This window comes from Fibrella musci (assembly GCF_041321105.1).
GTDB lineage: Bacteria > Bacteroidota > Bacteroidia > Cytophagales > Spirosomataceae > Fibrella > Fibrella musci.
The window spans coordinates 749731-865073 of the sequence record NZ_JBGGWD010000001.1; the positions used below are offsets into that span (position 1 = coordinate 749731).

The 115343-nt window shown below is 56.4% G+C and carries 95 protein-coding genes (1 of these 95 running past the window's edge); 47 read left to right on the forward strand and 48 right to left on the reverse strand.

The features are described from left to right. From ACAW74_RS03010 to ACAW74_RS03030, 5 genes are all read right to left on the reverse strand, one after another. Window positions 1-552, reverse strand: the start of a protein-coding gene (locus tag ACAW74_RS03010; protein ID WP_370696704.1) for a SusD/RagB family nutrient-binding outer membrane lipoprotein. The gene continues 927 nt to the left of window position 1, outside the view; only the first 552 of its 1479 coding nucleotides appear in the window; the start codon lies at window positions 550-552; its stop codon lies beyond the left edge, outside the window. Between the two features lie 24 nt (window positions 553-576). Continuing rightward, window positions 577-3741: a SusC/RagA family TonB-linked outer membrane protein gene (locus ACAW74_RS03015; RefSeq protein ID WP_370696705.1), complete on the reverse strand. Its 3165-nt coding sequence runs from the start codon at window positions 3739-3741 to the stop codon at window positions 577-579. A 213-nt stretch (window positions 3742-3954) separates the two neighbouring features. Next, on the reverse strand, window positions 3955-4446 hold the full coding sequence (locus tag ACAW74_RS03020; protein WP_370696706.1) for a hypothetical protein: 492 nt from the start codon (window positions 4444-4446) through the stop codon (window positions 3955-3957). A 59-nt stretch (window positions 4447-4505) separates the two neighbouring features. After that, entirely contained in the window at window positions 4506-6026 is a 1521-nt protein-coding gene (locus ACAW74_RS03025; RefSeq protein ID WP_370696707.1) for a RagB/SusD family nutrient uptake outer membrane protein, read from the reverse strand. Window positions 6027-6053: 27 nt separating this feature from the next. After that, the gene (locus tag ACAW74_RS03030; protein WP_370696708.1) at window positions 6054-9155 is read right to left on the reverse strand and encodes a SusC/RagA family TonB-linked outer membrane protein; all 3102 of its coding nucleotides are present in this window, start codon (window positions 9153-9155) and stop codon (window positions 6054-6056) included. Between the two features lie 383 nt (window positions 9156-9538). On the opposite strand from ACAW74_RS03030, the gene ACAW74_RS03035 reads away from it, so the two are divergent. The 3 genes from ACAW74_RS03035 to ACAW74_RS03045 all read left to right on the forward strand — a co-directional run bounded on the left by ACAW74_RS03035 (window position 9539) and on the right by ACAW74_RS03045 (window position 14230). After that, window positions 9539-10858: an amidohydrolase gene (locus ACAW74_RS03035; RefSeq protein WP_370696709.1), complete on the forward strand. Its 1320-nt coding sequence runs from the start codon at window positions 9539-9541 to the stop codon at window positions 10856-10858. Window positions 10859-11083: 225 nt separating this feature from the next. Further along, window positions 11084-13348: an aconitate hydratase gene (locus ACAW74_RS03040; protein ID WP_370696710.1), complete on the forward strand. Its 2265-nt coding sequence runs from the start codon at window positions 11084-11086 to the stop codon at window positions 13346-13348. 156 nt (window positions 13349-13504) lie between these two features. Next, window positions 13505-14230 carry a glucosamine-6-phosphate deaminase gene (locus tag ACAW74_RS03045; protein WP_370696711.1) on the forward strand — a complete coding sequence of 242 codons (726 nt, stop codon included), beginning with the start codon at window positions 13505-13507 and terminating at the stop codon, window positions 14228-14230. Here the strand turns inward: ACAW74_RS03045 and ACAW74_RS03050 are convergent. Beyond that, the gene (locus tag ACAW74_RS03050) at window positions 14227-15774 is read right to left on the reverse strand and encodes a sensor histidine kinase (RefSeq protein ID WP_370696712.1); all 1548 of its coding nucleotides are present in this window, start codon (window positions 15772-15774) and stop codon (window positions 14227-14229) included. The genes ACAW74_RS03045 and ACAW74_RS03050 overlap by 4 nt on opposite strands. A gap of 82 nt (window positions 15775-15856) precedes the next feature. Between ACAW74_RS03050 and ACAW74_RS03055 the strand changes: the two genes are divergently transcribed. Beyond that, window positions 15857-16642, forward strand: coding sequence for a 5'-methylthioadenosine/adenosylhomocysteine nucleosidase (locus ACAW74_RS03055; protein WP_370696713.1), 786 nt, complete (start codon window positions 15857-15859; stop codon window positions 16640-16642). A gap of 13 nt (window positions 16643-16655) precedes the next feature. Here ACAW74_RS03055 and ACAW74_RS03060 read toward each other — a convergent pair whose 3' ends face one another. Continuing rightward, window positions 16656-20888, reverse strand: a complete 4233-nt coding sequence (locus ACAW74_RS03060) for an SdrD B-like domain-containing protein (protein ID WP_370696714.1) — start codon at window positions 20886-20888, stop codon at window positions 16656-16658. Between the two features lie 198 nt (window positions 20889-21086). Next, window positions 21087-24056: a leucine--tRNA ligase gene (gene leuS / locus ACAW74_RS03065; protein ID WP_370696715.1), complete on the reverse strand. Its 2970-nt coding sequence runs from the start codon at window positions 24054-24056 to the stop codon at window positions 21087-21089. Window positions 24057-24228: 172 nt separating this feature from the next. Here leuS and ACAW74_RS03070 point away from each other — a divergent pair, with 172 nt between their 5' ends. The 3 genes from ACAW74_RS03070 (at window position 24229) to ACAW74_RS03080 (ending at window position 28947) form a co-directional block, all read left to right on the forward strand. Then, entirely contained in the window at window positions 24229-24825 is a 597-nt protein-coding gene (locus ACAW74_RS03070) for a MiaE family protein (RefSeq protein WP_370696716.1), read from the forward strand. A 107-nt stretch (window positions 24826-24932) separates the two neighbouring features. Continuing rightward, on the forward strand, window positions 24933-25799 hold the full coding sequence (locus tag ACAW74_RS03075; RefSeq protein WP_370696717.1) for a sugar phosphate isomerase/epimerase family protein: 867 nt from the start codon (window positions 24933-24935) through the stop codon (window positions 25797-25799). A 184-nt stretch (window positions 25800-25983) separates the two neighbouring features. Next, window positions 25984-28947, forward strand: coding sequence for a PD-(D/E)XK nuclease family protein (locus ACAW74_RS03080; RefSeq protein ID WP_370696718.1), 2964 nt, complete (start codon window positions 25984-25986; stop codon window positions 28945-28947). Window positions 28948-29034: 87 nt separating this feature from the next. Here the strand turns inward: ACAW74_RS03080 and ACAW74_RS03085 are convergent, their stop codons facing one another. Beyond that, window positions 29035-29937, reverse strand: coding sequence for a TraB/GumN family protein (locus ACAW74_RS03085; RefSeq protein WP_370696719.1), 903 nt, complete (start codon window positions 29935-29937; stop codon window positions 29035-29037). A gap of 172 nt (window positions 29938-30109) precedes the next feature. Here ACAW74_RS03085 and ACAW74_RS03090 point away from each other — a divergent pair, with 172 nt between their 5' ends. Beyond that, window positions 30110-33604: a methylmalonyl-CoA mutase family protein gene (locus tag ACAW74_RS03090; protein ID WP_370696720.1), complete on the forward strand. Its 3495-nt coding sequence runs from the start codon at window positions 30110-30112 to the stop codon at window positions 33602-33604. Window positions 33605-33606: 2 nt separating this feature from the next. Here the strand turns inward: ACAW74_RS03090 and ACAW74_RS03095 are convergent, their stop codons facing one another. Then, a complete protein-coding gene (locus ACAW74_RS03095) occupies window positions 33607-33786 on the reverse strand; it encodes a hypothetical protein (RefSeq protein WP_370696721.1) in 180 nt (59 codons plus the stop codon). A 137-nt stretch (window positions 33787-33923) separates the two neighbouring features. Between ACAW74_RS03095 and ACAW74_RS03100 the strand changes: the two genes are divergently transcribed. The 4 genes from ACAW74_RS03100 to ACAW74_RS03115 all read left to right on the forward strand — a co-directional run bounded on the left by ACAW74_RS03100 (window position 33924) and on the right by ACAW74_RS03115 (window position 37502). Further along, on the forward strand, window positions 33924-34721 hold the full coding sequence (locus ACAW74_RS03100; RefSeq protein WP_370696722.1) for a hypothetical protein: 798 nt from the start codon (window positions 33924-33926) through the stop codon (window positions 34719-34721). 106 nt (window positions 34722-34827) lie between these two features. Continuing rightward, window positions 34828-35571 carry a tRNA1(Val) (adenine(37)-N6)-methyltransferase gene (locus tag ACAW74_RS03105; protein ID WP_370696723.1) on the forward strand — a complete coding sequence of 248 codons (744 nt, stop codon included), beginning with the start codon at window positions 34828-34830 and terminating at the stop codon, window positions 35569-35571. A 140-nt stretch (window positions 35572-35711) separates the two neighbouring features. Next, a complete protein-coding gene (locus ACAW74_RS03110) occupies window positions 35712-36686 on the forward strand; it encodes a glycosyltransferase family 2 protein (RefSeq protein WP_370696724.1) in 975 nt (324 codons plus the stop codon). A 174-nt stretch (window positions 36687-36860) separates the two neighbouring features. Next, window positions 36861-37502 (forward strand): inorganic pyrophosphatase, encoded by a 642-nt coding sequence (locus tag ACAW74_RS03115; RefSeq protein ID WP_015331778.1) that lies wholly within the window; start codon window positions 36861-36863, stop codon window positions 37500-37502. A 78-nt stretch (window positions 37503-37580) separates the two neighbouring features. Here ACAW74_RS03115 and ACAW74_RS03120 read toward each other — a convergent pair whose 3' ends face one another. Further along, a complete protein-coding gene (locus ACAW74_RS03120) occupies window positions 37581-38291 on the reverse strand; it encodes a ThuA domain-containing protein (protein ID WP_370696725.1) in 711 nt (236 codons plus the stop codon). 212 nt (window positions 38292-38503) lie between these two features. Between ACAW74_RS03120 and ACAW74_RS03125 the strand changes: the two genes are divergently transcribed. Further along, a complete protein-coding gene (locus tag ACAW74_RS03125) occupies window positions 38504-38941 on the forward strand; it encodes an NUDIX hydrolase (RefSeq protein ID WP_370696726.1) in 438 nt (145 codons plus the stop codon). A gap of 39 nt (window positions 38942-38980) precedes the next feature. Next, window positions 38981-40033 carry an asparaginase gene (locus ACAW74_RS03130; protein ID WP_370696727.1) on the forward strand — a complete coding sequence of 351 codons (1053 nt, stop codon included), beginning with the start codon at window positions 38981-38983 and terminating at the stop codon, window positions 40031-40033. 2 nt (window positions 40034-40035) lie between these two features. Here ACAW74_RS03130 and ACAW74_RS03135 read toward each other — a convergent pair whose 3' ends face one another. From ACAW74_RS03135 to ACAW74_RS03180, 10 genes are all read right to left on the reverse strand, one after another. Continuing rightward, window positions 40036-41739, reverse strand: a complete 1704-nt coding sequence (locus ACAW74_RS03135) for a LamG-like jellyroll fold domain-containing protein (protein WP_370696728.1) — start codon at window positions 41737-41739, stop codon at window positions 40036-40038. Between the two features lie 43 nt (window positions 41740-41782). Continuing rightward, on the reverse strand, window positions 41783-42799 hold the full coding sequence (locus ACAW74_RS03140) for a tetratricopeptide repeat protein (protein ID WP_370696729.1): 1017 nt from the start codon (window positions 42797-42799) through the stop codon (window positions 41783-41785). Between the two features lie 9 nt (window positions 42800-42808). Next, entirely contained in the window at window positions 42809-44686 is a 1878-nt protein-coding gene (locus ACAW74_RS03145) for a serine/threonine-protein kinase (protein ID WP_370696730.1), read from the reverse strand. A gap of 34 nt (window positions 44687-44720) precedes the next feature. Next, window positions 44721-45530, reverse strand: coding sequence for a caspase family protein (locus ACAW74_RS03150; RefSeq protein ID WP_370696731.1), 810 nt, complete (start codon window positions 45528-45530; stop codon window positions 44721-44723). Further along, window positions 45517-46305: a PP2C family protein-serine/threonine phosphatase gene (locus ACAW74_RS03155; RefSeq protein WP_370696732.1), complete on the reverse strand. Its 789-nt coding sequence runs from the start codon at window positions 46303-46305 to the stop codon at window positions 45517-45519. The genes ACAW74_RS03150 and ACAW74_RS03155 overlap by 14 nt, the downstream gene beginning before the upstream one ends. Before the next feature lie 32 nt (window positions 46306-46337). Next, entirely contained in the window at window positions 46338-46946 is a 609-nt protein-coding gene (locus tag ACAW74_RS03160; protein WP_370696733.1) for an FHA domain-containing protein, read from the reverse strand. After that, window positions 46933-47844: a hypothetical protein gene (locus tag ACAW74_RS03165; protein WP_370696734.1), complete on the reverse strand. Its 912-nt coding sequence runs from the start codon at window positions 47842-47844 to the stop codon at window positions 46933-46935. Before ACAW74_RS03165 ends, ACAW74_RS03160 begins: the two co-directional genes overlap by 14 nt. Window positions 47845-47911: 67 nt before the next feature. After that, window positions 47912-48718 carry an FHA domain-containing protein gene (locus tag ACAW74_RS03170; protein ID WP_370696735.1) on the reverse strand — a complete coding sequence of 269 codons (807 nt, stop codon included), beginning with the start codon at window positions 48716-48718 and terminating at the stop codon, window positions 47912-47914. Window positions 48719-48788: 70 nt separating this feature from the next. Next, entirely contained in the window at window positions 48789-50039 is a 1251-nt protein-coding gene (locus ACAW74_RS03175; RefSeq protein WP_370696736.1) for a HupE/UreJ family protein, read from the reverse strand. Between the two features lie 123 nt (window positions 50040-50162). Continuing rightward, the gene (locus ACAW74_RS03180; protein WP_370696737.1) at window positions 50163-51617 is read right to left on the reverse strand and encodes a DUF3500 domain-containing protein; all 1455 of its coding nucleotides are present in this window, start codon (window positions 51615-51617) and stop codon (window positions 50163-50165) included. 231 nt (window positions 51618-51848) lie between these two features. On the opposite strand from ACAW74_RS03180, the gene ACAW74_RS03185 reads away from it, so the two are divergent. Continuing rightward, window positions 51849-53534: a helix-hairpin-helix domain-containing protein gene (locus ACAW74_RS03185; protein WP_370696738.1), complete on the forward strand. Its 1686-nt coding sequence runs from the start codon at window positions 51849-51851 to the stop codon at window positions 53532-53534. Between the two features lie 91 nt (window positions 53535-53625). On the opposite strand, the gene ACAW74_RS03190 is transcribed toward ACAW74_RS03185, so the two are convergent. Continuing rightward, window positions 53626-54660 (reverse strand): BamA/TamA family outer membrane protein, encoded by a 1035-nt coding sequence (locus tag ACAW74_RS03190; RefSeq protein ID WP_370696739.1) that lies wholly within the window; start codon window positions 54658-54660, stop codon window positions 53626-53628. 293 nt (window positions 54661-54953) lie between these two features. Here ACAW74_RS03190 and ACAW74_RS03195 point away from each other — a divergent pair, with 293 nt between their 5' ends. After that, on the forward strand, window positions 54954-55769 hold the full coding sequence (locus tag ACAW74_RS03195; RefSeq protein ID WP_370696740.1) for a phytanoyl-CoA dioxygenase family protein: 816 nt from the start codon (window positions 54954-54956) through the stop codon (window positions 55767-55769). A gap of 111 nt (window positions 55770-55880) precedes the next feature. Continuing rightward, window positions 55881-56657 carry an SDR family NAD(P)-dependent oxidoreductase gene (locus ACAW74_RS03200; RefSeq protein WP_370696741.1) on the forward strand — a complete coding sequence of 259 codons (777 nt, stop codon included), beginning with the start codon at window positions 55881-55883 and terminating at the stop codon, window positions 56655-56657. A 122-nt stretch (window positions 56658-56779) separates the two neighbouring features. Here ACAW74_RS03200 and ACAW74_RS03205 read toward each other — a convergent pair whose 3' ends face one another. From ACAW74_RS03205 to ACAW74_RS03215, 3 genes are all read right to left on the reverse strand, one after another. Then, complete coding sequence (locus ACAW74_RS03205) at window positions 56780-59029, reverse strand: xanthine dehydrogenase family protein molybdopterin-binding subunit (protein WP_370696742.1); 2250 nt, start codon at window positions 59027-59029, stop codon at window positions 56780-56782. A gap of 91 nt (window positions 59030-59120) precedes the next feature. Then, complete coding sequence (locus ACAW74_RS03210; RefSeq protein ID WP_370696743.1) at window positions 59121-60116, reverse strand: FAD binding domain-containing protein; 996 nt, start codon at window positions 60114-60116, stop codon at window positions 59121-59123. Between the two features lie 38 nt (window positions 60117-60154). After that, window positions 60155-60712, reverse strand: a complete 558-nt coding sequence (locus ACAW74_RS03215) for a (2Fe-2S)-binding protein (RefSeq protein WP_370696744.1) — start codon at window positions 60710-60712, stop codon at window positions 60155-60157. A 110-nt stretch (window positions 60713-60822) separates the two neighbouring features. Between ACAW74_RS03215 and ACAW74_RS03220 the strand changes: the two genes are divergently transcribed. The 3 genes from ACAW74_RS03220 to ACAW74_RS03230 all read left to right on the forward strand — a co-directional run bounded on the left by ACAW74_RS03220 (window position 60823) and on the right by ACAW74_RS03230 (window position 62905). Next, on the forward strand, window positions 60823-61197 hold the full coding sequence (locus ACAW74_RS03220) for a DUF3471 domain-containing protein (protein WP_370696745.1): 375 nt from the start codon (window positions 60823-60825) through the stop codon (window positions 61195-61197). A gap of 149 nt (window positions 61198-61346) precedes the next feature. Further along, the gene (locus ACAW74_RS03225) at window positions 61347-61994 is read left to right on the forward strand and encodes a DUF1003 domain-containing protein (RefSeq protein WP_370696746.1); all 648 of its coding nucleotides are present in this window, start codon (window positions 61347-61349) and stop codon (window positions 61992-61994) included. Between the two features lie 47 nt (window positions 61995-62041). Next, entirely contained in the window at window positions 62042-62905 is an 864-nt protein-coding gene (locus ACAW74_RS03230) for a CHAD domain-containing protein (protein WP_370696747.1), read from the forward strand. A 3-nt stretch (window positions 62906-62908) separates the two neighbouring features. Here the strand turns inward: ACAW74_RS03230 and ACAW74_RS03235 are convergent, their stop codons facing one another. After that, window positions 62909-63619: a beta propeller repeat protein gene (locus ACAW74_RS03235; protein WP_370696748.1), complete on the reverse strand. Its 711-nt coding sequence runs from the start codon at window positions 63617-63619 to the stop codon at window positions 62909-62911. A 271-nt stretch (window positions 63620-63890) separates the two neighbouring features. Between ACAW74_RS03235 and ACAW74_RS03240 the strand changes: the two genes are divergently transcribed. The 20 genes from ACAW74_RS03240 to ACAW74_RS03335 all read left to right on the forward strand — a co-directional run bounded on the left by ACAW74_RS03240 (window position 63891) and on the right by ACAW74_RS03335 (window position 85710). Then, window positions 63891-66026: a ferredoxin-like domain-containing protein gene (locus tag ACAW74_RS03240; protein ID WP_370696749.1), complete on the forward strand. Its 2136-nt coding sequence runs from the start codon at window positions 63891-63893 to the stop codon at window positions 66024-66026. A gap of 100 nt (window positions 66027-66126) precedes the next feature. Beyond that, a complete protein-coding gene (cobA, locus tag ACAW74_RS03245; RefSeq protein ID WP_370696750.1) occupies window positions 66127-66876 on the forward strand; it encodes a uroporphyrinogen-III C-methyltransferase in 750 nt (249 codons plus the stop codon). Window positions 66877-66954: 78 nt separating this feature from the next. Continuing rightward, window positions 66955-67197, forward strand: coding sequence for a hypothetical protein (locus ACAW74_RS03250; protein WP_370696751.1), 243 nt, complete (start codon window positions 66955-66957; stop codon window positions 67195-67197). 153 nt (window positions 67198-67350) lie between these two features. After that, window positions 67351-67599 (forward strand): PIN domain-containing protein, encoded by a 249-nt coding sequence (locus ACAW74_RS03255; protein ID WP_370696752.1) that lies wholly within the window; start codon window positions 67351-67353, stop codon window positions 67597-67599. A 6-nt stretch (window positions 67600-67605) separates the two neighbouring features. After that, entirely contained in the window at window positions 67606-68565 is a 960-nt protein-coding gene (gene trhO, locus ACAW74_RS03260) for an oxygen-dependent tRNA uridine(34) hydroxylase TrhO (protein ID WP_370696753.1), read from the forward strand. A 161-nt stretch (window positions 68566-68726) separates the two neighbouring features. Further along, window positions 68727-69659 carry a glycosyltransferase family 2 protein gene (locus tag ACAW74_RS03265; RefSeq protein ID WP_370696754.1) on the forward strand — a complete coding sequence of 311 codons (933 nt, stop codon included), beginning with the start codon at window positions 68727-68729 and terminating at the stop codon, window positions 69657-69659. A gap of 89 nt (window positions 69660-69748) precedes the next feature. Then, window positions 69749-70150 (forward strand): hypothetical protein, encoded by a 402-nt coding sequence (locus ACAW74_RS03270; RefSeq protein ID WP_370696755.1) that lies wholly within the window; start codon window positions 69749-69751, stop codon window positions 70148-70150. A gap of 291 nt (window positions 70151-70441) precedes the next feature. Continuing rightward, complete coding sequence (locus tag ACAW74_RS03275) at window positions 70442-73288, forward strand: outer membrane beta-barrel protein (protein WP_370696756.1); 2847 nt, start codon at window positions 70442-70444, stop codon at window positions 73286-73288. Window positions 73289-73366: 78 nt separating this feature from the next. Next, window positions 73367-74116, forward strand: a complete 750-nt coding sequence (locus ACAW74_RS03280; protein ID WP_370696757.1) for a GLPGLI family protein — start codon at window positions 73367-73369, stop codon at window positions 74114-74116. Between the two features lie 123 nt (window positions 74117-74239). Then, entirely contained in the window at window positions 74240-75979 is a 1740-nt protein-coding gene (locus tag ACAW74_RS03285) for an alpha-amylase family glycosyl hydrolase (RefSeq protein WP_370696758.1), read from the forward strand. Window positions 75980-76014: 35 nt separating this feature from the next. Beyond that, window positions 76015-76899, forward strand: a complete 885-nt coding sequence (locus ACAW74_RS03290) for an N-acetylmuramoyl-L-alanine amidase-like domain-containing protein (protein ID WP_370696759.1) — start codon at window positions 76015-76017, stop codon at window positions 76897-76899. A 225-nt stretch (window positions 76900-77124) separates the two neighbouring features. After that, entirely contained in the window at window positions 77125-77343 is a 219-nt protein-coding gene (locus ACAW74_RS03295) for a YgaP family membrane protein (protein ID WP_370696760.1), read from the forward strand. A gap of 78 nt (window positions 77344-77421) precedes the next feature. After that, on the forward strand, window positions 77422-78651 hold the full coding sequence (locus ACAW74_RS03300; protein ID WP_370696761.1) for a sulfite oxidase: 1230 nt from the start codon (window positions 77422-77424) through the stop codon (window positions 78649-78651). A 16-nt stretch (window positions 78652-78667) separates the two neighbouring features. Beyond that, window positions 78668-79078: a hypothetical protein gene (locus tag ACAW74_RS03305; RefSeq protein WP_370696762.1), complete on the forward strand. Its 411-nt coding sequence runs from the start codon at window positions 78668-78670 to the stop codon at window positions 79076-79078. Window positions 79079-79097: 19 nt separating this feature from the next. Next, window positions 79098-79838, forward strand: coding sequence for a hypothetical protein (locus tag ACAW74_RS03310; protein ID WP_370696763.1), 741 nt, complete (start codon window positions 79098-79100; stop codon window positions 79836-79838). Between the two features lie 104 nt (window positions 79839-79942). Next, window positions 79943-81283 (forward strand): ethanolamine permease, encoded by a 1341-nt coding sequence (gene eat / locus ACAW74_RS03315; RefSeq protein ID WP_370697218.1) that lies wholly within the window; start codon window positions 79943-79945, stop codon window positions 81281-81283. A gap of 100 nt (window positions 81284-81383) precedes the next feature. Then, entirely contained in the window at window positions 81384-82073 is a 690-nt protein-coding gene (locus ACAW74_RS03320; RefSeq protein WP_370696764.1) for a hypothetical protein, read from the forward strand. A 117-nt stretch (window positions 82074-82190) separates the two neighbouring features. Continuing rightward, window positions 82191-83507, forward strand: coding sequence for a hypothetical protein (locus ACAW74_RS03325; RefSeq protein ID WP_370696765.1), 1317 nt, complete (start codon window positions 82191-82193; stop codon window positions 83505-83507). A gap of 29 nt (window positions 83508-83536) precedes the next feature. Then, window positions 83537-84454, forward strand: a complete 918-nt coding sequence (gene xerD, locus ACAW74_RS03330) for a site-specific tyrosine recombinase XerD (protein WP_370696766.1) — start codon at window positions 83537-83539, stop codon at window positions 84452-84454. 83 nt (window positions 84455-84537) lie between these two features. Beyond that, window positions 84538-85710, forward strand: a complete 1173-nt coding sequence (locus ACAW74_RS03335; protein ID WP_370696767.1) for an aminotransferase class V-fold PLP-dependent enzyme — start codon at window positions 84538-84540, stop codon at window positions 85708-85710. Between the two features lie 32 nt (window positions 85711-85742). Here the strand turns inward: ACAW74_RS03335 and ACAW74_RS03340 are convergent, their stop codons facing one another. From ACAW74_RS03340 to ACAW74_RS03350, 3 genes are all read right to left on the reverse strand, one after another. Next, complete coding sequence (locus ACAW74_RS03340) at window positions 85743-85940, reverse strand: hypothetical protein (protein WP_370696768.1); 198 nt, start codon at window positions 85938-85940, stop codon at window positions 85743-85745. Continuing rightward, on the reverse strand, window positions 85937-86440 hold the full coding sequence (locus ACAW74_RS03345) for a SixA phosphatase family protein (RefSeq protein WP_370696769.1): 504 nt from the start codon (window positions 86438-86440) through the stop codon (window positions 85937-85939). The genes ACAW74_RS03340 and ACAW74_RS03345 overlap by 4 nt, the downstream gene beginning before the upstream one ends. A gap of 138 nt (window positions 86441-86578) precedes the next feature. After that, window positions 86579-87358: a 3-keto-disaccharide hydrolase gene (locus ACAW74_RS03350; protein WP_370696770.1), complete on the reverse strand. Its 780-nt coding sequence runs from the start codon at window positions 87356-87358 to the stop codon at window positions 86579-86581. Between the two features lie 155 nt (window positions 87359-87513). Here ACAW74_RS03350 and ACAW74_RS03355 point away from each other — a divergent pair, with 155 nt between their 5' ends. From ACAW74_RS03355 to ACAW74_RS03365, 3 genes are all read left to right on the forward strand, one after another. Beyond that, the gene (locus tag ACAW74_RS03355) at window positions 87514-89358 is read left to right on the forward strand and encodes a 3-keto-alpha-glucoside-1,2-lyase-like domain-containing protein (protein ID WP_370696771.1); all 1845 of its coding nucleotides are present in this window, start codon (window positions 87514-87516) and stop codon (window positions 89356-89358) included. Between the two features lie 87 nt (window positions 89359-89445). Then, the gene (locus ACAW74_RS03360) at window positions 89446-91470 is read left to right on the forward strand and encodes a hypothetical protein (RefSeq protein ID WP_370696772.1); all 2025 of its coding nucleotides are present in this window, start codon (window positions 89446-89448) and stop codon (window positions 91468-91470) included. A 221-nt stretch (window positions 91471-91691) separates the two neighbouring features. Continuing rightward, window positions 91692-92537: a DUF2911 domain-containing protein gene (locus tag ACAW74_RS03365; RefSeq protein WP_370696773.1), complete on the forward strand. Its 846-nt coding sequence runs from the start codon at window positions 91692-91694 to the stop codon at window positions 92535-92537. Window positions 92538-92614: 77 nt separating this feature from the next. On the opposite strand, the gene ACAW74_RS03370 is transcribed toward ACAW74_RS03365, so the two are convergent. From ACAW74_RS03370 to ACAW74_RS03415, 10 genes are all read right to left on the reverse strand, one after another. After that, the gene (locus tag ACAW74_RS03370) at window positions 92615-93952 is read right to left on the reverse strand and encodes a PQQ-dependent sugar dehydrogenase (protein WP_370696774.1); all 1338 of its coding nucleotides are present in this window, start codon (window positions 93950-93952) and stop codon (window positions 92615-92617) included. Window positions 93953-94106: 154 nt separating this feature from the next. Further along, window positions 94107-94898, reverse strand: coding sequence for an acyl-CoA desaturase (locus ACAW74_RS03375; RefSeq protein ID WP_370696775.1), 792 nt, complete (start codon window positions 94896-94898; stop codon window positions 94107-94109). Window positions 94899-95054: 156 nt separating this feature from the next. Further along, window positions 95055-95723: a DUF4159 domain-containing protein gene (locus ACAW74_RS03380; RefSeq protein WP_370696776.1), complete on the reverse strand. Its 669-nt coding sequence runs from the start codon at window positions 95721-95723 to the stop codon at window positions 95055-95057. 121 nt (window positions 95724-95844) lie between these two features. Continuing rightward, window positions 95845-96552, reverse strand: a complete 708-nt coding sequence (locus ACAW74_RS03385; RefSeq protein ID WP_370696777.1) for a 16S rRNA (uracil(1498)-N(3))-methyltransferase — start codon at window positions 96550-96552, stop codon at window positions 95845-95847. Between the two features lie 26 nt (window positions 96553-96578). Next, window positions 96579-97253, reverse strand: a complete 675-nt coding sequence (locus ACAW74_RS03390; protein ID WP_370696778.1) for an SCO family protein — start codon at window positions 97251-97253, stop codon at window positions 96579-96581. After that, complete coding sequence (locus ACAW74_RS03395) at window positions 97222-97821, reverse strand: toxin-antitoxin system YwqK family antitoxin (protein ID WP_370696779.1); 600 nt, start codon at window positions 97819-97821, stop codon at window positions 97222-97224. Before ACAW74_RS03395 ends, ACAW74_RS03390 begins: the two co-directional genes overlap by 32 nt. After that, window positions 97793-98587, reverse strand: a complete 795-nt coding sequence (locus ACAW74_RS03400) for a YHYH protein (RefSeq protein WP_370696780.1) — start codon at window positions 98585-98587, stop codon at window positions 97793-97795. The genes ACAW74_RS03395 and ACAW74_RS03400 overlap by 29 nt, the downstream gene beginning before the upstream one ends. A gap of 97 nt (window positions 98588-98684) precedes the next feature. Beyond that, entirely contained in the window at window positions 98685-99203 is a 519-nt protein-coding gene (locus ACAW74_RS03405; RefSeq protein ID WP_370696781.1) for a Spy/CpxP family protein refolding chaperone, read from the reverse strand. Further along, window positions 99200-99496 (reverse strand): hypothetical protein, encoded by a 297-nt coding sequence (locus tag ACAW74_RS03410; protein ID WP_370696782.1) that lies wholly within the window; start codon window positions 99494-99496, stop codon window positions 99200-99202. Before ACAW74_RS03410 ends, ACAW74_RS03405 begins: the two co-directional genes overlap by 4 nt. 30 nt (window positions 99497-99526) lie before the next feature. Beyond that, on the reverse strand, window positions 99527-100129 hold the full coding sequence (locus tag ACAW74_RS03415) for an RNA polymerase sigma factor (protein WP_370696783.1): 603 nt from the start codon (window positions 100127-100129) through the stop codon (window positions 99527-99529). 68 nt (window positions 100130-100197) lie between these two features. On the opposite strand from ACAW74_RS03415, the gene ACAW74_RS03420 reads away from it, so the two are divergent. Next, on the forward strand, window positions 100198-102423 hold the full coding sequence (locus ACAW74_RS03420; RefSeq protein ID WP_370696784.1) for a S9 family peptidase: 2226 nt from the start codon (window positions 100198-100200) through the stop codon (window positions 102421-102423). Window positions 102424-102672: 249 nt separating this feature from the next. Beyond that, complete coding sequence (locus ACAW74_RS03425) at window positions 102673-103227, forward strand: fasciclin domain-containing protein (protein ID WP_370696785.1); 555 nt, start codon at window positions 102673-102675, stop codon at window positions 103225-103227. 118 nt (window positions 103228-103345) lie between these two features. Here ACAW74_RS03425 and ACAW74_RS03430 read toward each other — a convergent pair whose 3' ends face one another. The 7 genes from ACAW74_RS03430 to cobT form a co-directional block, all read right to left on the reverse strand. Then, on the reverse strand, window positions 103346-105445 hold the full coding sequence (locus ACAW74_RS03430; RefSeq protein ID WP_370696786.1) for a sensor histidine kinase: 2100 nt from the start codon (window positions 105443-105445) through the stop codon (window positions 103346-103348). Further along, window positions 105442-106641, reverse strand: coding sequence for a hypothetical protein (locus ACAW74_RS03435; RefSeq protein WP_370696787.1), 1200 nt, complete (start codon window positions 106639-106641; stop codon window positions 105442-105444). The genes ACAW74_RS03430 and ACAW74_RS03435 overlap by 4 nt, the downstream gene beginning before the upstream one ends. 24 nt (window positions 106642-106665) lie before the next feature. Then, window positions 106666-107442, reverse strand: coding sequence for a DUF1361 domain-containing protein (locus ACAW74_RS03440; RefSeq protein WP_370696788.1), 777 nt, complete (start codon window positions 107440-107442; stop codon window positions 106666-106668). Between the two features lie 199 nt (window positions 107443-107641). After that, window positions 107642-108184, reverse strand: a complete 543-nt coding sequence (locus ACAW74_RS03445) for a DUF6580 family putative transport protein (protein WP_370696789.1) — start codon at window positions 108182-108184, stop codon at window positions 107642-107644. 54 nt (window positions 108185-108238) lie between these two features. Next, window positions 108239-108835: an alpha-ribazole phosphatase gene (cobC, locus tag ACAW74_RS03450; RefSeq protein WP_370696790.1), complete on the reverse strand. Its 597-nt coding sequence runs from the start codon at window positions 108833-108835 to the stop codon at window positions 108239-108241. A gap of 120 nt (window positions 108836-108955) precedes the next feature. Continuing rightward, the gene (locus ACAW74_RS03455) at window positions 108956-109741 is read right to left on the reverse strand and encodes an adenosylcobinamide-GDP ribazoletransferase (RefSeq protein WP_370696791.1); all 786 of its coding nucleotides are present in this window, start codon (window positions 109739-109741) and stop codon (window positions 108956-108958) included. A 114-nt stretch (window positions 109742-109855) separates the two neighbouring features. Further along, window positions 109856-110899, reverse strand: coding sequence for a nicotinate-nucleotide--dimethylbenzimidazole phosphoribosyltransferase (gene cobT, locus ACAW74_RS03460; protein WP_370696792.1), 1044 nt, complete (start codon window positions 110897-110899; stop codon window positions 109856-109858). Window positions 110900-110975: 76 nt separating this feature from the next. On the opposite strand from cobT, the gene ACAW74_RS03465 reads away from it, so the two are divergent. After that, window positions 110976-111470, forward strand: coding sequence for a DUF421 domain-containing protein (locus ACAW74_RS03465; RefSeq protein WP_370696793.1), 495 nt, complete (start codon window positions 110976-110978; stop codon window positions 111468-111470). 9 nt (window positions 111471-111479) lie between these two features. On the opposite strand, the gene ACAW74_RS03470 is transcribed toward ACAW74_RS03465, so the two are convergent. Then, window positions 111480-112970, reverse strand: a complete 1491-nt coding sequence (locus ACAW74_RS03470) for a sensor histidine kinase (protein ID WP_370696794.1) — start codon at window positions 112968-112970, stop codon at window positions 111480-111482. A 165-nt stretch (window positions 112971-113135) separates the two neighbouring features. Continuing rightward, on the reverse strand, window positions 113136-114083 hold the full coding sequence (locus ACAW74_RS03475; protein WP_370696795.1) for a 1-aminocyclopropane-1-carboxylate deaminase/D-cysteine desulfhydrase: 948 nt from the start codon (window positions 114081-114083) through the stop codon (window positions 113136-113138). A 153-nt stretch (window positions 114084-114236) separates the two neighbouring features. Between ACAW74_RS03475 and ACAW74_RS03480 the strand changes: the two genes are divergently transcribed. Continuing rightward, window positions 114237-115268 carry an RluA family pseudouridine synthase gene (locus ACAW74_RS03480; protein WP_370696796.1) on the forward strand — a complete coding sequence of 344 codons (1032 nt, stop codon included), beginning with the start codon at window positions 114237-114239 and terminating at the stop codon, window positions 115266-115268. The last annotated feature ends 75 nt before the right edge of the window (window positions 115269-115343 follow it).

Consider the following 115343-nt stretch of genomic DNA (forward strand, 5'->3'; position numbering starts at 1 on the left):
ATCAGCCAGTCCCTCGCGCACCAGATCAAACAGGCTCTGAATCCCCAGCGACTGATTGCCCTGATAGATATCTTCCTGCTTATCGAGGCGCGGTGTCAGGTTGGTTTCACCCAGCAACGCCTGCGAGTACGGAATATCGCCCCAGGTATCGGTTGCCAGCGCGAAGGTGTAGGCCTTCATGATCTTGGCGATACCCGTGTAAGCCCGCGCATTCGGAGCCGTATTGATGATCTGCTGGTAGTTGACCAACGCGCCACCGAAGATCTCAAACCGCCATTGGTTGCCGAAATCAGCGGCCGTGACGTTGTAAGTATCGTAGTTGGCCGGGCTACCGGCGGCGCCCGTGAGCTGCTGCGTCACTACCGACGAAAAACGGTTCAGCTCGTTGGCGTTGGCAAACGCCGAGCCGATCAGCGATGACGACAGCAATACCGATGGCGGCACTGCCGTGGGGTTATTGGGCGTGACGTTGACGTCTAAGAACTTGCTGCAACTGCCCAGCCCAACGGCCAATGGCAGCAACAGCAATGATTTTTTTATGACTGAATTCATGGATACGAAACGATAAAGTGTTGATTACAGGGTCAGCCGCAGGTTCACGCCGATGTTGCGTGTCGGTGGCGGACCGTTCAGGTCCAGACCCTGGATGTTACCAGCCCCTTGTGTATTCACTTCAGGGTCAGCGAAATAACCCGGCGCATAGTAGAGCAGGTTACGTGCGCTTACCCCCAGCGAAACCGTACCGAATGGCAGTTTGCTCAGCAGGCCTTTAGGCAACGAATAGCTGAGCGACACCTCACGAAGCCGGTAAACGGTAGCGTCGAAGACGGCACCTTCTGAAGCCAGACCACCCAGACCTGCCCAGTAAGTCTGTGCCGGAATCTGAATGTTGTTAGGCCGGAACGTGCCATCGGCGTTCTGAATCACACCGGGCAGAATCCGGGGCTGATCGCGGTCGATACCCGTTACGTACAACGAACCCGTCGACCGGTAATCGGCCGCCGAGAACGAGAACAATTGACCACCCTGACGGATGTCGACCAGTGCCGATAGCACCAGGCCTTTATACGAGAACGTATTGGTGATGCCCAGCAGATACAGCGGTTGCGGGCTGGCGATGACTTGGTTAGGCAGACCCGGCGCAAACGCCCCCGATGTAGCATTGATCACAAACTGACCGGCGTACTGGCCCGATGCATCGTAGTACTGACCGCTTGGGTTCGTGCTCTGCACCCGTGGGTTGCCTGTGCTCACAATCACACCGTAAGGCTGACCCTCCACGATCGACGGTGTAATGCCGATAAAGCCGTTACCCGTGATGCCCGACTGCGTTACGCCCGGCGCAATCGAGTTAACCCGGTTGCGGATCATGGTGTAGTTACCCGAGATGTCCCATTTGAAACCCTGCGTCCGTACGGGCGTAGCCGATACAACGAGTTCAATCCCCTGGTTCTGCATATCCCCTACGTTGGTAGTACGGGTGTCGAAGCCAGTCGAGTTTGAAATGGCGGCGTTGAAGATCTGGTTCGTCGACCGCGTGAAGAAATACGTGGCGTCGAAGCTCAGCCGATTTTTGAAGAAGCCCAGGTTCAGACCTACTTCCGACGAGGTCACAAATTCAGGCGTCAGGTTGGCGTTACCAATCCGGCTACTGATACCAAAACCAGGAACGCTTGATCCCCCAATGGTGATTGGGAAGGTGATGCTCGCCACGTTGTTACCGTAGCCCGATTTCGCGTACACCGAATTCAGCAGGTACGGATCGGCATCGCGGCCTACCCGCGCCATTGCGGCCCGTACTTTAATATACGACAGAATGTCTGACTGAATCTTGAACGCATCGGTCGGCACGAAGCTTACCGACGCCGACGGATAGAAATACGTGTTGTTAGCTACCGGCAGCGTCGACGATTGGTCAGCGCGACCCGTCAACTCCAGGAACAGGTAGTCGCGGTAGTTGAACGAAGCCTGTGCATAATAACCAACCAGCCGGCGCAACGTAGTATTCTCACCTGAACTAGTGAACACCGAAGCGTTGCTGGGGTTCAGGAAGCCAGGAATCGTCAGCTGTTCACCTACAACAAACGTGTTCTGCGTGTTGCGCTGGTTGATGTTATGGCCCAATAACGCCGTTACACCCAGCCCTTCTACAAAGAAGCGGTTCGTATTGGCGCGCAGAATAAGGTCACCATTCAACTCCGAGCGGAAGAACTGATCATTGGTAACCGACCCCTGCGGTGCCCGCGACGACCCGATGTTCGACACGTCTTTGCGGCGGTCGGTGTAGGTATCGCCCGTCACCCGGTACGAGATGTTCAACCAGCTTTTGATGTCGTAACCCACCGTGAAGTTTCCGAAGAAACGGTCGAGCTGGCTATCGAGCGTTACGTTGTTGAGCGACCAGTTGGGGTTGATAATCGTCGTATTGAAATAGACGCTCCGGCCCGTATTCGGATCGATAAACGGCTCACCTTCCAGGTCGTAGCTACGCGGAATACGCGTCAGCTGCCCGAAGGCACTACCACCATTACCTAATGCCGTACCCGTCTGCGTTGACCGCACGTAGTTGGCATTCGCCTGGATACGTACCCCGTTGTTCAGCTTCGTCTCACCGTTGATCTGCACGTTCGTCCGGTTGAACTTCGAGGTTGGAATGATGCCGCTTTGCGAGGCGTTACCAAACGACAACAGGAAATTGCGGGTTGCATCGCCTCCGGCAATGCTGGCCGTATTCTGGAAAATACTACCCTGCTGGAAGAAGTCGCGTACATTGTTCGGATACGCCTGATAGGTACGTGGCTGTCCCTGCGTGTTGGTGTACGACGATGCCCCCGAGATGGCTCCGGCCGCAAACGAAGGCCCCCATGAGTTGGTCGAGTTGTTGATAAACAGGTTGTTGCTACCCTGCCCGTAGTCATTCTGGAAACGGGGCAGGCCATACACATTCTGCGTATTGTATGACGAGGTGAGCGTAACTTCGGTTTTGTTGTTCTGGTTCCGACCCGTTTTTGTCGTGATGATGATGGCACCAGCCGACGCCCGCGACCCGTACAGGGCAGCAGCGGCAGGGCCTTTCAGCACGTTGAGCGACTCGATGTTCTCCGGGTTGATATCGGCCAGCCGGTTCGACGACTGCGCCTGGAAAAGCGTGTTGCCCGTCACGTTTACGTCATTCGAGAAAATAATCCCGTCGACAACGATCAGCGGTTGGTTATTGCCATTGAATGACGTCACCCCCCGAATGTTGATGTTGGTTGACGCACCCGGCGCGCCCGATTGCGTGTTGATCTGCACCCCGGCCAGTTTACCCTGCAACGTGTTCAACAGGCTCGGCTCTGATTTCTGCGTTATCTGGGCGGCTCCCACTTCCTGCGTGGAATACCCCAGCGACCGCTTGTCACGCTCGATACCCTGTGCCGTAACCACAACCTCATCGAGGTTCTGCGACCCGGCCGTCAGTACGACGTTGATGGTTGTCTGATTACCAACTGTAACTTCCTGATTGCCGTAACCGATAAAGCTGAAGATGAGCCGGCTGCCGGTTGGCACACTGAGTTGATACCGCCCGTCGGCATCTGTTGATGAACCACGGGTCGTTCCGCGTACCTGCACACTCACGCCCGGGAGCGGTGAGTTGTCGTCTGATGAAGTGACCTGGCCCCGAATGGTGATGTCCTGCGCCAATAACGGCCCGGCCAGGAACATCAGCAGCAGCCAGCATTTTGATAAAATTCTGTGCATTGTTGCGCTGAGATTAAATTATATACTTTTTCCCAGAAAAGGGATGGCAAAAATAGGATCAACCGTACGGATTATAGCGTCTATACCTATGAATTAAGGTAATAAAAAGAAAAAATCGATATACTTAGAATTTTTGTTAAGTACAAAAACACAAATACCCGCCGAAGCGGGTATTTGTAAATACTCAGTTATGACAAACATATCCTTTGTCGCCTACTGCCGGAAAGAATACCCAACACGCATGTAGTTGCGGCTAGGTTTAAAGTCTGTGCTTGTGCTATCGATAACCAGAATCAGGTTACCAATGGGGGCCGTTGTGCTTGTCGCTCTGGCTACGGTGAGGGTCACACCGGCCGTGTTCGAGTTGGGCGCACTAGTTGCGAAAGTAGCCACTCCACCGTTTGATAACGTATAGCTCGATGCAGCCGCCGTCGTAGACGGATCGACCAATACCCGAACGGGTACGTCGCTACCAGGTTTCCGACCCAGCAGGTTAACCTGCACGGTCACCGAGTTGCCCGCCGTTACGCTGTTGGTTACCGACAGCAGTGGGTACGTCCGGCCGGCACTGGCCGCGTTAACCACAGCGGGCTGAAACTCAACCAGTGGTGTTTGGGGGTCAAATACCTTATTGAGGTCGTTGTTGCAGGCGTATAGTCCCAACAGGGCTACGGCGCTTACTGCAAAACTGATGATTTTTTTCATTGAAAATTGAAGTTTAGACACCAGTGCCACCGAATGACGATGACACTGATTATCAGATCTTAATAGCCGAAATTCTGCCGGATGTTCCTGTTTGTCGATAATTCATTGACCGGCAGAGGTGCCAGAATACGGAAGTCGGTACTGGCCAGACCTCCACCTTGGCCAGCCGCTTTCACCACGGGTTGCCCGGTACGTTTCAGATCAAACCAACGGTGCCCTTCAAAACCAAATTCGAGACGGGCCTGCCGGTAAATTTCGGCCAGTAGCGGAGTTCCCGAAACGGTAGCCGGAAAAGCCGGCAACCCGCAACGTACCCGAATTACGTTCAGATCGGCAATAGCATCAGCCGTATTACCCAAGAAGTAATTGGCTTCAGCCCGGTTTAGGTAAATCTCTGATACCCGGATGACCGGTACGTTGTCCAGGTTGATCGTCCCGTTTTTACCCAGGAATTTCGTACACTCAATGAACGCCGGTCCGCGACCTGTGGTGCCCAGTTCATACAGCTGACGACGAATATCGAGCACAGTCCCCGTTGCACTTTTCTCCGCTTCCAGATCAGGAATGAACGCTGTCAACGAGCCTGCCGACGTTATCGTCGGTACCAGATCGCCAAAACCACCCGTCGTTGTCCGATCCCCCACGCGTACCAGTGTCGTATAAGTCGTTTGCAGCGACGTGTTTACACCAATATTTTCAGGCGTGGTGTATTGTATTTCAAACAGTGACTCTGGGTTTTGGGGAGCGCGCCAGCCACCAACGTACGAGGCATTGGGCGACAACTTAACAGCACCTGCAATGGCATCCGTAGCGTATTTTACAACCGTGGCATAGTCGCGGTTATAGAGCGCCACTCGCGAAAAAAGAGCCTGTGCAGCCTGCCGGTTACCATAAGCCGGCACTGCCGGATTGGATACGTCCGGCGTAGTGGCTGGGGCGCGGCTGAACGTAGCGATTGCGCTTTGTAGATCACTGTAGATCTGCTTGTATACGTCAGCCACGGGAGCCCGAGCCGGCAGCGTAATGCTGTTCTGATCGATAACCCCTTTCAACAGCAGCGGCACTCCGCCACGATCCTGCGCCGCCACGGCTGCTCCTGGATCATACGCATAGATCCGGCTCAGGTCGTGGTATAACAGCGCCCGAAGAAAGTAAGCCTGCCCCTGAAGGCGGTTGCGACGAGCTGTGTCGCCTACAGCAAATGAAAAAGTACCGATGTTGTCGAGTACCAGGTTGGCCTGGTTGATGGCGAAGTAAGACGTCGCCCAGTTGCCAAACGTTGCCCCCGCCACATTGCGGTTTTCGTTGACCAAGCGGCCCGACTTATTGGTGAACTGCGCATTATCTGACAACGCTTCAGACAGAGCCAATAAATCCCGGCCGTAAAGTGCCGTCGACTGAAAACGATCGTAGATACCATTGACGGCGGCATCAAACCCTTCCGGGGTTGTGAATGCCGTTTGTGAATCGGCGGACGAACGGGGCTGAACGTCCAGCAGCGAGCTATCCTTACAGGCCGTAATGGTTAGCAAGCTTGCTGCCAGCAAACCCGCCGATAGCATTAATTTATGTGTACGCATAGCGCTTGAGAGCTGAAAGTCTAAAAGTTAGAACGTTAAGTTAATGCCCGCCTGATATGTCTTTGAGTTAGGAACCAGACCGCTGTTACCGCTACCGAAGTTCAGGAACTCGGGATCATAGCTCGTCCAGTTGGTCCAGGTAACCAGGTTAGCGCCCTGTACATATACCCGGGCTTTCGAAGCGCCGATTTTGCGGCTGATCGCAGCGGGAATTTCGTAATTTAGCGTTACCTGCTTCAGGCGCAGATACGAGGCATCTTCCAGCGTGCGGGTACCGCCCAGGTTGCTGACGCTGTTGGCTTCGGCGTTGGCGTTGAAGGCACGGGGTACGTCGGTGATGTCACCTGGGTTCAGCCAGCGACGGTCATAGGTCGATTGCAGAGCGTTGAAGTTCCGGCCGGCATTTTCGGCCAGGAATGAGGTCTGCGAGTTGAATGACCGCCGACCATAGTCATACTGGAACAACAGATCGAGCGAGAGGCCACCATACGTGAACGTATTGTTAAAGCCGCCGTAGAACTTGGGCAATTCCGACCCAAAGTATTTCTGGTCACGGGGCGTCAGCGGTCGGTACGTCAGGTTACCTGCATAATCGTACCACATGGCGCGGCCCGTAGCCGGGTTTACACCAGCGTAATCAGTCGTGTAGTTCGGTAGCAATGGACGGTTCAGGATGGCAGTTCGGCCCACACCGTAGAAATCCGTATAGCTCAGCACCACAGCACTATCCGGATTATTCAACGGTACGATACCCGGATACAGTTTCGTTACCTTGTTCTGGATCGAGGTAAAGTTAAAAGCCGATTTCCACTGGAAGGCACCTGCTTTCACATTGACTGTATTGATTTCCAGTTCGATACCCCGGTTTTGCACCTCACCGGCGTTACGGGCGATCGTGCTATACCCACTGGTAAACGGCAGGTTGAAGGGCAGCAGCAGGTCTTTACTGGTACGCTGGAATATGTCGACTGAACCCGTGATGCGGTTGTTCACAAAGCCAAAATCCAAACCAAGGTTGATCGTCTGGTTGGTTTCCCATTTCAGATCAGGGTTCGACAACTGGGTTGGAGCAAACCCTGCAGCTCCGTTATAGTCGAAACCAGGGCTAACCAGACCAAGACCCGGGAAGTTGGCCGCACCGAACAACGAACCCAACTGGTCGTTACCCGTCGTACCGAACGATGCCCGCAGCTTCAGGTCGCTCACGTACCGGTTGCCTTTCAGGAAGTCTTCTTCCGTCACCAGCCACGCCGCCGATACCGACGGAAAGAAGCCAAAGCGGTTGTTGGTACCAAATCGGCTTGAGCCATCAAGCCGGCCAATTAGGCTGACGTCATACTTCTTGTTGAAGTTGTATTTGATATTTCCAAATACAGACCCTTTGCGGTAACCGCTCCATGACCCACCAATCGTCTGCGGCAACGCTGCTGCGCTGGCATACTTGAAGTCGGGCGTGGGTACATTCGTAGCGTTGGTCGACAGGTTTTCGTTGATGTCTGAGCGATACTCAGCGCCCAACAGCACCCCTACCGTATGTTTGGCGGCAAACGTCTTGTTGTAGTTGGCCGTCACGTTGGTCAGGAAGTTTTTGTTCTCGTTCAACTGATCCTGAATCCGGCCACGCACGTTGAACCCGTCGGCAGTACGCGGATCGCTGAAGCTACGACCCCGGATTGAACGATAGTCGAGGCTAAAGAACGGACGAATAACCAGATCATCGGTTACCTTGTAATTCAGCGACAGGCTTCCTACAAACTGATTGATGTTGGCCCGAATGTCGTTCAGTTCACTAACCTGTACGATGTTCTGGTTCAGGATACCCGGAATGCCGCCCAGTGACGGCGTACCATAGTAGGAATTATCGGGATTGTAGATGGGTACACTGGGCAGAATCAGCGGCGACGAGAACGCAGCAGCCCCCAGGAACGATCCACCGTTTGGCGACCCAAACTGACCGCGCGACGAAATCGTGCTCAGCTTAAGCGTCTGCTCAATCGATACCTTGTTGTTGATCTGATGCGTCAGGGTTGTGTTCAACGTACCGCGAAGGAAATCGATATTGATGATGTTGGCCGACTGCGAGTAGTATGAACCCGACACGAAAAAGCGGGTCTTGTCGTTACCTCCGTTCAGGCTTACCTCGTAGTTATCGGTGTTACCACGCTTGTAGACGGCATCCTGCCAATCGTAGGTAGGTAGTGCCGCGATATCGGCATCAGTGAGTGTAGTAGGCAACCGCAGCGTTGAGAGCACCGTCGACCGGGCAGCATCGGCAGCCGTACCAGCGTTCACCAGGTTTTCGGTCCGCAACTTAATCCACTCCTGTGTGTTCAGGACGTCGAGTTTCTTGATGGGGTCCGAAATCCCTTTGTAATAGTTTAGCGAAATCTGGGTTTTGCCCGACTTACCGCGCTTGGTCGTCACCAACACAACCCCGTTGGCTGCCTGCGAACCGTAGATTGATGCCGCCGCCGCGTCTTTCAGAATCTCGATGCTTTCGATGTCATTCGGGTTAAGGAACGCCAGTGGGTTGCTGCTCGTAAACGTCGAGTTGTTGGTTGAGTTCAGTTGAACCCCATCGACTACATACAGCGGATCATTACCGGCTGAGATAGAACCAACGCCCCGGATACGTACCTGGATAGCTCCACCCGGCACCCCGTTGGCCGATGTTACCTGCACACCCGCAGCCCGGCCAGCCAGCGCCTTATCGAAGCTACCAACTGGAAGGTTACTGATGTCCTTTCCGCTTACTTTCGAGCTGGCCCCTGTGAATTCCCGGCGGTTGACCGTTCCACCGTACCCTGTCACGACCACCTCACTCAGGTTGGTGGCATCTGACTGCAACGTCACGTTGATCGCCGTTTGACGGGCAACCGCTACTTCCTGCCGGATGTAGCCAATAAAGCTGAAGACCAGCCGACCATTGGCCGGCACGCTGATCCGATAGTTCCCCGAAGCGTCTGTTACCGTTCCCCGGGTAGTACCTTTTACTTGTACGCTCACCCCAGGCAGGGAAGAGCCGTCGTCTGATGAAGTGACTCGGCCACTCACCGCTATGTCTTGTGCCAGCGCAGGCAGGCAAAAGAGCAGCAGCAGTAGCCAACTTCCTGATAGAAGTTTTCTCATGATGAACTAAAACTAGTATTGATTAACAAAGTGAGTAATTATGACAACGAAGATAAACTCCACTTACAATAATAGTAGCTATGCTAACCTAACTATTTTTATTTCTTTTTAATGTCTAATTCCACCCCGTTTCAATGCAATATTTCTTATATACACTTGTAAACATTATAATAGTATGCATAAGTCATCATTAACCAATTTATATTTGGCATTTCAGCATGACTCAGCTTCTCATGAGATAACTAGAATTTTACTCAATCGTTCCACACAACTACCTATGTCACTAAACAGCAAATTTCTTTCTATAGCAGGATCTGCTCCGTATGTTGGCGATTAACCCTTAACTTGGCTACTTCCTCTCCGTACATGATTACCAACTTCGTATGAACTACAACCAGTACGCACTGCTCAGCACACTCGGCCTTGGTCTGTTGACCGGCTCATCTGCCTTCGGTCAGGCGCCCGCCCCCCTGAAAGCTCAAATCGATAAAGCCAGTATGGCCGTTGAAGCCAAAGTGGTTGGGTGGCGACGTGATTTCCACCAGAACCCCGAACTGGGCAATCGCGAAAACCGCACCGCTGGCAAAATCGCCGCCCATTTGCACGCTCTCGGTATTGAAGTACAAACCGGCGTCGCCAAGACCGGCGTTGTCGGTATTCTGCGCGGTGGTAAGCCCGGTCCGGTGGTTGCCCTGCGCGCTGACATGGACGGCCTGCCGGTCACCGAGCGCGTCGATCTACCCTTTAAATCGACGGTTAAAACCGAATTTAACAACCAACAGACGGGTGTGATGCATGCCTGCGGACACGATACCCACGTGGCCATGCTGATGGGAGCCGCTGAGGTGCTCGCCGGTATGAAAAACGAGCTGAAAGGCACGGTGAAATTCATCTTCCAGCCCGCCGAAGAGGGCGCTCCGGCCGGTGAAGAAGGCGGCGCTCAGTTGATGGTTAAGGAAGGTGTGCTGGAAAACCCGAAGGTCGACGCCATTTTCGGCCTGCACATCAACTCACAAACCGAAGTCGGTACGATTAAATACCGGCCTGGCGCCACGATGGCGGCCGTCGATCAATACGCGATCAAGATCCGGGGCAAGCAGACACACGGAGCCGCTCCCTGGTCGGGCGTAGATCCGATCGTAACGGCCGCGCAGGTGGTGATGGGCCTGCAAACGATTGTGAGCCGGAACGTGGTGCTGACCGACAACGCCGCCGTCGTGACGGTGGGCGCGCTGCACGGCGGCATTCGGCAGAACATCATCCCCGAAGACGCCAGCATGATCGGCACCATCCGCACGTTCAGCCCTGAGGCGCAGCAACTGGTGCACCGCCGCATCAACGAAATCGCAACCAATATTGCCGAGAGTGCCGGGGCCAAAGCCGACGTTAAAATCGACATCATGTACCCGGTGACCTACAACGACCCGGCCCTCACCGACCGGATGGTACCGACGCTGGAAGGGCTGGCCGGTAAAGACAACATCAAACTGACACCCGCTCAGACCGGAGCCGAAGATTTCTCGTTCTACCAGCAGAAAGTGCCCGGCTTCTTTTATTTCCTGGGTGGTATGAGCAAGGGCAAGCGCGTTGAAGAAGCTGCCCCGCACCACACGCCCGATTTTCAGATCGACGAAAGCTGCTTCAACCTCGGGGTACGTTCGCTGTGTTACCTGACGGTCGATTACCTAGAAAAGAAGAAATAATTCTTCCTGTAGAGACGCATCCCCATGCGTGTCACTCGCATCAGCAGCACCACGTACCTACTCATTCGAAGGAGAACGCTACTGCTGACGCGAGTGACACGCATGGGGATGCGTCTCTACAATCGTTTATTCCCCTATTTTTGCCGCTATGAACCAGCCCCGCTACTTGGCGGTTGTTTTTTATAACAGAGTCTCTTTCATTCACCCGTTTATCTTTTGCTCTTTATGGCTTTTGATGTAGACATGATTCAGCGCGTATATGCCGGTTTAGGCGAGCGCGTTGAGGCCGCCCGGCAGGTTGTTGGTCGCCCGCTGACCCTCTCGGAGAAAATTTTATATGCCCACCTTTCTGCCGGCACTGCGTCACAGGCGTTTGAACGGGGCAAGGCCTATGTCGATTTCGCCCCCGACCGGGTAGCCATGCAGGACGCTACCGCCCAGATGGCTCTGCTGCAATTTATGCAGGCAGGCCGCCCGCAGGTAGCCGTACCCTCAACCGTACACTGCGATCACCTTATCCAGGCTAAAGTTGGGGCCGATCAGGATTTGGCTACTGCCAACGACAAAAACAAAGAGGTATACGACTTTTTGGCGTCGATCTCGAATAAATATGGTATTGGTTTCTGGAAGCCCGGCGCGGGGATTATTCACCAGGTAGTGATCGAAAACTACGCGTTCCCCGGTGGCATGATGATCGGGACCGACTCACATACGCCCAACGCGGGTGGCCTTGGCATGATCGCCATTGGGGTGGGTGGTGCCGATGCCTGCGACGTGATGGCAGGCCTGCCCTGGGAGTTGAAAATGCCTAAACTGATCGGCGTGAAGCTGACGGGTAAACTCAGCGGCTGGGCATCAGCTAAGGACGTGATCCTGCGCGTAGCGGGTATCCTGACCGTGAAAGGCGGCACGGGCTGCATCGTTGAGTATTTCGGCGATGGGGCTGAAAGTCTGTCGGCAACGGGCAAAGGCACGATCTGCAACATGGGTGCTGAAATTGGCGCTACTACGTCGATTTTCGCCTATGATGAGAAAATGGGCAACTACCTGCGCGCCACCAACCGCGCCGACATCGCCGACGCCGCTGAAGCGGTGAAGCAGGACCTGCGCTCCGACGATGAGGTATATGCTGATCCGGCTACGTATTACGACCAGCTGATCGAGATCGACCTGGACACGCTGGAGCCGCACATCAACGGTCCGTTTACACCTGACCTGGCCTGGCCGCTGTCGAACTTTGCCAAAGCGGTGAAAGAAAACAACTGGCCTGAGAAACTGGACGTGGGCCTGATCGGCTCATGCACCAACTCAAGCTACGAAGACCTTACGCGGTCGGCATCAGTCGCCAAGCAGGCCGTTAGCAAAAACCTGAAAGTGCGGTCGGAGTTTACGGTAACGCCCGGTTCGGAACTGGTGCGGTACACGGCCGAGCGCGATGGGCTGCTGGGTACGTTCGAAAACATGGGCGGTGTGGTACTGGCCAACGCCTGCGGACCCTGCATCGGTCAGTGGGCGCGGCACATGGATGACCCAACCCGTCAGAACTCGATCATCACGTCGTTCAACCGGAATTTCGCGAAGCGGAACGACGGCAACGCCAGCACCCACGCCTTTGTAGCCTCGCCCGAGATCGTGACGGCCATGGCCATTGCGGGTAGCCTGACGTTCAACCCAATGACCGACACGCTGACCAACGAAGCCGGTGAGCAGGTGAAACTCGACGAGCCGGAGGGCATCGAGCAACCCATCAAAGGCTACGCCGTTGAAGACGCGGGCTATCAGGCACCGGCCGCCGACGGGTCGAGTGTGCAGGTATTGGTATCGCCCACCTCGGATCGTCTGCAACTGCTGGAGTCGTTCCCGGCCTGGGAAGGCACCGATCTGAGCGGCCTGAAACTGCTGATCAAGGCAAAAGGAAAGTGTACGACCGACCACATCTCGATGGCGGGTCCGTGGCTCAAATACCGTGGTCACCTCGACAATATCTCGAACAACATGCTCATCGGGGCGGTGAACTTCTACAACGAAAAAACCAACTCGGTGAAGAACCAACTGACCGGCGAATATGGCGAGGTGCCTGCCGTGCAGCGGGCCTACAAAGCCGCCGGCATCGGCTCGGTTGTCGTTGGCGACGAGAACTACGGCGAAGGATCATCACGTGAGCACGCGGCGATGGAACCCCGTTTCCTGGGCGTTCGGGCTATTCTGGTGCGGTCGTTTGCCCGTATCCACGAAACCAACCTCAAGAAGCAGGGCATGCTGGCGTTGACGTTTGTGAACCCGGCCGATTACGACAAAGTGCAGGAAGACGACAGCATCGATATCAAAGGGCTGACGACCTTCGCACCGGGTCAGCCGCTGACGGTGGTGCTACACCACGCCGATGGCACGAGCGATGAGTTCCCCGTGAACCATACCTACAACCAGGGGCAGATCGAGTGGTTCAAAGCCGGTTCGGCCCTGAACCTGATCAAACAACAGGTTAAGTAATCGTTCATTCCAAACCTTATAGGTTTCAAAAACCTATAAGGTTTATTTATTACCAAACGCAACGTACCCAGTAGTGACTGACATTTGTCATAGCTACTGGGTACGTTGCGTTTGGGTCTATCAGGAAAAAGTAAGTGGTCGCTGCTTTGGGTACGTATGAACGTACGTGTTTTCCCTGATTACGCAGCGCTGTCGCAACAGGCTGCCCAACACATTGCCCACCTCATTCGGCAGAAACCCAATGCCGTACTTTGTCTGGCCTCTGGCGATACCCCGATTGGCACGTTCCAGCACCTGAACGCGATGGCGCAGGCTGGCGAGATCGACCTAAACCACTGCCTGTTTGTTGGGCTCGATGAGTGGGTTGGATTTGGCCCCGCCGATGTGGGCAGTTGTGCCTACTACCTCTACCGAGACCTCTTTACCCCCGCCCGTATCCGGCCCGAGCAAATCGCTTATTTCGATGCCAAAGCCGACGATCTGCAGGCCGAGTGTCGCCGCATCGACCGCATTATCGCCGACGCGGGCGGCCTCGACTTCCTCTTGGTAGGGATTGGGGTTAATGGGCATATCGCCCTCAATGAGCCGGGCACGTCGTTTTCGCTCCGGTGTCATGTTTCCCAACTGGCCGAAAGCACCATCAGCGTGGGGCAGAAATACTTTACGCAGGAAACACCACTCACGCAGGGAATCACGCTTGGCCTGCAACACCTGACCGACGCCCACGAAGTCATGCTGATGGCCAGTGGCCCCCGCAAAGCAGCCATCGTGCAGGAAGCCCTACATGGTCCGGTTATCGAGCAGGTGCCCGCCAGTATCCTTCAAACACACCCCAACGCACTCGTTTGGTTGGATGAAGCAGCGGCCAGTACGGCAGCTTAATCAACAACGGGCAGGTATACGGTAAAAACAGAACCCGGCGCATCAGGCCGGACCTGAGCCGTAATGAAGCCCCCGTGGTTCTCCACAATCCGGCGCGCCACTGCCAGCCCAACGCCCGTGCCCCCATACGGGCTGTTGCGGCTGTGCAGGCGCTGAAACATCTGAAAGATCCGTTCAGTATGCTTTGGGTCGAAACCGATGCCGTTGTCGGTTACGGTTAGCTGGCAATAAACCCGTCGCAACCCCGGCGAATCGTCTAAAGACGGATTTATGTAGTCTGCTGGTTGCGACGTGATGTCGATCTGTGGCCGTTGCCCCTCAGGCTGGTATTTGAGCGCGTTGGATAGCAGGCAATCAATCAGTTGCACGAGTTGCACTTTGTTGCCGTGAATAGTTGGCAGGGGCGCTACACAGACCATAGCGCCGACCTGATCAATCTGCTGCCGCCGGAGGCCGATTACCTCCTGCACGGTCGTGTTCAGGTCAACAGCTTTGAAGTCTTTAGACAGTATACCTAACCGCGAAAACATCAGCAGATCCCGAATCAGCACCGATATCCGTTCGGCTGAACTATGGAGGCGGTTAATCAGGTCAGCACCGTCGCCCAGTTGAGCGGCATAGTTGGCCCGCAGCAAATCGGCAAAGGTCTGGATTTTGCGCAGCGGTTCCTGCAAATCATGGCTCGACGAGTAGGCAAACTGTTGCAGATTTTCGTTCATCTGCCGCAACTCGCGGTTCATTTGCTGCAACGCTTTTGCCTGCTCGTCCACAGCCAGTTCCGACTGTTTGCGGCTGGTGATGTCAAGTACATGCAGAATGAGGCCATCGTCATGGCGAATGGCCAGGATGGTAAACCAACCACTCACGCCATCGTAGGCATAATTCGTTTCGGTCTGGTAGGGCTCGCCGCTTTCAACGACGTTCACATAGGCATCGAATAAACCCAACGCCCGGTTATGCGGGTGTACGTCCAGCAACCGACAGTTCAATAACCGATCGGCGGGCAGACCTATGATGGTCAAGGCACGCTCGTTGACAGTTACCCACTCAAAATCGACAATGGTATTGGCCTCACGGATGGCCCGCAAACACATGATCGCCGCCGGGGTACTGTCCAGAATGCGCTGGAGCAGGTTGGCGGTTGTCAGTGCCGTGTTTTCCTCAAAATACAATACGTACCCATCGTTGAACGGCACATATGTATTGCGAAAATGGCGGTGACTCGTCGATTCGTACTCCTCGGTAAAGGATTCTCGGGTTTCGACTAATGTCCGCAGACGAGGCAGATGCGACGTTCTTAGAATAGGCACTAACGTCATAAGGCGCGCGCCAAGCTGGTAGATCGGGCTGCCGGGCGACCCGATCTCGATGGCTTTCTGGTTAAACCAGGTGACTTCGAAATCGACGATATCGCCTTCTTCATCACGCACACTGGTTGTGACAACCACGCCAATCGGCGCCAGCCGTATTAATTCGGGCAACCAGGACGGCGAGGAGTTGGCTGAGGGCGTCTTTTCAAAATTGGATGGCGCAAAATCGGGCACAAGAGAGTTATTCGGTTACGTTGAGGAAGGCTGGCAGAGCCTTTTGCAAGGTAGCTAAAAGTTGCCAACGTAACTTCGCACCATGCAAGCACAGACCCTACCGCAACCTGCACCCGAGCGTTCGCCTATGACGTACACAGCCCTGTTGGGGGCGTTTGGCGAAGAAGTTAAACTCATCGAAGCGTCACTTGACGGAGCCACCGAGCTTACCCTGAACGGCCACCGCTTCGTGACCGGGCAATTGGGCCAACAACACGTAGTTGTAGCGCTGACGGGCATCGGCAAAACCAACGCCGCGCTGACGACCGCGCTGGTGATGGCGCATTTTCAACCCAAACAGGTCATCTTCACGGGCATTGCAGGTGGTGTTCGGCACGATTTACAGCCCGGCGATATTGTAATTGGCGGCGAGGTAGGGTATCACGACGTTCGGTCGGTAACGCTCACGATGGAGCCCACCCGGCAAACCATGCATCCGGTCTCGTTTACGCTGAACCCGCTGTATTTTACCGCCGACCCTACCCTACTCGGCCTGGCCGAACAAGCGGTTCAATCCGTTGATCTGGCTACCATTCCCGGCAGCGAACGCCCCCCAAAAGCCATTGTAGGCCGCATCCTGACGGGCGACGAGTTTATTCACTCGGCCGCGCGGGCTGATGCCATCCGGTCCGAATACGCCGCCGATGCCATCGAGATGGAGGGCGCCGCCGTCGCGCAGGTTTGTCATCAGCAGGGTATCCCCTGCCTGGTGATTCGCAGCCTCAGCGACCGGGCCGATAGCCACGCCGTCATCGACCTGCTGGCTTTCCTGAGCACCGCCGCTACCAACTCGGCCAACGTGGTCCGGGCGGTGGTAACGTCACTCTAGCCTGCCAGCTCGGTTACGGACGCACAGCGACGCTACGCCGCTCAAGCCGGGGCACCACGCAGGCGGGTGGGGCGCAACTTGAGCAGGCCGGTACGCTTGGCGTGAGGGCAGTGGTGCGGCAGGCGGGCGTCGATTCGTCGCGGATGGTCAGTCGAAAAATCGACAGGTTATCGGCAGGAAATTGGCCGGGCGTCCCCACCGTCGCCGCTTGACCGTATGGTGTGCCCCCTGCGTTCAGTACCGTGCCGCCCGAGCCATCAGCGTTGGCGTTCAGCACGACCACGAAGCGGCCGGTAGCCCCCGGTACGGTGCTGGTAGCCGACACGACGGGCCTGAAATAGTCGTCGGTGGTTTGGGTGAACGTGCCATTGGGCTGACAGGCACCCGCCGCGACCGTAGCCGACACGACGCAGGAGCACGACACCGGTGCCAGGTAGATCTGGCTCGTCGGTACGCAGTAAGCCGGGCCGTAGGTAGCCGTGAGGGTATGCGACACACCGTTACTGATCAACCCCGTCAGTGAATAGGTTGTCGTTGCCTGCGTGGGTACTACAACCAGACTGACACTACGTACCCCATCCGTGTCAGTGATCGTGACCGTCACGCCATTAGGGTTCGTCACCGTCAGATTTCCACTGACGCGGTACTGGTTTGTTGTTGCGGAACAGGCGCTGACCTGCGTGGTCAGTTGCGGCGGATTGTTTACTGACAGGTTGATGGTAGTCGTCGATACGCAACCGGAGTCCGTTACGGTTAGGGTGTAACTACCCGCCTGGGTGCTGGTGATGGCGGGCAGCACTACAACTGCCCCACTTGCCGAATAGCTGGCTGGCCCCCGCCACAGGTACGTTGCCGACGAACCAGCCACCCCGGCGGTCAGCGTTACCGATTCGCCGGTGCAGGGCGTCACGCTGGAGGCAACCGCCGTAGCCGGTGGGCGACGATCGACCACGACGGTATCGACACAACCACCACCGATGGTCAATATGTACCGATAGATGCCGGTGGACAGGCCGGTTACCTGCCCGGTTTGGGCGTTGATACTGGCTCCGGGTGGGTTGCCAGCGGCGTAGGTCCAGCTCTCCAACCCCGTAGCCGTTGGCAGTTTGACACTGGTGGTCGGGTAGCAAACGATCTGATCCGGGCCCGCGTCGGGAATGGTGCACAGCGCCGCATCCCAGCTGAAGTCCTGTTCGTCGGGTTCCAGCGTTGTCAGTTCGGTCCAGCCGGTAACGCCATCGGGGTCACTGTCCAGATCACTGGTCACCCCGGCGGCATTCTGCCGGGTGAAAGCCTGACCAGGGGGCGCAATAAAGCGCAGGTAGTAGGTTTCGGCAAACAGGCTGTCGAACCGGTAATAGCCGGGATTCCCCTCTGCATTGTTTGCAGTGACTTTAGTGCCGACCAGAAAATCGTCGTCGGTGCCGCGCAGGCCATCGCCTCCAGGCGACCAAAGCTGTACCGACACCCCGTTTACCCCCGCGCTGGCCGGCTCATCCTGCTTTCCGTTCGCGTTGGTATCCATCCACACATAGTTACCAATGGCCGGAAACCGCTTGACGTCGATGCCCACCTTATTGGGCTCCGCCACGGGCAGAATCGAGTTATTGTCGTTGCGGGTGGCCTGATACGCAAACGAGTTCCAGGCTGCCTTCCCAAGGTCGGTGCCGGGCGGCGAACGCATCGACACGCCAAACACCAGCGTATCGCCCGCAGCAAACGGCCCGGCAATGTTGATTTTGATCGCCTGAACGGTACTCAGGTCGGCTGGTGGCGTAACAGTCCAGGCATTCGCGACGCAACCCGACGGGCTATACGGCGGACTAAATTCAGTGCGGCAGGGGTTGGTCTGGGTTGAATACGATACGGTTACGTTGGCAGGTGTCGCGATGGTAGTCGAGGCGGGTTTGGACGAATCGGCCGACGACTTGGTGTAGAAGCGTAACGACTGAACCAGTTGGGGCCGCCACTCCGACAGGCGGTCATAATCCGCCGCAATCGTCTTATCACCAATCCAGGGGAAAATATCCACCAGGACAATATTCTTGAACGCTACGTTACCCGGGTTGACCAGTACAAACCGATAGTCTGACCGCCCGCCATCGGTGGTATGGCCAATTTTAGGAAACCGGGTGTAGTTACGGTCCAGATCGCCCCGAACCCATTTGATGGCGTCGATTTTGGCCAGTGAACTGACGGTGACCGCCGAAGCACAAACAGACGTGGATGAGAAATAGGCATTGGTGGCGGTGGCGCTGACGCAGTTGGTAATATTGCTGGCGGTGCCTGCTTTGACCCGCACATCGAAAAAGATGTAGTGGTCGAGGGGCGATACAATCTTACTATTGGCCGCCGACAGGGCCGCCCAGCTCCAGGTGAGTGTCTGCCCCGACCGGCTGAAGGCGGGTACCGACGTACCTGACGTGAACGTAACGCTGTTGGTTGGGTACGTAGTGGCGTTGCTGTAACGCAGGTTGCCCACGTACTCCAGCGAAGCCGGTAATACATCGGTGAGTACGAAGTTTCGCAGGGTATCGCCGGCCGTAATGGGCGTGAACTGAATGCGATACTGATAGACAGTACCCGGTATATAGGACGAAGGCACCACCGGTATGGTCTTCGCGAACGTTTGCAAACTGGCAGCAGGCTGCACAATTACCCGCGACCCGGAACAGGTCTGGTTCAACACGGCGCTGCCGCTGTATTCGGCGGTGACCGTTACCGACGTGGTCGCGCAGGTGTAGCCACCGTAGCAGGTATTTTTCGTGGCATTGCTGGCTATCGCGAAGGTATTCAGCGGGGAGGGATTCACCGCGGCGCCATTGCGCAACGGTGACAATTGCGATGCGTTTACGTAGACCGACATGTTACTGCCCGCCGCCAACGAGGTCGATGTTACCTGCACTTTCGTTACGTATTCCCCGTCGGCCAGCGTAAAGGATCGGGTTGCACCGATGGTTAGCGGGGTAGCGCCCAGCGGCCGGTACGTCGTGTTAAGGTTGGTTTGGTAGGTAACACTACCCGTCGGACCGGAACTCCCGCTCAGCCCGACCAACGTGGCATTCAGTTCGTTGGTCGGTATGTTGATAATGTAGGTGAGGTTGGTGAGCGTAACGTTGCCCGTGTTGGAGATAGGCAGCGTGATGCGGGCCTGATTGGCCCTCCCCGCAAAAATGGCGTTGCTGTTCGAGACCGTACCGTTATACAGACCGGCCAGCAGCGTCGACGACGAACAGCCGGTTGCGCCGGGCGTTGCCGTAAAGTCGGTTACGACTTGCGTAAAGGAGCGGGTACCAGAAGTGGTTCCACAGGCCGACGTCGACAGTACGCCGCTGAAGGCCGTGTTGAGAACGGCTGTCGAATTGACCGGAAACTGCGCCGTGGGGTATTCGAGTATAACGCCTGTGATATCGAAATTACCGCCCCGGTAAAACGTGGGCAGGTTGGTCCAGGTGATGACTTTGGTGCCTCCCGCACCGGCGGCCGTGGTCGATGTAGGCGTGAAGCTGCCCCCCGTTATGGTGGTGGGAAAGTTGGTTCGGGTACCGCCCCCCGCCGGCGTGATGATGTTGACGCCCGCCGGCACAGTCAACGACATGGTTTGGCTGGCCAAAGCCAGGTAGTTTGTCGGTGTATTGGTGGGCGTGATCCGAACCGTATAAGTCCCCCGTCGGGTGTTGCCGTTATAGGCCGTCGACAGAATATTGACCTGATAAATGGGATCGACTGCCCGGGCGGTCAGCGAGACGGGGCTGGTTGTGGCCTGACTACTTGCATTCGTCGCGTTGAAATAGGGCCGAACCGACGTGGTAGTACCCGAACAGGACGTTCCGCAGGGGAATTGCAGGTTGGCCGTAACTGTGCCTGCCGACCCCGCCGCCAACGGGCTTTTCATGATGACGATTAGGGTATCGTTGGGCGCCGTGCCCCGGACAATGGCCGTTGTGACGTCGGGCGTGGTCACGATGCTGTTGTACGTGAGTCCTCTTAGGGGCAGAAAGACCCGAGCGTCGGAGGCAGCCGTGGTGGGGCTTACGACCCCGTAACTCATATCAACCGTAAACGCCGAGCAACTAACGACGCTGGACGTGGTGGGCAGGTTGACAATCGAATTAAACTGAAGCTGCACCGACTGCCCCCGCGCCCTTGTGCAGAGCCCAAGTAACAGCCAGATAGCGATTAAGTAGTAGTACTTTTTTTTGCATAGAATCCACTTGATGTTGCCGTTACCAGCCCAATCAGACAAACACATTTAATTATAAAGTTGAGTACATATGTAGTGCACTCAAGCCCCACAAATCATATGCCGCTATAGACCGCCGAACTATAGTTGTGTCAATTTAATTAGCCACAAATACGTAGACCCGCTGAAAAGCAACCACTTGGCTTACTTTGCAGCGGGTCTGTCGAGCGAACGCTCAAGGTATACGTTAGTGGGCGATGCTTACATCACCACGTTCACGATGCGCTTGGGCACTACAACAATCTTCTTCGGTGTTTTGCCTTCCAGCCACTTCTGCACAACGTCGTTGGCCAGCACGTCCTGCTCGATGGTGGCGGTGGGTTGATCGAGCGGGAAGCTGATGGTGGTGCGCACCTTACCATTGATCTGGATGGGGTACTCAAATGCGTCTTCGACCAGATACTGCGGGTTGAACGTTGGGTACGTTGCCTGCGACACCGTGCCAGGTACGTTGCCCAGCGCTGCCCAGAGTTCTTCGGCGATGTGGGGGGCGTAGGGCGATACCAGCAGCACCAGGTCCTGCAAAATGGCCCGTTTGTGACACTTCAGTGTGGCGAGCTCATTCACACACACCATAAACGCCGACACCGAGGTGTTGAACGAATAGTTCTCGATGTCTTCCTGCGCCTTTTTGATGGTCTTGTGCAGCACCTTCAATTCCTCTTTGGTCGGGGCTTCGTCGGTCACGATCCACTGGGCTTCGCCGCTGTTGGGTTGAGCCTGCCCCGCTGGGGCGGGGTCTTTATAGAACAGCCGCCAGAGTTTTCGGATGAAGCGGTACGTGCCGTCGATGCCGTTGGTATTCCAGGGTTTGGCCTGTTCGAGCGGCCCGAGGAACATCTCGTACAGGCGTAGCACATCAGCGCCGTACCGTTCAGCTACATCGTCGGGGTTAACGACGTTGTATTTCGACTTCGACATCTTCTCGACCGCCGTGCCGCACAGGTATCGCGGCGGCGAATCGGTTCCATCGGCTTCGAGAATAAATTCGGCATCTGCATTATCGGGCGACCAATTCTTGAACCGTTCGATATCGAGCACATCGTTATCGACAATATTAACATCGACGTGCAGTTCGGTTGTCTGATACTGATCTTTCAGCCCGGCCGAGACGAACACCGGTGCTTTGCCCTGCATACCGGTGCCTTCGAGTCGGTATACAAAATTGCTCCGGCCCTGAATCATGCCCTGGTTGATGAGCTTTTTGAACGGCTCTTCCTGGGGTACGTACCCACGGTCTTTCAGGAATTTGTTCCAGAAACGGCTATAGAGCAAATGGCCCGTCGCATGCTCCGAACCGCCCATGTACAGATCGACATCCTGCCAGTAGTCGATAGCAGCGCGGGACGCAAACTCACCCGTATTCTGCGGGTCCATGTAGCGATACCAGTACCACGACGACCCCGCCCAACCCGGCATCGTACTGAGTTCATACTCGTACCCCTCCGCCTGCGGTACCTCCCCTGAATTCAGGGGAGGATGGGTGGGGTTATATTTCCAATCGTCGGCCCGGCCCAGCGGGGGTTCGCCGGTTTCAGTGGGCAGGTACTTGTCGATAGCGGGCAGTTCGAGCGGCAAATCGGCCTCGTCGATCAGGTAAGGCAGCACGCCCTGCCCATCAGTGCGGGGCGAATCCACGCGGGGCGAGTCCACGCGGGGCTTGAAGTAGACCGGCACAGGTTCGCCCCAGTAGCGTTGGCGGCTGAATACGGCGTCGCGCAGGCGGTAGTTCACCTTCCCCTTACCCATGCCTTTTTCTTCCAGCAGCGCAATCAGCTTGGCCGTGGCCTCGGCATACGTCAGTCCGTTGATTACATCCGAGTTGATGTAACGCCCCTCTTTGGTGTTGTCGGCCTGTTCGTCGAGTCCTTTTTGCGCATCCAGTATCGGCACAATCGGCAGGTCATACTGTTTGGCAAACCCGTAGTCGCGCTGATCGCCCGACGGTACGGCCATAACAGCCCCGGTGCCGTAGCCCGCCAGCACGTAGTCGGCCAGCCAGATCGGCACCTGCGCCCCGCTGATGGGGTTGATGCAATAGCTGCCCGTAAACACGCCCGATACGGTTTTGGTATCGGCCATGCGGTCGCGCTCCGAGCGGAGTTTGGCGGCAGTCACGTAAGCCTCGACAGCCTCCCGCTGTTCGGGCGTAGTCAGGCTTGGTACCAGCTCATGCTCCGGCGCCAGCACCATAAACGTGACGCCGTAGATAGTATCGACGCGGGTAGTGAAGACTTCGATGGCTGACACACCAGCCTCCTGCCCGGCGGCTTCGTTTGCCAGAGCAAACTTCACACTGGCCCCGACACTCCGGCCGATCCAGTTGCGTTGTTGTTCTTTAATCGATTCCGACCAGTCGATGGTGTCGAGGCCGGTCAGCAGGCGGTCGGCGTAGGCTGTAATGCGCATCATCCACTGGCGCATGAGCTTCATCTCGACGGGATACCCCCCCCGCTCCGACACTCGCCCGTTGGGGCCGTCTTTTACTTCGTCGTTGGCCAGCACCGTGCCCAGTCCCGGACACCAGTTCACCATAGCGTCGGCCAGGTACGTTAGCCGGTAGTCGAGCGTGATGGCATACTGCTCTTCCGCCGATTTGGCGTTCCAGTCGGCAGCAGTAAACGAGGCTACGCCATCGGCACATACCGCATTGACGCCCGCCGTGCCGTTCCCACTAAATTTGGTCAACAGTGTGTCAATGGGTTCGGCCTGGTCGGTATCGCGGTTGTACCACGACCGGAACAGTTCCATAAAAATCCACTGCGTCCACTTGTAGTAATTGGGGTCGGAGGTACGTACTTCGCGGCTCCAGTCGTAGCTGAAACCAATATTTTTGAGCTGCTCGGTGTAGCGCGCCAGATTTTGCTCCGTTGTGAGGGCGGGGTGTTGGCCGGTCTGAATGGCGTATTGTTCGGCGGGCAACCCAAACGAGTCGAAGCCCATCGGGTGCAGCACGTTGAAGCCTTTCAGCCGTTTGTACCGCGCCACGATATCCGACGCGATGTAGCCCAGCGGGTGGCCCACATGCAGCCCGGCCCCCGACGGATAGGGAAACATATCGAGCACATAATACTTGGGCTTATCCGACTGGTTCTCTGTTTTATAGGTATTATTTTCTTCCCAGAAACGTTGCCATTTCTGTTCGGTCTCGCGATGATTATAATCGGCCATAAGGGGAATGTATAATGCACAATGTAGCGTGCACAATGAGTCTAGGGAAAGCAGGCCACAGGGCGTTATTACCAACCCATTTTACGTTGTGCATTGTACCGCGGCGGCGGACCGCATGGTGCATTCGGTTATTTGCCTTGCAAAAATAGCCGTTCAGCAGGACTTTTGCCTTATGGCAACCCTGACCACCCTGGGCCTTGAACTCCCCACCGACCCGCGCTGGGTCAATATTGCCGAAATGAACATCGGCGACATCCTGACCGACCACGCCTGGTGTGAGCAGAAAGCGGCCTCGTCGTGCATTTCGCTCATCGTACAATATTCCGACAAAGTAAAGCTGGTGGAAGTGCTCACGCCCGTGGTGGCCGAAGAGTGGGGCCACTTTCAACGCGTGCTGAAAGAACTGCGCAAACGGAATCTGTCGCTGGGCCGTCAGCGTAAAGACCTGTATGTCAACGCCCTGCAAGCCGAATTGCGTTCATCGAGCGACTACCACGACCAACTCATGGAACGGCTGCTGCTCAACGCCCTGATCGAAGCCCGCAGTTGTGAACGGTTCAAGCTGCTCTCGGAACACCTCGCCGACGAAAGTCTCTGCAAGTTTTACCATGAGCTGATGATCTCGGAGGCGGGTCATTACCGGAACTTCATCGAGCTGGCCGAAACCTACGTACCTGCCGACCGGGTCCGGCAGCGATGGAAAGAAATTCTGGCGCTGGAAGCACGAATTTTAGCCAATATGGACGTGCGCGGCGATCGGATGCATTAAAAAGTTGGCTATTTGTCGTTTAAGGTTTGTCGTTGTGCGGCCTATGATAGCGACCATTCACGTATTGGCACAACGATAAACCTCAAACGACAACCGTCAACCCTGTCATGACTAACTCTATTTCGCGCAAGGATTTCCTCAAAGCCAGCGGCGCACTGGCCCTTTCGCTTCCCTTCCTGAGCCGCACGGCCGCCCTGGCCAAGCCCCTCAGCAGCGTTGGGCTGCAATTGTATACGCTTCGCAACGAAGTGACTAAGGATTTGGCAGGTACGTTGAAAAGCGTGGCCGAGATCGGCTACAAAGAGTTGGAGCTGTTTGGCTACAACAACGGCACGTATTTCGGCAAAACGCCCAAAGAACTCCGCTCGATGCTCGACGGGCTGGGCCTGAAAGCCCCCAGCGGCCACTTCCTGGTGCCACAGATGCAGAAAGATTGGGACAAGGCCATCGACCATGCCAAAGAACTGGGGCAGTCGTACATGGCTTGCGCCTACCTGTTTCCGCAGGAACGTACCAAACTCGACGATTACAAACGCTACGTCGATCTGTTCAACAAATCGGCGGAAGCCTGCAAAAAAGCGGGTATCCAGTTTGCCTACCACAACCACGATTTTGAATTTCAGCCGCTCGAAGGGCAGGTGCCATATGACCTGCTGCTGAAAGGCACTGACCCGAACCTGGTGAAAATGGAGCTGGACCTTTACTGGGCTACGTTTGCGGGTAAAGACCCCGTGGCGATGTTTAAGGAGAACCCCGGCCGTTTCCCGATGGTGCACCTGAAAGACATTGCTAAAACCGAAAAGCGGGAATTTGCCGAAGTGGGCACCGGCTCGATCAACTTCCAGCGCATCATGGACGCCCGTAAAACGGCAGGTATCAAACACTTCTTCGTCGAGCAGGACGTTGTCAGCAAAGGCACGCCGCTCGAAGCCATCGCCATTAGCTTCGCCAATGTGAAAAAGCTGAGTGTGTAGATTCTAAATGAGTGTGTAGATTCTAAAAAGGTCGCTCCTGAAACGAGCGACCTTTTTGCTGCTAGTCTCTTGACAGGCTGGGTAGTAGCGCACTATCGGGCAAACGGTATGTCGGAAGCGACTTGCCAGTTGACATGGATTCGGCGCGACGGGCGTATCTTCGTTATCCGTTAGCCCGCTTGCCGTGACGTTTCTTCAACAGACAGCCAATTACATTTTCGCCAAACACAGCGCGAAGGCCCATCAGCCGATGGACAACGTCTGGGTGATTTTGCCCACCCGTCGCGCCGTGATGGTCTTTGAACAGGAACTCACCCAACTCACCGACCGGCCCATGCTCGCCCCGCACATGGTGGCCGTCGATGACTTCATCACCGAAGCAGCAGGTGTGCAATTGATCGACAATGTCAGCCTGCTGTTTGAGCTGTATGAGGTATTTCGCGAACTCGACAAGAATGTCGAATTTGAGCAGTTTGTAGGCTGGGCGTCAGTGTTGCTCGCTGACCTCGACCGCATCGACCTGTACCGTATTGACCCCGACTATCTGTTCAACTACCTGACGGAGGCCAAAGCCATTGAGCGCTGGTCGCCCGATACGCCGCAGCAGTTGCCGTTTAAAACGGATAGTAAGGCCCTCTCGCATTACTTCGGGCTGTTCAGCAACCTCAAAGCGGCTTATTACAAACTCCGCAAACGCCTGCTCGACAACGAACTAGCCTACCGGGGTATGGCCTACCGCCTGCTCGCTGATGGCGTCCGTTCGTTGATTGTCGACAAGCCGGGGGTTTACGAGAAAATCTATTTCGTCGGGTTCAATGCCCTCTCGGCCTGCGAAGAACACATCATCCGGGTACTCACCAGCACCGACCGCGCCGAGCTGATCTGGGATGCCGACAGCTACTACCTCGCCGACCGCGAGCAGGAGGCGGGCTTCTTTCTGCGCAAATACAAAGAAAGCGGCCTGCCGGGCTTCAAAGACCGCTCCGGGTACGTTGGTCAGAGCGACGCCCAAACCGTGACCGTCGGCGATAGCCTGACAACCACGCCCAAGCAGTTCCAGATGATGGGCCTGCCCACCGCCTCTCTGCAAGCCAAAGTAGCCGGGCAGTTGGTGTCGACCACCGCTGCGGGGGGGGGGCGCACGGCGATCGTTCTCGCGGATGAAACGCTGCTGGTGCCGGTGCTGTATGCCCTGCACGAATCGGTGCGCGAACTGAACGTGACAATGGGCCTGACGCTGCGCAACTCGTTGCTGTTCACGCTGATCGATACGTTGTTTGAGATGCAGCGCACACTGATGGAGTTCAAAGCGCCTGGCCAGCCGACCGAGAAAGTGCCAAAGTTCCACCACCGGCAGGTTGTGAAGTTGCTGAACCACCCGTTTGTCAGGCACTACGAGAAAATCCACACGCTCATGGCTCCCGATCGGGACAATGAGCTCCCCAAACCCCTGATCGACTGGATGCTGGCCGAAGTGGTGACGGGCAAACGCGCCTACCTCGACGAACAGGAACTGCTTGAACTGGGCCAGGGCGATCAACTGTTCGATGTGCTCTTCAAACGCTGGCCCGCCGACGAACCCGTAGTGGCCATCCGCGCCCTGTTTAACCTCGTCGACCTGCTGCGCGAAGTGTACCGCGACGCTCAGGATACCATCGAGATCGAATACCTGTACCTGTTTTTCAGCCTGCTAAAGCAACTCGAAACCACGCTGACCCGGCAAGCCCAGACACCGGGTTCACCAGCCGTTACGCTGAAGAGCTTCCAGCAGTTTCTCTACGAACTGATCCGGCAAACGACCATCCCGTTCACGAGCGAGGGCGACAGCAACGTGCAGTTGATGGGTCTGCTCGAAACCCGGACGCTCGACTTTGATCGGGTGATTGTGCTGTCGGCCAATGAGGGCATTATGCCCCAATCGCGCCACCTCAACTCGCTCATTCCCTTCGATATTGCCACGGAAGTGGGCCTTCCCACCTACCGCGAGCAGGAAGCCATTACGGCCTACCACCTGTACCGGCTGCTTCAGCGCGCCACCGACGTGACCTTTCTGTACACCACGGCAGCCGATGCCTATGGCAAAGGTAAAGGTGAACCCAGCCGGTTTCTACGGCAGATCGAGCACGAACTGGTCCCTCGTGCCAACGGTACTATCCGCCTGACCAAGCCCTTGTTGCGCGTCGATCTGGCCGACCGACCCGATAGCGTGGTGCTGAACGTACCCAAAACCGAGACCATCCGCGAGAGTCTGAAGACGTACCTGACTGAGCGAGGGCTGTTTCCGACCGCGCTGAACCACTTCGTTGCCTGTTCGATGCGCTTTTATTTTGAACGGATCGTGGGGATTCGGGAGGAAGAAGAGGTCGACGAGCGCATCGACGTGGCTGAGTTTGGTACCTGGCTGCACAACACCATGGAAAACCTCGACAAGGAATACCGGATGTTGGGCAAGCCCGTTACGCAGGAGGTAGTAAAGACCCTGCTCGATCGCGAATACCGCAACGTGATGGGCGGGCGCGTGTCAGACACGGGCTATAACCTGCTGTTCTACCAGCTTGCACACGATTTGATGCAGGCGTTTCAGGATTACCAAAACCGCGAAACCCTCGATAAAGGCATTACGGTGCTGGCTACCGAACGTACCCTGATCACGTACCTGCCGGTCGATCTGGGCAATGGCGAAGTGGTGACGGTGAAACTGGGTGGCAAAATAGACCGGCTCGAACGCCTCGGCAACGGTACTATTCGCATCGTGGATTACAAATCAGGCAAGGTCGATCTGCCCACCAAAGTCGACCCAACGACGCTGGGCGAATCGCTGATGTTGCTGGCCGATGAAGGCAATCGCTGGGAGAAAATTAGGCAGCTGTGGCTTTATAAGTACTTGATTCTAAAAGAAAATCAGTACCCCAACGTACCTGTAGAAGCGGGTTTCTATTCACTCCGCACCTTTCAGAAAGACCCGCGTTTTCTGAGCAACCGCGTCGCCTTCTCCGATGATAACGACCCCGCTACCTACATCGCTGAAACCGAAAACCTGTTGCGCCAGATGGTGCGGCGCATGTTCGATAAGGCCCAGCCTTTCGCCATGACCAACCAGATCGAGCAGTGCCAGTATTGCCACTATAACAAGATCTGCGGACGATGAACAATGAATAATGAACAATGAACAATGGGGCTGGCGCCAGCTATAAAACAGCGCCAGCCCCATTGTTCATTGTTCATTGTTCATTATTCATTCTTTCTTCACCGGCTCCATCGTGCATTCGTAGATGGCGAGTACGGTGTAGCCCCGGCGGCGGAGCAGCGCAACGACACCCTTCTCACCTATCAGATGGCCCGCCCCGAAGGCGAAAAAGGTGGGCTTAACGCTGGCAGCCTGCTCAATCACCGGAATCCAGTTGGCATTACGGGCATTGAGCAGGTTCTCCTCCAGTTCCTTCAAGTCGCCCGCGTATTTGCTGCTTTTCATCAGGTCGCCAAGCTTGTTCAAGTCGCCCGATTTATAGACGGTCAGCAGCTCATTAAACTCAGCCTTCGCCTGTTTGGGATTCCGCACCAGCTCGACCAGTTCGTGGTACTGCGTAGCGATGGGTTTCTGGTCGAGGGCCTTCAACTGGGCGTTCAGCGATTCGAGGCCCAGCACAGGCTTCCGGGCGTCGGCAGCCAGTTGCGCCAGAGTCAGGTCGTAGGAAGCAGGCTCGCAACGCAGCATCGACATATAGACCATTGATGTCAACCCAAGCGGTTTGACGCTCCCCAACTGATCGAGGCCAAGCCCCACCGACGAACGCAGGTACGTATCGAGCAGGTCATACTCCTCTCGGACGAGGTAATCACGCACCGATTTACCCGCTGGCAACAGAATTGCCCGCTGCATTTCGGCCAGCATGGTCGAGTCGTCCACGTCCAGTTCCAGATAAAGCTGCTGCGTTTCGGCAAACGCCCGCCGCGTTCCTTCGGTCAGCGTCAGGTCGGTTGGGCAGATCAGGTGGAAGGTGCCGAAGAGATAGGATGGGGCCGGTAGATTTTTCCCCGTAATTTCGTAGAACAGAGTCGCGTCCTGCGCCAACGCCTGACCAGACAGGGCAGACCACAGCAGCAGGCAGGCGGTAAACAGGTAATTCGTTCGTTTCAAGAGTCCTGTAGCGAGGCCTGTACGTAAACAGGCCCCGTTCATCAGGACAAAATAGCAACGAGAAAAGCGGTTTATCTATGATTTTCTGCTCATTTATTGTCTTCATCAACGCGCTCATAACTTGCCGTTACGAGCCACGAACGGTTAGCCTACCACCCTTATCTTTACCTATATGATTACGTCATCAACACATACACAGGAAACGCAACCGGGCAACGCTACGGCCACGGCTACGCCCACCCAACCGGGCCGAATCCGGCTCGTCACGGCGGCGTCGCTGTTCGACGGCCACGATGCCGCCATCAACCTGATGCGGCGGCTATTGCAGGCATCGGGCGCCGAGGTGATTCACCTGGGCCACAATCGCTCTGTTGCCGAGATTGTCGACTGCGCCATTCAGGAAGACGTTCAGGGCATTGCCATCACCAGCTATCAGGGTGGGCATATCGAGTTTTTCAAGTACATGTATGACCTGCTGCACGAACGCGGCGCGGGCCATATCCGCATCTTCGGCGGGGGCGGCGGCACCATTCTGCCCCGTGAAATCGACGAACTCCACGCCTACGGCATCACGCGCCTCTACAGCCCCGACGACGGCCGCACCATGGGCCTGCAAGGCATGATCGATGATCTGTTGGGCCACTGCGTGGCGCAGGGTGTGGCTTCGCCGCAGGGCAGGCAGGGATTGCAGGGAGTAGACGACGATCTGTTTGCCACGATCGCCCGTCTGATTACGGAAGCAGAAAACGGTAACTCGCCCTCGCCCCAAACCCTGCAAGCCCTGCGCCAACGGCATCCCCGCGCCAACGGCATCCCTGCAACGCAGGCTCCCCCCGTTCTGGGCATCACCGGCACGGGCGGCGCGGGCAAATCGTCGCTGGTCGATGAACTGGTGCTGCGTTTCCTGCGAACGTACCCAGAGAAGACCATGGCGATTATTTCGGTCGATCCGTCGAAACGCAAAACGGGGGGGGCGCTCCTGGGCGACCGCATTCGGATGAATACGCTGAACCCCGCCGTGAGCGCCGGGCGCGTGTATATGCGTTCGCTGGCAACCCGGCAGGCCAACCTGGCCCTGAGCCGTCACGTTCAGCAGGCTATCGACATTTGCAAAGCGGCCAATTTCGACCTGATCATCGTAGAAACGTCGGGCATTGGGCAATCAGATACCGAGATCACCGAGCACGCCGATAAGACGCTCTACGTGATGACCGCCGAATATGGCGCGGCGACGCAGCTGGAAAAGATCGATATGCTCGACTTTGCCGACCTGATTGCCATTAACAAATTCGACAAGCGCGGTTCGCTCGATGCGCTGCGCGACGTCAGGAAACAGTACCGCCGCAACCACAACGACTGGGAAACGCCCGACGAACAACTGCCTATTCTGGGAACAATGGCCGCGCAGTTTAACGACGCCGGCATGAATACGCTGTTTGAACGCGCTGTCGCGCTGCTTGGCATGGAGCAGGGTATGCCTTCGGCGCAGGGTGTAGCAGGGAACGGCATGGCCCAGCCATTCCCCGCTATCCCTGCACCGAAGGCATACCCTGCTATTATACCCCCCGACCGGGTACGTTACCTGGCGGAGATCGTGGAAGAAAGCCGCCGCTACGATGCCTTCGTGGAGCAGCAGGTGGCGCTGGCCCGCAAGTGGTATCAGCTCGACGGTGTGCTGGCGATGGGCATCGAGGATGTACGGCCGTTCTATGAGCAGATCGAAGCTCAACTGCACCCCACCGCCAAACAGTTGCTGGCCCAGTGGCCGGAAATGCAGCGGCGCTACACGGCCGATTTCTACGAGTTTCAGGTACGTGACAAGACCATCCGACAACCGCTGTATACCGAAACGCTGTCGCACCTGCGCATCCCGAAGGTAGCCCTACCCAAATATGCCGACTGGGGCGATGTGCTGCGCTGGCTCATGACCGAGAACGTACCTGGCGAGTTTCCCTATGCAGCAGGCGTGTTTCCCCTGAAGCGTGACGGCGAAGACCCCACGCGGATGTTTGCGGGCGAAGGTGGCCCAGAGCGCACCAATCGGCGATTCCACTACGTCTCGAAAGGAATGCCGGCCAAACGCCTCAGCACGGCGTTCGACTCGGTTACACTCTACGGCGAAGACCCCGCCCTGCGCCCCGACATTTTCGGCAAGGTGGGCAACTCGGGCGTGAGCATCTGCACCCTCGATGACGCCAAGAAACTCTACTCCGGCTTCGACCTCTGCGACCCCGCCACCAGCGTGTCGATGACCATCAACGGACCAGCCCCCATGCTGCTGGCCTTCTTTCTCAACGCCGCCATCGATCAGCAGGTGGAACAGTGGCTGGCCGCTAACCCCACCCCTAGCCCCTCCCCTGAAAACCAGGGGAGGGGAACATCCTCGGAATACGCTGGCGCGATCCCCCTCCCCTGGTTTTCAGGGGAGGGGCTAGGGGTGGGGTACAGCGGCGATCTGCCCGACGGCAACAATGGACTGGGGCTGGCGCTGCTGGGTACGTCGGGTGACCGGGTGGTTCCGGCAGAGGTGTATGAGCAGATCAAAGCCGATACGCTGCGGAAAGTGCGCGGTACGGTGCAAGCCGATATTCTGAAGGAAGATCAGGCCCAGAATACCTGCATTTTCTCGACCGAGTTTGCGCTCCGGATGATGGGCGACATTCAGGAATACTTCACGCAGCACCGCGTTCAGAATTTCTATTCTGTCTCCATTTCGGGCTATCACATTGCCGAAGCGGGCGCCAACCCCATCAGTCAGCTGGCGTTTACGCTGTCCAACGGCTTTACGTTCGTGGAATACTACCTGAGCCGGGGCTTGCGGATCGATGATTTTGCGCCGAACCTCTCGTTCTTTTTCTCGAACGGCATGGACCCCGAATACACGGTACTGGGCCGGGTGGCGCGGCGCATCTGGGCCAAGGCGATGAAGCACAAGTACGGGGCCAATGAGCGCAGCCAGAAACTGAAATACCACATTCAGACTTCGGGCCGGAGCCTCCACGCACAGGAAATTGCGTTCAATGATATCCGTACGACGTTGCAGGCGCTGCTGGCGATCTACGACAACACCAACTCGCTCCATACCAACGCTTATGACGAAGCCATTACCACGCCTACGGAAGAGTCGGTGCGGCGGGCCATGGCCATTCAACTGGTGATCAACCGGGAGTTTGGGCTGACCAAAAACGAAAATCCGTTGCAGGGCTCGTTTGTGGTGGAAGAACTGACGGATATGGTCGAAGAAGCCGTGTATCAGGAGTTTCTGGCTATCAACGAGCGGGGCGGTGTGTTGGGCGCAATGGAACGCATGTACCAGCGCAGCAAGATTCAGGAAGAGTCGATGCACTACGAGATGCTGAAGCACAACGGGCAGCTTCCGATCGTCGGGGTCAATACCTTCCTCGATCCCAACGGTTCGCCCACGATTACCCCCGCCGAGGTCATCCGTAGTACCGACGAGGAAAAACGAGCGCAGGTCGATAACGTCAAAGCATTTCAGGAGCGCCATAAAAGCGAAGCCGAGCAGGCGCTGCAACAGCTACAACAAACGGCCCTGACCGGCGGCAACCTGTTTGCTTCGCTTATGGAAGCCGCCAAGGTTTGTTCACTGGGTCAGATGAGTCAGGCGCTATATGCCGTTGGCGGGCAATACCGGCGGAATATGTAGGGTCACCAGCCCCGCTTTTTGGCTTGTCCCGGCGGCATCCCTCGCCCGTGCTTGTACCAGCCTTTGTGCTTGCCGTTGTCGTGCGGGTAGTTGGGGCGGGAGCCAGACGTTGTGAACACAGGGCCGCAGCTCCAGAGGCCAAGCAGAGCGATGAGCAGGCAATACGGAACAAAGCGTTTCATGTGAATAAAGCCGTTGTTGGGTACTGTCTTAACGACCCACAACGGCTTTATTATGTCAGCACCACTCAATTGGGCGTTGAAACCATTGCGCCTTCGGTTGGTTTTGTTCACATCACTACATTTTGTTCTCACCGGTTATGACCACTCTATGGCGCTTTGTTTTACTCTGTATCGTCTGGATGGGTAGTTACAAAGCGACCCTTGCCCAAACGCAAGTCAATATTCGTAAACCCACGAACCTCACCACCAACGCAGGACAGTCGCCCGATACGGTCAATCTGCGCGTCGATCAGCCCAAATCGCTCACGTTTACCGCCTCGACCGATCAGCGGTTTTTCTTTTTCGAAGATACCCGTAACGACAACGGCAAGCGGGTGCCCGTCAGCGTATACGGCATCCGGGCGGGCTTTCTGTACCCCACCCGTCGGCAACACGAGCCGGGCGGGCTGCGGGCGGCCTTCAAGGCGGGGGCAGGTTTCTACTTTGTCAACCAGACCCTCGACCGGCCGGGGCTGCTGCCCAACACATCGGAGTCGGTCAAGCGTTACCTGCGGATCGCCACCCTCTTTTTTGAGCCGTATCTCTACCGAAAGAAGGCCATTGAAGTCAGTATGCCGCTCGAATTTGGGTATGGACATTCCCGCTACGAGCTCATCAGCGACCAAACGCGCGAGGGCGAAGTGGCGCGGGGCATTTTCATTCCGGCGGGCGTGGGCATATCGGCGTCCTACCAGTTTCCGGTGCTGTTTGGCATCCGGCCAATCCACTGGTTTGGCTTCAACATACTCACGGGTTATCGCTTCATTCTGAAACGCGACGTACCCGACAGCAACATCAACTATTCGGGACTCTACCTGTCGATCGGACCGTCGTTTTACCTCGAAAACCTCACGTCCGATTTCAAATACTGGCGTAATAAGCGGAAAAATAAATAGGTTCAAGGTCTAATGTCCAAGGTCCAACGTTGGCTGATAATCGATTAAATAGGCGTCAGCCAGCGTTGAATCTTGGACATTAGACTTTGAACTTCCTTACTTCCCCATGTTTCGCTTTAAACAGTTTACGATTCAGCAGGACCAGACGGCCATGAAGGTCTGCACGGATGCCTGTGTGCTGGGTGCCTGGGCCCAGATTGAGTCGGGAACGTACCTGCTCGACATTGGTACGGGCACGGGACTGCTGGCGCTCATGGCGGCTCAACGCAACGCCGACGCCCGAATCAATGCCGTGGAACTGGATGATGCCGCCGCCCAACAGGCCGCCGGGAACGTAGCCGCCAGCCCGTTTGCCAACCGAATTACCGTTCACCAAACGGCTATTCAACAGTTTATTCCGCCCCCCGTTCTCCCTTCTCCCCTTCTCTACGACCATATTCTGACGAATCCGCCGTTCTACGTCAACTCGTTGCGTTCGCCCGACAAGGCCGTTAACCGGGCTCTGCATACCGACGAGCTTCCGTTTGCCGATTTGCTGGTAGCCGTGCGGCGTTTACTGGCGCCGACAGGTACGTGGTGGGTATTACTGCCCCCGCCCGAAATGGCCGTTTTGCGCCAACTAGCTGCCGCAGGTTCGCCAACTCTGGTACCCGCTGCCGAATTGCACCTGCGCCATCACGATCAGAAACCAGTTTTCCGGCATCTGGTAAGCTTTCGCTTCGATGATAGGGCTGATGATAACGTACCTGACCAGCCTACCCCAGCGACGCTGGCCATTTACGAACCCGACGGACGTACCTACACGGCGGCCTTTCGGGCATTGCTGCAACCATATTACCTTATTTTTTGAGCGGCGTATCGTGAATAATGGCGCCCTGCACAGTAGTTTCGCTTCTTTAATACCGCCCAGTCAAAACAGGCCGTATCCCGTCTAAACGCACCATTGTACATTGGGCATTGTTCATTGTACATTAAAGCGAAGCACAGCGAATGCAACTTACCTTATTGATTCCGCTCTTCAACGAAGACGAGTCGCTGCCCGAACTGCACGACTGGATTGTTCGGGTCGTGACGGAACAGGCATATACCTACGAAATACTTTTTGTGGATGATGGCAGCACCGATCGCTCGTGGGACGTGATCGAGCGGCTCGCGTCGGTTAACCCGAATGTGCGGGCTATTCGGTTTGCGCGTAACATGGGCAAAACGGCCGCCTTGCAGGTGGGCTTTCAAGCTGCGCGGGGCCGCGTGGTGATTACGATGGACGCCGACTTGCAGGACTCGCCCGACGAGATTCCCGAGCTGTACCGGATGATCACCGAGCAGGGCTACGATCTGGTGTCGGGCTGGAAGCAGAAACGCTACGACCCGATCACCAAAACGCTGCCCACCAAACTCTTCAACGGCGTAGCCCGCTGGATTTCAGGCGTCAAGCTGCATGATTTCAACTGCGGGCTGAAAGCCTACCGGCAGGAAGTGGTGAAATCGCTGAACCTGTATGGCGATATGCACCGCAATATCCCAATCGTGGCCAACTGGAACGGCTACACCCGCATTGGCGAGAAAGTAGTGCAGCACCGCGCCCGCAAATACGGCAGCACCAAGTTTGGCCTGGAACGGTTCATCAACGGCTTCCTCGACATGCTGGTAATTGCCTTCGTGCACAAGTTCAGCAAGCGGCCTATGCACTTCTTTGGTGGGCTGGGTACGTTGTCTTTTTTCCTGGGCCTGGTCAGTACCGTAGTGATCGTCGGCCAGAAATTGTACAATATTTCGCATGGCCTGCGCTACCGTAATGCCACCGACAATCCGCTGTTTTATTTCGCGCTGATCGCCATCGTTTTGGGGGTGCAACTTTTCCTGGCCGGCTTCCTGGCGGAGCTCTATATCCGGCAGGCCTCGAACCGAACCACCGAGTATCAAATTGCCCGAAAAATAGGTTTCTCGGATACAGTGACGGTTTAGCTGACCGTTCGTCTTATCTTTGTGTTATCAATCGGGTAGTCGTGCCGCGCAGGCCATCCCGGCAATCATAACCCGCTTCAGCGAGAAGCACTTAACGGGTTCTGGTTGCCGGGATACATTGTTTTTAAGGCCCTCCCCTTTCACGGAATAAGACAATTTTATCAAGTAGCAATTATGCAAGCGGAATTCTCAACCAAAGAAATTGAAACCACCGTCAAGGCGCAGTCGAAAGCGCATCCCTGGCACGGCATTACCCCCGGCGACGCGGCTCCCGACCTGCTGACGGCGTTCATCGAAATTGTACCCTCGGATACGGTCAAATACGAAATCGACAAGCAGACCGGCTACCTTAAAATCGACCGCCCGCAGAAGTATTCAAACATTGTTCCGTCGCTGTACGGCTTCATCCCGCAGACCTACTGCGGCGATGGTATTGCCAAACTGGCTTCCGACAAAACCGGCCGTACGATCGAAGAAGGTGACGGTGATCCGCTCGACATCTGCGTACTGACTGAATATACCATTACCCACGGCGATATTCTACTACAAGCGCGCCCCATCGGTGGTTTCCGCCTGATCGACAAAGGCGAGGCCGACGACAAAATCATTGCCGTACTGAAAGGCGATGCCATGTACGAGGCGTTCAACGACCTGAGCGAACTGCCCGACGGCATCATCGACCGCCTGCAACACTACTTCCTGACCTACAAAAATCTGCCCGACCAGCCCACGGTCATGGAACTGGCCAGCATCTACGGCCGCGAAGAAGCCCACGAGGTTATCCGCACCGCGATCGAAGATTACAAGGCGCTGTAATGAATTATGGATTATGAAATAGGGGTTATGAGTTCGCGTCAGCCAATTCATAACCCCTATTTCATAATCCATAATTAACTACTTCTTGCCCATCGTCCAGCGGATGCCGCCAAGGAGGTGTTGCAGGAACAGCGGCTCGGTGTACGACTCGTCGGTGTGGCCACCGCCGGTGTAGAATGAGCGGCCACCGTCGAAATTACGATACCAGGCAATGGGGTGGTTCGCTCCGTTTTTGCCGCCTTCGTAGGTGGTTTCGTCGAGCGTAGCCAACACGGTTGGGCCTTCAACAATGTTTTTGTAGCTGTACCATTCGTCGAAGCGTTTCCAGCGGTCAGGCAGCATCTTGGTCGACTGGTGTTTCTTATTCACCACGACCACTTCGGCGTTTTGCTGCTTGGGATGGCTCAGGAAATAGGCCCCGCAAAGCTGGTTATACCACGGCCAACCATATTCGGTATCGGCGGCGGCATGCACGCCAATGTAGCCTCCACCCTGCCGAATGTATTGCTGAAACGCCTGCTGTTGCAGCGAGTCGAGCACGTCGCCCGTCGTCGACAGCCACACCACGGCTTTGTAGCGCTTCAGGTTGGCGAGCGTAAACTGCGAGGCATCTTCGGTCGTATCGGTTCGGAAGCCGTTTTCGCTTCCCAGCTTCATGATCGCCCGTTTACCGGCTCCGATCGACGCGTGGCGATAGCCTTTTGTTTTAGAAAATACGAGAAGGGCGTCCTGCGCCTGCGCGCAGAAAGCAACAGCCAATAGGCCAACAGTACAGAAGAAACGACGCATGGTAGCTTGATATCTACGAGATGATTTCCACGAAAAGGCCAGCAATGAACCTACATACTTCTCCGCAGCCTTGGTTTTCGTCGCCAGACTCTTTTTCCGCCCCTAGCGGTTTTTTCTTGGCTAGCTTCTGATTTCTTTGTAGCTTACTATAGTCAGAAAAGCAATCGGCATCAACCACCGGTTTGCTCAGTTTTCACTAAGTAATCCACCGTATGAAAGTTCGTCCCGCTGTTGTTTTGCGCCAAAATGATTCCGTTTTGTTCATGCATTACCGCTACGGCGACACCGATGTTTTTGCGCTGCCCGGCGGTAACCCCGACCCCGGCGAAGACCTGGAAGCGACCCTCGAACGCGAATTGCACGAAGAACTGGGTATTCACATTCAGGTATCGCAGCTGCTTTTCTGCGGGGTGGTCAATAACGGTGGTCGTCGTGAAGATGTGCTTCATTGTGTGTTTATGGGCGACTGGCTCGGTGGCGAACCGACGCTGAACCCCGAACATACCACAGCCCGCGCTATTGTGTGGCAACCGCTCGATGCCCTTCCCGACCTGAATCTGTACCCCAACGTGGGCGAGGCCATCCTCGACTACCATGCGGCGCTCCTGCCCACGGCTTATCTAGGCTATATCGACCAGCCCTTTTTCTAAATTCGTTGCCCTCCTGCCCCTGGCTGGCTTATTCACTACATGCTTCAACTCAACAAAACGCCTAACCCGGCCGGGTCAGTGCTGGTTATTTATACGGGCGGCACACTCGGCATGGTCTACGACCGGCAATCGGGTCAGCTGATGCCCTTCGACTTTAGCCAGGTGATCGACCGGGTTCCTGAAATTCAACGACTCGACTTCGACATCAGCCTGATTACGCTGGAGCCTATCCTTGACTCGTCGGACATGAAACCGGCCGTCTGGGTACGTTTGGCACAGCTCATTTACGATCATTACGATACCTTCGACAGTTTCGTCATCCTGCACGGCACCGACACGATGGCCTATACGGCTTCGGCGCTGAGTTTCATGTTCGAGAACTTGGGGAAGCCGGTGATCCTGACGGGGGCTCAGTTACCTATCGGCGTAGCCCGCACCGACGCCCGTGAAAACCTGCTCACGGCCCTCGAAATTGCGGCCGACCGGCAGGATGGCCGTCCGGTGGTACCCGAGGTGTGCCTCTACTTCAATTCATTGCTGCTACGGGGCAACCGGGCCAAGAAACAGGAGAGCGTTCATTTTAATGCGTTTCACTCCGAAAACTACCCGCACCTGGCCATGGCCGGGGTACGTATCGAATACAACCGGCCTTTTATTGCGCGGCAGGCTGTTGGTCAGCCGTTTAGCATACAGACAGCGGTTGAGGATCGGGTAGCGATTTTAAAACTGTTTCCGGGCATTACACCCGCTGTAGTCAAAGCGATTCTGTCCATTCCGGGTTTACGGGGTATTGTGCTGGAAACCTTCGGTGCGGGTAATGCCCCTACAGACCCGTGGTTTGCCGAGGCCCTCAGCGAAACCATTGGCCGGGGCGTGGTGATCGTAAACGTGTCGCAGTGCGAAGGAGGCCGCGTTACGCAGGGACAGTATCAGACCAGCACACGCCTGCAACAGATTGGGGTGGTCAGCGGGGCCGATATGACTACTGAGGCCGCCATTACGAAACTGATGGTGCTGCTTGGGCAGTTTCCGTATCCCGGTACGGTGGCTCAGCAATTAGGCCTGTCGTTGCGGGGTGAGCTGAGCAGTTAACCTTACTGGTTAGCCAATTCTTTGGCTTCAACTTCGCTCAGCTCGCGCCGGTAGAGCCGGATGTCGTCAAGCGCTCCGTTGAAATAGTAGGGCGTACGGGCGCTGCATCCACCAAATTTCAGCTCGCCGAACTGACAGTCATTGGTCAGTCGGTCGGTGGTCGGGTAAATACGTATATCGCTGAGTCGTTCCCCATTCAGGTAGAGCGTCACGGCGGCACTGCCAGTCGAGTTGCCATAGGTCATTACCAGGTGGTTCCATCCTTTGTAGGCAAAAGGCGGAATGCTGTACACGGCCGATATGGTTCTGCCCAATTCTCCCCGCGGGCAATTCGCCCCCGGCCTGATAAAGACGCTAATCGCGCGTTCAGTCGGCGAGTCCGGATTGATCAACAGGCAGTTGTATTGGTCACCGGCGCCATCGGCAAACCGCGCCTTGCTGAAGAGCGTCATGGTATCGGCGGGAGTACCAACCCGAAACCACATGCTGATGGAAAGCGGCGCGTCAGGCCGAAGCGCCGGCGCATCGGCGACGTAGCAATAATCGTTGGGACGGCCCTGCAACCGAAGCGCACGCTGCGCTAGCTCTTTGCGGTCGGTGGTGTACAGTGGCGATCCATTCTTCTGCGTGCCGTCGTTGTTATTACCACTCTGATCGTTAAGCGAGGGCGCATTGAATTGCGGATCGAAGAAAGGCAGGTCAAGCACCATACCCCGGTTGAGCGTACTCTGCGTTTGATACACGGTTGCCGGACCCGGTGCGTAATAAACGCCGACCGGGGTTTGGCAATAGAGCCGCATGTAGTACGACCGGCCCGCCAGCAATCCCGACAGCATGATCGGTGCGTTTGGCCCATCTGCCTCCATCGATTGCGCATTGGTTATCTCAGGCAGGTTATTGGTCAGTGAATAAGCCACTCCATATTGCTTTACCAGCGGCAAACCGGGGTCGGTCAGGCGCCAATTTATGCGAGCCGTGGTGTAGCAGTCGGCCGTGCAGCCTACGTCGATAATGGCAGCTTCAGGATAGCGGTTGGTGCGGCGATCGAGCGCCAGGCCGTAGCCGATTTGCCCTTCGGCGTTTATGGCAAACGCACGAAACCAATAGGCGGTGTTGGCCTGTAATCGGGTGAGTTGTACCGCAATCGGCGTGTTGACAGACGGGGTTGGCACCATGCCTACGGTATTGCTATCGCCATTTTCGATGCTTGGCGACGTGCTGGTAGCTGACCAGCAGATACCATAGCGTGTGATGGGGGCATTGCCGGTGCTGACCAATTGGACGCGCACACGGGCGGTGGTATACGACAGTTCGAGATCTTCCAGCGTTACAATCGAAGGCTTCACCACGTTAGTTACCCTGACCACCTGCGAAATCGGGATCTGTTCACCACAGGCGTTGATCAGCGTGGCGCTGACAGTATACGTATTAGGGGTTGTGTAGGTACGTGTTACGCTGGTCTGCGCCTTAGCCCCTGTGGTCGTGCCATCGCCGAAATCCCAGCGTACGCTATCGATGTCGTGTGTTTCGCCCAACGATAGTTTGACTTGGAGCTGATTGGCATCGACGACAATTTTTGCGCCGGGCTTATCGCAATTGCGCTGAATTTTCAACGGAGGCAATTCCCAGGCCCCGCATCCCCAAAGCCACGCACAGCCCATCAACAGGCACAAGGTGGCGTAGAGTGTTGGGAGGCGACGCGTCATAAGGTAAACAAACGTAACGAAAGGTAAAGTTACAAAACGACCGTCAGAATCGGTAACCGATCGTCAGGCCATAGCTCGTAGCCGACGGCCGCCAGAATAAATTGGTCGGACGGGGCCGAGGTTTATGCAGAAACAGGTATGCTTCGCCTAACAAGGCGGCGGTGGCCACCCCCAGGCAAATTCGATAGAGGCCTTGCTGCTCAGCCGCTTTCTGAAGTTGCTCGGCTGCATCCTTATAGGTACCAGACTGGTCGGGCTTGTCCAAGATGCCGTCGTTATTCAGATCAAACTCAGCGTTGAGCCGTTCCACTTGTTCTTTTTTTACCTCGAAATCGTGCCCCAGACTATAGGCCAACAAGCCAGAGCCAGCCGTAATGACGGCAAGGCCAATCTTTAGCAGCGGCTTTGTTGGATCGACCCGACTCTTGACGGGTAAAGCTGGCATGGCTTTAGGCAGCTTACGTGGAGCCGTTCGCAGAAAGGCCTCGCGTTCGTTTTCGAGTTGATCAAGACGAACATCAATCGCCCGAATCTGGGTATCCAGCGTGCTCATTTTCACCCGATTCCGAATTTGCCGGGCGTATGTAGCCGCACGCACGTAATATGTCCGGGCTTCGATCAACCGGTCATTGGCAAACAGGTTGTTGCCTTCCAGTTCATAGTGTTCAGCAATACGGCTGATCAGTAATTCGTCGGCAGGGTTCAGGTTCAGCACCTGTTGTAGCGTCTGCACGACGAGCGTATCGTTCTGGTTTTGCAGGGCGTCGTCAGCCTGTTGCAACAGTGCCAGACAGCGGGTTGTTACTTCAATGCGCCCTTTGGCGTATTCGTCATTCTCGAAGCCGGGCACCTCCAGGCAGTTCTGATACTGCTGACGCGCTTCGCTATAGCGGCCAGCTTTGAAGAACGTGTCGCCTTTGCGCCGGTAGGCATCGTATTCCTCATCTATGTATTGAATGCTTATCCTGCTGCGGTCGATGGGTGTAGCCGCTGTGGCTAGGCGCGGCCACGCTGCCAGCAGAAACAAGAACAGACTGTATCGACGTAGATAAAATGGCATAATAGTCACTTACTGCAATTGAGAACACTTTTTAATTCTGGCCTTTAGTTCTGCCGTGTTCTCAATGGATTGGGCCACCCGATACCATAAAAGGGCCCCTTCACGTTCATCACGATCAAAAATCCGGTCGCCTTTTTCCAGGTAAAACAAGTACCGTTCATGGCCCCGGTCGGTGTTTAGTTTGTACTTATCGGCCAGCAGGCGCGCTTCGGAAAAAGCGTTGATGGCGTCCGTTTTTCGGTTTCCATTGGTGATGGCGCCAGCGCCTTGTTCGATAAGCTGATCATAACTGCGCTGCGCCTGTTGCACAGCCACACTGGCATCCGGGCCGTCAGCAACGGGCGTCGCCGTGGTTACCGTAGCAGACGCGGGCTTGGTCGGAACGGGCGATGTTGGTTTGGCGGCGATGCGTTCCAGCGCCAGCGATTTCAACCGGATCAGGTCTTGCCGCTGCGGAGCCTGATGGAGCCCTCTATCGGCCAACAACACCGCCTGCGGGTATTGCTCCCGGTAGAAAGCCGTGCGCGCCCGTTGCAACAACTGATCGACCACCGTATTCGGGAGCGGACCCGCTGCTGTGGTCGAGGCCATCGTCGTCAGCAAGGCAATGGGCTCATTGGCTCCACCTGCCGGTTTGCTGGCTTTGTCCTGAGCACCTACAGTCGGCTCCTTCCGGCTGGGCGTAGCCTGACTGTGATTGCCTGACACGTACAGATAGACGCCAGCAGCCCCCAGCAACAGCGCCGCTGGTATGAGCACTCGACCTATTTTTCGCCTGAACCCGCGCTGATTGGCCTGAGCGCCGAGTACGTTCCCCCGAACGGGCGGAGCAACTGGTTCGTCGAGTTGTTCGGTTGGCTCAACGGCCAGGTCCGTATGCAAGTCAGTCAGATCGGTCTGGCCAAACAGATCAGTTTGTTCTTCGCTGAAGAGATCCGTCGGCTCATCTGACGTGTGCTCAGGTACGTTGCTGTGCACCAGAATCGAATCGGGCCGGTCGGGGTTGGCCGCGCTATCGAGTAAATCGAGGAGTTCATCGGCCCGGCGCACCCGCTGGTAGAGATCGCGCACCAGGCATCGTTTGATGATGGTGCGGTACGGCTCGGCAATCTGCTCTACGTTGGCAGGGAGACGAGCCGCCATGATTTTTCGTTCAACGGTACGGCGCACGCGTTGCTCGCTGTCGGTAGGGCGGTCAGCACCGAAGGGTTTTTCACCCAACAGCATTTCATAGAGCACTACGCCGAACGCCCACAGGTCGAGGTTGTAGCTTACCCGCCCCCCTTCAATCTGCTCGGGTGCTTTATAGGATGGTGTGCCACGCCCGTCGCTCAGGTCAAAATCAGACTGATCGAGGGCGGCCTCGCCGTTTACGAGTTTGCTCAGACCGAAATCAGCAATTTTGGGTACCAGCCGACCCTGATTATCGCGGGAAATGAGAATGTTGGCCGGTTTGAAATCACGGTGCACGATACGCTGACGGTGCAGGTGTTGCAGCCCCAGCAGGATGCCTTTCGTGAGGTCATACAGTTCGATTGGGGTCAGCTTGTGGTGCTTCAGCAATTTTGCCAGATTACCGTCGTGGTAATACTTCATCACCGCGAAATCGCTGACGCTGGCATCGGTTTCGAAGCGGTAGCAGCTATCGTAGCGGGCAATATTGGCGTGCCGGGGAATGCGTTGGGCGAGTTCGACCTCTGCCCGCAGCGACTGACTGTCTTCGCCCTTGAATTCACTGATTTTGATGGCAACCCACTCGGTCTCGACCTGATCTTCCACCTTCACGACCCGCCCATATGAGCCACTACCCAGCCAGGTGGCCGGGTCAGCAGGCCGAATGGGGTATCGGCGTTTGAAGTCGGAGAACGTATCGATGTGTGGAGTCATGCGCTCAGTCTACAAGCTATTTGTATACCAATCCTCAAAAATACGCCAATGGCAATGTATCGGAAAAGCGTCCATAAAAAACTGGTGATTGCTTCCCTTTCGATAACTTTCTAACCCGGGGCACTACATAGTCGTGCAACTCTTTAATGGTCAACAGATTATCTCCATTCCTGTTGGCTTCCCCCTGTAAACCTTTTAATAAAAAATACGTAAACGTACCGGCCAGCAACTGTTTATCCTCAACAGCCATCTGAGTAGACCGGCTGGCGAGCAGCATCGCCACGTTCGTACCGGGTAAGGTTATCCGGGTCGTTTTTACGGGCTTGGGCGTCAAGTTGGTCGGGGGTCGGGTCGGCCGCGTCAGATTGCCCGACAGGCAGGCATCGGCGATACACAATTTCACCCCGGCAGCCGACGCCCGAAAAGCCCCTTTGATATCGGCGTAGGTCAACAGCGACTGCGGGTCATCGGGGCGTACATCGTAGGGCACGAAGCTGTCGGTCAGGCCGTGGCCCGAGAAATACAGCACAATCCGGTCGGTTGGTTGGGCTTTTGTAAACAACTGCATGGCCGACCGGATACCTGCCCCCGTCGCCTGTTCGTTGGTCAGCAGCCGCAACCGCGCCGGCGTGACCTGCCCCCCTACCCGACTAGCCAGAAACGCGGCTACCCGCCGGGCATCCTGATCGGCATAGCGCAAATCACCGGTCTGGTAGGTCAGCGCTTTGTAGTCGGCAATGCCCACGACCACGGCGTAGGTCTGCCCCTGCGCCCACGCCGATGGCAGCCCCAGGCAGCCGCACAGACCAGCCAGCAGCGCGTATATTCGGCTAAATGGTTTCATTGGCCACGGGTTTGGGGGAAGCGGGAAGCGTAACGCCTGATTCGACGGCTTCGAGCCGAATCAGGTAGGCTGAATAGTTGTCCTGGGTACGTTCGTCGCAGGTGGCCAACAACGTCTGCATCTTCACTGCATCGGGTTTGTCGGTCGTCAGGATGGCCGTGAGAGCAGCATCATCGAGGTGTTCCAGCGCCCCATCGGTGCAGAGAAAAAAACAATCGCCCGGCCGCAGCTCGTCGATCAGCAGCAGATCAGGTTGTGCGGGCGACCGGTGTAGCCCCGCCGGGTCTCGGTGCATCAGCACGGCCCGGCTCAGACGGTTACGCCACGGATGGTTTCGGGCCTGTTGGGCGGTCAGCACACCATCGGCCACCAGTTCGTTGACGCGCTTATGATCGTTGGTCCGAAACAGCAGTTGCCCGTCGCGCAGCCAGTATACCCGACTATCGCCGATGTGGGCCAGCGATGCGCCGCGCTCGTGCAGTTGCAGTAGTGCCATGGTGGACCCCATCCGGTTGACGGTTGGATGCTGATTCATGAAAAATGCATACGCTTCGTAGGCCATGTCGATGGCCGTTTGCAGGTGTACACTGTCCAGAACCGGGTTGTTCCAGGCGGCCACGTAATGCCCTATTGCTTCAATCAGCAACCGACTTGCCACGTCGCCCCGGTCGGCACCGCCCATGCCGTCGCACACCATAAACAGGCGAGTGGCGGGGTTAGCCTGCCCCACCGGTGGCCACAGCGCGTCCTGATTCGTCGGGCGTCGGCCAATCATCGAAAACCCGAGAGGAGGCTGTAGCGTGTAGGTCACTGCGTCAGGTCGGCGTTAAAGTCGGAGTCGATTCGGTATGTCTCGCGTAGAATAGGATCGATATTGGCGTGCGACAGTTGGAACGAGTCGGCCCCACCCAGTGAAATTAGTTCGCCGTCGCCAACGTCGATCATCTCAGACGGGCGAAGTCGCTGCCCATTGAGCCAAGTTCCGTTCAGGCTGGGCTTGTGTGTATCGGGGCCATCTGCCGGGTCGGGCGCACCATCCTGAAGCTGATAGCGGAGCGTACCGGTCCACTGATCGAAGGCAACAGTCAATGAACAGTGCCGTCGGCTAATGTAACAGCGGCCCCGGTGCATATACCGCGCCACGCGGGCGCTGCACGAATCGCTGGTGCCGAGCACGTTGAGACCGAGCTTCAGGTGTAACACCACGGCTGAGTCGTTCAGGTACGTTAGGTGACCGTGAGCGGGCAGGTCGATGGCCAGTCGTGGATCATATTCAATAGAGGGTATGAGCTGATTGGTGGCGCCGCAGTTGAGGTGCGAACAAATGATGAATCCCCGTTCCAGATCGGCCGGACGCAGCATGATCTTCCGACCACAATGCTGGCAATTCATCAGGCTGATTTTACTCAGAGTCATGGTCATGAGGCGCGTGGTCCATGTCGTCCACATCGCCATCGTTGATGTAGGAGTCATCGACAACGTCATCATCGAACTGATCGTCGTCTGACGTGTCAACGTGGGCCGCCGGATGCAGTCGGGTCGCCGTGGGCAGTTCGTCGGCCAGGAGTTCATTGATCACCTGCTTCGACATGGCCTCTTCCAGGTTGGCGCTTAGTTGCCCGTTGGTCAGCACCGTCGGGGTCGGCAATGCGTGGAGCAGTTGGTATTCACCCGCCACGGCATCGTATTCATATAAGGTGTCCAGCCCGGCGTCGCCCACACGGTCCACAACCTTGTAGGTAGTACCATCCTCGCCCGCAATAACGAGTGCGTCGATCGTGCCGTCGTTGTCGTCGTCGACACCCATCACCCGGCGGTCGCCCACGTAGCCTTCGATTACGGTGGGTTTACCCATCATCGCGACGGTGTGGCTGGGTACGTTCCATTCACCAGCAGCAGCCATCTGCCGAACGGGTAGGTCGGTATTGAGCACCTGTTCGGCGTATTCCTGCCGTTGCGCCAGCGACAGATCGGCCCATTCTTCCTGCCAGAACGTGTTGTAGGGCCGTCCGTGCCAACGAAAAACGCCGCCGGGGCCTACCTCAGCCCGCGCCGCCGCAAACGCTTCTCCAAAAGTCATCGAGTCGTCGACGGTGGTCGCCACGGCAGCACCCGGGGGTAGCGCTGCTTCATCCGTCGGGACGGTAGGCCGTTGGGGCGGTTCGCCGGCGCGTGGAATCAGCCCTAAGGCCGCACCACCGCCCAACAGCATCGCCGCCGCCGAAATGCCAACGCGCCGCCGGGTTCCATCCGACAAGCCACTGGCCATTGCCGATTCGGCCGGCCGTTGTATATAGGTAGAGTCCTGATTCATGCATGTACGAGTAAGCGTGGCCATGTATCGCTCGTTGACCCGAAAGGTAAGGGGTTACGCACGGGGTCTAATCGGCCCAGATGGCTTTGCAGCGGCGACAGGTTTTTTGCTGAGCCAGTTGTTCCCATTCCCGCATGCCAAACGGATCGCGGCAGGCTGGGTTGGGGCAACGGTATCGCTCCCGATACGTTTTGTCGATCAGTTCGAGTTTTTCATCCGTCGAGAGCAACGTGGAACAGAGGGTCGGAATGAGCATGCTCAACCCAGCACCCGACAGCACCTGCAACAACCCAAACCCCGCCAGAGCCCCACCCGAGGCCAATACGGCGCTCACCCCCACCACCGATGAAACGATGACGCTGCCCGTCCGGATCATTTTGTCACGGCTCCGGCAGTCGCGCCGAAGTTGAGGATACTGCTCGAAAACGGCTTTGAGTTCGGCAAATTCCGCCCGAAAATCGAGTAAACCGTCATTTGCTGCTGCGGTAACGTACCCAGCCGACATCAGCGGTGGGGTTTGAGGCACCGGTGTGGAGCGTATCGCCGGTGCGGGCGCCGAAACCGACACGGGTACCTGGCGTAACAGATCGGCCAGAGAAAACGGCATGTCGGCAAACCGGAGGGCATCGTCCGGGCCGATCAGTTTGCGGGTGATCCGTGTGTCGTTGACAAACGTGCCGTGTTTGCTGGCCAGATCTTCCAGTACGTACAGCTGATCGGAACATCGAATCAGGATTGCGTGCTGACTGCTAACGCGCGCGTTGGGCACCACAATGGTATTACCAACCGTGCGGCCGATCGAATAGCGCGGCAGTTGACTCAGCGTCTCGATGGCCGCGGCAACCGAGTCTGTGGGTTTAGTTGAGTACGTCATGGCCCAGGGGTCATTCGGTAAGCAACTTACAACAATTTACTATGAAATGGGCACATACCGCCCAAAGCACCTATGCCTGTTGCGGTGACTGCCGCAGCCGATACGTCAGTAACAGCGACGTACCTGCCAACACGGCCAAGGCATAGGGCGCGTAGGTTACCAGTTGCTCGATCAACGTGGTTACGCGGTTGGGTTGCTGGGTAACACGCTCTACCAACCAAGACACGGCCGCTACGGCGGCGATCAGCGCCCCGCCACGACGTACCCAGCCGTAGACCGACGTCTGGCTGAGCAGAATCAACCACGGAATCGTCAACGCAATCACAAACAGTTGCATCAGTTCGATACCCAGGTTAAACCCTAAGATACTCAGCACCATGCGTCTGGCATCCAGCGAGAGGTCGGTGAGGGTATTGGCAAACGCCAGACCGTGTATCAGGCCGAAGCCAGCCGCAACCCAGGCTTCCCGACCCGGAAAGACGGGCCGAAACGCGTGAATGGCCGATACCAGAATCGACATGGCGATGAGCACTTCGATAGGCTGCGATGGCAGACGTACCCAGCCCACCGCGCCCAGCAGCAGCGTGATGGAATGCCCCAACGTGAAGGCAGTCACAATCCAGACGAGGTTGGTGAGGCTGTACCGAACGCCACCAAAGCGCCCCCAGCGGTTGCCGGCCAATCGTGGCCCGGCCTTTCGTGGCGCGACCCGCAGGAGTGGGGCGGGTAAGAGCAGCACCAGTAAAAACAGCAGGTGGTCGGTGCCGTCGGCGATGTGCTCAATACCCAGCGCGACCATGCTCCGAAAGCCTGTCCAGACGCTCCCGCCTTCCAGCCTGACAGGTAACGGTAAAATGCGGTTATTGACGATATCCAGTTCGATGACGCCCACCTGCGCGGGCGCCTGCTCCGCCACCTGCCCCCGCTCCCAGTCCTGCCGGACGGATACCAGAATTTTGTGCGTAACGACCTGATGGAGTACGGCATCGTAGTGAAAACTGAATTGCCGCACGCTGGCACCGGGCGGGGGCACCAGTTGCACCTGGGCCACCAGTTCGCGGTAGGTGCCGTTGATGGGGTTCTGCGTTTCCTGCATCGCCAACGTACCCACCGTTACCGTCCAGTAGCGCCCATCGGGACTTTGGGGGCGGATGTGGCTAACCAGATAAGCCCGCAGCTGAGGACCGAGTTGGTCAATCAGCTGGCTCGCCGAATCGTTGACAGCCCGCCCAAATGCGGGTTGTAGTTCGCTCAACGGAACTTGCACTTCCGCGCTGATTCGGTCGGCGTGCACGTTGAGCAGCACCACCGAATTAGGCATTGGATGAGCGATGGCCGACCAGCTCAGTAGCCCCAATAGAAAATGAACGATGCACCCGACCAGACGGCTCCATATCCCCCTTATTGTCTGTTGCCCACTGCTCATGATGCACCGTTCATTTTCTTAGTTACCACCGTAGTCACCCGTGCGATCGCGCCAGACCGAATGCGGGTGCGGCGTATTGCGGATGATCACGCCCCCCTGGTACGAAAACTCGATCCAGACACTGGGGCCGTCGATTCGCACATAATCATTCTGCGTCGCCACGGCGGCCGTTCCCGAAAAGGCAATGTAGGTGTTGGCCAGTTCCGAGGTATACTTGGTTAGGAGGGTTGCCGCCGTAGCAGGCTCCAGATCGTTGACATATAGCTTGATAGCATTCAGCACCAGCGCCTGCTTGTCAGCGCTCAGGCCGCCCACCTGCAGGCCTACCCGCGTGGCCGGAAACTGCGCGTCTTTGCCTGGACCCAGCACTAAGTCTGAAAACGTCGATGACAGCTTGGCCGTGGTCTGCTCTGTGCTGCTCAGTCCCGTCAACATAGCCGCAAAAGCCAGCCGTTCCTGCTCAAAAGGTTGGTAGCTTCGGCTGTCCGATGTCACAACAGAGGCTGGCTCCACACCCCGAAAGGCCGGCGTTACGCCCGTAACCTGCCCCGCATTGAAGGTATACGGCTGCGTATAATGGTGGCCCGTAAACAAAATCGACCATAAGCCCGTCGGGCTGGGCGTACCTAAAATCGACAGGTAGTAATTCCCGGCTCCGTAGCCCGCACCGCCACCGGCCGTGGCCAGGTAATCGTCGGCAACCAGGTTACCCAGCATCTCGTCGTAGCTTTCGCCGGTAACACCCAGCCCCAGCAAGGCCACCATCAGATCGCGGAAAGCCGCCAATTGAGTGGCATTTAACGCCCCCAGGCTGATACCGTTACGGCTCGACAGCGAAGCAGGCAGGTTCGACCACTTCTGGGCGTTGGCTTTGGTGTAGGTGAGTTGTGTGGTGGCAAGCTGTGTGCTGCTCAGCGTTGCTTTAAACGCTTCGGTCAAGCAAACCAGTTTGGCCACCCCGGTCGAGTTGGCGCAACTGGTGTTGGCGCTGGTCGTGACCGACATAATCGCCGTGACGGTAGACGACGCATTGCTGGTGGTCGTGCCCGAGCCGGGGGAGCCGACCGTCAACGCCAGGTTGCAGGCCTGCCCGCCAAAGCTGAGGGCAAACGTGGCCGTACCCGCGCCCGACGGCGTACCGCTAACGCTGTAAGTGAGGTTACCGCTGCTGCTCGTCAACGTACCTGCCTGCAGCGTGGCGTTGAGCCCCGTTACACCCGTTGACGCGATGGCCGTCCCCGCCGCATACGCCGTGCCGTTTCCGCCCGTATACGGTACCGTCGCGGTAGCTACGTAAGCCGAGCCACTGACAGCGGTGGTTGAGAACGTAGCCGACCCACAGTTCAGCGCTGACACTGTAGCTGAGGTTGGGGTAACGGTCGTCGTGTTATCCTGCTTGCAGGCGTCGAGACCGACAAAACTAACCAGCAAACCGGCCATCAGCCACGGTTTCACAGGGAAGGTGATTCGCATAGAGTAGACGCTTTATCACCCAGTACGCCCATCCGGCGTTTAGTGTTGAGGTCAAAACACATTTTAGGGTGAACTGGCGAAATGTTGCGGTGAACGAACCGTAACTTGATAGACTGGCTGTGCTAGTCATCAGCCTTGATGAAGGCGTCAGGAACATCCGTAGGCCAATCCCCACCCACGCTGCCGAGCTAAAGGGGAATGCCGTAATTTGCACAACGATTTTCCCAACTCATGACAAATTCTGATATCATCGATATGCTGGAGCTGACAGCCCGGCTGATGGAACTACACGATGGCGATCCCTTTCGCATTCGCGCGTTTTCGTCGGCGGCCTTTTCGCTCGAAAAAACCACGCTTGAGCTTGCTGAACAGCCCGTTTCGGAGCTAACCAAACTACCCGGCGTAGGCAAGGCGGTTGCCGGCAAAATCCGCGAGTTTGCCGATACGGGTCACCTGGCCGAACTCGACGACCTATTGGCTCAAACCCCGCCGGGGGTGCTCGATATGTTTCGGATCAAAGGGCTGGGCGTGAAGAAAATCAAAACGCTCTGGCAGGAACTGGGCCTCGAAACCCTGCGCGACCTGCGGCAGGCGGCCGAAACGGGCCGGGTGGCTGCCATCAAAGGTTTCGGCGAAAAAGCCCAGCAAAATATTCTGGAAAGCATTCTGTTTCTGGAAAGTCAGTCGGGTAAGGTGCGCATGGACAAGGCCGACCGGCTGGCGCAACTGCTCTGCGACGAACTGGCCCCGCTGGGACGCGTGGAGGTGAGCGGGCAGGTGCTACGGCGGTCGATCGAGGTGGATACGGTCGAACTGCTGGTCGAATCCGACGACCCCATCGGCATTCAGGACGCGATCAATGCGCGGCCCAACTTCACACAGAACCGGGCGGCTTCGTCGCCGTTTGCCTGGCGCGGTGAGGTGGCGGGCTTCGACGTGCAGGTGGCGGTGCTAACGTACCCAGCCCGGCAATTTGATCAGCAACGCTTTATCCGGTCGGCTACCGAAGCGCACCTCATGCAGAAAGGAGCCACTGGCAAAACCCTGCTTCAGACGGCGATGATGGCCTCGGCCAGCACCACCGACGAGCAGATTTACGCCTCGGCGGGTCTGCCCTACGTTGTGCCCGAAATGCGCGAAAACGGCTATGCCTTCGCCTGGTCGGGTCAACATCAGCCCGACGAACTGGTTACCTGGGACGACCTCACAGGTACGTTGCACAACCACAGCACCTGGTCGGATGGCAAGCATACGCTGCGCCAAATGGCCGACTACGCCCGTGAGCTGGGCCTGACATATTTTGGCATTGCCGACCATTCCCAAACGGCCAGTTATGCCGGGGGGCTTTCGCCCGAACGGGTAGCGCAGCAGCACGTTGAGATCGACGCGTTGAATGCCGAATACGCCGCCGCCGGACTGGATTTCCGCGTTCTGAAAGGCATCGAGTCGGACATTCTGGGCGACGGCTCGCTCGATTACGCCGACGACGTGCTGGCGTCGTTCGACTACGTGGTAGCGTCGGTGCACCAGACGCTCAACATGACCAAGGAAAAAGCCACGGCCCGGTTGCTGAAGGCGATCGAGAACCCGTACACATCTATTCTGGGCCACCCAACTGGCCGGTTGCTGCTGGCGCGGGAAGGCTACCCCCTCGATTTCCCCGTGATTATAGACGCCTGCGCGGCTAACAACGTGATCATCGAGATCAACGCCAGCCCCTACCGCCTCGATATCGACTGGCACTGGATCGACTACGCCATGCAGCGCGGGGTGATGCTGAGTATCAATCCCGATGCTCACGAGATGCGCGGCCTGCTCGACATGCATTACGGGATCTACGCCGCCCGCAAAGGGGGACTCACCAAAGCCATGACCTTCAACGCCCTGCCCCTACCCGAGGTGATGAAACGGTTGTAATGCACAATGAATAATGGACAATGCACAATGGGGCTGGCGCGACTTACTCGTACGCCAGCCCCATTGTGCATTGTCCATTATTCATTGTGCATTAAAACGCTTCGCCCAGCTGAAAATACAGGCCGCTGCCGGTGTGGCCACCAAAGCCATAGTCGACGCGCAGGTTGAGGCGTTCGCGTCGGTTCAGCGCCAGCCGTAGTCCGGCTCCGTAGGCGGCCTTAAGTTGTTGAAACGAAAGCTCATCGGCATTGTAGGCCACGTTACCGATGCTCCCGAAGGCTACGGCACCCAGTCGCCAGAAAAGGGGCAGCCGATATTCAGCCTGCAACACCGCCTGATTGCGGTCGCGATAGCGGCCATCGTAATAGCCTCGCATGCTGTTGGCCCCACCGAACGAGGCCAGGCTGCGCAGCGGTACGTTGCCCGAATTCAGAAAGGCATAGGCCTGCAATGCCAGCACCTGCCGCCGGCCAATTTGCCGAAACAGCCGCGCATCGAGCACATAATTGGTGTACTGAAAATCGGAACCCAGCAGCGGCGCAAAATGGTTAAACTGCACCTGAAACAACCCGCCACGGTTAGGCGCGAAAGCCGAGTTGCGGGTATCATACGTATAGCTCAGCCCGACACCCGATACGTGGTAAGGTTGGCGACCCGCAACAGCCTGTTTATCAAACAGACCACCACGTTCGTAGTCGACATTCAGTACACGCTGAAATTCATAGACCAGACCCACAAACCGGTTTCGCTGAATCTGCCGTTGCAGGTGTAGGTAGATGTAGTACTGCCGGAAGGTGTAGTTTTCGACGGCATCTTCGGGAGCCGCTTTACCTAACCCCCAGAATTTATCAGGGAAGTAACTATAAGAGAGCTGATGGTTGAGAATGTATGTCTCGCCCGGAAAGTACGTAGCCCCGTTGAGGGCCACCACAAATTGCTGCTTTACTGAGTAGAGGGCCAGCGCCTGACTGTTTGATGTCCGGGTAGTCGTATCGTCGGTCAGGCGGAAGGTCAGCGACCCGGCCAGCCCAAATGACCAGGCGGTTTCGATCGAACGGGCTACCAGCGGCAACACCAGTAAGGTTCGGTTCGACGGTTGGCGTGGCAGACTCAGGCTGTCGGCCATCGGGCTGCTCTTTTGCGCTTCAGCGAAATAAATACTGAACCAACTTACTGAAAATAGGACTATTAGGCGGAATGGGGTTTTCAAATTAATACGCTTTAACTAGCAGATAAGACTTCGTTGAGTAAACTTTGCAGGGTGAATAAGCATTTATCCGGGCTAAGTATTACCTCATCCTCGAAAAATCTTATTCATAAAAAAGTGTTTGGTCATACCAACTAATTGCACTTAATTTAGAGCCAGAATCCGCAACAACAAATCTGACAACGATTGATTTGTACTTAATCGTCACTAATATGAAAAAATTACAAATCCCGCGTTTTGAACTGGGTGAATCAATTACCCGGGAACAGAAAGCGTTTTTTGACAAATACGGCATCATTGTTTTTCCAAACTTTATTAAGCGCGAAACCGTCAATCTTTTTCTGAGCGAAAACGCCCGGATTGAAAAAGAATGGCTGGCCGAAGGGCGTGACAAAGTCAATGGTGTGCCGCTCAAATTTGGGCGTGATGAAGAAGGCAACAAAGTTATTCAGCGCTCTTGCTTCCTCTCACACTACAGCCAGGCCTTGCATGAGTTTTTGCAGGACCCCCGCCTGCAGGCCGTTGTTGACCTGCTGCAACCCTACGAAGGTCGTATCGGCGAAAACGAGAAGGATGGCTTCGTGCTGAACAACTACGTTCGGACCGCCAACAGCCAGTATTCGCAGATGGGTTGGCATACCGACAGCCCGCGCGATATCTTCCTCGGTCAGCGCATTATGCCGATGCTGAACGTGGGGCTGCACCTCGACGACTGCCCGATGGAAAACGGTGGCCTGCGCGTATTGCCCGGCACCCACAAGCAGAGCACATTCCGCATGCTGTTTGCCAAAAAGTATTTCGTCGACAACAACCCCGATCCGCGCGAGGTTGGCCTCGACATTCAGGCTGGTGACCTCACCGTGCACGACGGTCGTATCTGGCACCGGGTACAGCAGTCGCCCAACTTCGGTGAAGCAAGCCGCCGCCGGGTAATGTATGTACCGGTGGTTACGGGCAAATACAAGCCCAAAAACGAGTCCAGCAAAACCCCGTTCTACCACCGGTTTATCCAGAAGGTGAACATCTAATAATTTATCTGTTCAATGTTCAAGGTCCAACGTCTAAGGTTGGCTGACGCGTGTTCTGCTTGCGTCAGCCAACCTTAGACGTTGGACCTTGAACATTGAACCCTTTGAAAAATGCCTTACGCACTCATTACCGGGGCTAGCCGGGGAATTGGACAGGCGATTGCTACGGAGCTGGCCCGCCGTCAGGTCGATCTGCTACTTGTGGCCCGCTCAGGCGACGCGCTCACGCGCATCGGGCAGGAGTTGGCTGCTCAATACAAGATTCAGGTACGTTCGCTACCTCTCGACCTAGCCGACCCCGCCGCTCCGCAACAGTTGTTCGACTGGTGCCAGACCAACGCTATCGACGTATCGATGCTCATCAACAATGCGGGTTACGGCCTTAGCGGCGATTTCGAACAGTATACCGTCGCCGATAACCTGGCCATGATGCAGGTGAATATGACGGCGCTCGTTCAGCTCACGCAGCTGTTCCTGCCCCAACTGCGTCGGCAAAAGCAGGCCTACATCCTGAACATTGCCAGCTCTACGGCCTATCAGGCGCTGCCCGGCATGAGCCTGTATGCTGCCACGAAAGTGTTCGTGCTGAACTTCAGCCGGGGCCTGCACCACGAGCTGGCAGGTACGTCGGTATCGGTCACGAGCGTCAGTCCTGGCGCTACGGATACGGGTTTCAACGATCGCGCCCAGATCAACGACAAAGCGCGCGAAGCCGCCAAAAAAGTGGTCATGACGCCAGAGGTCGTGGCTAAACAGGCCGTCGAGGCGATGTATGCCAAAAAGCCGGAGGTCATCACCGGGGCGATCAACAAACTCGGTGCCTTTGCCGCCTGGCTCCTGCCCAAGTCGCTGGTCGAGAAAACGGCGTATAAGATTTACAAGGATTAATAGTCTGGAAAGTCGGTTAAAAAAGAGTACATCGTCTGGAAAGCCAATAGTATTTGCTTCAGCAATACCACGATGACTTTCCAGACGATGTACTCTTTTTTAACCGACTTTCCGGACTTCTATCAATACAATACCCGATCAATGGTGATGGGCAGGTCGTAGATGCGTTTGCCGGTGGCGTGGAAAATGGCGTTGGCGACGGCGGCGGGCATGCCCACAATCCCGATTTCGCCCAGTCCCTTGGCTCCCAGCGGATTGACGATGTCGTCGTGTTCCTCCACGAAGATCACATCCAGCTCATGGATATCGGCGTTGACAGGTACGTGGTACTCCGCCAAGTTGTGGTTCATAAACCGACCCAGGCGGTGGTCCATCTTGCTGTCTTCCTGCAAAGCATGGCTGATACCCCAAACCATGCCGCCGATGATCTGACTCCGTGCCGTACGGGGGTTCAGGATCGTTCCGCCAGCCACCGCCGTAACGGCCCGCGTCACGGTGACCGTTCCTAAGTCTTCATCGACTTCGACTTCCACAAAAGCTGCCGAGTGCACGTGCTTCGAGTATTTACCTGCTTTGAGCGGATTAGGCATCGAGGTAGATGTTTCGGAGATGGCTCGTCCCCCGTTCAGGGCCACAATCTCGCGCAACGACATCGACACCGACAGGTTCGACTTGAGGCGCATCTGTCCTTCGGCAAATTCGACATCCTCCCAGCGAGCATCATAGAACGGCGAAGACGACTGTTTGCTGGCCAGCTTGAATAGCGTTTTGCTCAGGTCTTCGCACACTTGTTTCACCGCTGACCCTACCGTAGACGCCGTGAGTGAGCCACCCTGAAACGGTGCCCAGGGCATGTCGCTGTCGCCCAGTTTGAAGATCACGTCTTCGATAGGCATACCCATGGTTTCGGCCGCGATCTGCGTCATAATCGTATACGTACCCGTACCAATGTCGGCGGTGGCGCTGCTGACGCGCAGTTTACCGTTGACAGTCAGTACAGCTTCGGCGCGGGCAAGCAAGCGGTTGGCATCCCAGATGCCCGTAGCCATTCCCCAGCCAACCAGCACGTTTCCACGCTTCGTGGACCGAGGTTCTGGGTTGCGCTTTGCCCAGCCGAAACGGTCAGCTCCCTGCTGGAAGCAGGCCCGCAACTCTTTGCTGGAATACGGTTTGTCGCCTTCCGTCCAGTTCTTTTCTGAGTAGTTTTTTAGCCGCAGGTCAACCGGGTCCATACCCAATTCGTAGGCCAGTGCATCCATCGCCGTTTCGATTGCGTGGTCGCCTGTAACACCACCGGGTGCCCGCATGTCGAGGGGCGTGTAGATATCCAGCGGTTTAATTTCGTATTCCAGCGTGGTATTGGGTACATCGTAGAGCATCCCCGACCAGTTGACGACCACTTCCGTATAATCTTCAAACTGCGACGTAGCCGCTTTGGCACTGTGTTTTAAGGCCGTGAGAGTCCCATCAGCCGAAGCACCCAATTCAACCTCCTGCACTGTATTGGGACGGTGGCCGAAGGTAAACATCTGCTCCCGCGTTAGGGTCACCCGCACCGACCGCTTCAGCTCTTTGGCGGCCATTACGGCCAGAAACAATTGATACTGTGGCCGTAGCCCCGATCCGAAGCCCCCACCGACGTAAGGCGAGATTACGCGCACGTGGCTGGCGGGCAGGTTAAAAATACTTTTTACGTACGACTGGCTGTTGAGCGCCCCCTGCGTCTTGTCGTAAATCGTCAGGAACGGTGTGCCATCTTTATCCTCCTTCCCGTATTCCACCGTTGTGGCGAACATCTCCATCGGATTGTGATGTTGCGCACCGTGTACGTGCCGGGCCTTAATGGACACCGGCGCAACAGCCAACGCTTCATCGGCGTTGCCGCGTGGTTTGGGCGGTGGTGGTTTCAACAGACTGGCCAGACCGCTCGCCGGTTTGCGCGTTTCGTGCAGGTGAGCTTCCAGATCCGTCTCCGACGTTTCTTCATCGTACGTCACATGAATGAGCGCCGCGGCGTAACGAGCCAGCTCGAAGGTGTTGGCGACGACCAGTGCCACGGGCTGCCCGCTGTATTTGATCTGGTTATCATGTAGCGGTCGGAACGGCGAACCTGGCGGCGCATCAAGGTCCTTGTAGTTCATATCGAACCAGGCCGTATGCGGGCGGTTTTCGTGCGTGAATACCTGTACCACACCCGCCAATGACAACGCTGCCTGGGCATCGATGCGGCGAATGGTCCCTTTGGCGATACCCGCCGACACCACGTAGCCGTAGAGCAGGTCAGGTACGTTAAACTCGGCGGCATACTTAGCCTTACCGGTTACTTTATCGTAGCCGTCAACTCGCTTGACAGGCTGCCCAATATAGGTCATGATTCGTTTAAGGTTTGGCGTTTGAGGGGTAGCGTGACGCGGCGACTGAACCGTTTTTGTCAGCGCCGAATCCATTATACCTCAACCTGTTTTACAATGCCTTTTCCATGCGAACGGCCTCGTCCAGTGCCCGCACAATGGCGCGCTTGGCGAGGTCGATTTTAAACGTGTTGTGGCCATAACCAACTGCGCCTTCGAGCAGGGCATCGGCCACCGTCTGGAAGTTGGCCGTGTTAGCTTCTTTCCCAACGAGCAACTGCTCGGCTTCAGGTTTACGCCAGGGTTTGTGGGCCACACCACCCAATGCCAGCCGTGCCTCCCGAATGGTAGCGCCCTCCAGCTCCAACGCAACCGCCACCGATACCAGCGCAAAGGCATAGGACGACCGATCGCGGAGTTTCAGATAATTGTAATGGTCGGTGAAACCGCGGGCGGGCAGGTCGATGCTGGTAACGAGTTCGCCGGGTTTAACAGTGTTGTCGAACTGGGGCTCATCGCCGGGCAACCGGTGGAAGTCGGCAAATGGCATGCTGCGGTCGCCGTCGGGGCCGGTCAGTTGCACCACGGCGTCGAGTGCCGCCAGCGCTACGCACATGTCTGAGGGGTGCGTCGCAATGCAGCTTTCCGACGTACCCAGGATAGCGTGGATGCGGTTATACCCGCCAATGGCCCCACAGCCCGAGCCGGGATTCCGTTTGTTGCAGGGGGTAGCGGTGTCGTAGAAGTAATAGCAGCGGGTACGTTGAAACAGGTTGCCGCCGTTGGTAGCCATGTTTCGCAGTTGCGGTGAGGCACCCGCCAGAATGGTCTGTGACAGCAGTGGATAGCGCTCCTGCACCAGCGGATGATAGGCCGTGTCGGCGTTGGTAACGGTAGCGCCTAAACGCAGCCCACCATCAGGCAGCTCGGTAATGCCGCCAAGGGGTAGATTGTTGACGTCGATCAGCCGGTTGGGGCGCTCGATGTTTTCCTTCATCAGATCGATGAGGTTGGTGCCGCCCCCAATAAACTTGCTCTGCGTCTCGGTTGCCCGGTCGTTGACGGCCGACTCCACCGAGTCGGGCCGGGCATAGGTAAATGGATTCATGGTTCGTCTGACGTTTAACGGTTGAGGCTGAAGCCAACCTACTTGTCGATCACTTGTTTGATGGCGTCGACGATGTGCGGATACGCCCCACAGCGGCAAATGTTGCCACTCATCAGTTCGCGGATGTCGTGATCGGTTTTGACGTGACCTTCGTTGATCATGCCGACCGCCGAGCAAATCTGACCGGGCGTGCAGTAGCCGCACTGAAAGGCATCGTGGTCGATAAACGCCTGTTGCATCGGGTGTAACGATCCATCGGCTTCGGTCAAACCTTCAATCGTGGTGATGGCGTGGCCTTCGTGCATGACAGCCAGGGTCAGGCATGAGTTGATCCGTTTCCCTTCGACCAATACCGTACAGGCACCACATTGTCCGTGATCACAGCCTTTTTTGGTACCGGTCAGGTTCGCGTATTCGCGCAGCGCATCGAGGAGCGTAGTCCAGGGGGCAATGTTGAGCGTACGGTCGGTGCCGTTGACGGTCAGCGTGACGGTTCCGGGTGTGGGGGCTGGCGCCGCGGGTTGCGGGCGATTGGCCGACTTACCCGCCGCTTTCTGACCGGTGGCGGGCGGATGGGGCAACGTGACTGTAGACATAGGCGTTGAGGATCTTTTGCCTACTGAACCGCTCGACTTATCGGTTGTTCAAAAATCAGAGCGAAGCCCATGCTTTTTTACGACCTTGTCTGCGCAAACCCCTTACTGCTATGAAAACGAATGTATGCCTCCTGCTTTGTCTGTTTGCCCTGACCACGGCTGCCGTGGCTCAGACCTCAACCACGGCCCCTTCGGCGGCCACCTCGGCAACCAGCGAATCCCTACGCGACTATGCCGGTACGTATACCTTTGCCAGTGGCAGTCCGATCAGCAATTACACGATTACGGTGAAAGATGGCGAGCTCTATGGCGACGCCGGTATGGGTACGTATAAACTGATCAAGCAGGACGCCGTTGACCAATACAAGTCGACCAGTTCGTATGGTTCGATCATCTCGTTCGTCCGCGATGCGTCGACCAAACAGGTTACCGGCCTGTCGCTGGCTGCGCAGGGGCAACAGCTAAACGCCACCAAAGACAAATAAACGCTTAGCTGGCGTCGGGCACCCATACCTAGCCGGGGCTGTTGGTCGGGGGGCATTAGCTGATCGTCGTAGTCGGGTTCCGGGCCGATCTAACGAGTGTCAGCTGGTAAGCGGATCCGATCCAATGCCCCACAGGTACGTTATGTCCATTGCGCACTTACCGCCTGACCACCCCACTCGCCGAGTCGATGCTACGCCTGCAACCAGTATGTTTGGGCATGAAGAAGCCAATCTATGTACGTTGCGACGTATCGGGCGAGCAGGTTGCCATTGAGGCATCCGTACAGGGGCATCAGCTTCACCCACACATTCTGACGGCCATCCGAACCGATTTCCCCGTTTTTCGGCTCGATAGCTTTATTTCGCTCAATCGGCTGCTTCCCTATGTCAACCGTGTTGTCGAGCATACGCATACCACAAGCAGACCGACTTATCGCCAGCTACCGGACCCCGATGCCAACCTGACGTTTGGTCAACGCCTGGCCGATCGAATCGCCGACTTCGGCGGTAGCTGGACCTTCATCCTGCTATTTCTGGGCATCATTATCGTCTGGATGACCACCAATGTGTGGTACCTGAGCAACCGGGGCTTCGACCCGTATCCCTTCATTTTGCTCAATCTGGTGTTGTCGTGCCTGGCAGCCTTACAGGCACCGGTTATCATGATGAGCCAGAACCGGCAGGAGGAGCGAGACCGCGAACGCGCCCGGCAGGATTATGAAGTGAACCTCAAAGCCGAGAGCGAGATCCGGCTTCTCCAGCAGAAAATGGACCTGCTCTTACAACAGAAGCGTTGAAAACACCCGCAAGCACTTGCGCGTTTGGTTGATAAAGCCGCCTTCCCATGCCCGAAACGAACTCACCACTTCACGACTTTTACAAGCAACGCGCCTCGTCGCTGATTGAGCGCATTGAAGACGCTCGCGACCACCTTACCGACGAACACGTTCGACGCATTCGGGTCGGCATCAAGCGGTTGCGCTCCCTGTACCGGCTGATGGAGTTTATCCGGCCCAAGCAGTTTAAGAGCCGTCGGCACGAGCGGGCCTTTCGTAAACTCTTCAAGCGGGCCGGGCAGCTACGCGACATTCAACTCAGCAAGGCGTCGATCGACAGCATTCCGTTGCGGGGAGCTACGGCCAAACGCTATGCCCGGTACCTGGAAAAAGAAGAGAAAAAGGCGCGCAAGAAGCTCAAAAAGGCGCTGAAGAAATTCCATAAACGCGACCTGAAAAAAGCGGGTAAGCTCATCCAGCGTATTGGCGTAACGGTGTCGCCCGTAAAGGTCGATCAGCGACTGCGGACGTATATCGACCGGGAAGCCGCCGCCATTGAGGTTTTGCAACAGGCGGGGCAATCGACCGAAAACACGCACCAGATGCGGAAGCACCTGAAAGCCTTGATCGAGGTAGGTACGTTGCTTATTCAGCTTGCACCCGACGACGCCCTCGAACAATTGCTAACCAAGGCCAAACAGACGCAACAGCAGGTAGGTCTCTGGCACGACCGGGTAGTGTGGCTGGATCATCTGGAAGCGTTTATTGCGGCCGACACCGAACAACCCGACGATAACACGGAGCGCCTTATTGCCCGGCAACACCAGACCGCCAACCGGCAGGAGAAACGCGTTGATCAGTTGATGGACAACCTGACGATCCTGCTCAACGGGCTAGCACCGTGGCGTGTGGGCACAGATTCCAACGCGTAGCCATTACGGCAGTGGTTTTTTCGAAACGTAGACGACACCCCTACCACCATTGCAAAACCGAAAAGTGGGCGACATCTCGCAAACTTCGTCTGAGCCAGCCACATACAGCCGTTCATTCTCGTCAAGCGCCACCGCCTGCAGCTGATGCAGTTTGGGCAAGTTGATCTGTCGACCCGTCTGCGTGACCACGCCAGGAGTTGTAAACCGACGAACCGATTTTGTCGAATCGTCGAGGTAATTTCGACGAATCCTATAGGTGGTACCATTGGCAGCGGCAACGGGACTAACTTGAATGCCGGTAATACCGGAATAACCAGCCAAGTCAAAATTGGGATTGAATCGGCGATAAGGTTGCCAGGTCTGTCCCAGATCCAAGCTATACAGCGCTGGATTGGTCAGCACGGTCTTGTTCCCTAATGACTTTAATCCTGTTGTAACGAAGAGTGTATCGCGAAACGTGCCCAATCCCATCAGGCCTACCGTTTGGCTAAATACCTGTTGCCAGTTTCGGCCTCGGTCGGTGGTGCGGTACAGCGTAAACCCGGTGGATATGACTACCGTTTTGTCGATATCGCCCCAGACGGCTTCGATAGCGCGGTTATCAGGCGAACGGAGGGTATACCAATCATCATACTCGGGTCGCACGGTATCGCTGCTGTCACGATGGCAAGCCACGAGCAGGCTAACAAGCAGAAAATAGCATACAGTTTTCATACTATATCGAATCAGGACGTAGCCAATTTACAGGATTAGATAGACTATCAAGTTTTGCGAGCGAAGTAACCTTTTATTCTTTATTGTATGGTTAATGCTCCTATTGGGCAAACGGATAGCCGGGTCAACACGTAATCTTGCCCGTTCAGGAACGATTAGCCCACAAAAGCCATTAACTTTGCAACTACACGCATCAACAACAAGCCGGCAATCATTCTGTCGGCTCTTGTTTTAAAGTAGCAGTATATAAACTCTATAGGCTAATACTATTATGTCTATTGCCTTCTCCCCCACCGTCAGCAACGCTGCTCAGCGCGACATTCTCGATCTCCAGAAAAAGGTGGAGGCTTTCCGCAGTGGGCAGATGACCGACGAGCAGTTTCGCAAGTTCCGGTTGGCACGGGGCGTGTACGGCCAACGGCAGGCAGGCGTGCAGATGATTCGCATTAAACTGCCCTATGGTCGTATCACCGCCGATCAACTCATCCGCATTGCTGATGTGTCGGACCGTTACGCGACGGGCAATCTGCACGCTACGACGCGGCAGGATATTCAACTACACTTCGTAAAACTGGCCGATTCGCCGCAGCTCTGGGCCGACCTCGAAGATGCAGGCATCACGCTGAAAGAAGCTTGCGGCAACACGGTTCGTAACGTCACGGGTTCGGCCCGGGCGGGTGTCGATCCGGAGGAGCCGTTTGACGTGTCGGCTTACGCGCACGCTATTTTCGAGTATTTCCTGCGCAACCCGATCTGCCAGGAGATGGGCCGGAAGTTCAAGATTTCGGTTTCGTCATCGGAGAAAGATTCGGCCTATGGCTACATGCACGACATTGGCCTGATTCCGCGTGTTCAGAACGGGCAGCGGGGATTCAAAGTCCTGCTGGCCGGTGGACTGGGCGCTCAGCCTTTTCTGGCGCAGACGGCTACCGAATTCATCGAGGAAGACCAGGTCATCCCGTTCATCGAGGCGGTAATTCGCGTGTTTGACCGCTACGGCGAACGTACCAAACGCCACAAAGCCCGGATGAAGTACCTGCTCAACGACTTGGGGCTGGAGACCTTCCTGGAGAAAGTACAGGAGGAATGGACGGCGTTGAAGACAAAGACGTTTGACGTTCCAGGTTTGACGTTTGACATTCGGGAGCCACAACCAGAAACGTCTGGTTACCAGATGAACACTGAAAACCAGAAACTCAAAAACTGGTTTGCCACCAACGTTTTCGAGCAGAAGCAGGCGGGCTGGTATGCCGTTCAGTTGCGGGTGTTGCTGGGCGATATGTCGTCGGATACGGCGCGGGCGCTGGCGCAGATCGTGAAACAATATGCTGCCGACGACATCCGCGTAACTGTCAATCAGGGCTACCTGCTCAGGTACGTTCGGCCCGAAGACCTCGAAGCCGTTTTCTACGCACTCGACGCGCTGGGGCTGGCCGAACCGGGTTTCGACACCACCGCCGATATCACCACCTGCCCCGGCACCGACACCTGTAATCTGGCCATTTCGAGCAGTTATGGCATCACACGGGCGCTGGAAGAGACGATGAAGGCCGAGTTTCCCGACATCATTTTCAACAACGACATCAAGATCAAGATCAGCGGCTGTATGAACGGCTGCGGTCAGCACTCAGTCGCCAACATTGGTTTCCACGGTTCGTCGATGAAAAACGGGGCCTATGTGCTGCCAGCCCTGCAAGTGCTGCTGGGTGGTGGTTTCAACGGGGCAGGCGTGGGTCAGTTGGGCGATAAAGTCGTGAAGATTCCGACCAAACGCGGTCCCGATGCCCTGCGGCTCCTGTTTCAGGATTATGAAACCAATGCGCTGGATGGCGAGTACTACAACGACTACTACGGTCGGCAGGGTAAGAACTATTTCTACACGCTGCTGAAACCGTTGGCCGACCTGAAAACGGTACAGGACAGTGATTACGTCGACTGGGATCATACCGAACCGTTTGTGACGGAAGTGGGCGTTGGCGAATGCGCCGGGGTGATGATCGACCTCGTGGCGACCACCCTCGACGAAGCGGGTGAAAAGCTGGTCTGGGCCAATGAAGCGCTGGCCGAAAGCCGCTGGGCCGACGCCATCTATCACGCCTACAACGTGCTGATCACGGGGGCTAAAGCCGCCCTGATGACTCGCGACGTAAACACCAATACGCACCACGGTATCGTGACCGACTTCGACCGCGAGTTTGCGGCTCACGACGGTTTCCACGAAGCCGAAGGTCAGTTTAAAGCCCTGGCCTACAGCATCAACAAAAACGAACCCTCGGCCGACTTCGCCCAGGCGTTTGTACCCAAAGCCGCCGCTTTCCTGAAAAGCGTACAGGCCTACCGCGCCGAGCAAATCGCCCGCGACGGCCAACCCGAACTTCAGGAACTGACGCAGGCGCAGGACTCATAAACTAAAGAGTGAAAGAGCAAATGAGTGAGAGAGCGATTATCGGATACGTACCCAAGTCGCTCTTTCACTCATTTGCTCTTTCACTCATTCATTTGTTCGCATGAAACTTACGCTCATTGGCGCGGGGCCCGGTGATCCCGAACTCATCACCATGAAGGCGGTTAAGGTGCTGCAAACGGCCGACGTGATCATGTACGACGCGCTGGTGGCCGAAGAGCTGCTCGACTATTGCCGCCCCGACGCACTTAAGGTCTACGTGGGCAAACGCCGGGGTGCCTACTCGTGTACGCAGGAGGAAATAAACCCGCTCATTGTGCACTATGCGCAGCATTACGGCCATGTGGTGCGGCTGAAAGGCGGCGACCCGTATGTGTTTGGGCGCGGTTATGAAGAGCTGCAATACGCCCAGCAACACGGTATCTCGGTCGAAGTTATTCCCGGTATTTCGAGCAGTTATGCTGTACCGGCAGCGGCGGGTGTACCCCTCACGAGCCGGGGCCTTTCGGAAAGCTTCTGGGTCGTGACAGGTACGTTGAAAGACGGCAGCTTTTCCAACGACCTGCGCCTCGCCGCCCAATCGTCGGCGACAGTCGTCATTCTGATGGGCATTCATCAACTGCCAAAAATTGCGGCGCTTTTTACTGAACTCGGTAAAGCCGATACGCCCATCGCCATCGTTCAGAACGGCACCACGGCCGGGCAACGGGTCGTGGCTGGGTACGTTCATGAGATTGTTGAACGGGTCGAAACGAGTGGTATCAGCAACCCCGCCGTCATTGTGGTAGGCGAAGTAGCCCGGCTGGCCAACCATCCCGAAAACGCGCAATTTTTCGTAAATTTGCAGGCGTAAGTGAGTTACTCATAAGCAACTGGTGTTACCAGCTCACTTATTGAGGTTCCTGAACGTACCTGCAAACTGAGTTGACCCATGAATACTGCACCGTCAGCAACTGTGGCCGATATGTATTTCGGTTTCCTGCGTCATCTCTCCGCTGACAGCAAACGGGCGCTTATTACCAGGCTGTCGCAATCGGTGAAGCAGACAGGTCTCGCACAGCCTGTACCGCTGAATTCGCTATTCGGCGCGTTAAAAAGCGATCAATCTGCCGACGACCTGATTGCCGACATCCGGGAAGCGCGTGTATCGAACCGAATCGTTGAGTCCTTTTGAAAAAGTACCTGCTCGATACCAACATCTGCATTTACTACCTCAAGGGCCTTTATCAACTGGACAAAAAGGTCGATGCCGTCGGGAGAGCCAATTGCCTGATCTCGGAAATTACTGTAGCAGAGTTGAAATTTGGCGTGGAGAACAGCAGACACCATGCGGCCAATCATCGAGGCCTTCATTCATCAGTTTGCCGTTCTGCCTATTTACGAAGCGTTGGATGTGTACGCGTCGAAGAAAGCCCGTTTACGCCGACAGGGACTCGTAATCGACGATTTTGACCTGCTAATTGGTGCCACTGCTATCGCCCATGGCCTGACGATGGTCACGAATAACGTGAAACATCTGGCTCGCCTCAATACGATCACCATTGAAGACTGGACCACGCAGTCGACAACAGACTAATTGCGCATGAAACCGTACCGCGTTCTTCTTTACTACTACTACACGCCCATTGCTGATGCCGCCGCGTTTCGCGATGAACACCACCGGCTTTGCCTGGATCTCAATCTCTTGGGGCGCATCATCATCGCACCCGAAGGCCTCAATGGCACGGTATCCGGGCTGACGGCCGATTGTGAGGCGTATATGAACGCGGTGAAGGCCGACCCCCACTTTGCCGCAATCGATTTTAAGGTCGATGAGGTCGAGGCCCACACGTTTCAGAAACTGCACGTTCGGCTAAAAGAGGAAATCGTCAACTCTGACCTGCCCGTTAACCCCCGCGAGCAAACGGGCATCCATCTCGAACCGGCCGAGTTTCGGGCGATGAAAAACGACCCCGACGTAGTACTCGTCGATATGCGGTCGAATTACGAGCATACCGTGGGGCGGTTCAAAGGGGCCGTTACGTTCGACATGGAAAACCTGCGTGAGCTGCCCGACCACGTCGGCGAAATTGCGCACCTGAAAGACAAGAAGATCATAACCTATTGCACGGGCGGGATCAAATGCGAAAAAGCCTCGGCCTACCTGCTGTCGCAAGGGTTCGAGAATGTTTATCAACTGCACGGGGGCATCATCAAATACGGGCTGGAAGAAGGCGGCGAAGATTTTGACGGCCAATGCTACGTGTTCGACAATCGACTGGCGGTAGACGTCAACGCCGTAAACCCCACCGTGATTTCGACCTGCTACCGTTGCGGCACGGCCACCTCGCGCATGATCAACTGCGCCAGCCCGGCCTGTAACAACCACGTGCCGCTCTGCGAAGCCTGTGGCGACGCCCACGCCGGTACGTGCACAGACAACTGCAAAGCCGACCCGCAGCTACGTACCTACGACGGCACCGGGTATTACAGCAAAAAACCCATTGGCTACTCACCGGAGCTGGGTTACCGCAGCATGAAACGCAGCGAACTGGCCAAGTAGAGCGGGGTCGCTAATCGTCGCAAGACGCGATGGCCCGTTTTTGAACAATCGATTGATGTTAATGCTACCCGGCTGAAAACCACCGTTTGGTTACTCAGCCGGGTAGTTTGTTTAAGTAATCGGGCTACTGGCTGGCTATTGCTACGTACCTTTGTGTATCCATGAAGCAACTCCCTTTAGTCTCAGTTGTGTTGGCCACCTACAACGGTGAGCGTTTTTTAAAGACCCAACTCGATAGTATCGTTCAGCAGACCTATCCGCAACTCGAAGTGATTGTGGTCGATGATCGATCTACCGACGCTACCCACGATATCCTTCGGCAATACGCCGCCAACTACCCATACATTAGCATTGTCGTAAACGAAACCAACCTCGGCTACATTCAGAACTTCGAGAAAGGTATGTTGCTCGCCAAAGGCGACCTGATTGCCCTGAGCGATCAGGACGACATCTGGCACCCCGACAAAATCAGTATTCTGGTAGACGCCATTGGCGATAGTGATGTGGTTTTTGGCGACTCCCGCCTCATCGACGACAACGGTCAGCCGCTGGGCATCAACTTCTCGGACATCCGCCAATTGCAGAGTTTCAACAGTTGTTTGTCGTTTCTGATCGGCAATACCGTTTCGGGGCATAACATGCTTATTACGAAAAGCCTTCTGCAACGAAGCCTTCCTTTCCCGCTGCATATTCCGCACGACCACTGGCTATGTTTCGTAGCGACGTTCAGGCAGCCGGTTAAGTTTGTGCCCCAACTGCTGGTCGATTACCGGCAACACGCGACCAACGTGTATGGTATCTTGCCGGTGGTCAACGGCGTTAAACGGGTAAAGGCCCAGAAAAGCGCCGAGCAGCGACTCCATGCCATTCGCGAACGCGCCCAGGCGCTGGCCGACAAATGCCCGCCCGAACTGACCCGCGAAAAGACGGTATTGACCCGCCTGAACCAGACCTACAAAAGCTTCTCGATCCCGAATAATTTCGTCCGGATGATGACGTTTTTCCGCTACCGCGACGAGCTATTGGCGACGAAGAAACGCTCGGCCCTGCGTAAATGGCTGTTCTGTTTCAAGATGTTCGTCAAGATTAAATAACGTACCCAGCCAAAAACCGAATCCTTTCCCGCGTAGTTGAGTACGTATACCATGGCCGATCTGCCTGTCAGGCTGGCCCACTCAACGCTATGAAACGATTCCTTTTTGCCGGGTTGTTTTCCCTGCTTGTCGGCGCGACACTAGCGCAGACCAAGCCCGCCCAGACCACGCCCCCTGCCGTTGTCTCGGCCATCGAAGGGGTTAGTGGTAAACGATTCGTCCCCGACACCGTCTACGCTGCTTTGTCCGACGACGACAAAACGTTGCTGGGCCAACAGGCCGCAGCTAACTGGAGCTTACCGCAGGAGTCGGGCGGCATGACGTTCCATAACCTGGTCGTGGGCACCCGCTCCTACCAGCTGCTCATCATGAAACCGCCTAAAGACGAATTCCCGACGGCTACGCTATTGCGCTATACCAACCCAAAAGCCAAACCGGAGCCGATTGCCCGCGGTACCCTGCGCCCCCGCCCAGCCGAAAAAGCGAACTAAGCTTCGATTATCATAACCGCCCTGCGGCAGACGCAGACACCCCCGCCAGCCTGATCCAGCGCCAAGACGTTGCCATCAGGTTGGCGGGGGTGTCTGCGTTTACCGGCTGATCGATTCAACTAATTATACGTCTGGCCAATGGCTTACTATTTCCGGGTATACCAGATGAACATCGACCGTTTACAAAATTTTACAACTAAAATATTAGTTAATTTATGTTAATCGGTGCAACGCTTTATGCACTTTGCAACTCCTTTGCATCAATGAAAATCAACTCATCTCTTTTCGTTTATGACCAATAGGCTACTCGTCAGTGCACTCATCTGGCTTTGCGTAGTAGGGACCACACTGGCCCAAACACCCGCTCGCTTTACGTTACAGGCAACCGTTACGGATACCCTGGGAACCAAACTCAACGGAGCGACGGTGATGCTCCAAACTGTAAAAGACTCTGTACTGACTAATTACGGCCGATCGGTCGAAACGGGCGTTTTCACGCTTAAAGGCATCCGGCGGGGCTCGTACCTGTTGAAAATCACCTACGTCGGAATGATGCCCCTCACCCAAACAATTTCGTTCGAAACGGAGCCCACTCTCGATCTGGGTACGATCAAGCTGAAACCCATTGCCAAAGAATTGTATGAAGTGGTGGTAAAAACCGCCCGCGCGCCCCTCACCATCCGGGGCGATACGGTCGAGTACGATACCCGCGCGTTTAAGGTACCCGTCGGCTCAACGGTGGAAGACCTGCTCCGCAAATTACCCGGCGTGATGGTCGACCGCGACGGCAACATTCGGGCGCAGGGGCAGGAAGTAAAGCGCGTGACGGTCGATGGCAAGCAGTTTTTCGGCGATGACCCTAAGGCCGCTACAAAAAACCTGCAAGCCGAAGCCATCTCGAAAGTGCAGGTCTTCAGCGACAAAACCGAGCAGGCCAAACTGACCGGCGTCGACGACGGCAAAAAAGAGAAGACCCTGAACCTTGAACTGAAAGAGGAATTCAAGAAAGGTGGGTTTGGCAAAATCACGGCGGCAGGTGGCCCGGCCACGAACCTGTCGGAACGCGGCGAGGTGCGGGGCAACTACAACAAGTTTGATAAGAAGCAGCAGTTTGCCGTTATCGGGCTGGCCAACAACACCAACCAAACGGGCCTATCGTGGGCCGATTACCAGGATTTCCGGGGCAGTAACTCGTTCAACGGCAACGACAACGCCGACTTTGGCTTTAGTGGCGGCGGCAACGTGATCTACTTTGGTGGCAGCGACGACGACGAGAGCACGTCGATCCCGATTTCGGGTGGTAGCCGGGGCCGGGGGTTGTCCAACAACGCGGCGGGTGGTGCTAACTACAACTACGACACCAAAAACACCAAAATCAGTAGCAACTACTATTTCAGCCGGACGCGGCTGTTTACCAATAGCCTGAGCCGGGTGTCGAACTTTCTGCCAAACGATACGCTGAACACCTTCACGACCAGCAATCAGGTGAACCGGGCTACCAGCCATCGGATCAGCTTCCGGCTCGAACAACAGCTCGACTCGATGAGTACGCTGATATTCATCAGCAACAACCGTTATAACATCGCGAACGCCAATCTGAACAACGTCCGCGATGCGTTCCGGTCGAAAACACCTACCGAACAGACCCAGAACACGACGCTCAACAACCGGGATGCCAATTCGCTGGCGTCAATCAACTCGCTGATCTACCGGTTGAAGTTCAAGAAGAAAGGCCGCAGCTTCGCCGCCAGTGTGGGCTATCAGATCAACGCCAACGACGGTACGCTGGATCTCACGGCCACGACCGATTTCCCGACATCGTCGAGCCTCATCGACCAGCGGCTCAACCAGCGGCAGCTCACCAACAGCAATGTGTCGCAATACAAATTCAGCCTCTTGTTTGTGGAGCCCCTGCAGAAGCGGTTGTTTCTGGAATCGTTTTACAACTTCAGCCTGCGCTATGACAACGTCGACCGCGACGTGCTGAACCGGGAAAATTCAATGAACCGCATCGACTCGCTAAGCCGGTATTTTACCAATACGTACCTGTACAATCGGCTTGGCACCAGCCTGCGCTGGAACAACAAAGGCCTGAATATCAGCGTCGGTGGGGCTGTGCAGCAATTCCGGCTTAACGGGCAATATGCCACCGACCAAACAGCGCCTACGCTCAACCGCATCGACCGGATCTTCACGACGTTTATACCCAACGCGTCGATCAACGTGGATCTGCAGAATAACAAATACCTCTACGGTGGTTACTCGGTGCGGGTGCAGCCGCCCTCGTCGCGCGATCTGCAACCGCTGGTCGACAACAGCAACCCGCTGTACGTAACGGTGGGCAATGCCGACCTGCTCCCCGCCCTGACGCACAGTGCTAACATCGGTTATAACTACTTCAACCCCGGTACGTTCACCAACTTTTATGGCGGGTTGAGCTATGGCTACAACATCAACCAGATTGTGTACGCCCAGACCATCAACACGCAGACGCTGATCACCCGCACAGTGCCCCGCAACATTTCGGGAGGGCAGAATTTCAGCTACTACAGCTACGTAAGCTTCCCCTTGAAGAAAACGAAAGCCACTCTCGATTTGGGCGGTAACCTCAACCTCGGCAAGCTGATCACCCCGATCAACGGGAATAATAACATTACGAATACGACGAACTACAACGCCAATGTGCGCCTCAACCTGACGCCGACGGAGTGGCTTACGTTTTATGGCAACGCCAATGTGAACGTGGGCAACGCCCGGTACTCGATTAACACATCGCAGAACGCGCAAACGATCAACACCAGCTACAATGCGGATCTTAATGTGAAAATCCCCGGCGAGATTTTTGTCAGCACCACCTACAATTACCAGTTGTACCAAAACAAGCGCTTTGGTTTCAATCAGGTAGTGCCGATCTGGAATGCGTCGATCTACCGGCTCTTTGGCAAGGCCAAGAAAACGGAGGTGCGGCTATCGGGCTACGACCTGCTCAACCGCAACATCAACGTATCTCAATATGCGGGCGCAAACGCCGTTTCTAACGAAAGCACCATTACCCTGGCCCGGTATTTCATGCTCGGCGTTTCGTACAATATGCGTGGTATCAAAGCCAGCGTTCGTAGAAGCAACGGGTTCGATTAACCCTGATACTGACATCTTGACTAACAGCCTCGTAGCTGATCCTGCGAGGCTGCCAACTGTCTTTTAATCCCCATACACATGACCCGTATTATCCTGATTACTACCCTCCTGCTTGTGGCCCTGACCACGCAGGCGCAGCAAACCGAGGGCGTCGTGAATTACACTCGAAAGACGTACTGGGCCAACGTGTCGAGTCGACTAACGTACCTGAGCCAGGAGCAGAAAGACCGCATCAAGAACACGTACAAGAATTTCAACGAGTACAAGGAGAAAATGAAGCTCACCTTCAGCCCGTCGGCCAGCCTGTACAGCTACGAGAGCGACGTGAGCGAAAGCGACGACGGCCGGTGGTCGTGGCGCAACAAAGCTTTGTATTTTTACCGTGATTTCGAGAAAGAGCGCATTGTCGACGTGGAAGAGCTGCTGGGCAAGACCTATTCGGTCGAAGACTCGCTGGTGATGCCGAAGTGGAAAATCGGCAACAAGGTGCGTGAGATTGCCGGCCACATGTGCCTGAATGCTACTACCTCCGACCCCGTCAAGAACCAGCAGATTACGGCCTGGTTTGCGCAGGATATTCCGGTGGCGGCTGGTCCCGAACGCTACTGTGGCCTACCCGGCCTGATTCTGGAACTGGATATCAACGACGGCGACGTGATCATCGAAGCCAACAGCATCGAGTTCAAACCCGTGGCCGACGTGCTGAAACCCGCCAAGCCCAAGAAACCCAAAAAGCTCGACGAAAAAGGGTATCAGACGCTGATCAGCACCTACATCGCCGATCAGGTGAAAGCCCAGCAAAACCCCTACTGGGAGCTGCGGTACTAGGCAGAAAATAGGTTCAATGACCAAAGTCCAAGGTTCAAGGTTAATTGCAGTAGCGCCAGCTTGCCAACTGTCAACCAACTTTGTCCCTTGGACTTTGGTCGTTGAACCTATTTTTGTAGCCCTATGGCCACCGACAAACTGATCATTTATCAAGTATTACCCCGCCTGTTTGGCAACACCAATACCACCAACCTGCCCTGGGGTACGCTAGCCGAAAACGGCTCAGGTACGTTTGCCGACATCAACGAGGCGGCATTAGCGGGCATGAAAGCGCTGGGCGCCACGCACGTCTGGTACACGGGCTTACCCGAACACGCCACCATGACCGACTACGCGGCCGACGGTATCCGCCCCGACGACCCGGCGGTGGTGAAGGGCCGCGCCGGCTCGCCTTATGCCATCAAGGATTACTACGATGTGGTGCCCGATTTTGCGCAGTCAGTGCCCAACCGGATGGCGGAGTTTGAGGCCCTTGTGCAACGTACCCACGTTTACGGGCTCAAGGTCATCACCGACATTGTACCCAACCACGTGGCCCGGCAATACGCCTCCGACGCCAAGCCTGACTCCGATACAACTGACCTTGGCGAGGGCGACGACATCCGGCTCCCGTTTTCACCCCGCAACAATTTCTACTACCTGCCGGGCACCACCTTCAAGGCACCCTTCGTGCCGGGCAGCATCGACGCCCAAACCCCGCTGACCAATTCGGCCCCGCCGATCTACGAGGCGCCCGCCCGCGTGACGGGGTCCGGGTCGATCAACGAAGCGCCGCACATCGACGACTGGTACGAAACCATCAAGCTCAACTACGGCCACAACGTTTTCGACGGCTCGCTGCACACCCACCTCGACGCCACCCCCGACCACCCCGACACCTGGTACAAACTGCGCGACATCATGCTGTTCTGGGCGAGCAAGGGCGTCGATGGGTTCCGGTGCGATATGGCTCACCTGATCCCGGTGGCGTTCTGGCAGTGGGTGACGGCCGAGGTGCGGGCAACGTACCCAGCCACGATTTTCATCGCCGAGATTTATGACCCCGGCCTGTACCGTTCATTTATTTTCGACGGCGGCTTCGATTATCTCTACGACAAAGTTGGGCTTTACGACAGCCTGCGCCGCCTCATCGAAGGCCACGGCAGTTGTTACGATATCACCAATGTCTGGCAACGCGAATCGGGCGATTTTGCCGAGCATATGCTGCGGTTCCTCGAAACGCACGACGAACAGCGCATTGCCTCGTCCTTCTTTGCAGGAGACCCCCTGCGCGCCATCTCCGCGATGGTCGTCACGGCCACGCTGCACACCGGCCCCTATCTGCTCTATTTTGGGCAGGAAGTGGGCGTAAGGGGCGAAGACGCCGAAGGATTCAGCGGGCACGACGGCCGCACCACCATCTTCGACTATTGGGGCATCACCGACTGGCAGGGCTACCTCAACCACCACCGCTACGACGGCGCGGGCCTCACCGAACCCCAGCGGCAATTGCGGGCCATATACGAAAAACTGGGCGCTGTAGTGACGGCGTCATCCGCCATTCAGACCGGCGCTTTTTACGATTTACAGTGGGCCAATCAGCAGACGCCGGGCTACAATCAGCACCGGGTTTACAGCTACCTCCGCTATACCGACAGCGAAAGACTGCTAATTGTGTGTAATTTTGATGTCACCCAGGCTTTCACGTCGACGGTATACGTACCTGACCACGCCTTTGAACAGATGGGTCTGTCGGCCACGGCTCGTTACCAGTTGACCGACCTGTTCCTGTCCGATGATCGGGCGGAAGGCATTGGGAACCAGGGTATCGCCGTGGTTATTCCTCCGATGAGCGCCCGGATTTTTCGACTCAATTCGCTCTAAACGTAACTCTAGCGCACGAAGCACGTCTAACGTACATGAAGATTCACTTGCTTTGGCTGGGACTGTTGGCCACCCCCGTAGTAGGCTTGGCACAGGCAGCCGATGACCTACGTCAGATCATGATCGTTCCGGGCCGAACCACCGCCGAAACGGCCATCCGAACGGGCGAAACGCTGATTGGTAAACCCTACGTACCCCACACCCTCGAAGGCAACTCCACCGAGCAGCTCGTCGTGAATGTGCAGCAGTTCGACTGCGCTACTTTTATCGAGACCACACTGGCGTTGGCCCTCTCCGAGCAGGAACTGCCCGAGCACTACAGCGCCACGCAGCTCGAAACGACGTTCAAAAAATACCTGACCAAACTCCGCTACCGGCACGGCCGCATTGATGGCTACGTAAGCCGCCTGCATTACCTGTCTGACTGGCTACGCGACAACGAGCGCAAGGGCATTGTACAGGAAGTAACGCGCGACATTGGCGGCATACAGGTTCAGAAGGACATCAACTACATGACCGAGTCGTTGCAACATTACCCGGCCCTGTCTGATCCCACCACCTACAAACAGATGGTCTCGATCCAGTCGGATCTTAGCCAGCAGCCTTTTTATCTGATTCCCCGGAAGTCGATCAAAGCGGCCGAGTCGAAAATCAAGGAAGGCGACATCCTGATGTTCACGGCGGCCCGGCCGGGCCTCGACATGCGGCACGTGGGTTATGCGACCTGGCGCAATGGCAAACTCTATCTGCTCCACGCTTCTTCAGACAACCACCGGGTCACGATCTCGCGGCAACCCATCGCCGACTACCTGGCCAGTAACCGGAACCTGTCGGGTTTGCGGGTCGCCCGCGTACGCGATACCAGCCCCCATATGTCGCAACGGTCGGGGGCAGCTGGCACGCTGAGTGCACAGCGTTAGTCTTCTGGCAGTTTCCGTACGCCGAGGTCCTTCTCGTTCAGGCTACTGAACGGGTATAACCGGCACCTGTATTTACCAATTGGTTCGTGCAGATAAATAAACGATAATTCAAGGCAGACTACTAACCTAAACTAAAATCCCCTTCTAGTAACTATCTCGCTACTTAGGCAGGAAAATTGCACCGTTTAAACAATATATTGGTGCTCCTTTTCCTACCTACACGAGATGATCAACACGACTAAAAACGTAGGTTTTCTGGATCGATTAGTCCGGGGCCTGATCGCCGTCGACTTGCTGGCGGTCTGTTTCATCACCACGCTTAGTAGCCTCGTTATTGCGTTCTTCTGCCTGCTGGCTGGCTACTTCATCTACACAGCCCTCACGGGTTTCTGTCCAATCTACACCGCCGTTGGCCGGAACACCCGCCAGCGCACCGAGCCTTAAGGGCCCGGAATCCACAAAACGCCCCGCTTTCAGCCGTGAAAGCGGGGCGTTTTTGGTCGGGAGACTGTATCTTTGGCTATGGCTTCTCCATTTTCCCGTCGCGGTTTTCTGACCCAATCGGCTTTGGCTACCCTGGGTACGTTGCTCGGCACCCGCATCGTTCACGCCGACAAACTACCGGCGCATTATCTCCCGCTCGTTTTCAGCAATGAACCCAATCCCCTGCTCGACAAGCATAAGTCGATGCTGGTGCTGAACGATAAGCCCTGGAACATCGAGAGCCCACCGCACCTGCTCGACGACGCCATCACGCCCGCCGCTAACATGTTTGTGCGCAACAATGGCCTGATGCCCGATAAGGTCGACACCGCCACCTGGACGCTGACGATCAACGGCGAGTCGGTGAAAGCACCAAAAACCTACAAGCTGGCCGATCTGCAAAAACGCTTCAAGACCTATACCTACCAGCTTGTGCTGGAATGCGCGGGCAATGGGCGGGCCGGTTATTTCCCTAAAACAGCTGGTAACCAGTGGAACGAGGGAGCCGTAAGCTGCGCCGAGTGGACGGGCGTTCGGCTCCGCGACATTCTCGACGACGTAGGCCTGAAAAGCGACGCCGTGTACATTGGTTATTACGGTAAAGACCTGCACCTGAGTCTCGACCCAACCAAATCACCGATCTCGCGAGGCGTGCCCATGCGGAAAGCGCTGGAAGACGAAACACTCGTGGCCTGGGCCATGAACGGGCAACCCATCCCGATGGCCCACGGCGCGCCGCTGCGGCTGGTGGTGGGGGGCTGGCCGGCCTCGGTGTCGGGCAAGTGGCTGCACACGATCTCGGTGCGCAACAAGGTACACGACGGCACCAAGATGACCGGCAAAAGCTACAAAGTGCCCATTGCGCCCGTTGAGCCCGGTGTCGACCCATCCGAAGACCAGTTCAAAATTATCGAGTCGATGCCTGTCAAGTCGCTCATCACATTTCCGCAGTCGGGCCTGCTCATGCCCAAACCAGGTACGTTGGCCCTGCGCGGACATGCCTGGGCGGGCGACCGGGCCGTACGGGAGGTACAGGTGTCGCACGATTTTGGTGCCACCTGGCAACTCGCAAAACTGGCCGCCCCCCGTAACCGCCTGGCGTGGCAACAGTGGTCGGCAAACGTACCGCTGCCGCAGTCGGGCTACTACGAAATCTGGGCGCGGGCGACCGACACGGCCGGGGTATCGCAGCCGATGGTGATGCCGCAATGGAACCCCGAAGGCTACTGCAACAACTCGTGCCACCGGATCGCCGTCAAGGTGAGCTAACTCTAAACACGTCACGATGAGCCACTTCACCCGACTTCACCTATTGGCGGCTGCGCTGTTGACCACCGGTACGTTGGTTCTGTGCAGCTTCGATGCGCCGTCGGTTCGCAGCAACGTACCCACAGCGCTGGCCGATACCACCAAAGCCGACCCCGAAACCGGCCTGGCCGTCGACAATAACCTGATGCTGGTGCGGGCGCATTGCACAGGTTGCCACTCGACGAAGCTGATCCTGCAAAACCGGTTCACCCGCGATGGCTGGAAACAGAAAATCCGGTGGATGCAACGTACCCAGAAACTCTGGGACCTGGGCGAAGCGGAACCCGCCGTGCTCGATTACCTCACTAAACATTACGGCCCCGAAGACAAACCGTTCGATGGCCGCCGATTGCCCCTGAAAGGCGTTAGCTGGCATCAGAGCCGCTAATTTTTCGATACAATGACCGATGGCAAACAAGGCTTTTTACCAGACGTTTTACCAGACCGAGCAACTCTTTCGCCGGGCCGACGATGCGTTGGCGTTTCCGCCGATGGGCGATGAGCCGGTGCTGGTGGCCGAGGTAGAGGCGCCTGCCCCGCCGCCATCCGTTGTGCCACCCGTTATTGGCGACCCGGTGCTTCCCGCTCAAATTCCCGCCGACCAACTGCCCGAACCACCCGCAACGCCGATAGCAGACGTCGTTGTGGTTGAACCGGTTGCCGTGATCGAGACCGTGACGGAAGTACCTGTTGCCGAACCAGCGCAACCCGAGCCCGCTACACCGCCTGCCCAACCCATGGTTTCGTCGCCGCCCGAACCGGTGGTTCGTCGGCCAGCCACACCGATGTTGAGCCAGAAGGTACTGATTCTGGTAGACGAAGACCTGCTGCCGAGCGATCTGCTCTTCCTGGAAAAAATCCTGAAAGCCGTTAACCTCGACATTGCCGGTGTTGATCTGCTGAACATTCACGGCACGAAAAACATCGACTTCGCGGAGATGCTGACGGGCAAGTACATCCATCATTTCTTCACGTTTGGCGTACCGTTTACCCGCCTGAACCTCGATATTCTGATGGATCGTTACCAACCCGTGCGCTTCGATGGCATTACGTTCCTGATGGCCGACCCCCTACCCGCCATTGAAGCCGACGTAGCGCTGAAAAAGAAACTCTGGGAAGCCCTGAAGAAGATTTTCCTGTGGCGATGAAAAGGGGGGTTGGGGTTTATAGTTTTCAGTTTCGAGTTAGTCTACGAGCGCCAAACTGAAAACTATAAACCCCAAACTCCAAACTATAAACTGAAGCTTCTCCCCTGAAACCTGCATCTGCCTCCCCGGCCCTGCGCCGCGTCCTGACCGTCCCCCAACTCTGGGGCATTGCCGTTGGGCTGGTTATTTCGGGTGAATATTTTGGCTGGAACTACGGCTGGGCGGTAGCCGGTACGTTGGGGTTTGCCGCTGCAACGGTGTTGGTAACCATCTTCTACATCACGTTCATTTTCAGTTATACCGAACTCACTGCCGCCATTCCCGACGCCGGCGGGCCGTTTGCCTACGCCTACCGCGCTTTCGGCCCATTGGGCGGATTTATGGCTGGTTTCGCCACACTGGTCGATTTTCTGCTGGCGCCGCCCGCCATTGCCGCTGCCCTGGGTGCCTACGCCCATTTCCTGAACCCCGACCTGTCGCCCCGCTGGGTAGGGGCCATTGCCTACGTGGTTTTTGTGAGCATAAACCTGCTTGGCGTGCGCGATTCGGCCAATTTCTCGCTCATCGTGACGATACTGGCCGTAGCCGAGTTGCTGGTCTTTATGACTCTGGTAGCGCCGGGGTTTCAGCTCAAAAATGTAGTGGCGCATACCGACTCCTTTGGCTGGTCAGGGGTATTTGCAGCGCTGCCGTTTGCCATCTGGTTTTATCTGGCCATCGAAGGCGTGGCGATGGTGGCCGAAGAAGTCAAAGACCCGAGGCGTAGCATTCCCCGCGCCTATCTGCTCAGCATCGGCACGCTCGTGGTCCTGGCCATTGGCACCATGCTGCTGTGCGCCGGGGCGGGCGACTGGCGGCAGCTGGCCACGATCGACTACCCCCTGCCTGAAACCCTCGCGATGGTGCTGGGCAAAGGTAGCGTCTGGACCAGCCTCTTCGCCAGCATTGGCTTGTTTGGGCTGGTGGCCTCGTTTCACTGCAACACGCTGGGCTATTCGCGGCAGCTCTATGTACTGGCCCGTAACGGGTATCTGCCTGCCTTTTTGGGGCAGGTCAACGAGCGGTTTCGAACGCCGCATTGGGCCTCCATCGTGGGCGGTTTGATCGGATTAGTGGCACTTTTTTCGGGTACAACGGACCAAATCATCATTTTTTCTGTTCTAGGAGCGTTAGTCATGTATATCGTCAGTCTGCTGAGTCTGTTTGCGTTACGGCGCAACGAACCGCAGTTAGAGCGTCCGTTCCGAACGCCGTTCTACCCGGTAGTCCCGGCAGTATCACTGGTTTTAGCCCTAATTTGCTTACTTGCTATCGTCTACTTTAATCTGTCGCTGAGTTTACTGTTTGTGGGAATGGGAGTCGTATCGCTGGGCTTGTTCTGGCGCTTTGGCCGTCAGCGGATCGACGTACATCTCACCACACTCGGCGAAGCAGAACGCCACTAGTCATCAGGCCTTGTCCATCGCGGTTTTCGTCATCAAGTCGATGTACGGATGCCCCTGCTGTGCAAGGCTCGACGACTGACGACCATGACAGTAAGCAACCATGAGCAACACACCCATAAACACGGCCCTCCCCGACTGGATTGCCAATGAAAGCCTGCTTCGCGATGAAGCGGTGCTCTTTGGCCTGTCGGACGCACGGCCCGACGAAAAACTGGCGGCGATCCGGCTGGCTTTTGCGGCCCAAACGGCGTCGCTGGAAAAGCAACTCGAACAGGGCCACGAAACCGTGGGCGACCTGAATGGCTCGCTCGAAAAGGCCACGCACGAACTGGCCCAATTAACCCAACAGGCCGATACCCTCCCCCGCCCGCCCGTTGGCTGGACATTGCTGGGCCTCGGCCTGTCTGTTGGCGGTAGCGTCGGGCTGGCGATCCTGCTGCAACGGCAACTCCCCGACCTGACGTTGCTGACAAGTATCCTGGCTGGCGTGCTGGCGGTAAGTGGCTGCGCAGGTACGTTGCTACTGGCGGTAGCGCACCACCGGGCGCAGTTGGCGCAGCACCAACACCGCACCACCACGCAGGCCGCAACGATCAAAACGCTTCGGCAACAGCTTGGGGGCTGGCAAGCCGAAAAAAGTCGGCAGGTCGCGTCACTGTATGCCGCCGAAGCCCGACTGACGCAACTCAATGCCACCCGCGACCGGCTCCTGCGCCTCTTCGAGAGTGAGTACAACCTCGCCCGCAGCGTCCGGGACCGCGTCAACGAGAATCTGCTCTATTCGGAGTAGAAAAGGAATAATGTACGATGAACAATGTACAATGCACAATGGATGATGTACGCGCGCCATTTCATTGTACATCGTGCATTGTACATTATTCATTAAAAGACATAAAAGACACCCCTCATGCAACCAACCGACTTTAGACATGGCTATGACAGTGGGCGCGACGGCAACAACCGCGACCACTTCGAGAGCTACGTGTCGAGCCAGGAAAACGAAACCTTTCTGGCCACACAGGTAGCGCGTTATGAACAGGATCTGGCCCGGCTCGATGCACAGCTCGACCGCACAACCGCCCAACGCGATGCGCTAAACGAGCAACGGCAAACGCAGCTGGTGGCTATGAGTCCGCTGACGGCGCGCATCGACCGGCTGCGCAATCAGGTAAGCGCCATCGTTGACGAGCGTACCGCGTTGCTAGCCCGACGCGCGGCGGCGGTGCCCGAATATTCATTGCTCGGGGGGCTGTTTTTCATTGCGGCCGGGTTATCGTTTCTGTTTGGTGACCTCATCATCTCCCACGAGATTGTGGCCTACGCCCTCAATATCCGCGACAACGTAGAAGCCTGGGCGTTTGCCGTGGGTCTGGCGATGGTAACGGTGCTGCTCAAGCCGGCCTATGACCGGCTCATCGAGCGGCCGTACCAGGAAAACCCGGCGCAGAACAAAACCCGTTACGAGCGTTTCAAGGTAACCCTGGCGGTTTTCGCACTGCTGACTCTGGCGGTGTTAGGCTGGTTTCGGTACGAAGCCTACCGGACCGATCAATTAAAAGCGGCAATCAACCGTAGCATCCGGCAGTTGCAGCAGAACGCGACGCCACTAGATGGTAGCTCGACCGCCGTTGACCCCGCCGTACTCACCAAAATCGAGCAGCAACTGGCGCAGTCGGGCGAGTTGAACGTGGCGCTGGTGAGCAGCCCGTGGGCCATGTTGTCGTTTGTGCTGAGTGGCCTGCTCTTTGCGCTGGCGGGCGCAGTATGTCTGGGCATTGGTTTGCCGGTGCTGTCGGCCTACTGGTTCCGCTGGCTACAGGTCGACTGGAAGCTGGCTCGTCTGCGTCGTCGTGAGCGCCCGTTGCTTGCCGAATTGGCCCCGCTGGAACAGACCCTCAACGAGCACGCCATGCAGAAGCAGGTCCTCGACGAACAGATCGAACGGCTACCGAGCGAAGCCGACCTCCGCGCCCAACGGCAGCAACTGCTGGGTACGTTGACGGAACTGGGCAACGAGCATCGCCTCGCCATCACCGACCGACGGATTGCGCAGTATAACGATGGGTATGCCAAAGGCGAGACAGACGGGAACGTACCTGACGCGCCCGCGCCACAACGGTACTATTCAGCATCGCGAATGCCCGCTCCGGCTCGTAATGACCTGCGCCCGCACGAGGCCATCCGGCAACTCCTGCGCGAAGGACTCGACCGAACCGATACCTGATTGGGTTGGTTGGTGCTTATTTTTGACCCATGTGGGAACGCTACAGCACCGCTTTTAAAAATTACCTCCGCCTCGAACGCTCGCTGTCGGAGCACTCTATCGACGCGTACCTGCACGACGTAACGTACCTGCACCAGTATCTGCAACTGACTCAGCCCGACGTGCAGCCACAGACCGTACAGGAGCGGCACATCATGGGCTTTCTGCAATACGTGGGTGAGTTGGGCCTGTCGGCGCAGAGTCAGGCGCGGATGCTGTCGGGTCTGAAAGCGTTTTTCAAATACCTGCTGCTCGACAACCTGATTCAGCACGACCCGGCGCAGCGCGTTGGCGGACCAAAGCTGGGCCGAAAACTACCCGACACGCTCAGCTTCCCGGAAATCGACCAGATGCTGGGAGCCATTGACCTTTCGGCACCGGCCGGGCCGCGCGATCGGGCTATTCTGGAAGTGCTGTACAGCTCGGGCCTGCGGGTGTCTGAACTGCTCGATCTGCGCCTGACCGACTGCTATTTCGATTCGGGGTTTGTGCGGGTGATCGGGAAAGGCAACAAGGCCCGATTTGTGCCCATCGGGGGCGACGCCATCAAATACACCCGGCAGTATGTGGAACACAGCCGCAGCCAAGTCGACATTCAGAAAGGCGACGAGGACACGCTCTTTCTGAACCGGCGCGGCACCAAGCTGTCGCGCGTTACGGTGTTCACCACCATCAAAGCACTGGCGGCGGCGGTCGGTATTCACAAGACCATTAGCCCACACACCTTCCGGCATTCATTTGCCACGCACCTCATTGAAGGCGGGGCTGACCTCCGTGCCGTGCAACAGATGCTGGGTCACGAGTCGATTACGACGACCGAAATTTACACCCACCTCGACCGCGATTACCTCCAGCAGACGCTGACGGATTTCCACCCACGATCGCGAAAAAGGACCGAACGCGGATGAGACGGCTTTAGCGGATACAGTAGATCCATATTATCCGCGCGTGTCCACACCATCCGTTGCATCCGCGTGACCATCTTTACAGCATGATTCAGCAACAGACGCCGCTTACCTGCCAACGTACCCAGTATACGTACCCAGCTGATGCGCATTACCTCAACTGCGCGACGCGGGCACCGCTCAGCCAGACCGTGGCGCAGGCGGGCCTCGACGCCATCAACCGGCAGTTGAACCCCATGGGCCTGACGCCCGACGACTTTTTTACTGGTGCCGTGGCTGTGCGCGAGTTATTTAGTCAACTCATCAACCAGCCCGATCCGTCGCGCATTGCCGTCATTCCGGCTATTTCGTATGGCATGGCGGTGGTGGCCCGCAACCTGCCCAACAAACCCGGTTTGCAGGCCGGTCAGCGCATTGTGCTGGTCGGCAGTGAGTTTCCGTCGGATGTGTATGCCTGGGATCGGGTGAGCGCCGAACTGGACCTGACCATACACACCGTGGCGATGCCCGCCGAGCTTCCCGCCGCCGAGGCCTGGAATGAAGCCCTGCTCGCCGCCATTACGCCCGACACAGCGCTGGTAGTTTGCCCTATGATTCACTGGATGTATGGCACCCGGTTCGATCTGGAAGCTGTGGGGGTACGTTGCCGCGAGGTGGGCGCCTGGCTGGCCGTCGATGGCACACAGAGTGTGGGCGCCCTGCCATTCGACTGGCAGCGGATTCAGCCCGACGCGCTGGTTTGCGCGGGTTACAAATGGCTGATGGGCCCCTATTCGATGGGGTTGGCCTGCTACGGCCCAGCGTTCGACGACGGCATTCCACTGGAAGAGGCGTGGATGAACCGGCTCGATAGCAATCAGTTTCACCGGCTGATGGACTACCAACCGAAATACCGCCCCGGCGCGTATCGGTACAATGTAGGCGAACACACGCACTTTACGCAAATGCCGATGCTCGAGGCGGCTCTGCGCCAACTACTCAACTACCAACCCGAGCGTATTCAAGCCTATTGCCGCGACCTGATGGCCGATGCCTTACCCGAGTTGGAACGCCTGGGCTATCAGTTGGAGCCCGAATCGGGCCGGGGGCATCACCTGCTGGGTGTATGGGTGCCACCCCACCTCGATGCGATGGTCGTTACGAAAACCCTCATGGCCCGCAACGTGTCGGTGTCGGCCCGGGGCCGCGCCATTCGCGTATCACCCCACGTCTACAACACACCCGACGATGTACAGGCGCTGGTCGAGGCGTTACGCTAGCGTGTTTAATTGATCGAAGCAACGTACCTGGGCTACCGCAGGGTATCGAGCCCGCTGGTGTCGAGTTGCATGGTTTTGCTGTCAACCTGCTGGCCGGGCAGAGCCCGGACCGCCTGTTTTTTGCGATTCCAGGGGGCGGTGGTGCGGCTCGCCATATCGATAGTCAGCAAGATAACGAGCAGCGTGAAGGCCAGAAAAATGATGATGAAGATACGGCGGTTCCGGTTCATGGCTTAAGGAGTTCCTTAGGCGTAACGTAGAACGACAGGAACCCGGTTCGGCCCGATACTTCGTTCCAGTGCAGGCTGTCGAAGGTGATCGCCGCTACACTTCCTTTACTCATGGACCCGACGTTCTGGTGCGTCAGGTATTCGGTGAAGTACGACACATCGGGGTTATGCCCGACGATCATCGCCGCTTCACAATCGTTGGGTAACGCGTTGACCACGGCCATGTAGGCTTTGGGGCCACCGTCATACAGTTTATCATCCAGTTGGATCGTCTCGGTATCGATGCCGAGTTGTTCGGCCACCACTTTGGCCGTGTCGCGGGCGCGGGGCGCCGTGCTGCTCACTAGCTCGGTAATCGTTACCCCTTTTTCCCGCAGATACTTGCCAATGCGCGCTGCCGCCATAATACCCTCCGGTACCAGTTCGCGGTCATGGTCGCCCAAAAAAGCAGCCCGATCTTCAGCCTTCGCGTGGCGAACAATGTAGAGGATACGTTTCATAGAAAAACAGTTTTCCGTCTTCAGTTTGCAGTCCTCCGTTACGCTGTTGGGCACCTCGTCTAACTAAACCGACAAGACCTGATTCTGTTGAATCGACAACGTAACAGAGGACTGTAAACTGAAGACTGTAAACTTAGCTTAAAGCTCTCTAACCCAGATATTCCGGAAGCCAACGGGGTTGCCGTGGTCCTGCAATACGATGGGGCCTTTGCCGTGAGCCTGTACTTTGGGAACACCGATATACTCGGTTGTGCCTTTTACGGCCACGTGGTTCTGTACCAGAATGCCATTGAGCAGCACCGTTACGTAGGCCGGTTCGAGCATCAGACCAGCTTTGTTAAAGCGCGGTGCCATGAAGATGATGTCGTACGACTGCCATTCGCCGGGTTTACGGCTGGGGTTTACGAGCGGAATCGCCTGCTTATAGATTGAACCGACCATCCCGTTTACGTACGTGGGGTTCTGGTAGTTGTCGAGCACCTGCACCTCGTAGCGACCTTGCAGAAAAACGCCGCTGTTGCCGCGTCCCTGCCCATTGCCTTCTACTTTAGACGGTGTCTGGAATTCGATGTGCAACTGCATGTCGCCAAACTCCTGCTTCGAGCGGGCCGACGAGCTTTTCGACGAATACAGCACGCCGTTCTGAACGGGCCATTGCAGCGGATCGGTGCTGGTGGTGGGAGCATAGCCCTTGTTGGCATACCAGTTATCGGCGTTCTTACCATCAAACAGCACAACGGCATCAGACGGTGCTGTGGTGCCTGCCGTGTTGGCCGAATACACACCGGGCGTTACGACGGGGGGCACGGGTTCCCAGATTTCGGAAGACTCAGGCGTTTGTTTGTTGGGCTGCACCTGAGCAAATGAAAAGCCAGCCGTAGCCAGCACTACCGCAAGGGTCGAGGTTACTTGTTTCATGTGTAAGCAAAAAATAAGAGAATCGGTCAAAGATAAGGCCAGAATCTATTGCCGCATGGGGATAGTCAGGCAAATAGATTACTTGTTATAAGTGGTCCCCAAGCGGGCATTTACTGTACTTTTGTTCTGGTTTTTTGCAATTACCAAGCTCATTTATGCAGAAGTTTCTTTTACAGGTTCTTTTTACAGCCAGCGGTTGGCTCGGAACCCAAGTCGTGTTTGGCCAGTCGGGCAAATCCCTGCCTCTGACCGATATGAGTGCTTTCCGGCAACCGGTTCCCGCCAACTGGAGCCTTGCGTCTGATCTGAACGCAGACCTTTCCAAACCCAACACGTTGACCGTGAAGCCCGGAACGGGCATTCTGGTCTGCCAGCCATCGGGTAAATATGGCACGCAGTTCAACCTGCTCACCGCAGCCGATCACGGCGATGCCGACATCGAGCTCGACTTTCTGATGGCTAAAGGAGCCAACTCGGGCATCTACCTGCAAGGCCGTTACGAACTACAACTGCTCGACAGCTGGGGCGTAACCACGCCGAAAGCATCGGATGTTGGCTCGATCTATGAACGCTGGGACGAACGCCGCCCCGAAGGTCAGAAAGGCTACGAAGGGCATCCGGCCCGCCAGAACGCCGGGAAAGCGCCGGGTCTGTGGCAGCACCTTCGCATCTCGTTTCAGGCCCCGCGTTTCGATGCGAGCGGTAAGAAAACCGAAAATGCCCGCTTCCTGCGGGTTGAACTCAACGGCATCCTGATCCACGACAACGTGGAGGTGAGCGGCCCCACGCGCGGCCCGCTGGCCGACGATGAGAAAGCCCGTGGTCCGCTGCTGTTTCAGGGCGATCATGGCGCGGTGGCGTTTCGTAATATCACCATCACTCCTTACGACAACGCCCGCCCTCGCCTGAGCGACCTGAGCTACAGCGTCTATAAAGGAAACTTCCGCAATGAGCCGTCGTTTGGTGGGCTGGCTCCCGAGTCGAAAGGCACTGCCCCGATTCTGTCGGCTGCCGTTAGCCGGATTCCGAACGATTTCGTCATTCGGTATACCGGTACATTGCACGTCGACCAGGCGGGTGAGTATACCTTCAATACGTCGACTGGCGGCGGATCAGGTCGGCTAACCATCAATAATCAGCCCGTTGGTAACTGGCGCGAAAACAACAGCGGCGGCAAAGTGACGCTGCCCAAAGGCGACTTGCCGTTTGAGTTGCTCTACAGCAAATTTGCCGACTGGGCCGGCCCCAATCTGGAACTTGCCGTAACCGGGCCAGGCATCCGTCGCTTCCTGCTAACGCCTGCGGGCACATCGCAGGACGAATCGGACCCGATTCTGGTATCGGCCGAAACGAATACGCTCCTCCGCAGCTTCATGGACTTGCCGAAGACGAAAAACGCCCAGGGACGTACCTACCGCGTCACGCACGGCATCTCGGTGGGCAGCCCCGAACAGGTACACTATACATACGACGCCGATAATGGTGCGATCGTGCAGGTTTGGCGCGGCATGTTTCTCGACGCGACGCCGATGTGGGAAAACCGGGGCGATGGGTCATCGCGGCCGATGGGCGCCGTTAACTACCTCGGAGCCAAACCCCAACTGACGGTAGCTCGTCTGGCTTCGGCTCAGGCTCCCTGGCCCGCCGACACGGCCAGCAGCGGATTCCGTCCCAAAGGCTACGCGCTTGACAACAGCGATCGTCCCACGTTCAGGTACGTTGTCGGCGGTGCGGCCGTCAATGACCAGATTCGGGTACTGCCCGACGGTCATGGTCTGCAACGCGAACTGACGGTGGCCGGAGGCAACGGACTTTACGCCCGCCTCGCCGATGCCGAAACCATCGAGGCGATGCCCAACAACACGTACCTGATCGACGGCAAATCGTATTTCATTCAGCTCAACGACAAAACGGCGAAGCCCGTTGTTCGCAGCAGCAACGGTCGGCAGGAACTGATTGTCCCGATCGCCGATAAACTCACGTATTCGATTCTTTTCTAAATGACCGTTGCCGGTTGATGGTCGCTGGTTCGTGTCGCAGACAACGCCGCCGATGGCTACCATCAAACGCCCAACCGCAGCTTTTATATGAAACTCATCCAGTATTCCCTCCTGATGGCAGCCCTGCTGGCAGCCCCGATGGCCAAGGCGCAGGAATCGCCCAAAGAGGAGGATTTTTTCAAGATTACGCGGGTCTCGGCACCCGAGGGTACGTTGCTCGAAGTGGGCGGCCTGACCATGTTGCCCAACGGCGATCTGGGCGTGGCTACCCGCCGGGGCGATATTTTCATTGTGCAGAACCCCACCAGCCGGCGGCCCTTTTTCCGCAAGTTTGCGTCAGGGCTCCACGAGGTGCTTGGTCTGACCTATAAAGACGGATCGTTCTACTGCGCGCAACGTGGTGAACTCACCAAGATGACCGATACCAACCAGGACGGTAAAGCCGATCTGTTCGAAACGGTCTACGCCTGGCCGCTGTCGGGGCATTACCACGAATACAGCTTTGGGCCGAAAATCGCACCGGACGGCACTTTCTTCGTGACAGGCAACGTAGCCTTCGGCGATGAAGAGTGGTGGCGGGGTGAGAGCCGGGTCCCTTGGCGCGGCTGGACGATGAAGATCAGCGAAAATGGCCAGATGCAACCCTGGGCGACGGGGATGCGCTCTCCGGCTGGCCTGGGTATGATCGACGGTGAACTCTTCTACGCCGACAACCAGGGCGACTGGCAGGGGTCGGGTGGCGTCGTGCACGTCAAGAAAGGGGCCTTCACGGGCCACCCCGCCGGTCTGCGCTGGACGGGCATGCCCAACTCACCGCTCAAACTGACGGCCGAGCAGTTCTATGCCAAAATCGACATTCGGCAGAAACGCGACGCCAACGGCCGGATGATCAAGCCCGAAAACGTGGTCAACGAAACACCTGACATGCTCTTTAAGGTAAAAGAGACGTTCCCGGATATCCAGACGCCCGCCGTTTGGCTGCCTCATGGCATTCTGGGTATTTCCAACTCCGAAATCGTCCCGATTCCGCAGGGTGTCTTTGGTCCGTTCAGCGGGCAATTGCTGGTCGGTGACCAAGGGATGAGCAAGATCTCGCGCGTGATGCTCGAAAAAGTAAACGGCGAATATCAGGGTGCGGCCATCGAGTTCCGGTCGGGATTCCGGTCGGGCGTGATGCGCCTGGCCTTTGCGCCTGATGGTTCGCTGTTTGTGGGTGAAACCAACCGGGGATGGGGCTCGGCGGGCGACGCCAACGAAGGGCTGCAACGCCTCGTCTATAACGGCAACACGCCTTTTGAGATGCGCACGGTGCGCGCCATGCCCGATGGCTTCGAGGTGGAGTTCACTCAACCTGTTACCAAGGCGTCGGCCGAAGACCTGGCGTCGTATTCGGTGGAGAGCTTCATATACAAGTATCACCCGGTTTATGGCAGCCCCACCATCAACAAGGAGAAGCACGCCATCAAAGGCGTGAAGGTTTCAGACGATGGCCTGCGGGCACGGATTGTGGTCGACAACCTGCGGAAGAGCTATATTCATCAGCTTACGCTCGACGGGGTACGTTCGCAGGATGGCACCTATTCGCTGGTTCACCCCATTGCCTACTACACGCTCAACAACATCCCTGACGGCACCAAGCTGGCGACAACGGAGGTGAGCACGAAAAACTCAGCGGCCGTGAAAGCCCCTGAGCCAACCGCAGCGAAACCGGCTCCCGGCAAAGCGACGGCCACCAAACCGGCGGCGAAAGGCAAACCGGCCCTTCAACTGGGTCAGGCGGTTAGCATGGCCAAAGCCCCTACGTATGATGAAGTGAAAGGACTACTGTCGCACCACACCTGTCTGGCCTGCCACAATGCCGAAAAGCGGCAGGTAGGTCCGGCTTACAAAGACGTGGCCAAGCGCGGGTACACCAACGACCAACTGGTTGAGTTGATATACAACCCCAAACCCGCTAACTGGCCCGACTATTCGACGGAGATGCCTCCCATGCCGCAGGTTCCTAAAGCCGACGCGCTGAAGATTGCCGCCTGGATCAACTCGCTGTCGCCGGCCAACAAAGGCGGCGCTGCCAAAGCCGCCGCGAACCCAGACGAGCCGAAGACGAAGTAAGGAGTGTCGTCCAAGGTTCAATGTCCAAGATCCAAAGTGGCTGATGCGTTCTGTACTGGCAGTAGTTACTTTGAACCTTGGGCATTGAACCTTGGCTGTTTTTTTTAGCAATTATCCATTAAACCATTAGTCGATAGAGTAATCAAACAGCCCGGATAGCCAGCCGGGCTGTTTTTTGCTAATTACGTCGTAAACTTGCTCCATATTCTATAAGACTACCGATGCTTAAACTCATCATTACCGCATGCTTATCGGCTTGTATAACAGCCGTTTATGCTCAAATAGACGTACCTGCGGCCAGCCCTGCAGCGACCATTAGCCAGCAGGTCGGTCTGGGCACTGTTACCGTCTCGTATAGCCGTCCTTCGCTGAAGGGCCGCACCATGTTTGGCGACCGCGTGCCATATGGCAAAGTGTGGCGGACGGGTGCCAACAAAATCACGACGCTGAAACTGTCGGAGCCTATGACCATTAATGGTAAGGCGTTGGAAACAGGTACGTATGGCCTGTATTCGATTCCCGATCAGGATTCGTTTACGTTTATCATCAACAAAGACGCCAACGCCTGGGGAGCTTACGATTATAAAGAAGCCAACGACGTGGTGCGGCTGGTTGTGAAACCGGAGCGCCTGAATAATCGGCAAAAGACCGAAACTCTCACGTTTGAGTTTGTCGGTATCACCCCCACTTCGGCCACGCTGCAAATGCGCTGGGAAAACATGGCGGCTCAACTGACCATCACCGACGATGCCGACTCGCACGTGATGGCGCAGATCAAACAAAAAACGGCCGATCCCAAAGCCTCGACGGATACGTACTTCGCGGCGGCCAACTACTACCTCGATACCAACCGCGACCTGAATCAGGCACTGAGCTGGGCTAACAAAGTGGTCGAGAAAACCCAGGAATACTGGACGTACCACCTGCGGGCCAAAATCGAAGCGAAACTCGGCAACTGCAAAGCTGCCCGCGCTGATGCCCAGATGTCGCTCGACATGGCGAAAAAAGCCAACGACGACGCCTACATCAAAAACAACGAAACTATTCTGGATGGCTGCAAGCTGTAAACGCTCCTTGCTGACCTAAACGAAAAACGCCCCACCTGCTTAGGTGGGGCGTTTTTCGTTTATATAACTACCCTGCCTCAGAACCCGAGTCGCAGTTGACCACCGGTAGCGAAGCTGAGTGTCCCTCCAGCTTCCAGTTGCAGCCGCGCGGTCTGTCTGGCCGGTCCTGCACCGATGGCAACGGCATGCCCCACCACCGCCCGAACACCACTGACCGGCACCTGCCCACACGACCAAAGCCCGGCCGTTTGCCAATCACCAGCCTGATTAGTCCGGCAGGCCACATCGCCCGTGTAGGTGAGCCGGAGCAACGTACCTGTACCCCAGCTCAAATAATATAAATAGCCATCGGTGCCGAGCGTCAGGCCGACACCATACCCGTTCAAGCCCGTTGCGAAAGCGGCCCGCGTCGCTGTTGCTCCCGAGAGGTCGAGTGTGTTAATCCAGTTGTTACAGAAATCCTGATAGAAGTAGCGCCCCACGTAAGCAGCCGGGTAAACGGCTAAGGCCGGACTGTAGAAAGCCCCGCCCGTAATGGCGCAGCCAACCCCATCGCCACCGCCATGTGCATAGGCGTAAACCGGATTGGTATACGCCGGATTATTGGCCATGCCTTCTGCATTGGGCCAGCCAAAATTCAACCCGCCCATCGTGGCATCATTGATTTCTTCCCAGGCCTCCTGCCCTACGTCGTTGACAAACAAACGACCCGTGCGCGGTTGCACTGTCAGCGTGTATGGATTACGAACCCCATAGGCCCACACCCGCCGCCGAGCCGCCGACCCCGCAGGAAACGGGTTGTCAGCGGGCGCACTACCATCGGGATTGATGCGCAAAACTTTGCCCAGGTACGTATCCAGGTTCTGCGCGTTGCCCCCGAAGGCATTGTCGCCAACGCCCACATACAGCTTTCGGTCGGGTCCGAAGACCATCGAGCCCCCGTTGTGATTGGTAGCCCCACTGAGTGGGTCAAGGTCAAGCACCACCACTTCACTGCCGACCAGCACCGCATCACCAGCCGCTGTCAGTCGGCTAATCCGGTTATGGGGCGGCGTGGGGCCGTTGGCCGGTACCGTATAGTACACATACACGTGCGAATTCGTCGGAAAGTCGGGATCAAGCGCCAAACCGATCAGACCACGTTCACCGCTGGCATCGACGGTAAGTTGCGCAAACGGAGGGGATAGCAGACTGCCGTTCTTGACCACCCGAATCAGGCCGTTTTGCTCGGTGATAAAGAGCCGCCCGTCGGGTGCCGACACGACCACCGTTGGCGTATTCAGGCCACTCGCTACCGTGGCGAGGCCGAAAGTAGGCGGCAAGGTTTGTGATACTCCCAATCGGCTCCAGACAAGCCAGCCAATGAGCAGCCAGCGCGAACGGGATAAAGGCGTAAGCCCTTGTAAAGTCGTCATGGTACTAGTCAGGTTCAGCGTATTGCCGAATATACCGCCTGATAAACATTGATACCGAACGAGTTAGCCAACGGGAAGTTGCCGCCTGCCCTATACAAGCAGAAAGCCCCGCAACACGATGCTGCGGGGCTTTCTGCTTGGTCTTCGAAATTGATTACTGCACCTCAACGCGACGCTCATGGCCGGTTTCAAACTCGGCAGTCGCTTTGGCGGGGCGCATCTTGATAATCCGCATGGCCGACAACACTTTGATCATCGGATACGTGGGGTCAAACTCAAACCATTTGGCACCGAAGTTGGCAGCATTGGGGCGTTTGTGGTGGTTGTTCTGAAACAGTTCACCCATCATCACCACGTCGAGCACCAGCGAGTTTTTCGACTTGTCGTGGTTATCAAAGTTGGCGTACCCATACTTGTGGCCGCTCCAGTTAATGATCGCGCCGTGAACGGGTCCCATCACGAAGTGTACCGGCAGCAGGAAGAAAAACGCCCAGTGCATATCCAGGTAAATGAACGCAAACACATAGAACAGGCTATAGGCAATGCCCCAACCAGCCCGTGACACCCACGAATCACCGATTTTCTCCATCAGGTTCCACTCGGGGTAATTGCGATCAAACTGCCGTTCGATGGCTTGCTTGCGGTGCAACACCGCGTTGTAAATGTTTTTTGTCTGCCACATCATCGTGAAAATATTCTTGGTGTGATGCGGCGAGTGCGGGTCTTTCGGTGTATCGCTGAAGGCGTGGTGCATCCGGTGCAATACGGCGTAGGCACGGGGGCTTAGGTACGATGAACCCTGCGACACGTAGGTGAGGGCGTAGAAAAACCGCTCCCAGAATTTGCTCATCGAGAACATCTTATGCGCCGAATAACGGTGCAAAAAGAAGGTCTGGCAAAACAGAGACAGATACCAGTGTGCGGCAAAAGCAGCTACAACAATCACGGTGTTGGTAGTTTAAAAATGAAAAAGAACTCGACTTGACAAAAATACGATTTTTCCGAGCCTATATACTGTATATACGAAATTTAAGCCGATTAGATTGGAGATTAACCATTAAGCGGAAAATAGTTAGCATCTACTGCAACCCCTGCTACACGGCTAATCCACCACCGTTGTGGCATATTGCAACAGGTTGGCCCCCATCCGCAAGGCAGCCTGCCGGGCCGACTCGGGGTCGTTGTACACCGCCTGATCTTCCCAGCCGTTGCCTAGGTCACACTCATAACTGTAAAAGCACACTAATCGTCCCTGATAAATCAGGCCGAACCCCTGCGGCGCTTTCCCGTCGTGCTCATGCACCTTGGGCAATCCGTTCGGAAACTTAAATTTCTGATTATAAATGGGGTGCGTAAAGGGCAACTCAATAAACGACAGTTCCGGGAAAACGCGCTTCATTTCCCGTCGGAGAAACTTATCGAGGCCGTAGTTGTCATCGACGTGAAGAAACCCTCCCGACATCAGGTAGCGCCGCATATTCTGCACGTCGCCTTCTGAAAACAGCACGTTGCCGTGCCCCGTCATGTGCACAAACGGATACGAGAACAGGTCGGGACTACCCACATCCACGATGTCTTCTTCGGGAAAAATGTTCATCCGCAGTTGCTGATTGGCAAACTTGATCAGGTTGGGCAGCGATGTTTTGTTGGCGTACCAGTCGCCCCCGCCGTTGTATTTCAGCTTGGCGATTCGGTAAGCATAGGGCTGTGCCTGCACCGTGATGAACGAGGAACAGCAAACGATAAGAACGAAGAGCAGAAAGCGGTTCATAAAAAATACCCCCCGCCCTAAAGGGGGCCTGCTGGCGCATGAGTGGGCTTCGCCTGATTGTTGAAACTGCTGGCGAAGCCCACTCATGCGCCAGCAGGCCCCCTTTAGGGCGGGGGGTATTTTACGCGTTAATCAAATTAACTACCTGACAGGCCGTCAGGGCAGCGGTTTCGGTGCGGAGCCGGTTGGGGCCGAGCGTGGCCATCCGAAACCCCGCCGCCATAGCCTGCTGCACTTCTTGTGCCGAAAAATCGCCTTCGGGGCCAATCAGCACCGCACACGACGTACCCGGCAATGCCTGCCGAACCAGATGGGGCACCACTTCGTCGTCGGGCAGATGCGCAATAAACCGTTGAGCCTCCGTAACAGCGGGCAGCAGTTGGGTAAACGAAACGGCCTCGTCGAGTTGGGGCAACCACGATTGCAGCGACTGTTTCATGGCAGCAACGGCAATTTTCTCGATCCGTTCCAGTTTCAGCACCCGCCGTTCGGAGTGTTGCCCGACAAAGAAACTGATTCGTTCGATGCCCAGCTCAACCGCCTTCTCAACAAACCACTCAATCCGGTCCATGTTTTTAGTAGGTGCCACACAAATGCGCACCGCAAACTGCCGGGCCGGTGTTGTTTCGATCCGCTCGACCCGAAAGCCGCATTGCTTCGTGTCGGCTTTGGTAATAACGCACAAAAACCGATTTCCGCGCCCGTCGGTAACGGCAATGGGGTCGCCCACGCCAAGGCGCAACGTTTTTATGGCATGGCGGGCATCTTCGTCGGGCAACGTACCCAGCGTATCGGTGGGTTGAAGAGCGGGGTGATAAAACAGGTGCATAGGCGCTAAACTACCCCCTAAAGGTACTACCTGCCCAGCAATGCCCGGATGTCCGCAATCAGATGATCGATTTCCTGGGGTTGGGTGCCGTTGTAAATGCCCCGGATCCGGCGGGTTTCGTCCACCAGAATCAGGTGTTCGGTATGCAGAAATTCGGTTGAATCGCGGGTGAATCCGATGCGTTCTTCGGCAAAATACGACTGCCGGGCCAGCGTATACAGTGGCCCGCGGTCGCCCGTCAGCAGGTGCCACGTATCGGACTTAATACCCTTCTGATCAGCGTATTGCTTTAGCCGCGCCACCGAGTCGATCCAGGGCGTTACGCTGTAAGACAGCAACAGCACGCGCGGCTCGTGCCGGAATGTATCCTGCACGGCACGCATAAGGCTAGTCATTTTGGGGCAAATACTGGGACAGGCCGTAAAGAAAAAATTAGCCACGTGTACCTTACCCGCAATCGTCTGTTGCGTCACGAGCGCATTGGTCTGGTCGCGAAAGGCAAAATCGCCAATCTGGTGCGTGACGGTGCGTTCAACAGCGGCCGGCTCAGTGAGCCAGAGCGGCGTAAAATCAGGCGTGTTGTAATAGGGTACGCCGGTCGTTTCCGGGTCAGACTGGCAACCCAGCAACGTACCCAGCACGGCCAGCGCGAATAGCCAGCTAGCGGCGTCAGGGCGCCACCCGAATCGAATCCCAGACATTTTCGCAGTTTTTTACGCCCGTAAAGCCATAGAGTCGGCCTTCGCGGGCTTCGTAATTGGCCTTCAGCGTGCCGTTGTCAAACCAGAGTTGCTGCGGGCCTTCCTCGTGCCCTTCGTGGTAAGTGCCGCGCCGGGCCAGCCGCCCATTGGGAAACCACTCGTTCAGCTTGCCTTCGTAAACATCATGCTGGCATTGGGCCGTAAACTCCGGCTTACCATTGGCATACCAGCCGCGTTGCTCGCCTTCCTGCCAGCCGTGGCGGTAGTGGCGCCACTCGCGCAGTTGCCCGTTGGCATACCGTTTTCGATGCACACCCTCGGCTTTGCCCTGCCAGTAAGCCCCCACAAAAGCCGTGTCGCCCGTGGGGTATAGGGAGTATTGCCAGCCGCTGAACCGATTATTGTTGAGCCAGAGTTGCCCATCGCGCCACTGCCAGCCCGCCGCCGCGCTGTTCACAAACACATGCGGGATCGACGGCTCCGCTCCACAGCCGGGCAGCCCGAGAGCCAGCAGCGCAATGAGCCAGGCAACCAGCCCGCTATCGCGTAACGGTGCCTGCCTTGCCATAAAATCCGCTGCCGCTGATGTAGGGGTCCTCGGCCGTAATGTGGTAGTGGTAAATGCCGCTGGGGTAATCGGCGGTTTTGCCAATGTGCCCGTGATACTTGTCCAGATCGGCGTTGGTAATGGTTTTGCCGTTTTCGACGGGGCCATACACCGGGAAGCCATCGAGCAGGAAGCCCATCAGCGCGTCTTTGCCTTTGTTCTTGGTCAGGTACGTTGGTTCGAGGTGGTAATGGTACTGCCCCTGCTGCTGCGGATGCCCGCCATACTGATCGAAGCCGTTGATCTCGTTGGTCAGCGGTGCGTTCTGCGCCGCATACTGATTAAAGAACGCAACGCCGTTGAGCGCCACGCCCGTCGAACCCAATGGCGTTGCGGCATGCGTTGGGTCTTCGGCTGGGTTCATTGGAATCTTGTAGGTCAGGCTCGTTTCGGCGATCACGTTAGGGTTTTGGGCGTAGCGCGCGTTGGTGCCGTTGTAGGCTTCATAAAGACTGCTTTCCCAGGCGGTGCCTTTGTAATACGGACTTTTGTGATCGGGGCGACCGCTGGTTTTGATCACGATGTTGCTGCCTTCCACGTAAATCGAGGTGGCACCATACAGTTTCTTGTAGACATCCGGCACCCCCGTTCCCACCGTTACCGATGTCGATGTAGTGGGCATCGTACTCGTTGGGGAAACGGCATCGCTTGCTTTCTGGCAGGCAGCGGCTAGCAGCAGGCCCGTTAATGTGCCCCCGGCCGCCATAATCAATCCCTTACGTTTCATAGTGCTTGATGGTTCGTTACGAATCCTTTGTGCTTCATACTGGCTTAGACGACGCACCGCTCCTATTCCTACGGCGCGGGTCAATTTTTTCTGCGCCTTATCGCATGGGCGGTGGGCCATTATGACTGCCCGGAGGCCCCGGCTTAGCCCCCGGCGCGTTACGGAACAGGTGCGTGAGATCGTCGAGCAGCCGGGTAAACGCCGGTAGCTGCTCGGGGCGGCACAAGGCCCGAATCTGGGCGAAGTGGGCAAAATTCAGTTCGGCAACGGCCTTCTGATTGGCGGCAATCTGGCGGCTCAACGACTGGGCGGCAGCGGTATCGGGCTGTGCACGGCTCAGCAATTTGTAATAGCGTTGGTGCAGTTCGTTCGACAGTTCAGCCAGCCGCGCCGACGCCTGCCGGTGCCGATCGACCAGCGTGCGGTACTGCGCCTGTTGCGCCTCATCGAACTGAAGGCGATCGATAATCAGCGCGGCGGGGCCATCGGGAGGCGGGCCTCCGGGGAGGCCGGGCGGGTGTAACCCACGCGGGCGCAAGGCCAGATACCCCAACGTACCCAGGTTGAGCAGCAGCAGGCCCACAACGGCCCAGGTTAACAAACGGGTCTGGTTCATTCGCCGTAGAGTTGGTTGGTGGGATACAACTGCCATGCCGAAGCCAGCGCCCTAAGGCTCGCCGCCTCGCCCGCTACGTTGGCCGACGACCCAACCAGCCGCCAGTTCAGCAAGGCCAGGATCGCAAAAGAGGCGGCGGCCAGCCAAACTAGTCGTTTCGGGGCATAGGTCACCGGGGGAGCCGCTATGCGGTTCCTGATTTTAGCGTACAAAAACGGACTGGGTTCGGCCGGTTGCAGGCCGTCGAGGCTGCGCAGTACGTCGTTGATCCATTGTTGCGGCTTCGGTTCCATAAACAGATAGACGATAAACGGGGCGGATTCCTACGGCTCCCGGAAGGATTTATAAAAAGAAGCGAGTTGTTTTTTCAGATTGTCGGTGGCCCGTGTCAGCAACGACTCAACCGCCCCCACGCTCACCTGCATGACCTCGGCCGTTTCAATGTTCGACAGCCCCTCAACCCGCGCCAGAATGTAAGCGGTTTTCTGCTTGTCGGCCAGTTTGTCGATCGCCCGAAACAGCGCAGCGGCATTCTCCCGCTGATCGAGCAACACGCCGGGATGCACCGGGTCGGGCGGTTCATACCGCACCTCGTTCGTATCGGTATCGAAGAGGCTGGTCAGAAACGCAAACCGCTTCTGACGCCGTCGGTGCTTAACCCGATCGAGCGCTTTGCTGACCGTCAGTCGGTAGAGCCAGGTGATGGGACTGGCCTCGCTACGGAACGTACCTGCCGCCCGAAACACCTCCACAAAGACGTCCTGCGTGATCTCTTCGGCATCTTCGCGGTTGGGTACGTACCCCAGCGCCGTGTTGAATACCCGCCTGCTGGTTTGCTCATAAAACTGCCGAAACGCCGCTTCGTTGCCCTCCCCGATCGCGGTTAGCAGCCGTAAAAGTTCGGTTGTGTTTGGGGTGGCGGGCATCGTAACGTGCAAAGTAGTCTGCTCTGGTCGTATTTTGCCAACCAATTCCGTGCAACACACTCATCTCGATGCATTTATTCCATATTCGTCTCACCGCTGTTCTGCTGGGTACGTCGTTACTCGCCGGTTCAGCCGCTTCGGCCCAATTCCGATCGCGGGCGCTTCGGTGGTCGGCCGATGGCAACGCCGTGGTTACCATCGCCAACGGGGCCATCACCCGTACCGACGTGCGCAGCGGGCAGGAAACGCCCATTATCACCACCGCCCAGCTTACACCCGCCGGGGCCAAAACACCCATTTCGGTGGCCGATTTCGCCTTTAGCCGCGACTCGACGCAGGTACTGATTTTCACCAATACGGCCCGCGTCTGGCGCTACAACACCCGCGGCGATTATTACCTGCTCAACCGCCAATCCAATCAGCTCCGGCAGGTGGGGCCCAAACAGCCGGCCCAGTCGCTGCTCTACGCCAAACTGTCGCCCGATGGCAAACGGGTGGCTTATGTCAGCAAAAACAACCTGTATGCAGAGGAAGTCGCCACGGGGAAAGTGACCCAGCTCACCACCGACGGCACCCGGAAGCGCATCAACGGTACGTTCGACTGGGCTTATGAAGAAGAATTTGGGTGCCGCGACGGCTTCCGCTGGAGCCCCGACAGCAAACAGATTCTGTACTGGCAGGTCGACGCGAGCGGCATCCGCGACTTTCTGATGATCAACAACACCGATTCGATTTACTCGTTCACCATTCCCGTGGAGTACCCCAAAGTGGGCGAAGCTCCCTCGCCTACCCGACTGGGTGTGGTCAACGCCACGGGTGGTTCTACGCGGTGGCTTCCCCTTCCCGGCGATCCGGCGCAGCACTACCTGGTGCGGGCCGAGTGGTTCCCCAGCAGTGCGGGCGACCCCGCCGGACGCGTGATTGTGCAACAGTTGAACCGGAAACAAAACCAGAGCACGCTGTTTGTCTGCCAAACCGCCAAAAACACGGCAACGCCCATTTTCACGGAAACGGATAACGCATGGATCGACATTAAAGCCCGCTGGGATCGCGACGACCCGACCGGCTGGGAATGGACCCAAAACGGCAATGCCTTCCTGTGGGTGTCGGAGAAAGACGGCTGGCGGCACATTTACCAGATCAGCAGCGACGGAAAACAGCAAACGCTGCTCACGCCCGGCAACTACGACATGAGCGAGCTGGAGCGAATCGACGAACGCGGCGGCTACGTCTACTTCACGGCCTCGCCCGACAACGCTACGCAACGCTATCTTTACCGCGTGGCGTTGAACAGTAAGGGGCAGGAAACCGGCCCCCGCCCGGCCGAGCGGCTTTCTCCCACGACACTGGCAGGCACACACGGCTACGACATCTCGCCGAACGGCACCCTCGCCATGCACACCTTCACCAACCGCTCGACCCCGTCGGCGCGGGCGTGGGTGAGCCTGCCCGATCATGCCATTGTGCGGGGCAACGCGCCCAAAGCCAACACCGCCAAAGGCAAGAACGTCCGGTTCTTCACCGTAACGACGGCTGAGAACGTAACCCTCGATGGCTGGATGGCGCTGCCCACTGATTTCGACAGCACCAAACGGTACCCGATCGTTTTCTACGTGTATGGCGAACCGGCCGGTACCACAACCAACGACGTGTTCTCGGCGGGGCAAAACGATCTGTTTGCGGGTGATATGGCCAAGGAAGGCTACATTTACGCGGCACTCGACAACCGGGGTACCCCCACGCTGAAAGGGGCCGCCTGGCGCAAGAGCATCTACCGGCAGATTGGTCGCATCAACATCCGCGATCAGGCACAGGGGGCGCAGGCGCTGTTCAAACAACACAGCTTTATCGACACCAGCCGGGTAGCGGTCTGGGGTTGGAGCGGCGGCGGGTCGACCACGCTGAACCTGTTGTTTCAGTACCCGGCTATCTACAAAACGGGCATCGCCGTGGCGGCCGTAGCCAACCAGTTGACCTACGACAACATCTACCAAGAGCGGTATATGGGTCTGCCGCAGGAAAACCGCGACGACTTCGTGTCGGGGTCGCCCATTACGCACGCCAAAAACCTGCGTGGCAACCTGCTCTACATTCACGGAACGGGCGACGATAACGTACATTACGCCAATGCCGAGATGCTTATCAATGAGCTGATCAAGTACAACAAGTCGTTTCAGATGATGGCGTATCCCAACCGGTCGCACGGCATTTCGGAAGGCGCTGGTACGCGGCAGCACCTGAGCAGCCTGTACACCAGCTTCCTGAAAACCCACTGCCCACCGGGCGGGCGGTAATCAACCCGGCCAGACGGATTGCCCCGCCGTCATCTGACCTTCAGCTACGGGTCGGATGACGGCGGGGCTTTTTTAGGGCTGACTTAGCCAGCGACAAAGGCGGTTGTGCGGCCATCGTCAACCACTTTTCATCTTTTTTTTTGGGGTCCGCAAATCCAACTGCTTATACCTATGCGTAAGTCTGATGTTAGTCGACCAACGTTAATTCTTTTCACAAAAAACAGGCAGGTAATTCTGCCGAAAAACATCATGACTTCACTAAAAGTATGGCTGGGTGCCCTGGCCTTTTTGACCCTAGGTCACGTAGCCAACGCACAGGAAAAAACAGTAACGGTTGGTGGTGCTCCCATGTACCCGTCGAAAAACATCGTTGAAAACGCTGTCAATTCGAAAGATCACACTACGCTGGTAGCCGCCGTAAAAGCCGCCGGTCTGGTAGAGACACTCTCAGGCCCCGGCCCTTTCACGGTGTTTGCCCCAACCAACAAAGCCTTCGATAAACTACCCAAAGGCACAGTTGAGACCCTATTAAAGCCCGAAAACAAAGCCATGCTGACGGGTGTGCTGACCTATCACGTGGTTGCGGGTAAAATGAGCGCAATGGACCTGATGAACAAAATCAAGGCCGATGGCGGCAAAGCCACGCTGAAAACCGTAGCCGGTGGCACCCTGACTGCCATGCAGAAAGGCAAGAAAATCGAACTGATGGATGAGAAAGGCGGCACCTCGACGGTGACCATCGCCGACGTAAATCAGTCCAATGGTGTAATCCATGTAGTCGACAGCGTACTTCTGCCGAAGTAATTACTGTACGGACACTACCAAGTGACCATCAAAAGAAAGCCCGGACCGCGATCCGGGCTTTCTTTTGATGGTCACTCATCTCAATTCATAACGTACCCAGTTAGTCAGGTACGTTCGGTCAGAGTAGCGGAATCGTAAGCAGTACCTCTGTATACTGACCAATTTCAGTATTGATTCGGATATCGCCGCCAAGCCCCTTCGTAATGATATCGTAGCTTAGACTCAGGCCGAGCCCAACTCCCTGGCCGGTAGGCTTCGTGGTAAAAAACGGCTGAAACACTTTGTTCAGAACCTCGTGCGGAATCCCCGTGCCATTATCCTTTACCCGAAACAGCACGGCATCAGGAGTTCGCTCTGAGCTTACCCAAAGCGTCGGCTGATAGTCGGGGCCAAGCTGCCGTTGTCGGTCGCGCAGGGCGTAGAAAGCGTTCGTATACAGATTGAGCATCACCCTGGCCACATCCTGCGCCACCACGCGCACTGGGGCAAGGTTCGGCTCAAAATGGGTGTGAAGCACAAACGTGACTGAGGGGTCTTTCGCTCTTAAGTCCCGGTACGCCATCCGCAGATATTCGTCGGCTACGCTGTTCAAGTCGGTGAGTTGCCGTTCGCCGCTGCCGGTCCGGGCGTGCTCCAGCATCCCCCGAACGATACCAGACGCACGGTTACCGTTCTGGCTAATTCGTTGAAGATTTTCCGCCAGATCATGGCTGATGGTGACGGCGTCGGTAAGTCGGCCAGCTAATAACTCGGTCCGAAGTTCATCGATGAGTTCGATCGACACTTCGGAAAAGTTATTAACGAAGTTGAGCGGGTTCTGAATCTCGTGCGCGATACCCGCCGTCAGTTCGCCCAGCGACGCCATTTTTTCCCGCTGGATCAACTGCGCCTGTGCCGTTTTCAACTCATGAAGCGACTGCTGAAGCTGGGTCGATTTGTGTTCGATGTCGCGGGTACGTTGGGCCACTTCCTGCTCCAGGGTTTCATTCTGCGAGAGTAACAGTTGCTCATTTTCGAGCGTCTTCGCCAGCAACTGCTCCTGCGCCTCGGCTTTGGCCTTCTCCACATCGGCACGTTCCCATTCAAATCGTTTGGACAGCAGGAACGACAGAATAAAGCTTTCAATCAGCGTGGCCAGCGTTACGTGGCTCAATTCAGCAAAATAGGCGGGTTTCCCCGTCTGAATGTAGGTGGCCTCGGTGAGTACCAGCAAAAAATAAATAAAGTAAGCCAGGGCAAAATAGTACCCCAATCGGTTTCCCTGCTGCCCGGCTTTTACGCCGACGAAGCCCATCAGAAAAAAGGACAGCAGGGCATTGACCGTGTTGATGGCCAGAATCACCGGCATGGGTAGCAGGTACTTCAGCACGGCGTAGGTAGCAAAGTAGACGACAACTCCCCAGACGAACCGGCTGACTTTGGGTATGTAGCGCTTTGCCTCTAGAAAGAGCAGGCAATAGATTGTCTGTACCGTGACGCCGATGGTCGGGATGGTAATGTACCAGAACGTTAGGTCCAGGTTATCGATGAAATACACGACAAACCCGTCCAGAACAGCCATCGCGTAGGAAAGGTAAATCAGCACCACAACGGCATACAGCAGGTACATCCGGTTGCGGAGCGAAAAGAAAAAGAACAAGTTGCTCAGCAGCACGAAAAACATGAAGCCTACGTAAAAGCCGTAAATCAGGCGTTGCTTGTACGTTTTGACTTCGTGCGCCGACGCCTCCCAGATACTGATGGGCACGGGCTGCGAGTGGGCCAGAAACCGAACAAAATAGGTTCGTTTGCCGGGTGGAATCGGAAAAACCTGGTAATGGTGTTTCCGCACTTTTGCATCGACCGGAACACGGAAGCCCGCCGTTTGCCGGACGGTTTTACCGGCGTCATTCTGGTAATAGAGTTCCGTGATCGGCAGAAAGGCCTGCGCCACTTCCAGCAGCAGGTTATCCGTAGTAGGGTTATCAAGCGAGAAGCGCAGCCAGTGAATCCGGTCGGAGAACCCCACATTGATAATCACCTGTCGGGACGGTTTGAATCGGCCCTGAAACGCAGGTGACGACACCTGCCCGATAGTCAGATTCCCCGTCGTATCAGTCAGGATCGACACCCGGTCACCGATCGTCAGAAAATCGGATTGCCCGGTCCAGACAATCGGCTGAGCCAGCGACCAGATCGGCAATAAGACAAGCAGAAGAATAAGGAAACGTCGATTCATGCAGTCACGGGCTTATTCGGCTTAAATGGGGCTTCCTGAAAAAAGCGGGATGGAATACCCTGTAGCGTGGCAAAGGCAATCCACCAAAGCCAGCAATAGACACCAAATGGCAGGTACCCCGAATACCCGACCAGAGGCATCTCGAAGAGCTGATAGGCATTTACGTAGGGCAGGTTGTATTGCCAGTAAGCGGGGGCCATGGTGAAGAGAATCTCGCGATTGGCTCCGTGCGTGGCGCTGAAATAATTCTGTCCTTCGATAAAAAAACCCTCGACCAGGTAACTAAGGGCGATCAGCAGCGTGGGCGTCCAGTTGCCCTGCCCGATGGGGCGCAGGGGCGTCCAGACACCGACTTTATCCAGTACAGTGGCCAAAAGAATAGCTGGAGTAAGCCAAAGCGTAAAAAACAGATCTTCGGGGTATAATCCGGCCAGCACCAGCAATACAAGAGATAGCCACAGCGCGGTGGTCTTTATCCACTCGGGCAGCACGATTTTTGGCCCCTCAGAGAACCGCTCGCGGAGGGCTGGTATGGTTTTAAACAAACTGTACCATTCGAAAGCCAGCGGCAGCAACCCCGACGAGATAACGGCGGCATAAAGCAAAAACTCTTCGCGGTCGATGATATCACCTTTAGGATAGAACCAATTGTCTTCGACGAAGAAATTGAGGTACTCGAAAAGCATCCAGCCCATTACCGACGACACGCCGATACCGATTACTTCCTGCGGCACCCGACTAATAAGCGACCTGCCCTGCTGCCTCACGTAGACCCAGCCGTCGATCATGAGCGAAAAACCCCAGAAAAGAGGCATATCAGACCAGTGTAGCAACCAGGCGGGGCCTGTCGCTTTCGTCCAGAGCAGCACCGCCACCCCGCCCCACGACACCAGCCCGATCCAGAACCAGATCGGAAAACCGACTCGTTGGGTCGGGTGGGGATCAGGCTGCGGGACTGCCCGGAACCCAAACAGCCGGGGAAAAAGATACAGCACGATCACGACCACCGACAGCACCGCAAACACCAGAAAAACGGGCCAGCTGAATGCCTCCTGCTGAGGTGATGACAGCATAGGGTATGCAAAGAAGCCGTCTGGAAACAACTCTTTGTAGTGCATATAGGCACCCAGCCAGGGTAGAACAAGAATAGCCAGAATGGCCAGCAACAGGTACGTGGTCTTTCGAAGAGGGGTCATAAAGAGGCAATAGGATAGAAGGTATTAGTTGGCCAGCATGTGGTCCGGCCGGTGACGAGCCACTAATTCGCTCGATTCGATATTGTGCACATTGCGCATCATCAGAAGCAACGAACACTGGATGATGCCGAAGAGGATCATCATATAATACGGATACTCGTGTTCGGCAGACGGAAACAGCTTTGGCCAGATACTACTGATTACTTCCAGCGGATGAAACAGGAAATCGGATGAATACAGGTTTTCCTTGGTGCTGATAGCCTCGGCCTTGATCGTGCGCCCGATGTAAAAGCCGACACAACTGAGCGCAATCGCCACGCCGATCAGCGTTTTGGCAACTCTGGGGCTGTAACGTACCCGAAACAGGGTATACATGATTTTGAGCGACACGAACCCGTAGAACACCGACAGCATAGCGAATGAAAAGACGATGAGCGCGTTGAACACGACGCGGTCAACGATTTCATCCGGTATGCTGCTGGTATCGGTGGGTATGCTGGTGCGCAGTGTAACATGGATCAGGTCGCTGATCATGTATGGGCTATTGGGATAGAACAGTACCCAGAGCGACGCACCGATCCAGAAAACGACGGTACCGATGCGCTGATTGACTATCAGCATGACGTACGCGATCAGCAACGGCTCAAAGCCGGAAAACAGATTATGGAACAGAAAATTAAACTCGCTGGACCCACCCAGAATCCAGTTGCGCAAGAGCAGAATCAGAACGTTGCCAACTGTCAGAAGAAGAATGATCCGAGCGGAGTTAAGCGCGGGCCGCAGGTTTAATGTAGATGCCATAGTATGTAAGTATTTTTTGAAGTATATACGATTACAGCACCGCCTAAAGTAGCCATAAATAATAGTCAATCAATATCTTATACAACTTGTACACGTATTACACACTAAAAAAATACTTAACTAAAAGATAGTAACTAATCGGATACAAAAAAAGCCCCGACCTAAGGGCCGGGGCTTATGAAACAGAAACGATAGTCAGTTAGACCGATGCCGGGCGCAGCACCGGGAAGCGGCGTTGCAGCAAGGCGTAGCCACCGAAGAGCAGCCCGCTAAAGGCTAGATCGCCAAACACACCATTCAGGAAAAACGACTGATTGTTGTAAAAAGCCAGACCGGCGGTGTAGCAGGCGAGCAGCCCACCCGGTGTTTGCGGGTAGAAGGTGCTACCATACCAAACGGCGAAGTTGGTGATCAGGAAAAAGAGAATCGATGCCGACAGGGAGCTTGCGACTACCCGCCCGAAGGTTGGCTTTTGCAGGGCCACTACGCCGATGCCCCAGGCCAGTGCCAGAGAGCCGTAGACAGCGCCCATCGTGCTATGAAAGCCAATCAGGGCGTCGCTCAGCAGCATGGCCAGCATCGGCACCACCAGCCCGATCCATTTGCGCTCAAACATAGCGCCGCCGAAAAGAGCCATCGCCATAACCGGCGTGAAATTAGGCGGGTGAGGAAGGGTGCGCGACAGGGCAACGAGCAGAACCAGTGAAGCGGCGGTAGTCAGGCGAATATGGATTGGTTTCATTGACGAACGTGACGTATAGTGTTAAGCGTTTGGGGCGCGAAATAGCGGTTTTGTTTAACGGTTGATATACCCTATCTGATAAGTGGAGCCAGTCACGGTAAGCTTACATACAGCCCCATAGTCCAGATTGAGCCGGTAAGCATTACGCAAAGATAGGTCGAGGAACAGACAGAGCAAAGTTCGGATTACACCGCCGTGACTCACAACGTATATGGTCCCGTTCGATTGGTTTTCGACCATTGGCGCTATTTTCTCCTGCCAAAAAGCCTGTACCCGGTCGGCTAGGGCCTGAAACGTTTCGCCATTGGGTGGGGCTATCTGCACAAAATCGCTCATCCACCCATCGAGGGCGTCGCGTGGTATATCCGCCCAGGGCAGCATTTCCCAGTCGCCAAAGTGATATTCCCGCAGGCGGTCGTCGAAGTTTACTTCCACAAGGTTAGTTGCTTCACCAGCCGGCACTAGATCCTCGGCAAGCTGCCGACATCGGCTCAACGGACTCGCCCAGATAACGTCGGGCGGGGTAGTCAGATTCGTCTGAATCCGGGCCAGTTGCTCGGCATAATTATCGGCCAGCGCCACGTCTGATCCGCCGTAGCAGATCGACCGGCCAACGGCCACTTCGGTATGGCGAATGAGGTAGATGGTCATTACAGTGAACAGTTTACAGTATGCAGTACACAGTTTACAGTGAACAAATTTCTTTGCCTTGGAGCAGCTTGCCGAAGCCCCAGCCAACTGAAGACTGTTCACTGCATACTGTTCACTGTTTTACAGGCTTACCCACACCAGCGAGACATACGACAGGTACGTGATCACTTCGGTAAGTTGTTGGGTGGCCCCGAGGCAATCGCCCGTGTAGCCACCGAGCCATTTTTGAAAAAAGTGCATGAGCCGCCAGCGTACCAGCCACAGCGGCACCAGAAACAGGGCATAAATCCAGAGCCCCGACAGCACGCACAGCACCGCCGTCGGCAGTAGTCCAAATACGGTAGCTACCACCAGCGGCCAACCCTTGATGCCCCCTTTGGCAATAGGTTTAGCTTTCGATTGTTCGTCGTCGCGGGCGTAGGGCATGGCAGCGATCACTGTAGTGGCGATCCAGCGGCTGAGGCTATGCGCCGAGATGTATTTCAAGGCCACCGGCCAGCCAAACGGCTCACCGGGCAGCAACTTCATCAGGGCAAAAAACTTTACGGCCAGCAACAGCCCCAGGCCAATTACGCCATACGTTCCCAGCCGGCTGTCTTTCATGATCGTCAGGATTTGCGCCTTCGACCAGCCCCCGCCGAATCCGTCGCACATGTCGGCAAATCCATCTTCGTGAAACGCACCCGTGGCCCAGACCGTTGCAATCAGGCTCAGCAGCACCGCCAGTTCGGGCGGAAACAGCACACTGCCAACCCAATAAGCCCCAACCCCGATTCCACCGATGATCCAGCCGATGAGCGGAAAAAACACCGTCGATCGGTTGAGTTTATCCTCCGAATGATCAATGCCTTTGGGCACAGGCAGCCGCGTGTAAAACATCAACGCAGTAAAGAATAGTGTTTTCATCGTCGACAACTATGGACTGTGAATTGTGAACTATGAATTATGAGCTATGAATTGGCTGACGCATAGACACACAGGCATCAGCCAATTCATAGCTCATAATTCATAATTCATAGTTCATAATTCATTTTCGTGTTTCTCACTGACTCCGGCCTGTTCAAACGAGGCCATCTCGTTGAGCATTGCTACGGCCGCTTGAAGCAATGGATAAGCCAGCGCACAGCCCGTGCCTTCGCCCAGGCGCAGATCCAGGTGAAGCAGCGGCCGCGCCTTGAGGGCTTCCAGCATCAGCCGGTGGCCCTGCTCGGCCGATTGGTGCGTAAACACGCAGTAGTCCGGCACGGCAGGGTCCAGCGCGCGGGCCACCAGCAGTGCCACCGTGGCAATAAACCCATCGACCAGTATGACCATCCGGTTTTCCGCTGCGCGCAGCATCCCGCCTGCCATAGCGGCAATTTCCAGCCCACCCATCGCGCATAGCTGTTCCAGCGGCGCGGTCAGGTCGGCGTAGCGGTCGGCCACATCTTGCAGTACCGCGAGTTTGTGAGCCAGTTGCGCATTGGTGAGGCCAGTGCCGCGCCCGACGCACTGCTCCAACGGCAGGTCGAGCAGCCGATGCATGAGCAGCGACGCCGATGAGGTATTGCCAATACCCATTTCGCCAAAGCCTACGGTGTTACAGCCCCGGTGTTGCACCCCATCGACCAGCATGCGGCCTGCATCCATCGCAGCCTCGCAATCGTCAATAGACATCGCCGGTTCGTGGCGCATATTCCGGGTGCCGGGCTGCACCTTAAACTTAACAAAGTCGGGCGTATTGTGCTCGAACGTACCCCGCACCCCTACGTCACAAACCACCAGATTGAGCCCCTGCTGCCGGCAAAACACATTGATGGCCGCCCCGCCGTCGATGAAGTTCTGAACCATCTGGTAGGTAACCTCGGCGGGGTAGGCACTCACCCCTTCGGCCGTAATACCGTGGTCGGCGGCAAACACCAGCAGGTGGGGGTTGGTCAGTGTGGGCGTTTCGGTCTGCTGAATCAGGCCAATTTGCAGAGCCAGGGCCTCGAGTTGCCCCAACGCGCCCAAGGGTTTGGTTTTATGATCGATTTTATGTTGTAAACGGGATTCCAGTGAGTGGTCGAGTAGTGAAGCCGGCATTGTATTCAGGAAGAATTTCAAACCCAAAGTTGGTCAATCGGTTACGATTAATGGTACACTCACTAACCCAGCTGGCATGGAAAAGTTAATCTCGATTGATTGGGAGCGGATGTTCATTCCAAGCAGTTCGGTGCTTGAGATGCTTATTCGCGGTACCATCACGTACTGGATCGTGTTCGTGTACATTCGATTTGTCCGGCGCAGCAGCGGTCAACTCAACATCACCGATATCCTGCTGATCACGCTCATCTCCGACGCCGCCCAGAATGCCATGGCCGGTACGTATGAATCCATTACCGAGGGCGCCGCGCTGGTGGGTACGTTGGTCGGCTGGGATTTTTTCATCAATTGGATGGGCATCCGTTCGCCGCTGTTCGACCGCCTGAGTAACCCCGAGCCGACGCTCCTGATCAAAGATGGCGTGCTGATGAAACAGAACCTCCGCCGCGAGTTGCTTACCGAAGACGAGTTTATGGGGTTACTTCGCCAGCAAGGTATCGAGCGGATCGAAGAGGTAAAACAATGCTACATGGAAGGAAGTGGTAATCTGAGCGTCATTCCGGTGGCATAACCAGTTGGTCTATGCCGGTAGCTGGTCGGCTTTCATAGCTTGAGCGGGCAAATAAACGCTGAAGCACGACCCGCCGCCCGGTTGGCTGACCGCTGTGATAGCGCCACCGTGGTTGACGACCACTTTCTGACAAATCGCCAGCCCGATGCCCGTACCGACGAACTCATTTCGGCCGTGCAGCCGCTGAAATACCTGGAAAATCTGGTGCAGGTACTTTTCATCAAACCCAATGCCATCATCCACGATGTCGATCTGATGGTACCGCGCCGACGCCTGAGTCGGCTTAACTGTGGCGGGTAGTTGCGCGTCGGCCAGCTCGCTCGCCCGAACCTGAACGTGGGGTACGTTGCCCGGTCGGTGAAATTTGATGGCATTCGACAACAAATTCTGAAAAAGCTGCCCCAGTTGGAACGTCTCCCCCACCACCGTCGGCAGCGGACCAATCGTAAGCTGCGCATTGGTTTCCTGTATAGCCACTGACAGGTTATCCAATGTTTGCTCGAGTACAATTGTCAAATCGACTTGGGTGTCGGCAACGGGTTGCGCCGAGATGCGCGAAAAGGCCAGCAAATCTTTGATCAGCAACGACATACGCTTGGCGGCCGTCTGCATCCGGCTGAGGTAATCGCGCTCTAGTTCGGCATCGCCCGAAGCGTTGTACCGGGCTTTCAACAAATCGCCAAACTGCTGAATCTTGCGCAACGGCTCCTGTAAATCGTGACTGGCGATGTAGGCAAACTGCTGAAGGTTTTCGTTCGACTGCCGCAACTGCTGGTTGAGCTGATCGAGCGCCTGGTTGTGCGCCTGCTCCTGCTGTAATTGATGCTGCAACTCAACGTCAAGCTGCGCCAGTTTGGCTTCGTTGCGCATCCGCCGCCGCAGCTGACCATACAGCACCCAAAGCAGGAAGGCCATCACAGCCAGCGCCGACCCGGTAACCAGCCCAATGCGTTGCTGCGTGGTCTGATAAGCGGCCTGTGCCTGTTGCAGCCGTGCCTCAACCAACGCCCGTTGCTGATCGTTTAACGCTTTGGCAATGGGGCGCATCTGGAATAGCAACTGACGCCCCTGTTTCAGCAACTCTTCTGACCCCACAGAAACGACTGTCTGTCGCTGATTGATAAGCTGCTGGCTAACGCCCAACCGCTGATTGATTAACTGTCCCAGTTCTCTGACCTGAGCTTGTGCCTGCGGCTGCTGACGAAGTAGCCAATCGAGCTGAGTTAACTGCTGGGGAAGCTTTTGACTGACGGACCGAAATGACTGAAGGAACTCGCGCTTCCCCGTCAGTTCATAGCTCCGGGCGTCGGTTTGCAAATCACGCGACGCATTGGTTAGCTGTTCAATCTGAGCGATTACTTCGTATGTATCCCGTACTTGTTCGTTGACCTGCTGCTCCCGCTGGTTACTCTGCCAGGAGAGGTAGGTGGTCAGGCTGAGCAGTAAAAAAATGCACAAGAAAGCCGTCGCAATGAGCAGATTGGTCCGCTTTAAAGTCATGGTCTAAACGTTGAGTCAGCAAGATAATCAAGCCGATCGACCTAACGAACTAGTGTGTACTGTACGAGTTCAATTGCAATAAAATGTTTATCATTTATCTGTTTAGAAAACATATCTACTCAACCAGCTCACCGCTCATTCGCGCTCTGGTCATCCATAAATACGTCATGGTTGGCCTATTACTTGCAAACCACCGGTATGGACGGCTACAACCCCGGCCTGCTCGGGGAAATGACCCCGCCGGGCCAGATCGTAAAGGGCATAGAGCAGTTTGCCCGTGTAAGTCGGTTCGAGCCAGACGCCCGTCTGCTCCCGAAAAATCCCGATAAATTCATCCAAAACGGGCGTGGTGCGGGCATACCCACCGAAATGATACTGGTTGATTACCTGCACTTCAGGTGGCAATGAACTAGGTAACGCGGCAAAATTGACGGCGCCTTTCAGGGCCGAAACACCCAACACCTGCACCGGGTCGGGAGCCGATGCGATTAGCCCGGCCAACGTACCTGCCGTTCCCACGGCACAAGCCACTGTATGCGGTAACGGATGTCCCCTATACGTACCTGACGATAATCCCGTTTCGCGCCATTGCTGACAGATTTCGGGTATGATTTCGGCTGTTCCCTGGATCGCCAAGGCATTGGTGCCTCCCTCCGGCACGAGGTAGCAGGGCCCAAACTGCGCCTGCAAACCGGCCAGGTACGTTGGGTCGGCTGCCCGTTTGTAATCGGTTCGGCTCACAAAATGCAGGTGCATTCCCTGCTCCCGGCAGAACGCCAACGTCCGATTGAGCGGGCGGTGGGCAAGTTCATCGCCGCGTACGACACCGATCGTCTGGAAACCGAACAGCTTCCCTGCGGCGGCGGTCGCGTGGAGGTGGTTGGAAAACGCCCCGCCAAACGTGAGCACGGTCGACAGGCCCTGTTCGCGCGCCGCCAGCAGGTTATACTTGAGTTTCCGCCATTTATTGCCCGATACCAGCGGGTGCAGCTGATCGTCGCGCTTCAGAAACAGCCGGATCGGCACCGGCTCGGGAAACGGGTCGGGCAGGTAGTCGAGCGCCGAATGCCCGACAATCTGGTTCAGTTGCGCCGCTAAATCAGGTAGAGGCATGTAATTTTGGGTTTGATATAGCACGCGGATAACGCGGATTGAGCGGAGTTACACGGATTTTTTGATAGGTATCAAAGCGATGCTTTCTTGAAATCAGTTTGAAAAGTCCGTGTAAATCCGCTCAATCCGCGTCATCTGCGTTCCAATGACACTATGCTAGACACACAACTCGACGAAACCGAAGACAATGACGACCTGTATGAACACCACCGGATTGTGGTGGATCCGGGTCAGGCGATGCTTCGGATTGATCGGTTTTTAGATTCAAAACTGGCCAATGCCACCCGCACCAAGGTACAGGCGGCCATCGACGCGGGCGGCATTCAGGTAAACGGGAAACCCACCAAAGCCAGCTACAAAGTAAAGCCCGGCGACCTGATTGTGCTGTCGCTGCCGCATCCGCCCCGCGAAACCACCGTTATTCCGCAGGACATTCCGCTCGATATTGTCTACGAAGACAACGAGTTGCTGGTGGTGAACAAACCGGCGGGCATGGTGGTGCACCCGGCGCACGGCAACTGGGACGGTACGCTGGTGAACGCGCTCGTTTATCATATGCAAAACCTGCCCACGGGCCGCAACGGCGAGGGCCGGCCAGGGCTGGTGCATCGCATCGACAAAGACACGTCGGGCCTGATGGTGATTGCCAAGACCGAATACGCCATGAGCCACCTAGCCCGGCAGTTTTTCGACCATACCATCGAACGTACCTACGTGGCGCTGGTGTGGGGCCAACCCGACCCCGCCGACGGCACCATTACGGGCTACATTGGTCGTTCGGCTGCCGACCGCAAGGTGATGACCATCTACGACGACGAAACGAAGGGCAAATGGTCAGTGACGCACTACCGCACCCTGGAGCCGATGAACTTTGTCTCGCTGGTGCAATGCAACCTCGAAACCGGACGTACCCACCAGATTCGGGCGCATTTCCGGCACATCGGCCACCCACTATTCAACGATGCCATGTATGGCGGCGACCGTATCCTACGCGGCAGTGTGAACGGGTCGTTTAAAGCCTTTGTGGGGAATGCCTTCGCGCTGTTGCCCCGGCAGGCGTTGCATGCCCGTTCGCTGGGCTTTACCCATCCCAAAACCGGCGAGCGGCTTCAGTTCGACTCGCCCCTTCCCGCCGATTTTCAGGCCGCGCTGGATAAATGGCGGGCGAGAATCGATGCACAATGAATAATGTACGATGTACAATGCACGATGAACAATGTACGATGAACAATGTACGATGAACAATGTACAATGCGTAAG

Excerpts from the sequence above, each read along its gene's own strand:
- ACAW74_RS03425 (WP_370696785.1), top strand. The coding sequence starts at position 102,673 with ATGACTTCACTAAAAGTATGGCTGGGTGCCCTGGCCTTTTTGACCCTA.
- ACAW74_RS03115 (WP_015331778.1), top strand. The coding sequence starts at position 36,861 with ATGCAAGCGGAATTCTCAACCAAAGAAATTGAAACCACCGTCAAGGCG.
- ACAW74_RS03340 (WP_370696768.1), bottom strand. The coding sequence starts at position 85,940 with ATGAACCGGAACCGCCGTATCTTCATCATCATTTTTCTGGCCTTCACG.
- ACAW74_RS03135 (WP_370696728.1), bottom strand. The coding sequence starts at position 41,739 with ATGACGCGTCGCCTCCCAACACTCTACGCCACCTTGTGCCTGTTGATG.
- ACAW74_RS03270 (WP_370696755.1), top strand. The coding sequence starts at position 69,749 with ATGAAACGATTCCTTTTTGCCGGGTTGTTTTCCCTGCTTGTCGGCGCG.
- ACAW74_RS03030 (WP_370696708.1), bottom strand. The coding sequence starts at position 9,155 with ATGAGAAAACTTCTATCAGGAAGTTGGCTACTGCTGCTGCTCTTTTGC.
- ACAW74_RS03105 (WP_370696723.1), top strand. The coding sequence starts at position 34,828 with ATGTTTCGCTTTAAACAGTTTACGATTCAGCAGGACCAGACGGCCATG.
- ACAW74_RS03045 (WP_370696711.1), top strand. The coding sequence starts at position 13,505 with ATGAACGTACGTGTTTTCCCTGATTACGCAGCGCTGTCGCAACAGGCT.
- ACAW74_RS03480 (WP_370696796.1), top strand. The coding sequence starts at position 114,237 with ATGCTAGACACACAACTCGACGAAACCGAAGACAATGACGACCTGTAT.
- ACAW74_RS03290 (WP_370696759.1), top strand. The coding sequence starts at position 76,015 with ATGAAGATTCACTTGCTTTGGCTGGGACTGTTGGCCACCCCCGTAGTA.
- ACAW74_RS03410 (WP_370696782.1), bottom strand. The coding sequence starts at position 99,496 with ATGGAACCGAAGCCGCAACAATGGATCAACGACGTACTGCGCAGCCTC.
- ACAW74_RS03125 (WP_370696726.1), top strand. The coding sequence starts at position 38,504 with ATGAAAGTTCGTCCCGCTGTTGTTTTGCGCCAAAATGATTCCGTTTTG.
- ACAW74_RS03320 (WP_370696764.1), top strand. The coding sequence starts at position 81,384 with ATGAGCAACACACCCATAAACACGGCCCTCCCCGACTGGATTGCCAAT.
- ACAW74_RS03095 (WP_370696721.1), bottom strand. The coding sequence starts at position 33,786 with ATGAAACGCTTTGTTCCGTATTGCCTGCTCATCGCTCTGCTTGGCCTC.
- ACAW74_RS03430 (WP_370696786.1), bottom strand. The coding sequence starts at position 105,445 with ATGAATCGACGTTTCCTTATTCTTCTGCTTGTCTTATTGCCGATCTGG.
- ACAW74_RS03265 (WP_370696754.1), top strand. The coding sequence starts at position 68,727 with ATGAAGCAACTCCCTTTAGTCTCAGTTGTGTTGGCCACCTACAACGGT.
- ACAW74_RS03350 (WP_370696770.1), bottom strand. The coding sequence starts at position 87,358 with ATGAAACAAGTAACCTCGACCCTTGCGGTAGTGCTGGCTACGGCTGGC.
- ACAW74_RS03190 (WP_370696739.1), bottom strand. The coding sequence starts at position 54,660 with ATGGCCGACAGCCTGAGTCTGCCACGCCAACCGTCGAACCGAACCTTA.
- ACAW74_RS03390 (WP_370696778.1), bottom strand. The coding sequence starts at position 97,253 with ATGTCTGGGATTCGATTCGGGTGGCGCCCTGACGCCGCTAGCTGGCTA.
- ACAW74_RS03155 (WP_370696732.1), bottom strand. The coding sequence starts at position 46,305 with ATGATTGGCCGACGCCCGACGAATCAGGACGCGCTGTGGCCACCGGTG.
- ACAW74_RS03150 (WP_370696731.1), bottom strand. The coding sequence starts at position 45,530 with ATGAAACCATTTAGCCGAATATACGCGCTGCTGGCTGGTCTGTGCGGC.
- ACAW74_RS03335 (WP_370696767.1), top strand. The coding sequence starts at position 84,538 with ATGATTCAGCAACAGACGCCGCTTACCTGCCAACGTACCCAGTATACG.
- ACAW74_RS03295 (WP_370696760.1), top strand. The coding sequence starts at position 77,125 with ATGATCAACACGACTAAAAACGTAGGTTTTCTGGATCGATTAGTCCGG.
- ACAW74_RS03210 (WP_370696743.1), bottom strand. The coding sequence starts at position 60,116 with ATGAATCCATTTACCTATGCCCGGCCCGACTCGGTGGAGTCGGCCGTC.
- ACAW74_RS03200 (WP_370696741.1), top strand. The coding sequence starts at position 55,881 with ATGCCTTACGCACTCATTACCGGGGCTAGCCGGGGAATTGGACAGGCG.
- ACAW74_RS03300 (WP_370696761.1), top strand. The coding sequence starts at position 77,422 with ATGGCTTCTCCATTTTCCCGTCGCGGTTTTCTGACCCAATCGGCTTTG.
- ACAW74_RS03120 (WP_370696725.1), bottom strand. The coding sequence starts at position 38,291 with ATGCGTCGTTTCTTCTGTACTGTTGGCCTATTGGCTGTTGCTTTCTGC.
- ACAW74_RS03395 (WP_370696779.1), bottom strand. The coding sequence starts at position 97,821 with ATGGCAAGGCAGGCACCGTTACGCGATAGCGGGCTGGTTGCCTGGCTC.
- ACAW74_RS03280 (WP_370696757.1), top strand. The coding sequence starts at position 73,367 with ATGACCCGTATTATCCTGATTACTACCCTCCTGCTTGTGGCCCTGACC.
- ACAW74_RS03230 (WP_370696747.1), top strand. The coding sequence starts at position 62,042 with ATGCCCGAAACGAACTCACCACTTCACGACTTTTACAAGCAACGCGCC.
- ACAW74_RS03145 (WP_370696730.1), bottom strand. The coding sequence starts at position 44,686 with ATGACTCCACACATCGATACGTTCTCCGACTTCAAACGCCGATACCCC.
- leuS (WP_370696715.1), bottom strand. The coding sequence starts at position 24,056 with ATGGCCGATTATAATCATCGCGAGACCGAACAGAAATGGCAACGTTTC.
- trhO (WP_370696753.1), top strand. The coding sequence starts at position 67,606 with ATGAAACCGTACCGCGTTCTTCTTTACTACTACTACACGCCCATTGCT.
- ACAW74_RS03070 (WP_370696716.1), top strand. The coding sequence starts at position 24,229 with ATGGCAACCCTGACCACCCTGGGCCTTGAACTCCCCACCGACCCGCGC.
- ACAW74_RS03285 (WP_370696758.1), top strand. The coding sequence starts at position 74,240 with ATGGCCACCGACAAACTGATCATTTATCAAGTATTACCCCGCCTGTTT.
- ACAW74_RS03250 (WP_370696751.1), top strand. The coding sequence starts at position 66,955 with ATGAATACTGCACCGTCAGCAACTGTGGCCGATATGTATTTCGGTTTC.
- ACAW74_RS03180 (WP_370696737.1), bottom strand. The coding sequence starts at position 51,617 with ATGCGAATCACCTTCCCTGTGAAACCGTGGCTGATGGCCGGTTTGCTG.
- ACAW74_RS03075 (WP_370696717.1), top strand. The coding sequence starts at position 24,933 with ATGACTAACTCTATTTCGCGCAAGGATTTCCTCAAAGCCAGCGGCGCA.
- cobT (WP_370696792.1), bottom strand. The coding sequence starts at position 110,899 with ATGCCGGCTTCACTACTCGACCACTCACTGGAATCCCGTTTACAACAT.
- ACAW74_RS03380 (WP_370696776.1), bottom strand. The coding sequence starts at position 95,723 with ATGAACCGCTTTCTGCTCTTCGTTCTTATCGTTTGCTGTTCCTCGTTC.
- cobC (WP_370696790.1), bottom strand. The coding sequence starts at position 108,835 with ATGACCATCTACCTCATTCGCCATACCGAAGTGGCCGTTGGCCGGTCG.
- ACAW74_RS03165 (WP_370696734.1), bottom strand. The coding sequence starts at position 47,844 with ATGAATCAGGACTCTACCTATATACAACGGCCGGCCGAATCGGCAATG.
- ACAW74_RS03310 (WP_370696763.1), top strand. The coding sequence starts at position 79,098 with ATGGCAAACAAGGCTTTTTACCAGACGTTTTACCAGACCGAGCAACTC.
- ACAW74_RS03025 (WP_370696707.1), bottom strand. The coding sequence starts at position 6,026 with ATGCGTACACATAAATTAATGCTATCGGCGGGTTTGCTGGCAGCAAGC.
- ACAW74_RS03055 (WP_370696713.1), top strand. The coding sequence starts at position 15,857 with ATGCAAGCACAGACCCTACCGCAACCTGCACCCGAGCGTTCGCCTATG.
- ACAW74_RS03435 (WP_370696787.1), bottom strand. The coding sequence starts at position 106,641 with ATGACCCCTCTTCGAAAGACCACGTACCTGTTGCTGGCCATTCTGGCT.
- ACAW74_RS03130 (WP_370696727.1), top strand. The coding sequence starts at position 38,981 with ATGCTTCAACTCAACAAAACGCCTAACCCGGCCGGGTCAGTGCTGGTT.
- ACAW74_RS03220 (WP_370696745.1), top strand. The coding sequence starts at position 60,823 with ATGAAAACGAATGTATGCCTCCTGCTTTGTCTGTTTGCCCTGACCACG.
- ACAW74_RS03240 (WP_370696749.1), top strand. The coding sequence starts at position 63,891 with ATGTCTATTGCCTTCTCCCCCACCGTCAGCAACGCTGCTCAGCGCGAC.
- ACAW74_RS03465 (WP_370696793.1), top strand. The coding sequence starts at position 110,976 with ATGGAAAAGTTAATCTCGATTGATTGGGAGCGGATGTTCATTCCAAGC.
- ACAW74_RS03445 (WP_370696789.1), bottom strand. The coding sequence starts at position 108,184 with ATGAAACCAATCCATATTCGCCTGACTACCGCCGCTTCACTGGTTCTG.
- xerD (WP_370696766.1), top strand. The coding sequence starts at position 83,537 with ATGTGGGAACGCTACAGCACCGCTTTTAAAAATTACCTCCGCCTCGAA.
- ACAW74_RS03345 (WP_370696769.1), bottom strand. The coding sequence starts at position 86,440 with ATGAAACGTATCCTCTACATTGTTCGCCACGCGAAGGCTGAAGATCGG.
- ACAW74_RS03195 (WP_370696740.1), top strand. The coding sequence starts at position 54,954 with ATGAAAAAATTACAAATCCCGCGTTTTGAACTGGGTGAATCAATTACC.
- ACAW74_RS03020 (WP_370696706.1), bottom strand. The coding sequence starts at position 4,446 with ATGAAAAAAATCATCAGTTTTGCAGTAAGCGCCGTAGCCCTGTTGGGA.
- ACAW74_RS03420 (WP_370696784.1), top strand. The coding sequence starts at position 100,198 with ATGCATTTATTCCATATTCGTCTCACCGCTGTTCTGCTGGGTACGTCG.
- ACAW74_RS03215 (WP_370696744.1), bottom strand. The coding sequence starts at position 60,712 with ATGTCTACAGTCACGTTGCCCCATCCGCCCGCCACCGGTCAGAAAGCG.
- ACAW74_RS03160 (WP_370696733.1), bottom strand. The coding sequence starts at position 46,946 with ATGACTCTGAGTAAAATCAGCCTGATGAATTGCCAGCATTGTGGTCGG.
- ACAW74_RS03110 (WP_370696724.1), top strand. The coding sequence starts at position 35,712 with ATGCAACTTACCTTATTGATTCCGCTCTTCAACGAAGACGAGTCGCTG.
- ACAW74_RS03170 (WP_370696735.1), bottom strand. The coding sequence starts at position 48,718 with ATGACGTACTCAACTAAACCCACAGACTCGGTTGCCGCGGCCATCGAG.
- ACAW74_RS03175 (WP_370696736.1), bottom strand. The coding sequence starts at position 50,039 with ATGCCTAATTCGGTGGTGCTGCTCAACGTGCACGCCGACCGAATCAGC.
- ACAW74_RS03185 (WP_370696738.1), top strand. The coding sequence starts at position 51,849 with ATGACAAATTCTGATATCATCGATATGCTGGAGCTGACAGCCCGGCTG.
- ACAW74_RS03385 (WP_370696777.1), bottom strand. The coding sequence starts at position 96,552 with ATGCACCTGTTTTATCACCCCGCTCTTCAACCCACCGATACGCTGGGT.
- ACAW74_RS03015 (WP_370696705.1), bottom strand. The coding sequence starts at position 3,741 with ATGCACAGAATTTTATCAAAATGCTGGCTGCTGCTGATGTTCCTGGCC.
- ACAW74_RS03205 (WP_370696742.1), bottom strand. The coding sequence starts at position 59,029 with ATGACCTATATTGGGCAGCCTGTCAAGCGAGTTGACGGCTACGATAAA.
- ACAW74_RS03355 (WP_370696771.1), top strand. The coding sequence starts at position 87,514 with ATGCAGAAGTTTCTTTTACAGGTTCTTTTTACAGCCAGCGGTTGGCTC.
- ACAW74_RS03040 (WP_370696710.1), top strand. The coding sequence starts at position 11,084 with ATGGCTTTTGATGTAGACATGATTCAGCGCGTATATGCCGGTTTAGGC.
- ACAW74_RS03325 (WP_370696765.1), top strand. The coding sequence starts at position 82,191 with ATGCAACCAACCGACTTTAGACATGGCTATGACAGTGGGCGCGACGGC.
- ACAW74_RS03100 (WP_370696722.1), top strand. The coding sequence starts at position 33,924 with ATGACCACTCTATGGCGCTTTGTTTTACTCTGTATCGTCTGGATGGGT.
- ACAW74_RS03035 (WP_370696709.1), top strand. The coding sequence starts at position 9,539 with ATGAACTACAACCAGTACGCACTGCTCAGCACACTCGGCCTTGGTCTG.
- ACAW74_RS03305 (WP_370696762.1), top strand. The coding sequence starts at position 78,668 with ATGAGCCACTTCACCCGACTTCACCTATTGGCGGCTGCGCTGTTGACC.
- ACAW74_RS03090 (WP_370696720.1), top strand. The coding sequence starts at position 30,110 with ATGATTACGTCATCAACACATACACAGGAAACGCAACCGGGCAACGCT.
- ACAW74_RS03475 (WP_370696795.1), bottom strand. The coding sequence starts at position 114,083 with ATGCCTCTACCTGATTTAGCGGCGCAACTGAACCAGATTGTCGGGCAT.
- ACAW74_RS03140 (WP_370696729.1), bottom strand. The coding sequence starts at position 42,799 with ATGCCATTTTATCTACGTCGATACAGTCTGTTCTTGTTTCTGCTGGCA.
- ACAW74_RS03400 (WP_370696780.1), bottom strand. The coding sequence starts at position 98,587 with ATGAAACGTAAGGGATTGATTATGGCGGCCGGGGGCACATTAACGGGC.
- ACAW74_RS03360 (WP_370696772.1), top strand. The coding sequence starts at position 89,446 with ATGAAACTCATCCAGTATTCCCTCCTGATGGCAGCCCTGCTGGCAGCC.
- ACAW74_RS03440 (WP_370696788.1), bottom strand. The coding sequence starts at position 107,442 with ATGGCATCTACATTAAACCTGCGGCCCGCGCTTAACTCCGCTCGGATC.
- ACAW74_RS03255 (WP_370696752.1), top strand. The coding sequence starts at position 67,351 with ATGCGGCCAATCATCGAGGCCTTCATTCATCAGTTTGCCGTTCTGCCT.
- ACAW74_RS03455 (WP_370696791.1), bottom strand. The coding sequence starts at position 109,741 with ATGAAAACACTATTCTTTACTGCGTTGATGTTTTACACGCGGCTGCCT.
- ACAW74_RS03275 (WP_370696756.1), top strand. The coding sequence starts at position 70,442 with ATGACCAATAGGCTACTCGTCAGTGCACTCATCTGGCTTTGCGTAGTA.
- ACAW74_RS03370 (WP_370696774.1), bottom strand. The coding sequence starts at position 93,952 with ATGACGACTTTACAAGGGCTTACGCCTTTATCCCGTTCGCGCTGGCTG.
- ACAW74_RS03415 (WP_370696783.1), bottom strand. The coding sequence starts at position 100,129 with ATGCCCGCCACCCCAAACACAACCGAACTTTTACGGCTGCTAACCGCG.
- ACAW74_RS03365 (WP_370696773.1), top strand. The coding sequence starts at position 91,692 with ATGCTTAAACTCATCATTACCGCATGCTTATCGGCTTGTATAACAGCC.
- ACAW74_RS03405 (WP_370696781.1), bottom strand. The coding sequence starts at position 99,203 with ATGAACCAGACCCGTTTGTTAACCTGGGCCGTTGTGGGCCTGCTGCTG.
- ACAW74_RS03470 (WP_370696794.1), bottom strand. The coding sequence starts at position 112,970 with ATGACTTTAAAGCGGACCAATCTGCTCATTGCGACGGCTTTCTTGTGC.
- ACAW74_RS03235 (WP_370696748.1), bottom strand. The coding sequence starts at position 63,619 with ATGAAAACTGTATGCTATTTTCTGCTTGTTAGCCTGCTCGTGGCTTGC.
- cobA (WP_370696750.1), top strand. The coding sequence starts at position 66,127 with ATGAAACTTACGCTCATTGGCGCGGGGCCCGGTGATCCCGAACTCATC.